Source organism: Micromonospora humi, assembly GCF_900090105.1.
GTDB lineage: Bacteria > Actinomycetota > Actinomycetes > Mycobacteriales > Micromonosporaceae > Micromonospora > Micromonospora humi.
In genome coordinates this window covers 55,892-166,551 of the sequence record NZ_FMDM01000005.1, presented here as the reverse complement: position 1 = coordinate 166,551, position 110,660 = coordinate 55,892, and the positions used below count along the sequence as shown (strand labels likewise).

113 protein-coding genes (2 of these 113 running past the window's edge) are annotated in these 110,660 nt (G+C 73.2%); 44 read left to right on the top strand and 69 right to left on the bottom strand.

All coding sequences use genetic code 11. From position 1 onward, the window contains the following. Together GA0070213_RS11520 and GA0070213_RS11515 are read right to left on the bottom strand one after the other, a co-directional pair. Nucleotides 1-815, bottom strand: the start of a protein-coding gene (locus GA0070213_RS11520; RefSeq protein WP_245716358.1) for a hypothetical protein. 1,486 nt of this gene lie to the left of the window's left edge; only the first 815 of its 2,301 coding nucleotides appear in the window; the start codon lies at nt 813-815; its stop codon lies beyond the left edge, outside the window. Beyond that, nucleotides 812-1,594 (bottom strand): deoxyribonuclease IV, encoded by a 783-nt coding sequence (locus tag GA0070213_RS11515; protein ID WP_091061825.1) that lies wholly within the window; start codon nt 1,592-1,594, stop codon nt 812-814. Before GA0070213_RS11515 ends, GA0070213_RS11520 begins: the two co-directional genes overlap by 4 nt. Before the next feature lie 614 nt (nt 1,595-2,208). Between GA0070213_RS11515 and rpsF the strand changes: the two genes are divergently transcribed. From rpsF to rplI, 4 genes are all read left to right on the top strand, one after another. Then, nucleotides 2,209-2,499, top strand: a complete 291-nt coding sequence (gene rpsF, locus GA0070213_RS11510; protein WP_088643630.1) for a 30S ribosomal protein S6 — start codon at nt 2,209-2,211, stop codon at nt 2,497-2,499. Between the two features lie 80 nt (nt 2,500-2,579). Beyond that, nucleotides 2,580-3,116, top strand: a complete 537-nt coding sequence (locus tag GA0070213_RS11505) for a single-stranded DNA-binding protein (protein ID WP_175441301.1) — start codon at nt 2,580-2,582, stop codon at nt 3,114-3,116. A 41-nt stretch (nt 3,117-3,157) separates the two neighbouring features. Beyond that, nucleotides 3,158-3,397: a 30S ribosomal protein S18 gene (gene rpsR / locus GA0070213_RS11500; RefSeq protein ID WP_007073789.1), complete on the top strand. Its 240-nt coding sequence runs from the start codon at nt 3,158-3,160 to the stop codon at nt 3,395-3,397. A gap of 14 nt (nt 3,398-3,411) precedes the next feature. Further along, the gene (gene rplI / locus GA0070213_RS11495) at nt 3,412-3,858 is read left to right on the top strand and encodes a 50S ribosomal protein L9 (RefSeq protein WP_091061823.1); all 447 of its coding nucleotides are present in this window, start codon (nt 3,412-3,414) and stop codon (nt 3,856-3,858) included. Nucleotides 3,859-3,924: 66 nt separating this feature from the next. Here rplI and GA0070213_RS32525 read toward each other — a convergent pair whose 3' ends face one another. After that, a complete protein-coding gene (locus GA0070213_RS32525) occupies nt 3,925-5,433 on the bottom strand; it encodes a hypothetical protein (RefSeq protein ID WP_091061821.1) in 1,509 nt (502 codons plus the stop codon). Nucleotides 5,434-5,828: 395 nt separating this feature from the next. Here GA0070213_RS32525 and dnaB point away from each other — a divergent pair, with 395 nt between their 5' ends. Both dnaB and GA0070213_RS11480 read left to right on the top strand, forming a co-directional pair. Further along, complete coding sequence (gene dnaB, locus GA0070213_RS11485; protein ID WP_091061819.1) at nt 5,829-7,232, top strand: replicative DNA helicase; 1,404 nt, start codon at nt 5,829-5,831, stop codon at nt 7,230-7,232. 319 nt (nt 7,233-7,551) lie between these two features. Continuing rightward, the gene (locus tag GA0070213_RS11480; protein ID WP_091061817.1) at nt 7,552-7,839 is read left to right on the top strand and encodes a hypothetical protein; all 288 of its coding nucleotides are present in this window, start codon (nt 7,552-7,554) and stop codon (nt 7,837-7,839) included. A 10-nt stretch (nt 7,840-7,849) separates the two neighbouring features. Here the strand turns inward: GA0070213_RS11480 and GA0070213_RS11475 are convergent, their stop codons facing one another. From GA0070213_RS11475 to GA0070213_RS11455, 5 genes are all read right to left on the bottom strand, one after another. Further along, nucleotides 7,850-8,533, bottom strand: a complete 684-nt coding sequence (locus GA0070213_RS11475; RefSeq protein WP_091061814.1) for a maleylpyruvate isomerase N-terminal domain-containing protein — start codon at nt 8,531-8,533, stop codon at nt 7,850-7,852. A gap of 92 nt (nt 8,534-8,625) precedes the next feature. Beyond that, nucleotides 8,626-9,015 carry a TFIIB-type zinc ribbon-containing protein gene (locus GA0070213_RS11470; RefSeq protein WP_091061811.1) on the bottom strand — a complete coding sequence of 130 codons (390 nt, stop codon included), beginning with the start codon at nt 9,013-9,015 and terminating at the stop codon, nt 8,626-8,628. A 23-nt stretch (nt 9,016-9,038) separates the two neighbouring features. Continuing rightward, entirely contained in the window at nt 9,039-9,671 is a 633-nt protein-coding gene (locus GA0070213_RS11465; protein WP_091061808.1) for a phosphoribosyltransferase, read from the bottom strand. Continuing rightward, a complete protein-coding gene (locus tag GA0070213_RS11460) occupies nt 9,668-11,026 on the bottom strand; it encodes a glycosyltransferase 87 family protein (protein ID WP_091061806.1) in 1,359 nt (452 codons plus the stop codon). Before GA0070213_RS11460 ends, GA0070213_RS11465 begins: the two co-directional genes overlap by 4 nt. 53 nt (nt 11,027-11,079) lie before the next feature. Continuing rightward, nucleotides 11,080-13,614, bottom strand: a complete 2,535-nt coding sequence (locus tag GA0070213_RS11455) for a putative bifunctional diguanylate cyclase/phosphodiesterase (RefSeq protein WP_425412815.1) — start codon at nt 13,612-13,614, stop codon at nt 11,080-11,082. Nucleotides 13,615-14,231: 617 nt separating this feature from the next. Between GA0070213_RS11455 and moaC the strand changes: the two genes are divergently transcribed. The 4 genes from moaC to GA0070213_RS11435 are packed head-to-tail and all read left to right on the top strand — an operon-like array spanning nt 14,232 to nt 16,912. Further along, on the top strand, nt 14,232-14,723 hold the full coding sequence (gene moaC / locus GA0070213_RS11450; protein WP_091061800.1) for a cyclic pyranopterin monophosphate synthase MoaC: 492 nt from the start codon (nt 14,232-14,234) through the stop codon (nt 14,721-14,723). Then, entirely contained in the window at nt 14,720-15,190 is a 471-nt protein-coding gene (locus tag GA0070213_RS11445) for a MogA/MoaB family molybdenum cofactor biosynthesis protein (protein WP_091061797.1), read from the top strand. Before moaC ends, GA0070213_RS11445 begins: the two co-directional genes overlap by 4 nt. A 37-nt stretch (nt 15,191-15,227) precedes the next feature. Continuing rightward, entirely contained in the window at nt 15,228-16,484 is a 1,257-nt protein-coding gene (locus tag GA0070213_RS11440; protein ID WP_091061794.1) for a molybdopterin molybdotransferase MoeA, read from the top strand. Then, a complete protein-coding gene (locus GA0070213_RS11435; protein WP_091061791.1) occupies nt 16,481-16,912 on the top strand; it encodes a molybdenum cofactor biosynthesis protein MoaE in 432 nt (143 codons plus the stop codon). Before GA0070213_RS11440 ends, GA0070213_RS11435 begins: the two co-directional genes overlap by 4 nt. Before the next feature lie 13 nt (nt 16,913-16,925). On the opposite strand, the gene GA0070213_RS11430 is transcribed toward GA0070213_RS11435, so the two are convergent. Beyond that, on the bottom strand, nt 16,926-18,362 hold the full coding sequence (locus tag GA0070213_RS11430; RefSeq protein WP_091061789.1) for a glycosyltransferase 87 family protein: 1,437 nt from the start codon (nt 18,360-18,362) through the stop codon (nt 16,926-16,928). A gap of 206 nt (nt 18,363-18,568) precedes the next feature. Next, nucleotides 18,569-19,114, bottom strand: coding sequence for a DoxX family protein (locus tag GA0070213_RS11425; protein WP_091061787.1), 546 nt, complete (start codon nt 19,112-19,114; stop codon nt 18,569-18,571). Between the two features lie 126 nt (nt 19,115-19,240). Between GA0070213_RS11425 and GA0070213_RS11420 the strand changes: the two genes are divergently transcribed. Continuing rightward, nucleotides 19,241-19,786, top strand: coding sequence for a GNAT family N-acetyltransferase (locus GA0070213_RS11420; RefSeq protein WP_091062384.1), 546 nt, complete (start codon nt 19,241-19,243; stop codon nt 19,784-19,786). A 7-nt stretch (nt 19,787-19,793) separates the two neighbouring features. On the opposite strand, the gene GA0070213_RS11415 is transcribed toward GA0070213_RS11420, so the two are convergent. Together GA0070213_RS11415 and GA0070213_RS11410 are read right to left on the bottom strand one after the other, a co-directional pair. Next, on the bottom strand, nt 19,794-21,029 hold the full coding sequence (locus GA0070213_RS11415; RefSeq protein WP_091061784.1) for an ATP-binding protein: 1,236 nt from the start codon (nt 21,027-21,029) through the stop codon (nt 19,794-19,796). Between the two features lie 134 nt (nt 21,030-21,163). Beyond that, entirely contained in the window at nt 21,164-22,012 is an 849-nt protein-coding gene (locus GA0070213_RS11410; RefSeq protein ID WP_091061782.1) for an LppU/SCO3897 family protein, read from the bottom strand. Between the two features lie 86 nt (nt 22,013-22,098). Here GA0070213_RS11410 and GA0070213_RS11405 point away from each other — a divergent pair, with 86 nt between their 5' ends. Continuing rightward, nucleotides 22,099-23,106: an EamA family transporter gene (locus tag GA0070213_RS11405; RefSeq protein WP_091061780.1), complete on the top strand. Its 1,008-nt coding sequence runs from the start codon at nt 22,099-22,101 to the stop codon at nt 23,104-23,106. A gap of 11 nt (nt 23,107-23,117) precedes the next feature. After that, nucleotides 23,118-23,822 (top strand): prepilin peptidase, encoded by a 705-nt coding sequence (locus GA0070213_RS11400; RefSeq protein WP_091061778.1) that lies wholly within the window; start codon nt 23,118-23,120, stop codon nt 23,820-23,822. A gap of 47 nt (nt 23,823-23,869) precedes the next feature. Here the strand turns inward: GA0070213_RS11400 and GA0070213_RS11395 are convergent, their stop codons facing one another. The 5 genes from GA0070213_RS11395 to GA0070213_RS11375 form a co-directional block, all read right to left on the bottom strand. After that, the gene (locus GA0070213_RS11395; protein ID WP_091061776.1) at nt 23,870-27,055 is read right to left on the bottom strand and encodes a UvrD-helicase domain-containing protein; all 3,186 of its coding nucleotides are present in this window, start codon (nt 27,053-27,055) and stop codon (nt 23,870-23,872) included. 94 nt (nt 27,056-27,149) lie between these two features. Continuing rightward, a complete protein-coding gene (locus tag GA0070213_RS11390; RefSeq protein ID WP_091061773.1) occupies nt 27,150-28,487 on the bottom strand; it encodes a metallophosphoesterase in 1,338 nt (445 codons plus the stop codon). An 11-nt stretch (nt 28,488-28,498) separates the two neighbouring features. Continuing rightward, nucleotides 28,499-28,750 carry a MoaD/ThiS family protein gene (locus GA0070213_RS11385; protein WP_175441300.1) on the bottom strand — a complete coding sequence of 84 codons (252 nt, stop codon included), beginning with the start codon at nt 28,748-28,750 and terminating at the stop codon, nt 28,499-28,501. Beyond that, entirely contained in the window at nt 28,747-29,763 is a 1,017-nt protein-coding gene (moaA, locus tag GA0070213_RS11380) for a GTP 3',8-cyclase MoaA (protein WP_091061771.1), read from the bottom strand. Before moaA ends, GA0070213_RS11385 begins: the two co-directional genes overlap by 4 nt. Further along, complete coding sequence (locus GA0070213_RS11375; RefSeq protein WP_091061769.1) at nt 29,760-30,674, bottom strand: fructosamine kinase family protein; 915 nt, start codon at nt 30,672-30,674, stop codon at nt 29,760-29,762. The genes moaA and GA0070213_RS11375 overlap by 4 nt, the downstream gene beginning before the upstream one ends. A 161-nt stretch (nt 30,675-30,835) precedes the next feature. Here GA0070213_RS11375 and GA0070213_RS11370 point away from each other — a divergent pair, with 161 nt between their 5' ends. Beyond that, nucleotides 30,836-32,023, top strand: coding sequence for a DUF4192 domain-containing protein (locus tag GA0070213_RS11370; RefSeq protein ID WP_091061767.1), 1,188 nt, complete (start codon nt 30,836-30,838; stop codon nt 32,021-32,023). 87 nt (nt 32,024-32,110) lie between these two features. Here GA0070213_RS11370 and fdhD read toward each other — a convergent pair whose 3' ends face one another. Next, on the bottom strand, nt 32,111-32,965 hold the full coding sequence (gene fdhD / locus GA0070213_RS11365; protein WP_091061765.1) for a formate dehydrogenase accessory sulfurtransferase FdhD: 855 nt from the start codon (nt 32,963-32,965) through the stop codon (nt 32,111-32,113). A gap of 180 nt (nt 32,966-33,145) precedes the next feature. Between fdhD and mobA the strand changes: the two genes are divergently transcribed. From mobA to GA0070213_RS11350, 3 genes are read left to right on the top strand one after another with little or no spacing between them, the layout of a single operon-like run. Then, nucleotides 33,146-33,745, top strand: a complete 600-nt coding sequence (mobA, locus tag GA0070213_RS11360) for a molybdenum cofactor guanylyltransferase (protein WP_091061763.1) — start codon at nt 33,146-33,148, stop codon at nt 33,743-33,745. Then, complete coding sequence (locus GA0070213_RS11355; protein ID WP_091062379.1) at nt 33,742-33,999, top strand: DUF6457 domain-containing protein; 258 nt, start codon at nt 33,742-33,744, stop codon at nt 33,997-33,999. Before mobA ends, GA0070213_RS11355 begins: the two co-directional genes overlap by 4 nt. A gap of 55 nt (nt 34,000-34,054) precedes the next feature. Beyond that, a complete protein-coding gene (locus GA0070213_RS11350) occupies nt 34,055-35,155 on the top strand; it encodes a T3SS (YopN, CesT) and YbjN peptide-binding chaperone 1 (protein WP_091061760.1) in 1,101 nt (366 codons plus the stop codon). A gap of 1 nt (nt 35,156) precedes the next feature. Here the strand turns inward: GA0070213_RS11350 and GA0070213_RS11345 are convergent, their stop codons facing one another. Both GA0070213_RS11345 and GA0070213_RS11340 read right to left on the bottom strand, forming a co-directional pair. Then, nucleotides 35,157-36,113 carry a zinc-binding dehydrogenase gene (locus GA0070213_RS11345; protein ID WP_091061758.1) on the bottom strand — a complete coding sequence of 319 codons (957 nt, stop codon included), beginning with the start codon at nt 36,111-36,113 and terminating at the stop codon, nt 35,157-35,159. Nucleotides 36,114-36,170: 57 nt separating this feature from the next. Further along, nucleotides 36,171-36,632: an Lrp/AsnC family transcriptional regulator gene (locus GA0070213_RS11340; RefSeq protein WP_091061756.1), complete on the bottom strand. Its 462-nt coding sequence runs from the start codon at nt 36,630-36,632 to the stop codon at nt 36,171-36,173. A 59-nt stretch (nt 36,633-36,691) separates the two neighbouring features. Here GA0070213_RS11340 and ddaH point away from each other — a divergent pair, with 59 nt between their 5' ends. Further along, on the top strand, nt 36,692-37,525 hold the full coding sequence (ddaH, locus tag GA0070213_RS11335; RefSeq protein WP_217628609.1) for a dimethylargininase: 834 nt from the start codon (nt 36,692-36,694) through the stop codon (nt 37,523-37,525). A gap of 54 nt (nt 37,526-37,579) precedes the next feature. Here ddaH and GA0070213_RS11330 read toward each other — a convergent pair whose 3' ends face one another. Both GA0070213_RS11330 and GA0070213_RS11325 read right to left on the bottom strand, forming a co-directional pair. Further along, nucleotides 37,580-38,797: an ABC transporter substrate-binding protein gene (locus GA0070213_RS11330; RefSeq protein ID WP_091061752.1), complete on the bottom strand. Its 1,218-nt coding sequence runs from the start codon at nt 38,795-38,797 to the stop codon at nt 37,580-37,582. A gap of 49 nt (nt 38,798-38,846) precedes the next feature. Continuing rightward, nucleotides 38,847-39,674, bottom strand: a complete 828-nt coding sequence (locus GA0070213_RS11325; protein WP_091061750.1) for an alpha/beta hydrolase family protein — start codon at nt 39,672-39,674, stop codon at nt 38,847-38,849. 57 nt (nt 39,675-39,731) lie between these two features. On the opposite strand from GA0070213_RS11325, the gene GA0070213_RS11320 reads away from it, so the two are divergent. Next, nucleotides 39,732-40,322, top strand: coding sequence for a bacterial proteasome activator family protein (locus tag GA0070213_RS11320; RefSeq protein WP_091061748.1), 591 nt, complete (start codon nt 39,732-39,734; stop codon nt 40,320-40,322). Between the two features lie 42 nt (nt 40,323-40,364). Here the strand turns inward: GA0070213_RS11320 and GA0070213_RS11315 are convergent, their stop codons facing one another. From GA0070213_RS11315 to GA0070213_RS11305, 3 genes are all read right to left on the bottom strand, one after another. Continuing rightward, nucleotides 40,365-41,177 (bottom strand): HAD family hydrolase, encoded by an 813-nt coding sequence (locus GA0070213_RS11315; protein WP_091061746.1) that lies wholly within the window; start codon nt 41,175-41,177, stop codon nt 40,365-40,367. Further along, nucleotides 41,177-41,998, bottom strand: coding sequence for an HAD family hydrolase (locus tag GA0070213_RS11310; RefSeq protein ID WP_091061744.1), 822 nt, complete (start codon nt 41,996-41,998; stop codon nt 41,177-41,179). Before GA0070213_RS11310 ends, GA0070213_RS11315 begins: the two co-directional genes overlap by 1 nt. Nucleotides 41,999-42,174: 176 nt before the next feature. Then, complete coding sequence (locus GA0070213_RS11305; protein WP_091061742.1) at nt 42,175-42,921, bottom strand: hypothetical protein; 747 nt, start codon at nt 42,919-42,921, stop codon at nt 42,175-42,177. Nucleotides 42,922-43,041: 120 nt separating this feature from the next. Here GA0070213_RS11305 and GA0070213_RS11300 point away from each other — a divergent pair, with 120 nt between their 5' ends. The 3 genes from GA0070213_RS11300 (at nt 43,042) to GA0070213_RS11290 (ending at nt 44,720) form a co-directional block, all read left to right on the top strand. Continuing rightward, on the top strand, nt 43,042-43,470 hold the full coding sequence (locus GA0070213_RS11300; protein ID WP_091061740.1) for an OsmC family protein: 429 nt from the start codon (nt 43,042-43,044) through the stop codon (nt 43,468-43,470). A gap of 85 nt (nt 43,471-43,555) precedes the next feature. Then, entirely contained in the window at nt 43,556-43,900 is a 345-nt protein-coding gene (locus tag GA0070213_RS11295; RefSeq protein WP_175441320.1) for a metallopeptidase family protein, read from the top strand. Nucleotides 43,901-43,994: 94 nt separating this feature from the next. After that, the gene (locus GA0070213_RS11290; protein WP_091061736.1) at nt 43,995-44,720 is read left to right on the top strand and encodes an AIM24 family protein; all 726 of its coding nucleotides are present in this window, start codon (nt 43,995-43,997) and stop codon (nt 44,718-44,720) included. A gap of 43 nt (nt 44,721-44,763) precedes the next feature. On the opposite strand, the gene pheA is transcribed toward GA0070213_RS11290, so the two are convergent. The 4 genes from pheA to GA0070213_RS11270 all read right to left on the bottom strand — a co-directional run bounded on the left by pheA (nt 44,764) and on the right by GA0070213_RS11270 (nt 47,773). Then, nucleotides 44,764-45,720 (bottom strand): prephenate dehydratase, encoded by a 957-nt coding sequence (gene pheA / locus GA0070213_RS11285; protein WP_091061734.1) that lies wholly within the window; start codon nt 45,718-45,720, stop codon nt 44,764-44,766. Between the two features lie 10 nt (nt 45,721-45,730). Further along, nucleotides 45,731-46,273, bottom strand: coding sequence for a hypothetical protein (locus tag GA0070213_RS11280; protein ID WP_245716356.1), 543 nt, complete (start codon nt 46,271-46,273; stop codon nt 45,731-45,733). Between the two features lie 78 nt (nt 46,274-46,351). Then, nucleotides 46,352-46,807: a hypothetical protein gene (locus tag GA0070213_RS11275; protein WP_091061731.1), complete on the bottom strand. Its 456-nt coding sequence runs from the start codon at nt 46,805-46,807 to the stop codon at nt 46,352-46,354. A 231-nt stretch (nt 46,808-47,038) separates the two neighbouring features. Further along, nucleotides 47,039-47,773: a hypothetical protein gene (locus tag GA0070213_RS11270; protein ID WP_091062373.1), complete on the bottom strand. Its 735-nt coding sequence runs from the start codon at nt 47,771-47,773 to the stop codon at nt 47,039-47,041. A 162-nt stretch (nt 47,774-47,935) separates the two neighbouring features. Here GA0070213_RS11270 and GA0070213_RS11265 point away from each other — a divergent pair, with 162 nt between their 5' ends. Further along, nucleotides 47,936-49,150, top strand: coding sequence for an arginine deiminase (locus GA0070213_RS11265; RefSeq protein ID WP_091061728.1), 1,215 nt, complete (start codon nt 47,936-47,938; stop codon nt 49,148-49,150). Between the two features lie 76 nt (nt 49,151-49,226). Here the strand turns inward: GA0070213_RS11265 and GA0070213_RS11260 are convergent, their stop codons facing one another. The 13 genes from GA0070213_RS11260 to GA0070213_RS11200 form a co-directional block, all read right to left on the bottom strand. After that, entirely contained in the window at nt 49,227-50,108 is an 882-nt protein-coding gene (locus GA0070213_RS11260) for a DUF5926 family protein (RefSeq protein ID WP_091061726.1), read from the bottom strand. Between the two features lie 60 nt (nt 50,109-50,168). Next, the gene (locus GA0070213_RS11255) at nt 50,169-50,585 is read right to left on the bottom strand and encodes an ATP-binding protein (RefSeq protein WP_175441319.1); all 417 of its coding nucleotides are present in this window, start codon (nt 50,583-50,585) and stop codon (nt 50,169-50,171) included. Between the two features lie 62 nt (nt 50,586-50,647). Further along, on the bottom strand, nt 50,648-52,102 hold the full coding sequence (locus GA0070213_RS11250; RefSeq protein WP_091061721.1) for a sensor histidine kinase: 1,455 nt from the start codon (nt 52,100-52,102) through the stop codon (nt 50,648-50,650). Nucleotides 52,103-52,178: 76 nt separating this feature from the next. Then, entirely contained in the window at nt 52,179-52,958 is a 780-nt protein-coding gene (locus GA0070213_RS11245) for a glycerophosphodiester phosphodiesterase (protein ID WP_091061719.1), read from the bottom strand. A 14-nt stretch (nt 52,959-52,972) separates the two neighbouring features. Further along, the gene (locus GA0070213_RS11240; protein ID WP_091061717.1) at nt 52,973-53,308 is read right to left on the bottom strand and encodes a rhodanese-like domain-containing protein; all 336 of its coding nucleotides are present in this window, start codon (nt 53,306-53,308) and stop codon (nt 52,973-52,975) included. Nucleotides 53,309-53,334: 26 nt separating this feature from the next. Further along, nucleotides 53,335-54,210 carry an LCP family protein gene (locus GA0070213_RS11235; protein WP_091061716.1) on the bottom strand — a complete coding sequence of 292 codons (876 nt, stop codon included), beginning with the start codon at nt 54,208-54,210 and terminating at the stop codon, nt 53,335-53,337. A gap of 226 nt (nt 54,211-54,436) precedes the next feature. Then, the gene (locus tag GA0070213_RS11230; protein ID WP_091061714.1) at nt 54,437-55,654 is read right to left on the bottom strand and encodes an LCP family protein; all 1,218 of its coding nucleotides are present in this window, start codon (nt 55,652-55,654) and stop codon (nt 54,437-54,439) included. A 163-nt stretch (nt 55,655-55,817) separates the two neighbouring features. Beyond that, the gene (locus tag GA0070213_RS11225) at nt 55,818-57,059 is read right to left on the bottom strand and encodes an LCP family protein (protein ID WP_091061712.1); all 1,242 of its coding nucleotides are present in this window, start codon (nt 57,057-57,059) and stop codon (nt 55,818-55,820) included. Between the two features lie 74 nt (nt 57,060-57,133). After that, on the bottom strand, nt 57,134-58,114 hold the full coding sequence (locus GA0070213_RS11220; RefSeq protein ID WP_091061710.1) for an NAD-dependent epimerase/dehydratase family protein: 981 nt from the start codon (nt 58,112-58,114) through the stop codon (nt 57,134-57,136). 81 nt (nt 58,115-58,195) lie between these two features. Beyond that, on the bottom strand, nt 58,196-59,869 hold the full coding sequence (locus GA0070213_RS11215) for a solute symporter family protein (RefSeq protein ID WP_091061708.1): 1,674 nt from the start codon (nt 59,867-59,869) through the stop codon (nt 58,196-58,198). Beyond that, nucleotides 59,847-60,215: a DUF485 domain-containing protein gene (locus GA0070213_RS11210; RefSeq protein WP_091061706.1), complete on the bottom strand. Its 369-nt coding sequence runs from the start codon at nt 60,213-60,215 to the stop codon at nt 59,847-59,849. The genes GA0070213_RS11215 and GA0070213_RS11210 overlap by 23 nt, the downstream gene beginning before the upstream one ends. Before the next feature lie 203 nt (nt 60,216-60,418). Next, entirely contained in the window at nt 60,419-61,534 is a 1,116-nt protein-coding gene (locus GA0070213_RS11205; protein WP_091061704.1) for an FAD-dependent monooxygenase, read from the bottom strand. A gap of 63 nt (nt 61,535-61,597) precedes the next feature. Then, nucleotides 61,598-62,341 (bottom strand): flavin reductase family protein, encoded by a 744-nt coding sequence (locus GA0070213_RS11200; protein WP_091061702.1) that lies wholly within the window; start codon nt 62,339-62,341, stop codon nt 61,598-61,600. Nucleotides 62,342-62,620: 279 nt separating this feature from the next. Between GA0070213_RS11200 and GA0070213_RS11195 the strand changes: the two genes are divergently transcribed. Genes GA0070213_RS11195 through GA0070213_RS11185 form a run of 3 tightly spaced genes read left to right on the top strand, consistent with a single transcriptional unit; the run spans nt 62,621 to nt 63,868 of the window. Then, nucleotides 62,621-63,406, top strand: a complete 786-nt coding sequence (locus GA0070213_RS11195) for a helix-turn-helix domain-containing protein (RefSeq protein ID WP_091062370.1) — start codon at nt 62,621-62,623, stop codon at nt 63,404-63,406. Further along, complete coding sequence (locus tag GA0070213_RS11190; RefSeq protein WP_091061700.1) at nt 63,403-63,591, top strand: DUF397 domain-containing protein; 189 nt, start codon at nt 63,403-63,405, stop codon at nt 63,589-63,591. Before GA0070213_RS11195 ends, GA0070213_RS11190 begins: the two co-directional genes overlap by 4 nt. 19 nt (nt 63,592-63,610) lie before the next feature. Next, nucleotides 63,611-63,868, top strand: a complete 258-nt coding sequence (locus GA0070213_RS11185; RefSeq protein WP_091061698.1) for a hypothetical protein — start codon at nt 63,611-63,613, stop codon at nt 63,866-63,868. Nucleotides 63,869-63,886: 18 nt separating this feature from the next. Here GA0070213_RS11185 and GA0070213_RS11180 read toward each other — a convergent pair whose 3' ends face one another. The 3 genes from GA0070213_RS11180 to GA0070213_RS11170 are packed head-to-tail and all read right to left on the bottom strand — an operon-like array spanning nt 63,887 to nt 66,818. Continuing rightward, on the bottom strand, nt 63,887-64,375 hold the full coding sequence (locus GA0070213_RS11180; RefSeq protein ID WP_091061696.1) for an SRPBCC family protein: 489 nt from the start codon (nt 64,373-64,375) through the stop codon (nt 63,887-63,889). Next, nucleotides 64,375-66,069, bottom strand: coding sequence for an ABC transporter permease (locus GA0070213_RS11175; protein ID WP_091061694.1), 1,695 nt, complete (start codon nt 66,067-66,069; stop codon nt 64,375-64,377). The genes GA0070213_RS11180 and GA0070213_RS11175 overlap by 1 nt, the downstream gene beginning before the upstream one ends. Continuing rightward, nucleotides 66,054-66,818 (bottom strand): ABC transporter ATP-binding protein, encoded by a 765-nt coding sequence (locus GA0070213_RS11170; protein WP_091062367.1) that lies wholly within the window; start codon nt 66,816-66,818, stop codon nt 66,054-66,056. Before GA0070213_RS11170 ends, GA0070213_RS11175 begins: the two co-directional genes overlap by 16 nt. A 154-nt stretch (nt 66,819-66,972) precedes the next feature. On the opposite strand from GA0070213_RS11170, the gene GA0070213_RS11165 reads away from it, so the two are divergent. After that, a complete protein-coding gene (locus GA0070213_RS11165) occupies nt 66,973-67,473 on the top strand; it encodes a SigE family RNA polymerase sigma factor (protein WP_091061692.1) in 501 nt (166 codons plus the stop codon). Continuing rightward, nucleotides 67,466-68,320, top strand: a complete 855-nt coding sequence (locus tag GA0070213_RS32170) for a hypothetical protein (protein WP_245716374.1) — start codon at nt 67,466-67,468, stop codon at nt 68,318-68,320. Before GA0070213_RS11165 ends, GA0070213_RS32170 begins: the two co-directional genes overlap by 8 nt. A 51-nt stretch (nt 68,321-68,371) precedes the next feature. Here the strand turns inward: GA0070213_RS32170 and GA0070213_RS11155 are convergent, their stop codons facing one another. Both GA0070213_RS11155 and GA0070213_RS11150 read right to left on the bottom strand, forming a co-directional pair. Continuing rightward, nucleotides 68,372-70,012, bottom strand: coding sequence for a sodium/solute symporter (locus GA0070213_RS11155; RefSeq protein ID WP_091061690.1), 1,641 nt, complete (start codon nt 70,010-70,012; stop codon nt 68,372-68,374). Next, nucleotides 70,012-70,467 carry a hypothetical protein gene (locus GA0070213_RS11150; protein WP_091061688.1) on the bottom strand — a complete coding sequence of 152 codons (456 nt, stop codon included), beginning with the start codon at nt 70,465-70,467 and terminating at the stop codon, nt 70,012-70,014. The genes GA0070213_RS11155 and GA0070213_RS11150 overlap by 1 nt, the downstream gene beginning before the upstream one ends. Before the next feature lie 169 nt (nt 70,468-70,636). Between GA0070213_RS11150 and GA0070213_RS11145 the strand changes: the two genes are divergently transcribed. The 3 genes from GA0070213_RS11145 (at nt 70,637) to GA0070213_RS11135 (ending at nt 72,942) form a co-directional block, all read left to right on the top strand. Continuing rightward, nucleotides 70,637-71,188, top strand: coding sequence for a Uma2 family endonuclease (locus GA0070213_RS11145; RefSeq protein WP_175441299.1), 552 nt, complete (start codon nt 70,637-70,639; stop codon nt 71,186-71,188). Between the two features lie 61 nt (nt 71,189-71,249). Next, nucleotides 71,250-71,771, top strand: a complete 522-nt coding sequence (locus GA0070213_RS11140; protein WP_217628608.1) for an RNA polymerase sigma factor — start codon at nt 71,250-71,252, stop codon at nt 71,769-71,771. Continuing rightward, a complete protein-coding gene (locus GA0070213_RS11135) occupies nt 71,758-72,942 on the top strand; it encodes a WD40/YVTN/BNR-like repeat-containing protein (protein ID WP_091061684.1) in 1,185 nt (394 codons plus the stop codon). Before GA0070213_RS11140 ends, GA0070213_RS11135 begins: the two co-directional genes overlap by 14 nt. Before the next feature lie 75 nt (nt 72,943-73,017). On the opposite strand, the gene GA0070213_RS11130 is transcribed toward GA0070213_RS11135, so the two are convergent. From GA0070213_RS11130 to GA0070213_RS11110, 5 genes are all read right to left on the bottom strand, one after another. Then, a complete protein-coding gene (locus tag GA0070213_RS11130; protein WP_245716355.1) occupies nt 73,018-73,680 on the bottom strand; it encodes a DUF5701 family protein in 663 nt (220 codons plus the stop codon). 50 nt (nt 73,681-73,730) lie between these two features. Then, a complete protein-coding gene (locus tag GA0070213_RS11125) occupies nt 73,731-74,498 on the bottom strand; it encodes a LytR/AlgR family response regulator transcription factor (RefSeq protein ID WP_091061680.1) in 768 nt (255 codons plus the stop codon). Beyond that, a complete protein-coding gene (locus GA0070213_RS11120; protein WP_091061679.1) occupies nt 74,495-75,718 on the bottom strand; it encodes a sensor histidine kinase in 1,224 nt (407 codons plus the stop codon). The genes GA0070213_RS11125 and GA0070213_RS11120 overlap by 4 nt, the downstream gene beginning before the upstream one ends. A 10-nt stretch (nt 75,719-75,728) precedes the next feature. Next, entirely contained in the window at nt 75,729-77,234 is a 1,506-nt protein-coding gene (locus GA0070213_RS11115; protein ID WP_091061677.1) for a sugar transferase, read from the bottom strand. Between the two features lie 281 nt (nt 77,235-77,515). Continuing rightward, nucleotides 77,516-78,376, bottom strand: coding sequence for an Fpg/Nei family DNA glycosylase (locus GA0070213_RS11110; RefSeq protein ID WP_091061675.1), 861 nt, complete (start codon nt 78,374-78,376; stop codon nt 77,516-77,518). A gap of 24 nt (nt 78,377-78,400) precedes the next feature. Between GA0070213_RS11110 and GA0070213_RS11105 the strand changes: the two genes are divergently transcribed. Next, nucleotides 78,401-79,651, top strand: a complete 1,251-nt coding sequence (locus tag GA0070213_RS11105) for a glycosyltransferase family 4 protein (protein ID WP_091061673.1) — start codon at nt 78,401-78,403, stop codon at nt 79,649-79,651. A gap of 18 nt (nt 79,652-79,669) precedes the next feature. Here GA0070213_RS11105 and GA0070213_RS11100 read toward each other — a convergent pair whose 3' ends face one another. Beyond that, nucleotides 79,670-80,164 carry a GyrI-like domain-containing protein gene (locus tag GA0070213_RS11100; RefSeq protein WP_245716354.1) on the bottom strand — a complete coding sequence of 165 codons (495 nt, stop codon included), beginning with the start codon at nt 80,162-80,164 and terminating at the stop codon, nt 79,670-79,672. A 148-nt stretch (nt 80,165-80,312) separates the two neighbouring features. On the opposite strand from GA0070213_RS11100, the gene GA0070213_RS11095 reads away from it, so the two are divergent. Both GA0070213_RS11095 and GA0070213_RS11090 read left to right on the top strand, forming a co-directional pair. Then, nucleotides 80,313-81,122 carry a phytanoyl-CoA dioxygenase family protein gene (locus tag GA0070213_RS11095; protein ID WP_091061669.1) on the top strand — a complete coding sequence of 270 codons (810 nt, stop codon included), beginning with the start codon at nt 80,313-80,315 and terminating at the stop codon, nt 81,120-81,122. An 8-nt stretch (nt 81,123-81,130) separates the two neighbouring features. Continuing rightward, the gene (locus tag GA0070213_RS11090; RefSeq protein WP_245716353.1) at nt 81,131-81,949 is read left to right on the top strand and encodes a TrmH family RNA methyltransferase; all 819 of its coding nucleotides are present in this window, start codon (nt 81,131-81,133) and stop codon (nt 81,947-81,949) included. Between the two features lie 158 nt (nt 81,950-82,107). Here GA0070213_RS11090 and GA0070213_RS11085 read toward each other — a convergent pair whose 3' ends face one another. From GA0070213_RS11085 to GA0070213_RS11070, 4 genes are all read right to left on the bottom strand, one after another. Further along, entirely contained in the window at nt 82,108-82,827 is a 720-nt protein-coding gene (locus GA0070213_RS11085; protein WP_091061665.1) for a CDP-alcohol phosphatidyltransferase family protein, read from the bottom strand. Then, a complete protein-coding gene (locus tag GA0070213_RS11080) occupies nt 82,802-83,869 on the bottom strand; it encodes an iron-containing alcohol dehydrogenase family protein (RefSeq protein WP_091061663.1) in 1,068 nt (355 codons plus the stop codon). Before GA0070213_RS11080 ends, GA0070213_RS11085 begins: the two co-directional genes overlap by 26 nt. Then, nucleotides 83,857-84,588, bottom strand: coding sequence for a phosphocholine cytidylyltransferase family protein (locus tag GA0070213_RS11075; protein ID WP_091061661.1), 732 nt, complete (start codon nt 84,586-84,588; stop codon nt 83,857-83,859). Before GA0070213_RS11075 ends, GA0070213_RS11080 begins: the two co-directional genes overlap by 13 nt. Nucleotides 84,589-84,673: 85 nt before the next feature. Next, entirely contained in the window at nt 84,674-85,123 is a 450-nt protein-coding gene (locus tag GA0070213_RS11070; RefSeq protein WP_245716352.1) for an NUDIX domain-containing protein, read from the bottom strand. A gap of 112 nt (nt 85,124-85,235) precedes the next feature. Here GA0070213_RS11070 and GA0070213_RS11065 point away from each other — a divergent pair, with 112 nt between their 5' ends. After that, entirely contained in the window at nt 85,236-85,628 is a 393-nt protein-coding gene (locus GA0070213_RS11065) for a CBS domain-containing protein (protein WP_091061657.1), read from the top strand. A 70-nt stretch (nt 85,629-85,698) separates the two neighbouring features. Here the strand turns inward: GA0070213_RS11065 and GA0070213_RS11060 are convergent, their stop codons facing one another. The 8 genes from GA0070213_RS11060 to GA0070213_RS11025 form a co-directional block, all read right to left on the bottom strand. Then, on the bottom strand, nt 85,699-88,752 hold the full coding sequence (locus GA0070213_RS11060; protein ID WP_425412814.1) for a malectin domain-containing carbohydrate-binding protein: 3,054 nt from the start codon (nt 88,750-88,752) through the stop codon (nt 85,699-85,701). A gap of 217 nt (nt 88,753-88,969) precedes the next feature. After that, nucleotides 88,970-89,920 carry a glycoside hydrolase family 26 protein gene (locus GA0070213_RS11055; protein ID WP_245716351.1) on the bottom strand — a complete coding sequence of 317 codons (951 nt, stop codon included), beginning with the start codon at nt 89,918-89,920 and terminating at the stop codon, nt 88,970-88,972. Nucleotides 89,921-90,197: 277 nt separating this feature from the next. After that, the gene (locus tag GA0070213_RS11050; RefSeq protein ID WP_245716350.1) at nt 90,198-91,805 is read right to left on the bottom strand and encodes a lipopolysaccharide biosynthesis protein; all 1,608 of its coding nucleotides are present in this window, start codon (nt 91,803-91,805) and stop codon (nt 90,198-90,200) included. Beyond that, nucleotides 91,775-92,638, bottom strand: a complete 864-nt coding sequence (locus GA0070213_RS11045; RefSeq protein WP_091061650.1) for a sulfotransferase family protein — start codon at nt 92,636-92,638, stop codon at nt 91,775-91,777. Before GA0070213_RS11045 ends, GA0070213_RS11050 begins: the two co-directional genes overlap by 31 nt. Before the next feature lie 17 nt (nt 92,639-92,655). After that, the gene (locus GA0070213_RS11040) at nt 92,656-93,861 is read right to left on the bottom strand and encodes a hypothetical protein (RefSeq protein ID WP_091061648.1); all 1,206 of its coding nucleotides are present in this window, start codon (nt 93,859-93,861) and stop codon (nt 92,656-92,658) included. Next, on the bottom strand, nt 93,861-95,345 hold the full coding sequence (locus GA0070213_RS11035) for an O-antigen ligase family protein (protein WP_245716349.1): 1,485 nt from the start codon (nt 95,343-95,345) through the stop codon (nt 93,861-93,863). The genes GA0070213_RS11040 and GA0070213_RS11035 overlap by 1 nt, the downstream gene beginning before the upstream one ends. Then, complete coding sequence (locus GA0070213_RS11030) at nt 95,342-96,349, bottom strand: DUF3048 domain-containing protein (protein ID WP_091061646.1); 1,008 nt, start codon at nt 96,347-96,349, stop codon at nt 95,342-95,344. The genes GA0070213_RS11035 and GA0070213_RS11030 overlap by 4 nt, the downstream gene beginning before the upstream one ends. After that, nucleotides 96,346-98,196 carry a Wzz/FepE/Etk N-terminal domain-containing protein gene (locus tag GA0070213_RS11025; RefSeq protein WP_091061644.1) on the bottom strand — a complete coding sequence of 617 codons (1,851 nt, stop codon included), beginning with the start codon at nt 98,194-98,196 and terminating at the stop codon, nt 96,346-96,348. The genes GA0070213_RS11030 and GA0070213_RS11025 overlap by 4 nt, the downstream gene beginning before the upstream one ends. 501 nt (nt 98,197-98,697) lie before the next feature. On the opposite strand from GA0070213_RS11025, the gene GA0070213_RS11020 reads away from it, so the two are divergent. Genes GA0070213_RS11020 through GA0070213_RS11005 form a run of 4 tightly spaced genes read left to right on the top strand, consistent with a single transcriptional unit; the run spans nt 98,698 to nt 101,658 of the window. Then, on the top strand, nt 98,698-99,174 hold the full coding sequence (locus tag GA0070213_RS11020) for a glycosyltransferase family protein (protein ID WP_091061642.1): 477 nt from the start codon (nt 98,698-98,700) through the stop codon (nt 99,172-99,174). Beyond that, the gene (locus GA0070213_RS11015) at nt 99,174-99,752 is read left to right on the top strand and encodes a glycosyltransferase (RefSeq protein WP_091061640.1); all 579 of its coding nucleotides are present in this window, start codon (nt 99,174-99,176) and stop codon (nt 99,750-99,752) included. Before GA0070213_RS11020 ends, GA0070213_RS11015 begins: the two co-directional genes overlap by 1 nt. Then, the gene (locus GA0070213_RS11010) at nt 99,749-100,747 is read left to right on the top strand and encodes a sulfotransferase family protein (RefSeq protein WP_091061638.1); all 999 of its coding nucleotides are present in this window, start codon (nt 99,749-99,751) and stop codon (nt 100,745-100,747) included. Before GA0070213_RS11015 ends, GA0070213_RS11010 begins: the two co-directional genes overlap by 4 nt. Then, complete coding sequence (locus GA0070213_RS11005) at nt 100,744-101,658, top strand: glycosyltransferase family 2 protein (protein ID WP_091061636.1); 915 nt, start codon at nt 100,744-100,746, stop codon at nt 101,656-101,658. Before GA0070213_RS11010 ends, GA0070213_RS11005 begins: the two co-directional genes overlap by 4 nt. A gap of 56 nt (nt 101,659-101,714) precedes the next feature. Here GA0070213_RS11005 and GA0070213_RS11000 read toward each other — a convergent pair whose 3' ends face one another. After that, nucleotides 101,715-103,355 carry a glycoside hydrolase family 26 protein gene (locus GA0070213_RS11000; RefSeq protein WP_091061634.1) on the bottom strand — a complete coding sequence of 547 codons (1,641 nt, stop codon included), beginning with the start codon at nt 103,353-103,355 and terminating at the stop codon, nt 101,715-101,717. A gap of 103 nt (nt 103,356-103,458) precedes the next feature. Further along, nucleotides 103,459-104,328: a 3'(2'),5'-bisphosphate nucleotidase CysQ gene (locus GA0070213_RS10995; protein WP_091061632.1), complete on the bottom strand. Its 870-nt coding sequence runs from the start codon at nt 104,326-104,328 to the stop codon at nt 103,459-103,461. A gap of 203 nt (nt 104,329-104,531) precedes the next feature. Here GA0070213_RS10995 and GA0070213_RS10990 point away from each other — a divergent pair, with 203 nt between their 5' ends. Continuing rightward, entirely contained in the window at nt 104,532-105,626 is a 1,095-nt protein-coding gene (locus GA0070213_RS10990; protein WP_091061630.1) for an aminotransferase-like domain-containing protein, read from the top strand. A 292-nt stretch (nt 105,627-105,918) separates the two neighbouring features. Next, entirely contained in the window at nt 105,919-107,067 is a 1,149-nt protein-coding gene (gene corA, locus GA0070213_RS10985) for a magnesium/cobalt transporter CorA (protein ID WP_091061628.1), read from the top strand. A 102-nt stretch (nt 107,068-107,169) separates the two neighbouring features. On the opposite strand, the gene GA0070213_RS10980 is transcribed toward corA, so the two are convergent. Continuing rightward, a complete protein-coding gene (locus tag GA0070213_RS10980; RefSeq protein WP_091061626.1) occupies nt 107,170-107,991 on the bottom strand; it encodes a hypothetical protein in 822 nt (273 codons plus the stop codon). 84 nt (nt 107,992-108,075) lie between these two features. Here GA0070213_RS10980 and GA0070213_RS10975 point away from each other — a divergent pair, with 84 nt between their 5' ends. After that, nucleotides 108,076-108,606, top strand: a complete 531-nt coding sequence (locus tag GA0070213_RS10975; RefSeq protein WP_091061623.1) for a peptidylprolyl isomerase — start codon at nt 108,076-108,078, stop codon at nt 108,604-108,606. Nucleotides 108,607-108,631: 25 nt separating this feature from the next. Continuing rightward, nucleotides 108,632-109,573: a rhomboid family intramembrane serine protease gene (locus tag GA0070213_RS10970; RefSeq protein WP_175441298.1), complete on the top strand. Its 942-nt coding sequence runs from the start codon at nt 108,632-108,634 to the stop codon at nt 109,571-109,573. 3 nt (nt 109,574-109,576) lie between these two features. Here the strand turns inward: GA0070213_RS10970 and GA0070213_RS10965 are convergent, their stop codons facing one another. After that, nucleotides 109,577-110,011 (bottom strand): PH domain-containing protein, encoded by a 435-nt coding sequence (locus GA0070213_RS10965; protein WP_175441297.1) that lies wholly within the window; start codon nt 110,009-110,011, stop codon nt 109,577-109,579. A gap of 127 nt (nt 110,012-110,138) precedes the next feature. On the opposite strand from GA0070213_RS10965, the gene GA0070213_RS10960 reads away from it, so the two are divergent. Continuing rightward, nucleotides 110,139-110,660 carry the start of a thiolase family protein gene (locus GA0070213_RS10960; protein WP_091061617.1) on the top strand. Its footprint extends 651 nt past the window's final position, so 522 of the gene's 1,173 nt are visible here — the first part of the coding sequence; the start codon lies at nt 110,139-110,141; the stop codon falls past the right edge of the window.

Below are 110,660 nucleotides of genomic sequence, written 5' to 3'. Positions count from 1 at the left end.
AAGAACGTGTTGGAGTGCCACAGCATCGCCGGGTCGGTGCGCAGGATGTGCCCGGACCACGCCATCTGCCACGCCTGCAGGCTCGGGTCCCAGTAGTCCTGCGGCAGCGTGTAACGCGGGTAGCGCAGGGTGGGCCAGGTCATCGCCGCGGCCACCACGAGCGTGGCGACGGCGGCGAGCGTCCACTCGTGCACCAGGAAGCGGCCCACCGCGCGCCCGGCCCGCCGGGCCCGGCCGAGCACCGGCTCGGGCGCCGGCCCGAACGCGGTCCAGCGGTCCGCCGGCTCGTCGCCGTCCGTACCCCCGGCCTTGCCCTTGCCGTCGGCGTCGGTTCCGGCGTCGGGGTCCGTCCCGCCGGTCTTGTCCTTGGCGTCGGTTCCGGCGTCGCGGTCCGTGTCTGCGGTCTTGTGCTGGGCGTCGGTTCCGGGGTCGCGGTCCGCGCCGGCGGTCTTGTCCTGGGCGTCGGTTCCGGGGTCGCGGTCCGCGCCGGCGGTCTTGTCCTGGGCGTCGGTTGCGGCGTCGCGGTCCGTGCCTGCGGTTCTGCTCGCCGTCCGAGCGTCGCCGTCCGGGCCGCCGGTCCCGTTCTTGGCGTCGGCCCCGGCGCGGCCGTCCGTCCCGGCGGTCCGGCTTTCTTCGGCGGTCTCGTCGCCGCCGGCGGCGGTGGTCCCCGAGGGCTCGTCGTGGGTGGCGGCCGGCGCGGTCGAGGTGGCTCCGACCCGTGCGGCCGATGCCCTGCCCGGTGCCGGCTCCGCGTCCGTCGCGGCGGCCTCGGCCTGCGGGGCGGCCCCGGTCGCGCCGGACTGCTCCCCGGTCATGCCGTGGCGCCCAGCTGGCCGCGCAGGAACGCGATGTCGGACGCCTGGCCCTCGACGCCTCCCGGAGTCTCGACGATCACCGGCGCGCCGGCCGCCCGGATCACCGCCACCAGCAGCTCGGGATCGATCGTGCCGCCGGTGAGGTTGTCGTGGCGGTCCTGGCCCGAGTTGAAGGCGCCCTTGGAGTTGTTGGCGTGGATCAGGTCGATCCGACCGGTGATCGCCTTCACCCGGTCGACCAGGCCCAGCAGCTCCTCGCCGCCGGCGTGGGCGTGACAGGTGTCGAGGCAGAAGCCGACCTCGTGGTCGCCGAGCGCGTCCCAGAGGCGGGCCAGTGCGTCGAGGTGGCGGGCGCAGGCGTTGTCACCGCCGGCGGTGTTCTCGATCAGCACCGGCAGCGGGAAGCCGCCGGAGTCGGCCGCGTACGCGAAGGTCTTGCGCCAGTTGTCGAAGCCCTTGGCGAGGTCGTCCCCGGCGTTGACGTGACCGCCGTGCACGATCAGGCCCTTGGCGCCGACGGCCGCCGCGGCGGTGGCGTGACCGAGGAGCAGCTTGCGGCTCGGGATGCGGATCCGGTTGTTGAGCGTGGCCACGTTGATCACGTACGGCGCGTGGACGTAGAGGTCGACGTCGGCGGCGCGCAGGCGTTCGGCGTCCTCGCGCGGCTTCGGGGCCTTCCAACCCTGCGGGTCGGCGAGGAAGAACTGCACCGCGTCCGCCTCCCGGGCGGTCGCCTCGGCCAGCGGGTCGGCCGGATCGACGTGGGCTCCGATTCGCATGCAGGGCAGCCTACGTCGCCCCGGCGACACCCGGCGTACTCGCACGCGGGGGTCGCGGCCCCGAGTGCGCGTCACCACCTGGCCCCGCGGTCGTTGTCCGAGGTGAGATCGATGGTCGACGCTCCGCCCGGACGTGGTCCACAGCACGGCACGGGCAGGCAAGGCCCCCGGCAACGGGACGCCCCGCCGTGCGGCCCGGCACGACGGGGCACGATCCACCAGTTGGACGAATTCCTGCATTTACCCCAAGTGGTGACGAGAGCCGCTGTATGGTCACACCAGGTGACAACATGATAAAGCTCCGCGGGGCGTCCTCGATCCAACCTCATCGGTGTGGTCGTTCCTCCCCAGGTCCCACCCAAGGAATGCGGACGGGACGCCTCGCGGCCCCGTGGACAGGGGTCCACCTTCTCGGCGCGCGACGCCGGAGGTGGGCCCCTGTCGCCGCCTCCGGAGCCACTCGGACCACCGGCCCCGGCATGATCGTCCGGACCGGCTATCCTGGTCCGGTTGTCCGCGTCCGGCCGGGTTCCCCCGGCACCGGCGGGCAACGACGCACGACCTCCTGCCACGGAAGGACCGTGGCCGCCTAGCCCACAGGAGGTGAGCACGTCTTGCGTCACTATGAAGTCATGGTGATCCTCGATCCCAGCCTCGAGGAGCGCACCGTCGCCCCGTCTCTCGACACGTACCTGAACGTGATCCGGACCGCGGGTGGCTCGGTGGAGAAGACCGACGTGTGGGGCCGCCGGCGCCTCGCGTACGAGATCAACAAGAAGGCCGAGGGCATCTACGCCGTCGTCGACCTCCAGGCGACGCCGGAGGCCGTGGCCGAGCTGGACCGTCAGCTCCGACTCAACGAGTCGGTGCTGCGCACCAAGGTCATTCGCCCGGAGATGCGCTGAGCATCTAGACCCGGCACGTCCGGATCAAGCCTCATCCGCGCTGTCGGAGGGCTCTGAGAGCCTGTACGGCACAACGATGAGTGCGCGAGGAGATGGTCATGGCAGGAGACACCACCATCACGGTCATCGGCAACCTGACCGATGACCCCGAGTTGCGGTTCACCCCCTCCGGTGCCGCGGTCGCCAAGTTCCGGGTCGCTTCGACGCCCCGGTTCATGGACAAGGCGTCCGGCGAGTGGAAGGACGGCGAGCCGCTGTTCCTCTCGTGCACGGTCTGGCGCCAGGCCGCCGAGAACGTCGCCGAGTCGCTGCAGCGCGGCGCCCGGGTGATCGTGTCCGGCCGGCTGCGTCAGCGGTCGTACGAGACCCGCGAGGGTGAGAAGCGCACCGTCATCGAGCTGGAGGTCGACGAGATCGGCCCGTCCCTGCGCTACGCCACGGCGAAGGTGCAGAAGATGTCCCGCTCCGGTGGCGGAGGCGGCGGCTTCGGCGGTGGTGGCGGTGGTGGCCAGGGTGGCGGCGGAGGCAACTTCGACGACCCCTGGGCCTCGGCTGCCCCGGCCCCCTCCCGCGCTGGTTCGGGCGGCGGAAACTTCGACGAGGAGCCCCCGTTCTGATGGCGCCGAGCGCCCGCGATCGCAAACCAGGAGCAAGAGCAATGGCGAAGGCTGCGGCACTGCGCAAGCCGAAGAAGAAGGTGAACCCGCTCGACAAGGACGGGATCACCTATATCGATTACAAGGACACCGCGCTGCTGCGCAAGTTCATCTCCGACCGCGGCAAGATCCGCGCTCGACGGGTGACCGGCGTTACCTCGCAGCAGCAGCGGCAGATCGCCCGTGCGGTCAAGAACGCCCGCGAGATGGCGCTCCTGCCGTACACGGCCACGGCACGCTGAGGGGAGGCACGGACATGAAGATCATCCTTACTCAGGAGGTGTCCGGCCTCGGCTCTCCGGGCGACATCGTCGAGGTGAAGGACGGCTTCGGCCGTAACTACCTGCTGCCGCAGGGCTTCGCGATCGCCTGGACCAAGGGTGCCGAGAAGCAGGTCACGGTCATCAAGCGGGCCCGCTCGGCCCGCGAGGTCCGCGACCTCGGCCACGCCAACGAGATCAAGGGCCAGCTCGAGGGCCTGAAGGTCAACCTGAAGGCCCGCGCCGGCGACGGCGGCCGGCTCTTCGGCTCGGTCACCCCGGCCGAGATCGTCGACGCCGTCAAGGCGGCCGGTGGTCCGACCCTGGACCGCCGCCGGCTGGAGACGCCCGGCCACATCAAGTCGCTCGGCGCCTACCCGGTCAGCATTCGCCTGCACCCCGAGGTGACCGCGAAGTTCGACCTGAACGTGGTCAAGGGCTGACACCCACCGCACGACGGAAGGGCCCGCACCGGACAACCGGTGCGGGCCCTTCTCCGCTTCCGCACGTCAGCCGATCGCCTGGCCGGTCACCGCGCTGATCACCACCGTGGACAACCCGCCGCCCACCACGGCCGCCGCCAGCGCCACCGTCGCCGACCGCCACGTCGTCCCGACCTGACGCAGCAGGACGGCCACCACGAGGCTGCTCACCAACGCCAGCCCGAACCGCGGCGCCGCCGCCGACAACGACGCGAACGCGTGCGCCCGCGGTGAGTCGCAGCCGCCGCCGCTGATGTCGGTCACGCACCCCGGCGGCGCCTGCCCGTCCAGGAACACCAGACCGAGGAAGAGCAGCACCGCCGGCACCAGGTAGCAGGCCGCCGTGTAGACCAACGGTCGCAGCGGGCCACCCGGATCCGGGTCCAGCAGGTCGTCCTCGAGCCGCCGGCCCCACTGCCCGCCGCCGATCGTGTCCATCCCGCGCCGTAACGCGGACCCGCCCGCCCCGACCGGCTCCGCCGGCCGGCGACGAGGCGCGGCCCGGGGACGCGGAGCGGGGTACGCGACCATCGGCGACCGGGGCGCCGACGTCGGCGTCTCCATCCAGCGCGGATCGTCACCGGCCAGGCGGGTGCCCGACCAGAACTCCTCCATCTGCTCCGGCGACGCCCAGCCCTCCCGGACCGGCGGCGCCGTACGGTCCCACGGGTCCACCGCCGGGTACCGGTCGCCGGTGTCGCGCACCCGGTCGAGGTGACCGGTGTCGGTGAACCTGTCCCACTGGCCGGTGTGCTCCGTCCGGTCCCACCGATTCTCCGAGCGCTCCCACCTCGTCCCGGTGGCGCCCCGACCCCATTCCTGCACGCCCGACGCGTCCCACGGGTCGACCGCCGGCTGCTCCACCGGCGCCGGCTCGACCGCCCGCCCTCGCTCCCAGGGGTCGACCGCGGGTGGCGGCCAGGAGGAACTCGACGTCGACCGCCGGCTCCGCCGCGTCGGGCGTTCCGCCTCCCACCCGCCGCTGTCACCACCCGGGCTCGCTTCCTCGGGCAGCCCCGACCAGGTCACCTCCGGCTTGCGGGTCGCCGCCCGGCGGGGCCGGCTGCGCGGGACCGTGCCCGACACCGGCTCGTCCTCACCCTCGGCGCGCCGGCTCCCGACGTACCCCCGCTCCTGCGGTGCGTCCAGGGTCCACTCGGCGGTGTGATCCGACACCGGCGCGGCGCCGATGGCCCGCACCTCACGTCGGTCGTCGTCGCGGCGCCACCCGGCGTCGGCCCGCCAGCCGCCACCCGAGGACGGCGATTCGACCTCGACGTCCTCGTCGTCGTCGGGCGCGGCGTGCCGACCACCGCCGTCGGCCCGGCTGATCCCCGACTCGACCGCCCAGCGCGGCAGGTAGGCGTCCACCGGCTCGTCCTGGCCACGCTCGATCGCCCGTCGGCGGCTCGGAGTGCGTTGGCGCTCCGGCGCGTACGAGTCGACCGCACGCGGACCGGCGGAGGTGTCCCAGGAACCGCTCGGCCGGCGCACGCGCGGGGTGTCCTCCCCGCCTGCCCAGTCCCGGTGTCTCACGGCCGGAGCGTGACCCTTCTCCTCAACCCGAAAGTGCAATCCGCTGTCAAGGTGCAGCCGTTCGCAGCGATAGTACGGGACGAACGGCGACAAGGCTCGACCTGAAATCTTCCGTCCACAGGGTGGGGATGGGAAAAGCCCAGGTCAGGAGCAATAGGCCCGGAATTCCCCATCACTTTTCCACACCCTGTGCACACCCTGCGCACATGTCGGTCCCCCTGCGTCCACAGGTTGTCCCGAAGCTCGTCCACCGGTCCGGTTGGTGGCTGACCTCGGGTTCCGTATCGTGGCCAGCGACCGCCGGGCGATGACCCCCGATCGACCGGAGGGTCGGCGGAAGTTGTCATACCCCGGCGATAGAGCTGGACCCGATCCGACGCAGCAAGGGGGGACCCGTGTCGGTCACCGACGAGACGCGCGCGGAACGCACCGGAGGACAACCGTCCGAGCCGCAGCGCCGGGACGCGTCCTTCGAGAAGACCCCACCCCAGGACGTCGCCGCCGAGCAGTGCGTCCTCGGCGGCATGTTGCTCTCCAAGGACGCCATCGCGGACGTCGTGGAGATCCTCAAGACCAACGACTTCTACCGCCCGGTGCACGCCACCGTCTTCGACGCGATCCTCGACATCTACGGTCGCGGTGAACCGGCCGACCCGATCACCGTGGCGGCGGCGCTGGCCGACTCCGGCGACCTCGCCCGTATCGGCGGCGCGCCCTACCTGCACACGCTGATCGCCAGCGTGCCCACCGCCGCCAACGCCGCCTACTACGCCCGCATCGTCGGCGAGCGGGCCGTGCTCCGCCGGCTGGTCGAGGCCGGCACCCGGATCGTGCAGCTCGGCTACGGCACCGGCCCGAGCGGCAGCCGCGACGTGGACGACATCGTCGACCTCGCCCAGCAGGCCGTCTACGAGATCACCGAGAAGCGGGTCAGCGAGGACTTCGCGATCCTGGCCGACATGCTCCAGCCGACGCTGGACGAGATCGAGGCGGTCGGCGCCCAGGGTGGCGTGATGACCGGTGTGCCGACCGGCTTCACCGACCTCGACCGCCTGCTCAACGGCCTGCACGCCGGGCAATTGGTGATCGTGGCGGGCAGGCCTGGTTTGGGCAAGTCGACCGCCTCAATGGACTTTGCCCGAAATGCGGCTATTCGCGCCAACCAAGCTGCGGCCATCTTCTCGCTGGAGATGAGCAAGGTCGAGATCGTCATGCGACTGCTCTCGGCCGAGGCCCGTGTACCGCTCCACATTCTTCGTAGCGGGCAGCTCTCCGACGATGACTGGACCAAGCTGGCCCGCTGCATGGGCGAGATCAGTGAGGCGCCGCTCTTCGTCGACGACACCCCGAGCATGAACCTGATGGAGATCCGGGCGAAGGCGCGCCGGCTCAAGCAGAAGCACGACCTGAAGCTGATCGTCGTCGACTATCTCCAGCTCATGACGTCACCGAAGCGCACCGAGAGCAGGCAGCAGGAGGTCGCGGACCTGTCCCGTGGCCTCAAGCTGCTGGCCAAGGAGGTCGAGTGCCCGGTGATCGCGGTGAGTCAGCTGAACCGTGGCCCCGAGCAGCGCACCGACAAGCGTCCCCAGTTGTCTGATTTGCGGGAATCTGGCTCTATTGAGCAAGATGCCGACGTTGTCATCCTTTTGCACCGTGATGACTACTATGACAAGGAGTCGCCGCGAGCCGGGGAGGCGGACTTCATTGTTGCCAAGCACAGAAATGGTCCGACCGACACGGTGACGGTTGCGGCCCAGCTACACCTGTCGCGCTTCGTGGACATGGCCATCGTCTGAGCGCCGTCTCGCTCCAAGATCTCTGCCGATCGCGTCGATCTAGGAGTTGTGGTGCCTTGGATGTCAGGTTGCGGCCGATATCAGAGGTGCCACAACTCCATGATCGGCGGCTCAGTCGGACGACAGTTCCGGTCGGTGCTCCCGTACCCACTCTTCGACGTCCGACTTCCGCCAGATCTGGCCCATCTTGAGTACCTGATACGGGGCCGGGAAGTCGCGCCGGGAGGCGACCACCGAGGCGCGGGCGCCGCCGACTGCTCGCCGGTCGATAACAGCGATAGGGGTTGACGATCGATACCAACGCGAGCGCGATCGGGGGATGAGTGCGCCGTCTGCCTCCCCCGTACCCGATCGTGGTCGCCGGGCCGTCCGGCCGCACACCCCGATGCGACCGCGCTGGCTCTGCCGGGCCTGCGCGGGCCCCTGGCCCTGCCAGCCGGCCCGCCTGTTGCTGCTGATGGACTACCGGCGCGACCGCGTCGCCCTGTCGATCTACATGGCGACCTGCCTGTTCGACGCCACCGCCGACCTGCTCAAGCAGAACCCGGATCCCCAGGAGTTGTCCGACCGCTTCGTCGGCTGGACCGCCCGCCCTCCGCTCCAATGATCAAGGAAGGTCAGCCGAGGAGTGGGAACCAGCCCGCCGCCTCGCCCAGCTCGAACCGGTCCCGGTCGGTCAGCGGCACCCGCCCGGTGGCCTTGAGCAGATACTCGTGGTCGTCCCACCCGGCCGGGCGCACCGCCTCGTCGGGCAGCAGGCCGTCCATCGTGGTCACCGCCACCCGGGTCGGGTCCGCCGCCGGCTGCGGCGCGTCCGGCAGCTCCACCACCAGGTCGAGGTGGTGCACCACCGCCTCGGTGGTCAGGGTGGCGAGCAGATCGGGTACGCGCAGCACGTGCCCCTGGGTGGTCACGTGCCCGTCGGGGTCCGCGGCGGCGGCCGCGCGGGCGGCGGCCGGGGCGGTGTCGGACCAGATCCGGACCAGCCCGGTGGGCCGGTCGAAGGCGGCGGCCGAGCGGCGGGCCCACCACGCGTGCTTCGCGTCAGCCTCGTCGTCGCCGCCGGGGGTGAACGCCCGCCAGTAGCTGACGTCGTCCACGTCGGCCGGACCGGGCACCGGGCTGGCCAGGGCCACGAGCGCGCGCTGGGCGTCGCAGAGCACGTGGAAGAGCAGGTCGGCGACGAGCCAGCCCCGGCAGCGGGTGGCGCGTTGCAGGCCGTCGTCGTCGAGCGGGGTGACGACGGCGGTGATGCCGTCGTACGCCTGGGCCAGCGCCTCGTGCTGCCGGATCGGGCTCATGGGGACAGCCTGCCACTGCGCGCGCCGGTCGGCATGGTGAGGAGGGGGCCCCTCCTATCGCGCAGGCGTTAAGAAGGGGCCCCTCCTTACTTTCAGTCGAACAGTTCGCCGAGGAAGCCGTGCTTCTTCTTCTTGCGGTAGTGACCGTGGTAGCCGTAGTGCTGCTGCTGCCCGTGGCCGTACGCGGGCTGCGCATAGCCGTGGCCGGGCGGCGGCGGGGGCGGGGGCGGGGGGACGGCGCCGTAACCGGGCTGGTGCGGGGCGGCGGGCGGGGGCGGCGGGGGCGGGTAGCCGGCTCCGGCGGGCGCGGCCTGCGGGGCGCCACCGTGCTGGCGGTTCCAGTTCGCCTCGGCGTCGAACAGCTTCTCGAGCTCGCCTCGGTCGAGGAAGATCCCGCGGCATTCGCCGCACTGGTCGATGGTCACTCCACTGCGCTCGTACTGGCGCATCTCTCCACGGCATTTGGGACAGGTGAGCTGCATGACACCGACGGTACCGGGTGATTTCACGCGGTGGCGGTCAGCGCGTGCGTCACCTCGTCGTCGGAGACCTCGTGGAAGTCGTCGTAGTAGGCGCCCACCGCGGCGAAGTCGGGCGGGAGTTGGCCGCTCACCACCGTGTCGGCGGTGGCGGAGAGCATCTCGTACGCCTGCGGGGAGCCGACCGGGACGGCGACCAGCACGCGGGCGGCGCCGAGGTGACGGGCGACCTGGACGGCGGCGCGGGCGGTGGCGCCGGTGGCGAGCCCGTCGTCGACGACCACGGCGGTGCGGCCGGTCAGGTCCAGGGGCGGCCGGCCGTCGCGGTAGCGCTGCTCGCGGCGTTCCAGTTCGGCCTGTTCGCGACGGCGGACCTGGGCGCGGTCGTTCTCGCTGATCCGGTCGGCGACCGCGTCGTTGAGGACCTGTACGCCGCCGGGGCCGAGCGCCCCGTAGGCCACCTCGGGCGCCCACGGCACGCCGAGCTTGCGCACGACCAGCACGTCGAGGGGGGCGTTGAGGCGGTCGGCGACCACCCGGGCGACGGGTACGCCGCCCCGGACCAGACCGAGGACGATGACGTCGGGCCGGCCGGCGAGGTCGGTGAGGCGCTCGGCGAGGTCCCGTCCGGCCTCGGCCCGGTCGCGGTAGGTGGTCATGCCTCAGGTGTACGCCTTTCCGCCGGCTCACGCCGGGCGGTTGGCGGGAATGTCGGCCGGCCGGTGTCCCGGGCCGGGGATTCGGCGAGCGCCAGCGCCGGGGCGAGCAGGAGCAGGGCAGCCGGGTAGAGCAGGTAGCCGAAACGGGTGGAGGGCATCAGCAGGATCGCGGCGAGCAGACCGTACCCGCAGATGGTGGCGGTGGCGGCGGCGGTGCGGGGCGGCCGGCGCAGCAGCCGGACGGCGATCGCCAGGCCGACCGCGACGAGCAGCGCGGCGGCGACCACCCGGCCGGCGGGGAGCGTCTCGGCGATCAGGTGGCCGGGGAACGGGGACTGGGCGGGGCTGGTGACCAGGCCGTGGCCGAGGGGGAAGCGCAGCACGTTCTCGACGAGCGCGTCGGAGTCGACGAGCAGCACCGGGAGCAGGGCGAGGACGGGCAGGCCGAGCGCGCCCAGCGCGGTGCGGGTTCCGGCCCGTCGGGCGGCGGCCCAGCAGATCAGCACGATCGCGACCGGCAGAGCGAAGAGTTTCAGGGTGCCGGCGGCGCCGACGGCGAGGCCGGCGCGGCCGGGCCGGTCGGCGGCGGCGAGTGCGAGGGCGAGCAGGCAGAGCGCGAGTACGGGCAGGTCGTCGCCGCCGGTGGCGAGCGTGAGCGCGGAGACGGGCAGGACGGTGGCGGCTTGGACGGCGCGTAGCAGCGCGCCGCCCCGACGGGGTGAGTCCGGTTCGTCGGTGGTGGAGCGCAGCGTGGTGACCAGGGCGGCGAGGGCGAGCGCGGTGGCCACCGCGAACCAGACGCGGGCGTCGGTCCACCAGACGTCGGTCGCGGCGCGGGGCAGCCCGAACAGCGCCATGCCCGGCTGGTAGGGGGTGTAGCCGAGGAGCTGCTCCCCGGGGGGCAGGGCGGCGATGGCGTCGGGCCCGAGGTAGGGGGTGCCGTGTTCGGCGAGGCGGGTGCCGGCGTGTTCGACCACCACCACCTCCTCCTGTGCGCGGTCGGTGCGTCCGGCGGCCCGTTGGACGCTCTGCAAGACGACCGGCAGCAGCGCGGTGGTGGCCCAGGTGAGGCCGGTGACGGCCCAGCGGGCGGGCACCCCGGCCAGCGGGGTGCCGGGGGCGCGGCGGCGGGCGAGGAGCTGGGTGGCCGCGGCGAGCGTGGCGAGGGCGTACCCGATGGTGGCGACCGCTCCCCAGGCCCGGTGCGGTGGCAGCGTGGAGGTGGCGGCGGTGATCCCGGCGAAGACGGTGGCGGCGGCGTAGAGGGCCAGGTCGAGAGCGAGCCCGCCGGCGGCGGTGTCGAGCGCCGACCAGCGGCGGGTGGCGGGGCTGGCCGGGTCGGCGTGCGCGGTCACGCGGGCCAGTCTGGCAGACCGGGGAGGTGGGCCGGCCCGGTCGGGCCGGGTGGTCAGGGGTGCCGGGCGTCGGTGGCGGCGGGCGGGATGGGGCGGTTGCGGGCGCCGCCGACGCGGCGGCCGGGCAGGCGGATGACCGCGCCGGCGTCGTGCAGTGGCCGGACGAGGGCGCCGGGCCGGCCGCCGGCGCCGCGGTGCAGGGCGGCGAGCAGCGCGCCGGCGGGCAGCGGCCGGGCGAACAGGTGGCCCTGGCCGGCGGCGCAGCCCAGCTCCCAGAGCGCGCGGCGTTGCGGTTCGCTCTCCACCCCCTCGGCGACCACCGTGAGGTCGAGGCTGCGGCCCAGGTCGAGGGTGGAGCGGATGACGGCGGCGGCCTCGGGGGAGGTTTCCATGGCGGTGACGAAACTGCGGTCGATCTTGAGTTCGTGGACCGGGATGCGGGAGAGCAGCGAGAGCGACGAGTAGCCGGTGCCGAAGTCGTCGAGGGCCAGCCGGACCCCGGAGTCACGGAGTCGGCTGAGCACCCGGTCGACCACGTCGAGCTGGCTGAGGGTGAGCGTCTCGGTGAGTTCCAGCACGAGCCGGTCCGGTGGGAGGTCGTGGGCGCGCAGCCGGGCCAGCACGGCGCCGGGGAAGCGGGCGTCGAGGAGGCTGCGGGGTGACACGTTCACCGAGACGGGCAGGTCGAAGCCGGCGTCGTGCCAGGAGCCGGCGGCGATCAGCGCCTGGTCGAGGATGGCTTCGGCGAACGCGGGCAGCAGCCCGGAGCGTTCCACCGCTTCCAGGAAGCGCAGCGGGTCGATCAGCCCGTGGGTGGGGTGGTGCCAGCGGGCCAGCGCCTCGGCGCCGACGACCTGGCCGCTGCCCAGGTCGACGATGGGCTGGAAGTTGACGGTGAACTCGTGGTCGGCGACGGCCCGGGGCAGTTCCCCGCCGAGGGTGAGCCGGTTCAGGTCGGCGGTGTCGCGGGTCGCCGCGTAGGTGGCGGTCCGCTGGCCGGCGCGTTTGGCCTGGTACATCGCCACGTCGGCGCGGCGGAGCAGCTCGGCCATCCCGCCGGTGGCGGGGGCCGCGGCGATACCTCCGCTGGCTTCCACGCTGATCCGCATGCCGTCCAGGTCGAGCGGGTCGTGCAGGGCGGCGAGCAGGGTCTCGGCGCGGTGTGCGGCGACCGCCGGTGCGGGCAGGCCGCGCAGGAGCACGGCGAACTCGTCGCCGCCGAGCCGGGCGACCAGATCGTCAGGGCGGGCCGCGTCGCGCAGTCGCCCGGCGACCTGGATGAGCACCTGGTCGCCGGCGCCGTGCCCGAGCGTGTCGTTGACCTCCTTGAAGTGGTTGAGGTCGATCAGCACCAGGGCGGTGACGCCCTCGGCGTGCCGGGTGGTGAGCTGGGCGGTGCCCTCGTCCAGCAGGTGGCGGCGGTTGGACAGGCCGGTGAGGGCGTCGTGGGTGGCGGCGTAGGCGTGGTCGTCGGCGATGCGGGCGAGTTCGGCGTACGCCTGGGCGTTGCGGACCGCGGTGCACAGGGCGGAGGCGAAGGTACGCAGGGTGTACTGCTCGCGTTCGGAGAGCTCGACCGGCCCGGCGAAGCGGAGCCGCAGCTCGCCGGTGTTCCCGGTGCGGTCGTGTCCTTCCAGCGAGACGGGCACGACCCGGCCGTCCGTCTCGCTGGGCTGCGGCGCGGTCCCGTCGTAGGCGACCCCGGCGGCGCCGCCGCGTACGGTGCGTCCGCCCTCGCGCAGCTCGATCTCCACCTCGTCGGCGGAGAAGAGTTCGGCGGCCTCGGTGACGGCGGTGGTCAGTACCTGGTCGAGATCGACGACGTTGAGCGCGTCGGTGGTGCGGGCGAGTCGTTGCCAGGCCTGCTGCTCGGTACGGGTGCGGATCCGGGTGGAGTAGGCCAGGTGCAGGCTGAGCACCAGGGGCGGCACGGCCAGCAGCAGCCGGGGATCGATCGACAGGATCGCCAGGGTGCAGACGGCGACCACGAACCGCACGACGAAGCCCGCGACGCGCAGGTCGAGATTGGTGAGGAACTGCCGGCGCACCCGGGTGCCGGAGGCGAGCGCGATGACCGGGATGGCGAGCAGGTCGTCGATGACCGCGACGGCCAGGTAGGCGATGCCGAGCGGGGCGAGCATGTCCAGCGGGTGGAGCGGCGGCCACGTCCAGTGCAGGAGCGCGAGGGTGAGACCCGCGCCGAACGCCACCAGGACGTTCTTACCGATGCCGAAGGCGATCTTGATCGGTGACAGTTGGAGTGAGGCGAGCGCGATCCCGACGACGGTGCACAGCACCACCCAGGGCAGTGGGATGACCGCGGCGCCGATGACGATGGCGGTCTCGTTCCAGCTGATGGACTGGGTGGTGGAGCGGATCCGGATGCGCGCCTTCACCAGGGTGCCGACCGCGATCATGAAGGTCAGCATCACCAGGATGGCGACGTCGTAGGCGGAGGTGGGAAGCGCGTCGACGAATGCGCCGGGAAGCGAGGTCAGCACCACGACCGCGGCTGCCATGACGACGAGACCGACCAGCAGCCGTAGCCGCCTGTCGGTCTCGATCTCGCGTCGCTGGGAAGAGTTCACGCCGCTCCCAGGTGCTGCGCCGGCTGTGGCAAGAGCCTACCTCGGACGCCCTGTGATGCTGGTTCAGCTTTCAGTTCCAGTCGGTCCCACGCATGTTCCTGCCTCCTTCGATCATCGGCGCCCGATATTCTCCGGCGCGTCTTCTGACGAAAAAGAGATTAGGTCAGGAACGTGGTGTTTAGAAGGCAAATATGTAACTATATGCAATATGCGCGAATAGGTTGGCTTTTCGCAACTTTCCGTTTGCAGAAGTGTGCGGAGCGCGTCTACTCCTTTCCTTTCCGTGCCGGGTCCATTGCGGACCGCGACCTCCGCCACCTGCTCTGCCGGAGCGCCCCATCAGTCTCACCGCAACCCGGTCACATCTCATCCGCACTTCAGTCGGGTTCGGCTCCGATTCAGGGGACGGTACCGCGAGCCCGGTGGGTGGCGGGCCGACGCAGGGGTGTGGCCCGTCGCCGAGGAGATAGGTCGACCGACCGAGCCGACGCAATTACCTATCGGTGGCAAACGTGGAAACGGTCAGTCGAGTGGCGCTAATTAGACGTGTTCCGTCCGAATTCGGCCGGCGGGCGCGGTGTCGCGCGTCCGTCGTACCCGGCGGATAGGGTCGGACCGTGACCGAACCCGCGCAGCTCACCCACGTCGACCCGGCCGGCGCGGCCCGGATGGTCGACGTCTCCGCCAAGCCGGTCTCCGGCCGGCTGGCGATCGCGGCCGGCCGGCTCCGCACCACCGCCGAGGTGGTCGACCTGCTGCGCCGCGACGGCCTGCCCAAGGGCGACGCGCTCGCGGTCGGGCGGCTCGCCGGCATCATGGGGGCCAAGCGGACCCCGGACCTGATCCCGCTCTGCCACCCCATCGCCCTGCACGGCGTCACGGTCGACCTGCACCTCACCGCCGACGCCGTCGAGATCACCGCCACCGCGCGGACGGCCGACCGCACCGGCGTGGAGATGGAGGCGCTGACCGCGGTGGCCGTCGCCGGGCTCGCCCTGGTCGACATGGTGAAGGCCGTCGACCCGGCCGCGTCGGTGGACGCGGTCCGGGTGCTCCGCAAGTCCGGCGGAAAGACCGGTGAGTGGGTCCGGCCGGAGGACCGACCGTGATCCGCGCCCGGGTGGTCGTGGCCTCCAACCGCGCCGCCGCCGGGGTCTACGAGGACACCAGCGGCCCGCTGCTCGTCGCCGGCCTGCGGGAGTTGGGCTGCACTGTCGACGCGCCGGTGGTGGTGCCCGACGGCGACCCGGTCGGTGACGCCCTGCGCGCCGCCCGGGACGAAGGGGTCGATGTGGTGCTGACCAGCGGCGGCACCGGCGTCACCCCGACCGATCGCACCCCCGAGGTGACCGGCGCGCTGCTCGACTACGAGATCCCGGGCATCGCCGAGGCGATCCGGGCGCACAGCCGCGACGCGGTGCCCACCGCCGCGCTCTCCCGGGGGCGGGCCGGGGTCACCGGCCGGATGCTCGTGGTCAACCTGCCGGGTTCGCGCGGCGGGGCGCGGGACGGGCTGGCCGTGCTCGGGCCGATCCTGCGGCACGCGGTCGACCAGCTTCGCGGCGGCGACCACTGAGCCCGCGGACGCCGTGCGCCGACGTTAGGCTCGCCGGATGAGCACGGAAACCGAAGCCGCCGCGGCCGAGGTGGGCACGCCCCCGCCGGCCGGCTGGGAAGAGGCCCGCTCCCGGGTGTACGCGGTCGGGCTCTCCGCCGCGCTCCCCGCGGTCGCCCGGCCGCTGGCCGACACCGACGGGCACACCCTGGTCGAGCCGCTGACCACGCGCACCGACCTACCGGCGTTCCCCACCTCCAGCGTGGACGGCTGGGCGGTGCGCGGGGCCGGCCCGTGGCGGGTGGTCGGCCGGGTGCTCGCCGGGCACACCGCCTCACCGCTGGCGGCCGACGGCACCACCGTCGAGATCGCCACGGGTGCGATGGTCCCCGCCGGCACGACCGCGATCCTGCGGATCGAGGAGTCGACCCGGGCGGCGGACGGCCGGGTGGCCGGCACGCCACGGTCGCAGCCGGAGTGGCGCGAGCCCGGCGAGGAGGCGCACCTCGGTGAGGAGTTGCTGCCCGCCGGCACGCCGGTGGACCCGGCGGTGATCGGCCTGGCCGCCTCCTGCGGGCACGACACCCTGCGGGTCCGCCGCGCGCCCCGGGCCGCGCTGCTGGTCTTCGGCGACGAACTGCTCACCTCGGGCGAGCCCGGCGCCGGCCGGGTGCGTGACGCGCTCGGCCCCTCGGTGCCGGCCTGGCTGCGCCGCTACGGCTGCCAGGTGCGGGCCGGCGACGTGGTCGGGCCGGTCGCCGACACCCTGCCCGCGCACGTCGCGGCGCTGCGCGGCGCGCTCACCAACGCCGACCTGGTCTGCACCACCGGCGGCACCATGCACGGTCCGGTCGACCACCTGCACCCGACGCTGGAGGCGCTCGGCGCCGACTACGTGGTCAACACCGTGGCGGTGCGCCCCGGCTTCCCGATGCTGCTCGCCCGGCTGGTCGACGGCGACGGCCGGGTGCGCTTCGTGGCCGGCCTGCCGGGCAACCCGCAGTCCGCGGTGGTGGCCATGGTCTCCCTGGTCGCCCCGCTGCTGGCCGGTCTCACCGGCCGGCCGATGCCGGTGCTGCCGCAGGTCACCCTGGCCGAGCCGGTTCCGGGTCGCGGCGATCACACCCACCTCGCGCTGGCCCGCTGGGACCGGGTCGCCGGCACCGCGCACCCGGTTCGGCACGTCGGCTCGGCGATGCTCCGTGGCCTGGCCGGCGCGGACGGCTTCGCGGTGATCCGTCCCGGCACCAGCGGCGCGGCGGGCGACCGGGTGCCGCTCGTACCCCTGCCCCTTGTTCCGGGAGAGCGTCAATGACCATCGAAACGCGTGTGGCGCTCGGCGCGGTCACCGACCGGCCGCTCGACCTGGCCGCGCACGAGGCGGCGGTCGCCGACCGCCGGGCCGGCGCGGTGGTCTCCTTCCAGGGCGTGGTCCGCGACCACGACCACGGGCGGGCGGTCACCCGGCTGGAATACGAGGGCCACCCCAGCGCCGAGACGGTGCTGCGCGAGGTCGCGGCCGAGATCGCCGCCGACCCGGCGGTCCACGCGGTGGCGGTGTCGCACCGGATCGGCCCGCTGGAGATCGGCGACGTGGCGCTGGTCGCGGCGGTCAGCACCGCGCACCGGGCGGCGGGGTTCGCGGCCTGCGCGCGGCTGGTCGACGAGGTCAAGGCGCGGCTGCCGATCTGGAAGCGGCAGGTCTTCGACGACGGCACCGAGGAGTGGGTGAACTGCCCCTGAGTGGGGCCGCCGCTCAGCGGCGGCCGGCGAGCTGGGCGGTGCGGGCCAGCCGGTCGGAATAGAACGCCGGTTCGGCGCCGGGCCGCCAGGGCAGCGCGGCGACCAGCACGATCAGCGCGATGGCCAGGGAGTTCTCCATCAGCGCGCCGAACAGGCCGTCCTGGTAGTGGGACACCTCGGGGAGTTGGTGCTCGTACGGCCAGATCGGTGAGATCAGGAACAGCAGATAGAGCCCCAGCGCGCCGGCCGCGTGCCGGAACCCGGTCAGCGTGGGATACCAGATCGGCGGCCGCAACGTGGGCACGCCGTTCGTCGCGGGCGACACGGCGCCGCGCAGCGGCAGGCCCCGACTGGCGTCGCGGCGGCGCACCGCGGCGTCGGCCAGCACCACGATCGCCGGGATCACCCAGACCAGGTGGTGCGACCAGGAGATCGGGCTGATCACGTTGGCGGTGAGCCCGACCAGCGTGAACGCGGTCAGCTCGTCGCCGTCGGCGCGGGCGCTGATCGCCCGGGACAGGCCCAGCGCCAGCACCAGCACCGAGAAGGCGAGCCAGAGCAGCCCGGGCGTCTCGATCGAGTCGTAGAGCCGGGCCAGCAGGCCGGCGAGGGACTGGTTGGCGGTCATGTCGGCAGCACCGACCCGCTCGGTCTGCCACAGCACGTCGGTGAAGTAGGTGCGGGACTCCGCGCCGACCACGCCGAACGTCGCGAGCGTGACGCCGGCCGCGGTGGCGACCGCGATCCACGCGGCACGCCACTGCCGGGTGAGCATCAGGTAGCCCACGAACAGCGCCGGGGTGAGCTTCACGGCGGTGGCGAGCCCGATGCCGACCCCCGCCCAGGCGCCGCTGTAGAGGAAGCGGGCCAGCGGCGTCTCGGCGGTCTCGTGGTGGGTGCCGCGCTTGGCCCGCCAGCGCAGACCGACGAGGTCCATCATGATCAACGCGAAGAGCAGCAGGTTGACCTGGCCGTAACCGAGCGTCTCCCGGGACGGCTCGATCGCCACGGCGAGCGGGGTGGCGATGCCGACGGTGAACCAGAGCGACCAGCCGAGCCGGTCCACGATCGGGCGCAGCAACGCCGCCAGCACCACGGCGAGCGCGCCGATGCTGGCCAGTGCGTTGACGAAGCCGGCACCGTCCACCGGCAGCCAGGACATGGGCAGCATGACCAGGCCGGCGAAGGGTGGGTAGGTGAAGCCGAGGGTCGTCGAGGGGGCGACGAAGTCGTACAGCTCGTTGCCGCTCGCCCACCACACCACGGCGCCGTGGTAGATCTTCATGTCGAAGAAGTTGTACGGCCGGCCGAAGGCGCCGACGGCGAGCCAGGCCGCGTACGACACGGCGGCCACGATGCCGATGCGCACCGCGATCCGTTGGTCGACCCCGAGGACGACGCGGGGGGTCGGGGCGAGGCGGTTGGTCCGTCTACCGACTGTCGTCGGCATGGCGTGGCCACCCCCGTACCAAGGTCGTCGTGCCCGTCCAGGTCCAGAACGGAGCCTAGAACGGCGCCTCACGATGCTGCCTCCCGCGTTACGCGACCGTGTCCGATCCCACACGTGTTTGCGACATTTCCGCCGCGTTAACGGGTCTCGGACGGTTCAGGTGATTGGTGCCTTGCGGGGGGGTGGTGGGCCGTGCAGGTTGGTGGTCAGCCGGGCATTCGGCGCGCGGTCGCCGCGGAGCGTACGGCGATCTTCGCCTCCCGGCGGGCGGTGCGGACCGCGCGCTTGACCGACCGGCGGGAGTGGTCGATCCGGTGGCCCGCGCGCCAGCGCATCCCCGGCCTGCCCTCGGTGTCGGCGGCGGCGAGGAGGAGCCCGCCGAGCAGGCCGAGGTTCTTCAGGAAGTGGATCTGGTTGTTGTTGCGCGCGGCCGGGTCGTCGTTGTTCCAGAAGGGATGCCCGGCGGCGGTCGTCGGCACCAGGGTGGCGGCGAGCACGAGCGCGGCCGGACGGCTGAACCGGCCGGTGGCCAACATCAGGCCGCCGACCAACTGCGTCGCGGCGTTGGCCCGGATCAGCGTCTCGGTGTCGGTCGGGATGCGCGGGTGCAGGTTCTGGATCAGCGGGGTGACCCGGTCGGTGACCGGCTTCGCGGCGGGCACCAGCCGTTCCGGGTTGCGCAGGTTGCGGGCACCGCTGACCACGAAGATGCCGCTCAACATGGTTCGAGCGAGGGAGCGCACGGGCTTCATGCTTCCAGTCATACCCCGTCCCCGGGCCTGTCACCCCTGCAACACACGAAAGGTATCGACGTCCGTCCGGTATCGATTTCAGCGACCGTCGCGGATGGACCGGCCGTGTTCGGTAAGGTCGCGCGGGTGACGACGCTGCGACTTCGCCCGGAGGACCCGGCCGACGAGGCACCGGTGGCCCGGGTGCTCGCCGCCGCGTTCGCCCGACCCGACGTTGCCGCCCCACCGGAGGTGGGCCTGGTCGAGGAGTTGCGGCACAGCGCCGCGTGGATCCCCGAGCTGGCCATGGTCGCCGAGTACGGCGGCGAGGTGGTCGGCTTCGCCCTGCTCAGCCGGGTGCGGGTACGCACCGACGGCGGCGGCTGGCCGGCGCTGGTGCTCGGGCCGGTGGCGGTGGCCCCGCACCGGCAGCGCGTCGGGCACGGCGCCGCAGTGGTGCAGGCGGCGCTCGACGCCGCCACCGAGCTGGGCGAGCGGCTGGTGGTGGTGCTGGGCGACCCGGCGTACTACCGGCGGTTCGGCTTCGGGCCGGCGGACCGGTTGGGGCTGACCAGCCCCTGGTCCGGGCTGGGGGAGCCGTGGCAGGCGCTGGTGCTGCCGCCGTCCACCGGCGAGGAGCCGCCGCCCCCGGCCGGCGAGGTGGTCTTCCCGCCGCCCTGGTCGCGGGTCTGACCGACGCTCAGGCCGGCTGGGTACGCAGGTAGCGGCCGAAGTGCGGCACGGTGAACGCGACCGTCCCCCGCTCACCGGAGTAGATCAGGCCCTTCTTGATCAACGCGTCCCGGGCCGGGGAGAGGCTGGCCGGCTTGCGCCCGAGCGCCCGCGCGATCTCGGCGGTGGGCACCGCGGCGTCCATGTCGTCCCGCGCGCCCTCCTCGCCGTCCACCAGCGCCAACGTGGCCATGGCCCGCATGTATTCGCGTTCGGCGGGGGTGGCCCGCTCGAACCGGGAGCCGAAGAAGCCCACCGCCAGTTCCGCCTCCGCCTCCGGCGCGGCGACCCGGACGTCCGCCGCCGTGATCGGCGAGCGGGGCGCATGGTCCCAGGTGGCCTTCCCGTACGCCTGGACGAAGTAGGGGTAGCCGCCGGACTTCTCGTAGAGCAGGTCGAGCGCCTTCTGCTCGTACTCGACCTCCTCCCGCTCGGCCGGCGCGCAGAGCGCCTGGTCGGCGGCGATCCGGTCCAGCCGGTCGATCCGCTGGTAGCGGTAGAGCCGCTCGGAGTACGACTTGGCGGCGCTGAGCACGGCCGGCAGGTGCGGCAGTCCGGCGCCGACCACGATCAGCGGCGCGCCGAGCTGGGACAGCTCGTGGCACGCGGCGCAGAGCGCGGAGACGTCCTCGGCGCCGACGTCCTGCATCTCGTCGATGAAGACGGCGATGCCGGTGCCCACGTCGGTGGCGACCGTCGCCGCGTCGCTGAGCAGCTCGACCAGGTCGATCTCGATGTCGCCGGAGTCGGCCCGGCCGCTGGTGGCCGGCACGTCGATGCCGGGCTGCCACCGGTCCCGCAGCTTCGGTGCCGTGCCGCCCCGGCCGGTCGGCGCGGAGCGCTGCGCGAACGCCTTGAGCACGCCGAGGAAGGCGTCGATGCGGTCCGGCGCGCGGTGGCGCGGGGCCAGCTCCCGGACCGCCATGTGCAACGCGGCGGCGATCGGCCGGCGCAGCGACTGGTCCGGCCGGGCCTCGATCTTGCCGGTGCCCCAGAGGTGGTTGATCGCCTCCGAGCGCAGCGTGTTGAGCAGGACCGTCTTGCCCACCCCGCGCAGCCCGGTGAGCATCAGGCTGCGTTCGGGCCGGCCGCGCGCGATGCGCTCCAGCACCACGTCGAAGACGTCCAGCTCCCGCCCCCGCCCGGCGAGTTCGGGCGGGCGCTGGCCGGCGCCGGGGGCGTACGGGTTGCGGACGGGATCCACGAATCGCACAGTATCGGCTCGTCTAGCGGCCAGGCTAGACGTGCGTAGAGGTGGCTACCGCGTGTCGGCGTCGAGACGAAACTAGGGCTGTCTAGCGTGGATGCTAGACAGCCCTAGTTTCGGCTACCGACGTCTCACCGCCGTTTCAGGCAGAGCACGAAGTCGAGCGTGTCCAGCTCGCTGTCGAAGAAGTACCAGTCGGTGTAGCCGGCCACCTTGCCGCACTTCGCCTCGGCATCCTTCTTGCCGCTGGTCGCGCCGTCGACCCGGCGCAGCACCTCGTACGTCTTCGGCGCGCAGTCGGCGATCACCAACTTCGGCTGGCCGCTGCCGCCCTGGTTGGCCACACACTGCCCCGCCTTGACGAAACGCGGGTCGGTGGACGAGGCCGGGGCCGCCGCCGTGGGCGTCGCCTCCGCCGCCTCGCTCGGCGCCGTCGCCGTCGGGTCCGCGGCCGGCGCGGTGGCGGCCGTCGTCCCGGCCGTAGGGCTCTCCTCGTCCCGGCCGAGCAGCCAGTATGCCCCGGCGCCACCCAGCAGCAGCACGGCCAGCACGATCACCACCACCAGTAGCGGGCCCCGCCCCCGCTTCGGTGGCGTCGGCTCGTCGTAGGGCGCCGGCCCGGCGAGGTACGGCGGCGGACCGCCCGCATACGGCGGCTGACCCCCGGCGTACGGCGGGTACTGCTGCTGTCCGGCGTCGTACCCGGGCGGCCCCGCCTGGTAGGGCGGCTGCCCGGCGTCGTACGCCGGTTGTCCGGGCGCGTACCCGGGTCCGGCCGGGTAGCCCTGCTGCGGCGGGGCGTCGGTCCACTCCGGCGCCGGCCCGTACTGCTGGGGCGGCCCGTACTGCTGCGGCGGCCCGCCGTACTGCGGTCCGCCGGGCGCCGGGCCGTGGTGCGGGTCGGGGGCGTAGCCGTCGTCCGGGCGGCGCGCTCCCCACGGCTCGGGTGCGCCGCCGCCCGGTGGTCCGAAGTTCGACATGAACGCCTCCTGGGTACGCCAGTGCTGAGAGGCCGGCCACCGAAGGGGCGACGCCGACGCCGTGGTCACCGTAGCGTGGTCCACCGATGAGCTCACGCCCCACGAGTGCGACGGACGCCACCGGATCCCCTGCGCCGCCGGCCCGTACCGCCCTGATCTGGACCGCCCTGGCCCTGGTCTACCTGTTCTGGGGCTCGACCTACCTGGGCATCCGGGTCGCTGTCGAGTCCCTGCCGCCGCTCACCTCCGCCGCGATGCGGTTCGCCGCCGCCGCGGCGGTGCTCGCGCTGGTGCTGCGGCTGCGGCGCGGGCCCGGTTCGCTGCGCGTGCCGCCCCGACGCCTCGGCTCGGCGGCGCTCGTCGGCGTGCTGCTGCTGGCCGGCGGCAACGGGCTGGTGGTGGTCGCCGAGTCCGGCCCACCCGGCGACGCGGTGCCCTCCGGCGTCGCCGCGCTGCTGGTCGCCACCGTTCCGCTCCTGGTGGTGGTGCTCCGCACCGTGGGCGGGGACCGGCCCCGGCCATGGACCTTCGCCGGGGTGGCGCTCGGCTTCGTCGGTCTCGTCCTGCTCGTGCTGCCCCGCGACGGCGTGGGCGGGGTGCCGCTGGCCGGCGCGCTGACCGTCGTCGCGGGCGCGGTCAGCTGGTCGGTCGGGTCCTACCTGTCCGGCCGGATCCGGATGCCGGCCGATCCGTTCGTGGCGACCGTCTACGAGATGGTGGCCGGCGCGGTGGCGCTCACCGTGATCGCGGCCGTCCGGGGCGAGCTGCGCCACTTCGATCCCGCCGAGGTGACCGGACGGTCCTGGGTGGCACTGGCGTACCTGATGGTGGCCGGTTCACTCGTCGCCTTCACCGCGTACGTCTGGTTGCTCGCCCACGCGCCGATCTCCCTGGTCTCCACCTACGCGTACGTGAACCCGGCGGTCGCGGTGGCGCTCGGCGCCCTGCTCGTCGCCGAGCCGGTCACCGCGCAGGTGCTGCTCGGCGGCGCGGTGATCGTGGCCGGCGTGGCGGTGGTGGTGAGCACCGAACGCCCGCGCCGGACCGCGCCGTCAGCCGGGAACGGGGCGGTCCGGGGACCGGCCGGGCGGTAGCGTCCCGGCCCGTGTCGACGGTGTCGGTGGCGGGGGCGGCGCTCCTCGGCGCGCTGGCCGGCCTGGTCGCGGTGCCGCTCGGCCGGCGCCTCGTCGGCGGGCCTCGCCACCGCGCCTCGGTGCCGTCCGGCGATGCCCTCGGCCTGTCTCCCGGCGGCGCTGGTGCCGGGGTCGGCCCGGCGACGTTCCGGGGCGGCATGGCCGTGGCCGGAGCCGTGGTGTTCGGCGGGCTGGCCGGCACGCACGGCGCCGACCCCGCGCTGCCGGTCCTCCTGCTGATCGCGACGGCCGGCCTGGTGCTCGCGGTCACCGACCTGATCGCGCTGCGACTGCCCGATCCGCTGGTCGGCGCGGTGGCGCTCGGCGGGCTCGGCCTGGTCGGCGCGGCCCTGGTCACCGGCGAACCGGGCCGCGCGGCGACCGCCCTGTCCGGCGCCGGCCTGTCCCTGGTCGGATATCTGCTGCTCGCGCTGCTGCCGGGCGCCCGGCTCGGCTTCGGCGACGTGAAGCTCGCCGCCGCCCTCGGTTTCCCGCTGGGTTGGCTCGGCTGGCCGGCGCTCCGACTCGGGCTGCTCCTCCCGCACGTGCTCGCCGGGACGCTGGTGCTCGTGTTGCTCGCCGCCGGCCGGATCCGCCGGGACACCCCGCTGCCGTTCGGCCCGGCGATCCTCACCGGCGCCTGGCTCGCCGCCGTGCTCACCTGGCCGCGGTGGTGAGAAGGGGCCCCTTCTCTACCGGAGGCGTTAAGAAGGGGCCCCTCCTTCTACATCAAGCGGAGTTGGTGATCGCGCGGTCGGCGTGGCTCGGCGGTGCCGAGCCGGTCGAACAGGGCCGGGTCGATCACGTCGAGGAACGGCGTCGGGCGGGTCTCCCGTTCCGTCCCGTGCCGGGCCCGCCGAGCGGTGTGGCTGACGTAGAGCCGGTCCTGCGCCCGGGTCAGCCCGACGAAGAAGAGCCGCCGCTCCTCGGCCACCGCGTCCTCGTCCGGCTCGGTGCCGGGCCAGCGCAGCGGCAACAGCCCGTCCTCGGCCCCGACCAGGAACACCACCGGGAACTCCAGGCCCTTTGCCGCGTGCAGGGTGAGCAGCGTGACCGCCTCGGCGCGCGGGTCGAGCGCGTCCACCTCGGCGCCGGTGGCGAGCTGGTTGAGGAAGGACCCGAGGTCGTCGTCGCAGCGCCGGGCCAGCGGCGTGAGCAGATCCACGGCCGTACGGACGTCCTCGGGGCGTGCCGCGCCGGAGCCGTCGAGCGTCGGCACCGCGAAGCGCTCCGCCAGGACCTGACCGGCCTCGCGCACCCGGGCGGTCAGCGAGCCGCCGAGACCGGCGTGGCGCAGCTCGCGGGCGATGGCGGCCACGCCGGGGCGGTCGCGCAGCCGGTCGTGCGAGCGTTTCTGCACCGGGATGTTCGCCCGGGCCAACGCGTCCACGATCGGCGCGGCCTGGGAGTCGGTGCGGTAGAGCACAGCGATGTCGGAGAAGGACAGCGAGGTGGCCCGACCGTCGATCCGGCCCGAGTCGAACGACCGGTGGGACAGGCCGCCGACCAGCTCGTCGACGGTACGCGCCACGAAGTCGGCCTCGTCGGCGACCGTGGTCGCGGCGTACCGGCCGACCAGCGGCGCCTCCGGGTCGAGCCGGGCCGGGTCGAGGCGGCGGCCCCGGACCAGCGACGACGGCGCGATCGCCTGCACGGCGGCGGCCAGGATCGGCGCGGAGGAGCGGTAGTTGCGGTTCAGCCGGACCAGCCGCGCGTCGGTGAAGTCCTGCGAGAAGCGCAGGAAGTAGCCGACGTCCGCGCCCCGGAACGAGTAGATCGCCTGGTCCGGATCGCCGATCGCGCACAGGTTGCCGTCCGGCGTGCTGAGCAGTCGCAGCAGCTCGTACTGGACCGCGTCGACGTCCTGGTACTCGTCGACGAAGATCCACTTCCATCGTTCCCGGTAGTCCCGGACCAGTTTCCGGTCGCCCTTCAACAGCGTCACCGGCAGGGTGAGCAGCTCGTCCAGGTCGACCAGGTCCCGCTTGCGCAGCAGCGCGACGTACCGCTCGTCGTCGTCGCCGGCCTCGGCGCGGGCCGCCGCCCGGTCGGCGTCGTCGGCGATCCGGAAATCCGCCGGCAACCCGGCCGCCGCCGCGTTCTCCCGCAGCACGGTCAGGCCGAGCGCGTGGAACGTGCCCACCGTGACGTCCTCGGCGACCGGCCCGAGCAGCCCGTCCAGGCGGTGCCGCAACTCCTCGGCCGCCCGGCGGGTGAACGTGATCGCCAGGCACTGGTCCGGGAAGACGTTCAACTCGGCGCACAGGTAGGCGATCCGGTGCGTCAGCGTGCGGGTCTTGCCGGTGCCCGGGCCGGCCACGATCAGCAACGGGCCGCCCGGTGCCGACGCCGCCACCCGCTGCATCGCGTCCAGCCGGTCCAGCAGGCCGGTGCCGACCTCCTCCATGCCGGCGAGCATCGGCTCGAACGGCTCGTGCGGGGAGGGCGGCGGGGCGAGCGGAGGCGCGGGCGGCTTCCGCTTCGGCTCCGGCCGCGCCTCCGCCGGGCGCCTGGCCTTCGGCTTCGGCGCCGGCTCCGCGGGCCGCCGCTGCGCGGGCACGGGTACGGGTACGTCGAAGAGCGCGTCCTGCCCACCGCCGGCCGAGGCGCCCAGTTCCGCCGGATCGAACAGCGTGATCACCCCGTACTCACCGTCGTAACCCGGCACCCGACGCACCTCGCCGCGGCGCAGCCGGGCGATGCCCTCCGCGAGCAGTTCGCCGCCGACGCGGCCGATCTCCTCCACCGGCGTACGGGTCAGGATCTCCAACTCCGGGCCGAGCGCCGCGACCAGCTCGTTGAGCTTGCCCGCGACCTTCTTCGACCGCGCGCCCACCCGGTTCAGCTCACCCAGGATCTCGGCCAGCGGCACCAGGTGGGCCACCTCGCGGGCGTGCGCCGGCCGGTGCCCCGCCGGCCGATCGGCCAGCGCCTCCACCCGACTGAGCACACCGACGGTCAGCGGCTTGCCGCACTCCGGGCAGCGCCCGCCCGCCTCGCGGGTGCGTTCCGGCGACCAGTTCACCCCGCAGAGCCGGTGCCCGTCGGCGTGGTACTTGCCCTCCTCCGGGAAGAACTCGACGGTGCCGGCCAGCCCGTCCCCGGTGCGCAGCGCCTCGCGGATCGCGAAGTAGTCGCGCGGCGCGGTGAGGACGGTCGCCTCCCGGCCCAGCGCCGGCGGCGAGTGGGCGTCCGAGTTCGACACCAACTGGTAGCGGTCCAGGCTGCCGACCCGCCAGTTCATCTCCGGGTCGGACGAGAGCCCGGTCTCCACCGCGAAGATGTGCTCGGCCAGGTCGGCGTAGCAGTCGGCGATCGCGTCGAAGCCGGACTTCGAGCCGAGTGCGGAGAACCAGGGCGTCCAGATGTGCGCCGGCACCAGGTAGCCGTCCCCGCTGGCCTCCAGGGTGATCTCCAGCAGGTCGCGGGAGTCCAGCCCGAGGATCGGCCGGCCGTCCGAGCCCAGGTTGCCGATCCGGCCCAGCGCCGCGTTGAAGCGGCCCACCGCGTCCAGGTCCGGCAGGTAGATCAGGTGGTGCACCTTGCGGGTCCGGTCGTCCCGCTTGTAGATGGTGGAGATCTCCACGCTCAGCATGAACCGGACCGGGTCCGCCTCCGCCTCGCTGGCCAGCCGGGGCGGGAGCCGCCGGGCGATGTCCCGTTCCGCCTCCGGCGAGAGCCGGTGGAGGCCCGGCTCGGCCGGGTGCAGCGTCTCCCGCAGGTGGTCGTACCAGGCGGGGTGGGTGAAGTCGCCGGTGCCGAGCACCGCGATGCCCTTGCGCCGGGCCCACCAGCCGAGGTTCGGCAGGGTCAGGTCGCGGCTGCACGCGCGCGAGTATTTCGAGTGGATGTGCAGATCCGCGACGTAGGGCGGGAGGCCACCGGGGGGTGCGGCGCTGAACGGAGGCACGCCGCATCCTGTCACGTCCGCTTGCCTACCCGCCCGCCGCCACGCGTACGCGTGACCTGAGCAATGCGGTGCTGGACGCGGCCGCTCCCGCACGCTATGGGGCGCGCAGCTCCACCAACGTCACCTGCGGCGGAGCGCCGACCCGCACCGGCGGACCCCAGAAGCCGGCCCCGTTCGTCACGTAGACCTTGGTGCCGTCCACCTCGCCCAGACCGGAGACCACCGGCTGCTGGAGCTTCACCGCCAGGTTGAACGGCACCATCTGGCCGCCGTGGGTGTGCCCGGAGAGTTGGAGGTCGACGCCGAACTTCGCCGCCTCGTGCGCGGCCACCGGCTGGTGGGCCAGCAGCACCACCGGACGGCTCGGGTCGCGGTCGCCGAGCGCGGCGGCGTAGTCGGCCGGCGCGGCCAGCCCGGTGCCGTCGGCGGTCACGTCGTTGACACCGGCCAGGTCGAGCACCCCGCCCCGAGCCCGGATCTCCTGCCGCTCGTTCTGCAGCACCCGCAGGCCGAGCCGGTCCACCTCGCGGACCCACTCCTCGACCCCGGAGTAGTACTCGTGGTTGCCGGTCACGAAGAAGCTCCCGTACCGGGAGCGCAGGTCGCGCAGCGGCTCCGCCGCCGCGCCCAACTCGGCCACCGAGCCGTCCACCAGGTCGCCGACCACCGCCACCAGGTCGGCGTCCAGACGATTGATCATCGCGACGATGCGCTCGGTGTGCGCCCGGCCGCGCAGCGGCCCGAGGTGGATGTCGGAGACGGTCGCGATCCGCAGCCCGTCCATGCTCCGGGGCAGCTTGGCCAGCGGGATCCGGACCCGGTCCAGTCGGGGCGGACCCATCGCGGTGCGGACGCCGTACCCGGTCACGCCGGCGGCCGTGAGCCCGGCGAAGATCGCCGCGCCGCGCGCCAGCAGCAGCCGGCGGGACGGGTCGTGGCCGGGCACCCCCGCGGTCGGCGGCGGGCCGCCCGCGTCACCGGTCGGGGACGTGTCGTCGGGGTCGTCCGGCGGCGTGGGGCTGCCGGCGTCGCCGGTGCGACCGGCCGGGCGGGCGTCGCCGGGCCGGGCCGGGCCGGGCGCGCCGACCAGCGCCGGCTCGGGTTCCGGCCCGGTGGCCGTGGCCGACCGGGCCCGCCGGCGCAGGACCAGCCGGACCACCGCGGTCGGTACCTCGAGCACCAGCAGCAGCACCAGCAGGTAGAACATCAGGGCCAGCCAGAGGTAGCCCGGCCAGGCCAGCCAGTAGAAACCGTTCTGCGTGCCGGCCATGGTCGCCGGCACGAGCAGCGCGAGCAGGATCGCCACCACCGCCCCGACCCGGCGGGCCCGCCCCGGGCGGGTGGTGTCGCGGACCATCCGCTTCCACAGGTAGAAGTGGATCAGACCGATGACGAGCACGACGAAACCCACGAATGTCGCCATCGCCAGCACGTCGGCCTCCCTCAGCCGCCCGCGAAGGGTGGCAGCACGTCCACCGTGACCCCGGCCGGCAACGGTGCCCGACGATCATGACAGGCCACGCCGTCGACCAGGAAACTCGCCGCCTTGAGCACTATCGCCAGTCGCTCTCCGTGCCGCGCGGCCAGGTCGTCGAGGAGTTCGTCCAACGACCGGCCGGCGGATGCGGTCTCCTCGGCGCGGCCGGCGGCGGCGCGCGCCCCGGCGAAGTAGCGGACGGTCAACTCCACCGTCATCCTCCGATCGCGGACATCGGCCGGACGGGCTGCAGGAAGGTCGGGTCGTCGATGCCGTGCCCGGCGCGCTTGCCCCACATGGCGGCGCGCCAGCGACGGGCCAGATCCTCGTCGTCGGCGCCGGCCCGCAACGCGGCCCGCAGGTCGGACTCGTCGGTGGCGAAGAGGCAGTTTCGCACCTGGCCGTCGGCGGTGAGCCGGGTGCGGTCGCAGTCGCCGCAGAACGGCCGGGTCACGCTGGCGATCACCCCGACCCGGGCCGGCCCGTCATCCACCAGCCAGGTCTCGGCCGGCGCGGCGCCCCGCTCGGCCGGGTCGGGCCGCAACGCGAACTCGGCGCGCAGGGCGGCCAGGATCTCGTCGGCGGTGACCATGGTCGACCGGTCCCAGCCGTGCTGCGCGTCCAGCGGCATCTGCTCGATGAACCGCAGCTCGTAGCCGTGCGCCAGGGCGAACCGGAGCAGCTCCGGCGCCTCGTCGTCGTTGACCCCGCGCATCAGCACCGCGTTGATCTTCACGGGGGTCAGCCCGGCGTCCGCCGCGCCGGCCAACCCGGCGAGCACGTCATGGTGCCGGTCGCGGCGGGTCAATGCGGCGAACCGGTCCCGGTCGAGCGTGTCCAGCGAGACGTTCACCCGGTCCAGCCCGGCCGAGCGCAGCGCCGGCGCGAGGCGGGCCAGGCCGATGCCGTTCGTGGTCAGCGAGATGCGCGGCCGGGGCGACAGCGCGGCCACGGCCGCCACGATGCCGGGCAGCCCGGGCCGGATGAGCGGCTCGCCACCGGTGAAACGCACCTCGGTGACGCCGAGCCGCCGCACCGCGACGCCGACCAGGCGCACGATCTCGTCGTCGGTGAGCAGCTGCGGACCGGCCAGCCAGGGCAGGCCCTCGGCCGGCATGCAGTAGGTGCAGCGCAGGTTGCACTTGTCGGTCAGCGAGACCCGAAGGTCCCGGGCGACGCGACCGTACCGGTCGGCGAGAACCCCGTCGGCCGTCGTCCGGGAGGCGGTCATCCGTCGACCGTAGCGCGTCCGAGGGCCCGGAGCGCGGCCCGTGCGGCGGAGGACACCGCCTCCGCGTACGTCTCGCCGAAGAGCGCGGTGTGCACCAGCAGCAGGTGCAGCTGGTGCACCGGCACCCGTTCGCGCCAGCCGTCGGCCAACGGCCAGGCCTCCCGGTAGGCGGCCATGATCCGGTCCAGGTGCGGCGGGCCGCCGAAGAGCGCCAGCTGAGCCAGGTCGGTCTCGCGGTGGCCGCCGTGCGCCGCCGGGTCGACAAGCCAGACCCGGCCGTCGGCGCCCCAGAGCAGGTTGCCGGGCCAGAGATCGCCGTGCAGCCGGGACGGCGGCTCGTCGCCGCCGAACTCGCCCACCCGGTCGACCACCTGCTCGACCAGCGCCGCCGTGGCCCCGGTGAGCGCGCCCCGGTCGACCGACGCCCGCAGGTGCGGCAGCAGCCGGCACCTGGCGAACCAGCTCGACCACGGGCCCGGGTCGGGGGTGTTGTCCTGCGGCAGTGCGCCGATGAACCCGGGCCACTCCGCGCCGAACGCGGGCGCGCCGGCCCGGTGCAGCGCGGCCAGCCCGCGGCCGAACGCCTCCGCCGCCCTCGGCCCCGGTTCACCCGGCTCGACCCAGTCGAGCGCCAGCAGCTCCGGCAGCGCGACCAGCACGTCGGGCACCGGCACCGCGTCGGCCTCACGCAGCCACCGCAGGCCGGCCGCCTCGGTGGCGAAGAAGCCGTCGGGCACCGGTCGCGCCGCCCGCTCCGGCCAGCTCTTGGTGAAGACGGAGTGCCCGTCGTCCAGGGTGAGCCGGGACGCGGTGCAGATGTCGCCACCGGCGACCGGTGTCTCCCGGATCCGCTGGTGGGTCAGGAAGGTCGGCAGGTGCGCCGGGTGTGCCCGCAGGTACGCCAGGTCCATGACCGCAAGGTAGTCCCTGCCTGGGACATCCGAGGGCCGTGTCGTACCCCGATCGCCGGCGGTCGACGGTCAGCTGGACCGATACGCAGCGTGTCTGTGGACGGACCGCGTGTCGTCCACAGGGCCTCCCGTGACGACCGGCCGGCACGCACGCTCCCGACATGAACTCGACCGAGCGCCCCCGCCTCTCCGTCCGCTCGCCGGCCGACCTCGTCGTCGCGGTGCCCTACCTGCTCGGCTTCCATCCCGCCGACAGCGTCGTGGTGGTCGCGGTGCGGGGCCGCCGCGTGGTCTTCGCCGCCCGGGGTGACCTGCCCGAACCGGGCGCCGACCCGGGTCCGGCGGCCCGGCACCTGGCGCAGGTGGTGGTGCGGCAGGACGCCGACGCCGCGACGGTCATCGGCTACGGCCCGGCCGCCCGGGTCACCGGTGCTGTGGACGCGGTCGGTGCGGCGCTGGACGAGGCGGGTCTGGTCGTCCTCGACGCGCTCCGGGTGACCGACGGCCGCTGGTGGTCCTACCTCTGCGGCGAACCGGCCTGCTGCCCGGCCGACGGCACGCCGTACGACCCGGTCGCCAGCCAGGTCAGCGCGGCAGCCGTCTTCGCCGGTCAGGTCGCCCTGCCCGACCGCGCGGCGCTGGCCGCACAGGTGTCGCCGTTCGACGGTCCGGTCCGACTGGCCATGCGTCGGGCCACCGGGCGGGCGCGACACCGGCTGGCCGCCCTCACCGGCGGCCTCCCGCCCGGCGGTGCCGCTGTCGAGGGCCACCAGCCGGGCGCTGCCGCGCCGAGCCGTGAGCCGGCGAGCGGTGAGCCGGTGGGCGGTGCCGGGGACGGGGGCGGGTCCGGTGGCGCTTCCTCCGGCGGTGGGCCGGCCGGCGGGTCGACCGGCGGCCGGCGCGGGGAGGCTCGGGCCCTGCGCTCGACCGGCGCGGCGGCGGTGCGGGCCGCGTTCCGGCGGCAGCGGCGTGGCGAGCGGCTCGACGACGACGAGGTGGCCTGGCTGACCGTGCTCCTGACCCATGTCGCGGTGCGCGACCACGCCTGGTCCCGCACCGACGGCCGGGACGCCGACATCAGTCTCTGGACCGACGTCTTCCGCCGCGCCGAGCCGGATCTGAGCGCGGCGCCCGGCACGCTGCTCTCGTTCGCCGCCTGGCGGGCCGGGCACGGCGCGCTGGCCGCCGTCGCCCTGGAGCGGGTGCTCGCGGCCCACCCCGAATACCCGCTCGCGGTGCTCCTCGACGACGCGCTCCGCCGTGGCGTGCCCCCGTCCGAGCTGGACGGCTGGCCGGCGAACGCCGGCGGGGCCGTGCTGCGCCGCCGGCGTCGTCGCCCGCCCCGCTGAGCGCGCAGACGCTTGCCCGACCGTGCAGCGGTCGTGCGGGCGTCCCGATGGGTGGGTCCGGTCGCCGGCTCCACCGGCTGCTGCGGGTCAGGCGGTCACGCGCTGCGCCCCGGTGTAGACGTTCATGGTCGGGTCGCGCAGGAAGCCGACCAGCGTCATCCCGGCCTCCTCGGCCAGTTCGGCGGCGAGCGTGCTGGGCGCAGAGACCGCCGCCAGCAGCGGCACGCCGGCCATCCACGCCTTCTGGGTGAGTTCGAAACTGGCCCGGCCGGAGACGAGCAGCACGTGGCCGGCCAGCGGCAGCCGGTCCGCCCGGGCGGCCCAGCCGACGACCTTGTCCACGGCGTTGTGCCGGCCCACGTCCTCGCGCAGCACCAGCAGCTCACCGTCGGCGCCGAAGAGCCCGGCCGCGTGCAGGCCGCCGGTTCGGTCGAAGGCGCGTTGCGCGGCGCGCAGCCGGTCGGGCAGCCCGGCCAGCAGTTCGGCGGTGACCTCCAGCGGGTCCTCCCGCACGGCGAACCGGGAGCGGGTACGCACGGATTCGATGCTCGCCTTGCCGCACACCCCGCACGAGCTGGTGGTGTAGAAGTTGCGCGACGGGTCGGTCTCCGGCTCCGGCACGCCGGGGGAGAGCACCACGTCGACCACGTTGTAGGTGTTGGGGGTGTCCGCCCCGGCGCACAGCTGCGCGGTGTGCACGTCCTCCGCCGAGCGGATCAGCCCCTCGGTGAGCAGGAAGCCGATCGCCAGATCCAGGTCGTCGCCGGGGGTCCGCATGGTCACCGCGAGCGGGCGGCGGCGACCGGCGCCGGCCGGCCCGACCCGGATCTCCAGCGGCTCCTCCACGGCCAGGGTGTCCTGCCGGCGAACCCGGGCCCCACGGTCACCCGTCGCCCCGAGGTCGATCCGCAGCACGCCTCGCCGGTCTGTCGCCCGTCCCATCCCGCCATCCTCTCCCGGGCCGCGCCCCGCCCGCACCTTCACGCTCCCGGTGGAGCGCCCGCGGCCCCGGCCGGCGGTGATCCGCACCAGCGCGGCGAGGTGGCCGGGTCGAGCCCGCCACCTCGACGGAGTGCGGTCGAGCGGACGGTTGGCGACCGGGACCCTGGGTAGGGTGAGGCGGTGACCGGGTACGCGGCGGTGCTGCTCGCCGGCGGCGCGGCCCGGCGGATGGGTGGGATGGACAAGCCCGCCCGTCCGGTCGGTGGGCGGCCGATGCTGCACCGGGTGCTGGCGGCGGTGGCCGACGCGAGTGAACGGGTCGTGGTCGGTCCGCCCGGCCCGGTGCCGGCGGGCGTGCGGGTGACCCGGGAGGATCCGCCCGGCGGCGGCCCGGTGGCCGCGACCGCGGCGGGGCTGGCCCAGCTGCGCTCCGACCCGCCCACTGTCGCCCTGCTCGCCGCCGACCTGCCGCTGCTCACCACCGCCGCGGTGGCCGAGTTGCGGCGCGCGCTCGACGGGTCGGTCGACGGGCTGGCCTGCTACGTGGACGGCGACGGCCGCCGGCAGCAGCTCTGCGGGGTCTGGCGCCTGCCGGCGCTGCGCACCGCCCTCGACCGGCTGGCGGCGAGTCGGGGCGGGACGGTCGACGGGGCGTCGGTACGCGGGCTGCTGGCCGGCACCACGGTCCGGGAGGTCGCCTGGTCCGGTGCCGGAGCGCCGCCCTGGTTCGACTGCGACACTGACGAGGACGTACGCCGGGCCGAGGAGTGGACGACATGACGGTGATGGACGACTGGCTCACCGCGGCCTGCGCCGAGCTGGACCTGGATGCGTCGGAGGTGCCGGTGTCGGCGGTGCTCGACGTGGCCCGGGACGTGGCGCACCAGGTGCTCCGGCCGGGCGCGCCGGTCAGCGCGTACCTCCTGGGGCTGGCGGTGGGGCGTGGCGCGGATCCGGCGGCGGCGGCCGCCCGGATCAGCGCTCTCGCGGGCTCGTGGCCGGTCGAGCTGGACGGGACCACCGAGGCGACGTAGCGCGGCCGGCCGGACGTGTCCCTGGGTAGGGTGGCGGGAACGGACGGAGGCGATCATGACGGCAGACCACCCCTCGGCGCCGGTCGACCAGCCTTCCGGCGGTGCGCCGGAGCAGCACGAGTCGATCCTGCTGGACGAGCCGACCACGGCCGACCTGCGGGCCAAGGTGACCGAGGCCTGGCGGGAGTTCGCCCGGGCCCTGGCCGACCGGCTGCGCGAGCTGCCCGCCGGCGGGCACCTGGAGGTGACGCTCGACCCGACGGCCTCCGGGACCGGGGACGCCGTCTACTCGGTCAGCGCGGACGCCGGTGCGGAGGGTGGCCTGTCAGGCCGGGCGGTCGGCAACGCCACACTGCCGGCGGGTTACCGGCTGGACCGGGCGGCGGTGGCGGACATGGTGGCGCTGGGCTGGTCGCCGCCGGGCGTGGTGCCGGGCTCCGGTGACCAGTTCGGCCTGGACTGCGGCGTCGACGACGCGACCCGGTTGTCCGCCGTGCTGTCCCGGACGCTGCGTGACGTCTACGGCGCTCCGCATCCCGCGTTCCTGGTCTACCTGGTGCACGACGCCGACGGCGAGCCGCTGCCGGTGGAGCCGCTCGGCACCGCTCGCGGCGTCGTCGGCTCGGAGTTCGACGTGGAGGCCGACCTGGACGAGGCGTTGGCCGCCGCGGCGGCGGCGCAGGCGGGCGAGAACGACGTGCTGGCCCTGGCGGAGCGGGTCCGCACGGTCGTCTCGACGATGTTGAAGTCGGACTCCGACCAGGTGCAGGTCGACTCCGACGGTGACATCAACATCCGGGCCGGTTCGGCCATGGTCTTCGTGCGGGTGCGGGACAATCCGCCGCTGGTCGACGTCTTCTCGCCGGTGCTGACCGAGGTCGAGCCGACCGAGCGGCTCTACGTGAAGCTGTCCGAGTTGACCAACCGGATGCCGATCGGGCGGCTCTACTGCGCCGACGACACGGTCTGGGCGTCGATCCCGGTCTTCGGCCGGAACTTCCAGGCCACCCACCTGATGCTGGCCGTGCAGGTGATGACCGGTCTCGCCGACGAGCTGGACGACCGGTTGCACGGCGAGTTCGGCGGCAAGCGGTTCTTCGGTGAGGGCGACAAGCCGGCGCGGGCGCAGGAGCACCGCACCGGCATGTACCTCTGAGTCAGCGCACGTCGAGCAGGGTCTTGCCGACGGTGGAGCGGGCTTCCATGGCGGCGTGCGCGTCGGCGGCCCGCTCCAGCGGGAAACGTTGGGCGATCAGCGGCCGGAGCCGGCCGGCCGCGGCCATGGCGAGCGCCTCCTCGGTGAGTGCGCGCAGCTCGTCCGGCCGGGGGCGGGGCCGCAGCAGCGCCACCGCGCGGTCGGCGGCGGCGTCCGCCGGCACGTCCGCCCAGGCGCCGCTGGCCAACCCGTAGCTGATCATCCGGCCACCGCGGTCGAGCAGGTCGAACGCCTCGCGGGCGAGCGTGCCGCCGACCCCGTCGAAGACCACGTCGACGGCGTCGACGGCGGCCCGGACCGGGTCGGCCCAGCCCGGCTCCCGGTAGTCGACGACCACGTCGAGCATCGCGCCGCGGAGCAGGGCGGTCTTGTCGGGGCCGCCGGCGGCGGCCACCACGGTGGCGCCGGCGAGACCGACGAGCTGCACCAGCAGGGTGCCGACGCCGCCGGCCGCGGCCAGCACCAGGACCCGGTCGCCGGGCCGTAGGTTCGCCGACCGGGTGAGCATGAGGGCGGTCCGGCCGTCGGCGAGCACCGCCACCGCCTGATCGAGCGGCAACCCCGGGGGTACGGGGATCGGCGCGTCCCGGTCGACGACGACGCGCTCGGCGTACCCGCCGGTGCCGCCGGTGCCGGTGACCACGAGTTGGCCGACCAGCGTCGGGTCGACGCCGGGGCCGACCGCGGTGATCGTGCCGCCGACGCCGTTGCCGGGGATCAGCGGCAGGTCGGCGGCGAACGGGCCGAAGCCGGTCGCCCGGAACATCGTCTCGACGAACGTGATGTTCGCGTGCGCCACCTCGACGAGGACCTGACCCGGCCCGGGCGTCGGGTCGGGCGCCGGCCCCGGGACCAGCACCTCCGGTCCGCCGAACTCCCGCAGCCACACCGCACGCATCGCGCCTCCCGGAATCTTCCGCCTGCGCCCAGTCAACGACGTGAAGCGGGGTTCAGGTCAACCCGTGTGGGACGGCCCGACGCCTGGTGACTCGACCAGCCGCGACAGCACGATGGTGCTGCGGGAGGAGGTGACGAACGGTTCGGCCCGCAGGCGTTCCAGCGCCTCCTCCAGGTGGGAGATGTCGGCGGCGCGCAGGTGCACCAGCGCGTCGGCCTCGCCGGAGACGGTGTAGGCGCCGACCACCTCGGGGTGCCGGCGGGCGGCGACGCCGATCTGCGTCGGGGTGGTCCGGCCGGCGCAGAACAGCTCGACGAACGCCTCGGTGGTCCATCCGACCGCGGCCGGGTCGACGACGGCGGTGAAGCCGCGGATCACCCCGGCCGCGCGCAGCCGGTCCACCCGGCGCTTGACGGCGGGGGCGGAGAGTGACACCCGGGTGCCGATGTCCGCGTACGACGCGCGAGCGTCCGCCACGAGCAACGCAATGATTCGCTGGTCGACCGCGTCTATCTGCAACGTTCCGCCTCTGGGAAGCAACGGTTGTGGCTGTTACCAAAGTTCTACCGTACCTACTCTTGGTGACCGTGAACCAGCAGCGAGTCCCGCGAAAGCGGACATATCTCATGTGCTCCCCCGAGCACTTCGCGGTCGAGTACGCGATCAACCCGTGGATGGACGTGACCACGGCGGTCGACGCCGACCTGGCGGTCAAGCAGTGGGACCGGCTGCGCGAGACGCTGCTCGGGCTCGGCCACGACGTGCACACGCTCACCCCCGAGGCGGGCCTGCCGGACATGGTCTTCGCGGCCAACGGCGCCTTCGTGGTCGACGGCACGGTCTACGGCGCCCGGTTCAAGCACGAGCAGCGGGTCGGCGAGGCCGCCGCGCACCGGGCGTTCTACGAGGCGCAGGGCTGGCACTTCATCGCGCCGAGCGAGACGAACGAGGGGGAGGGCGACTTCGCGTACCTGCCGGAGGCGCACGGCGGGCTGATCCTCGCCGGCCACGGCTTCCGCACCGAGTTGGCCGCGCACGCCGAGGCGCAGGAGGCGCTCGGCCGACCGGTGGTCTCGCTGCGCCTGGTCGACCCGCGCTTCTACCACCTGGACGTGGCGCTCGCCTCGATCGACGACGGGAACGTCGTCTACTACCCGGGCGCCTTCTCGGCGGCCAGCCAGCGGGTGCTGCACCAGCTCTTCCCGGACGCGGTCGTCGCGGACGACGAGGATGCCCTGGCCTTCGGCCTGAACCTGGTCAGCGACGGGCTCAACGTGGTGCTGAACAGCGAGGCCACCCGGCTGGCCGGCACCCTGAAGGCGGCCGGCTACCAGCCGGTGCCGGTGGAGCTGGCCGAGCTGAAGAAGGGCGGCGGCAGCGTGAAGTGCTGCATCGCCGAGCTGCGGCACTGACGTCGGGCGTGCCCGAGGGGCGGTCTCCCGGTGGGGAGGCCGCCCCTCGTCGCGTCAGCCGAGGGTGGCCAGCTCGTTGGTCACCACGTTGGAGAGCATCCGGCCGTCCAACTGCACCTTGCGCAGGTACCACTTCTGCTGCGGGGTACGCGGCTGGTTGAACTGCCAGGGCCCGCGCGGGCTGTCGATCTGGCCGATCTTGCCGAGTGCCAGGTTGAGCTGCGTCGGGGACGGGTCGCCGCCGACCAGCCGGATCGCCTTGTCCAGCACCTGCGCGGCGTCGTACGAGGCCATCGCGTAGGTGGTCGGCGAGGTGTTGAACGTCTTGCGGTAGGCGGAGGCGAAGACCCGGTTCGGCGTGTTGTTCAGGTCGGCCGAGTAGTTCAGCGCGGTCTCGATGCCGTACTCCTCGATCAGCCTCCGCTCCCGGCCCTTCTCGCCGTCGTCGAGCTGCTCGAGGACGGTGCCCTCGGTGAGGAACCCGGGCGCGTAGATCGGACCCCGGTAACCCTCGTCGTAGAGCTGCTTGATGAACTGCACCGCCTGCGAGCCGCTGTAGTGGCAGAAGACCGCGTCCGGCTTACGGGCCAGCGCCTTGCGGATCGGCCCGGCGTAGGCGCTCTTGCCGGGGTTGGCGTAGTTGGGCGTGTAGATCGGGTCCTCGGTGAGCCGGCGGCCCTTCTCGTAGCCCTCCCGCAGCCCGGCGACGACGTCCTGGCTGCCCGTTCCCTGGGCGCCGAAGATGGCGATCCGGCTGGACGGGTCGAGGGTCTGGCGCAGGTGTTCGCCGAGCGCGAAGCCCGGCTCGTCCAGCACGTACGAGGTCCGCCAGATGTAGACGACGCCCTGGAGCTCCGTGGGCGAGGCGTTGGAGCCGATCAGAGGCACCCGGGCCTCCTCCACGACGTTCCGGATGCCGGTCATGACGGCCGGGCTGACCACGCCGGTGAGCGCGAGCGCGCCCTCCTTCAGCAGCCGGTCGACGGCGGCCTTGCCGGTCGCGGCGCTGTCGCCCTCCTCGGCCTGCACCACCGTGACCGGGTGTCCGCCGAGCTGCTGACCGTGGGTGCTCAGGAAGAGCTGGAAGCCGTTGGTGATCTCGTCGCCGATGGCCTTGTTCGGGCCGCTGCCGGGCACGATCAACCCGATCTTGATCGGGCTGCCGGACGCGGCCTCCTCGGTGTCGTCCCCGGAGCCGCAACCGGCCACGAGTCCGGTGGTGCCGAGCGCGGCCAGCAGTTGCAGGGCCCGCCTGCGGTTCATCTGTGCCACCGAACTTCCTTCCCGCCGGGGTGGCCATGGTGCACACCCCTTCGGCGTTCTACCTGGTCGGCGACGCTGCGTCAATGCCCTGAAGATCATCGTGAAGGGACCGCAACGCCTCGACAACCCGGGGCCAGGCGGCCGAATCCGGCGCGATCAGCCCGAAGTGCTCGCATTCCGGCAGCTCAACCAGCGTGGCACTGCCTCCGGCGGCCCGGTCGGCGGCCACCCAGGAGCGGCTCGTGGACACCGGAACCTGCTGGTCGAGGGTCCCGTGCACGACTACCGTGCGTACCCGGACCGGCACCAATGCCGATGGATCCGCGTCCGCGTACCGGTCCGGCACGTCGGCCGGGCCACCGCCGAGCAGCGCGGCCACCGCCCCACCGTCCAGGTCCAGCCGGTACGCCTCGGCGAGGTCCGCGACCGGCGCCAGCGCGAGCACCCCGGCGACGGAGTCCGGCGTGTGCGCGGCGGCGTACAGCGCGAGGTGCCCGCCGGCCGAGTGACCGACCAGGACCGGCGGGACCGGCGCCACCCGGCCGGGCAGCGCGGCGGCGGCCAGCCCCGGCAGGGCGGCGACCCCGGCGAGCACGTCGGTGAGCGGGTGCGGCCGACCGTCGCCCGGCGGACCGGTCCGGCGGTATTCGAGCTGGGCCACCGGATGACCGAGCGCGGCCAGCGCGGCCGCCATCGGGCCGGTGTGGGCGCGGTCGTACTCCGCCCGCCAGAATCCGCCGTGCACCACCACGACCAGCGGCCGGGCGGGCCCCTCGCCGGAAGGGCGGCGCAGGTCGGCGCACTGGTCCGGGTGGTCGCCGTAGGCGACGGTGGCGTCCGGCGGCGGCGCCGGTCGGGTCAGCACGTCGCGGGGGTCGCGGGGCATGCGGGGACGGTAGCCGGTCCGGTCCTGGGCGCGTGTGCGTGGTCGGGGTGGGTAAAGATGGGTGCCATGACCGAAGCACACTCCGGCGGACACGACGGCGAACAGGGCAACGATGGCATCCCGGGCACCGTGGTGGTGGTCGGGCCGGACGGCCGACCGGTCGGCACCGTGCAGACCGAGGAGGGCGCGGCCGAGGACCCGACCCGCCTGGTCGAGCAGCCGGCCAAGGTGATGCGGATCGGCAGCATGATCAAGCAGCTGCTGGAGGAGGTGAAGGCCGCCCCGCTGGACGACGCCAGCCGGCACCGGATGCGCGAGATCCACGAGCGCTCGATCGTCGAGCTGAAGGAGGGGCTCGCCCCCGAGCTGCGCGAGGAGCTGGAGCGCATCTCGCTGCCGTTCACCGAGCAGCAGGCGCCCAGCGAGGGCGAGCTGCGCATCGCCCACGCCCAGCTGGTCGGCTGGCTGGAGGGGCTGTTCCACGGCATCCAGGCGGCGTTGGTCGCCCAGCAGATGGCCGCCCGCGTCCAGCTGGAGCAGATGCGCTCCGGCCGCCAGGCGCTCCCCAGCGGCCCGGCCGGGATGGTCCCGGGCATGCCGGGGATTCCGGGCGGCACCGAGGGCCACGCCCCCGGTCAGTACCTGTGACCCGCGCGGGCCGGGGCGCGCGACGTGCCCCGGCCCGCACAGTCAGTCCAGCCCGAAGACCTTCTCCAGGTACGCGGCCACGCCGTCCTCGGTGTTCGCCGCGGTGACCTCGTCCGCGATCTCCCGCACCGCCGGGTGGGCGTTGGCCACCGCCACCGCCCGACCGGCCCAGGTCAGCATCGGCACGTCGTTCGGCATGTCGCCGAAGGCCAGCACGTCCCGTTCGTCGATGCCCAGCCGGGCCGCGAACCAGGCCAGGCCGGCCGCCTTGGTCACGCCCGCGGCGGAGATCTCGATCAGCCCGCTGTACGACGAGTGGGTCGCCTCGGCCAGCCCCTCCAGCGCGCCGGCCACCACCCGGACGAACACGTCCGGATCCTGCTCACCGGCCCGGACCAGCAACTTCACCGCCGGCGCGGCGAGCAGTTCCTCCGGCGACTCGACGGCCCGGATGGCGTCCGCGTCGGCGTCCCAGCGCAGCGGATAGTGCGCCTCGTGTCGCATCTGCCGGCTGTCCACGATCTCCACGGCGAAGCTCACCCCGGGCACCTCGGCGCGCAGCCGGCGGGCCACCTCGGCCAGCAGCTCCGGGGCGAGCGGGTCGGCGCGCAGCACCTCGTCGGCGATCGGGTCGTACACCACGGCGCCGTTGGCGCAGATCGCCGGCAGCGGCGCGTCGAGCTGGTCGTACACGAGCTGGAGCCAGCGGATCGGACGGCCGGTGACCAGCACGACCGGCGTGCCCCCGGCGGTGATCCGGGCCAGCACCCCCGCGGTACGCGGGCTGAGCCTCCGGTCGTCGGCCAGCAGCGTGCCGTCGATGTCGGTCGCGACGAGTCGAGGTGGCTCTCCCATCACCGGGAGAGTAGTCGGTCCAGGTAGACCGCGACGCCGTCGTCGTCGTTGCGCAGGGTGATCTCGTCGGCGGCGGCGCGCAGCTCCGGGTGGGCGTTCGCCACCGCCACCCGGGACCAGCCGGCCCAGCCGAACATCGGCAGGTCGTTGGGCTGGTCGCCGAAGACCAGCACGTCGGCCGGGTCCACGCCGAGCCGCTCGGCGACCACGCTCAGCCCGGTGGCCTTGTCGACCCCGGGCGGGCAGATCTCGACGAAGCCGAGCCCGGCCTGGGTGAGCGTGGCCACCTCCGGCGACACGATCCGGCGGGCCGCCGCGAGCAGCTCGTCGACGTGGTGGTCCTCGGTCCGGGCGAACGCCTTGACCACGTCGCAGGAGAGGCAGTCGGCCCGGCTGCGCGCCTCGAACCGGTCGGGGTAGGGCCAGCTCGGGTGGTAGTCGCCCCAGAGCGGGGCGTCGTGCTCGCCGGACGCCTCCACCATGACGGTGAGCGGGCCGACGGCGGCCTCGAGGTCGGCGAGGATGCCCGCGAGCACCTCACCGCGCAGGCGCTCGTCGCGCAGCACCAACGGACCGGCCGGGTCGCTCTGGTCGACCACCCACCCGCCACCGGCCATCACCAGGAAGTCGGCGGCGCGGATGTCGTTGCGGCTCAGCTCCGCCAGTCGTGGTCCGCGCCCGGTCGCGCCGACGACCGGGATCCCGGCCGCCCGCACCCGGTCCAGCACCCCGTGGGTGTACGCGGAGACGGTGTCGTCGCTGCGGACGAGCGTGCCGTCGAGGTCGGTGGCGATCAGCTTGGGCAGGCCCGGGCGGGTCATGGTTCCTCCTTCGCCCGCCACCGTCACGCCGGCCGACCAGGTCCTCGGTGCCGCGGCCACCGGACGGTGGGCAGGCAACCGTATCTCGCGCGAACGGGGCCGACCATGGCATTCCGGCGAATCGCCCACGAATCCGAGGCGGCGATCCGGTGGCCGGGAAACGGGAGTCGGCCCGCTCAGCGGGAGCGTTCCGGGCCGGCGAACGGCACCGTCGGCTCCACCGTGAGGTCGGCCGGGCCCGCCGGCACCTCGTCGTCCCGGCTCCGCCGGCGCCGGGCGCGCCGGTCGTCCGGCTCCCCGTCGTCCGGCGCCGCGTCGGCGTCCGCCCGGTCGTCGGTGGCGCGGTCCCCGACCCGCCCGGCCAGGTGCAGCGTGGCCCCCAGCAGCGCGACGGCGACGAACGCGGTGACCAGGCCGCGGCCGTGCTCGACCTGGAGGCGCTGCTCGGTCGGGAAGAACAGGACGCGCCGGGCGAGCTGTTGCAGGGAGGCGGCGGCCGCGACCAGCACGCCGAGCAGGGTCGCCGCGAGGCCCAGCCCGGCGATCCGGGCGTGCTGACGCACCGCCGGAGCGCCGCGCAACGCCAGCGCCACCGCTACCGACAGGCCGAGCAGACCCACGAGGTACGCGGCGCCGAAGCCGCCGATCTCGGCGACGCCGCTGGGCAACCGGAACGTGGTGTTCCCGTCCTCACCCTCGTTCGGCACGGTGATCACCAGCCACTCGCCGATCAGCGAGGCGAGCACGGCGACCGCGCCGAGCCCGGCGAGCACCGGCGGCAGGCGGTGGTCGCGGCCCAGTCCGGCCAGCGACCGGCCCACCCGACCGGACGAGGTCGCCTCGGCGTCGGTGTCGCCCCACTCCACCACCGTGGTGCCGTCGGAGCGGTTGTCCTGTCTGGGAATCGGGAGATCCTGCGACATCGGCCACCCTTCGGCGTCGGCGGGCCTGCGTCGAATCATGGCACAACCGGCGCCCGGTCACCGGGAGCGCGATCCGGCCGGGCGGTGCGGGGCGGCCCGCTTTCGGTTAGCGTCGGTGCCATGCCTATCCGTACCGCTTCCGCTCGTTGGCAGGGCGACCTCGCCGAGGGCTCGGGCACCGTCCGCACCGGCAAGGGCGGCCTGTCCGGCAACTACTCCTTCAAGTCGCGCTTCGAGGAGGGTGAGGGCACGAACCCCGAGGAGCTGATCGGCGCCGCGCACGCGAGCTGCTTCTCGATGGCCCTCTCCAAGCAGCTCGCCGACGCGGGCGTCACCGGCACGTCGGTGGAGACGACCGCCAAGGTGCACTTCGACAAGACCGACGCCGGCATGACGGTGACCCGCATCGACCTGGAGACCGTGGGCCAGGCGCCGGGTCTCGACGAGGCCGGGTTCACCAAGCTGGCCGAGGCGGCCAAGGAGGGCTGCCCGATCTCCCGGCTGCTCTCCCCGGGCGCGCAGATCTCGCTGACCGCCCGCCTGGCCTGACCACGCCCGGCACGGCGGGGGCGCCCTGCGGGCGCCCTCGCCGTGCCGCGTGCCGATCGTGAGGGAGTGACCGGGCGGCGTGGCCGTGGAGATGAGCCGGGACCGGTTCGAGGAGCTGGTCGGTGAGGCGCTCGACGAGGTGCCCGAGGAACTGCTCGGGCTGATGAGCAACGTGGTCATCCTGGTCGAGGACGATCCGCCGCCCGGCGAGAACCTGCTCGGGCTCTACGAGGGGCACGCGCTCACTACGCGCGGCTGGGACTACGCCGGTGTGCTGCCCGACCGCATCCTGATCTACCGGAACCCGATCCTGGCGATCTGCGACACCGACGACGACGTCGTCGACGAGGTAGCGGTGACCGTGGTGCACGAGATCGCCCACCACTTCGGCATCGACGACGAGCGGCTGCACGCTCTGGGCTGGGGCTGACCGGGTCCCGGCCGCCCCCGCTCGGCCGATCCCCGCGGTTGCGCCCGTCCCCTAACCTCCGGTGCAGGCACATCCCGATGCAGGAGGAAAACCCATGCGCAGCGAGCTGTTCTCCGCGGCGAACCTCGAGAAGGAGTCCCAGCAGCCGGGCATGCGGCTGCAGAACTCCAAGATGCTGAAGATCGAGCTGAACGGCGAGGCGATGGCCCGCGTCGGGTCGATGGTCGCCTACCAGGGCCAGGTGCAGTTCCAGGCCCTCGGCTCCGGCGGCATCGGCAAGTTCATCAAGCAGCGGCTCACCGGCGAGGGCGTGCCGCTGATGAAGCTCTCCGGCCGGGGCGACGTCTTCCTCGCCGAGGCCGCCAAGGACGTGCACGTCATCGACCTGGAGCCCGGCGACGCCCTGTCCATCAACGGCTCCAGCGTGCTCGCCTTCGACTCCACCCTCCAGTACGACATCAAGATGGTCAGCGGCATGGGCATGGCGTCCTCCGCCGGCCTGTTCAACTGCGTCTTCACCGGGCACGGCCGGATCGCGGTCACCACCAAGGGCACCCCGGTGGTGCTGAACGTGGACGCGCCGACGTACGTCGACCCGCAGGCCGCGGTCTGCTGGTCGGCCAACCTGCAGACCGGCTACCACCGGGCCGAGCAGCTCGGCCTCGGCACGCTGCTCGGCCGCAGCACCGGCGAGGCGTTCACGATGAGCTTCGCCGGTCAGGGCTTCGTCGTGGTGCAGCCCTCCGAGGAGCCGCCGGTGGCCGGCAGCGGTGCCCAGCAGCAACAGCAGGGTGGCCTGCTCGGCGGCCTGCTCCAGTGACCGCCCGGGCCGGGTGCGTCCCTGGGGGGCACACCCGGCCCGGTCAGCTCAGTTCGCCGGCGCGTAGCCGGGCCAGCCAGGCCGCCGCGTCGGCCCAGTCGGCGTCGGAGAGACCGGCCGGCGCGGGCGTCGGCCGGTCGCTCGCCGCCGGGCTCCAGCGGTGCCGGGGGTACGACCCGAGGAAGCGCACGTCGGCGCAGACCCGGCGCAGGCCGCGCAGCGCCTCGCCGAGGCGGACGTCGGCGACGTGCCCGGTGCAGTCCAGGAAGAACACGTACCGCCCGAGCGCCTCGCCGGTCGGGCGGGACTCGATCCGGGTCAGGTTCACCCCGCGTACGGCCAGTTCCATGAGCACGGACAGCAGCGCACCCACCCGGTCGTGCGCGATGTAGACCGCCAGCGAGGTGAGGTCGTCGCCGGTCGGCGGCGGGGGCGGCCCGGGGCGGGACACCAGCGCGAACCGGGTCACCGCGTCGGGGTGATCGGCGATCTTGTCGGCGAGGACGGTCAGCCGGTGCCGGGCGGCGCCGATCGGGGCGCAGACGGCGGCGTCGTACTCGCCGTTCGCCGCGCCGGCCGCGGCGGCGCCGTTGGAGAGCACGTCGACCACTGTGGCATCGGGCAGGTGGTCGCGGAGCCAGCCGCGGCACTGGGTGGACGCCTGCGGGTGGGCGGCGACGCTGCGCACCGAGGCCGGCGAGACACCGGCCCGGCCGGCGAGCACGAACTCCACCGGCAGGACCACCTCCCGGGTGATCACCAGCGGGTCGCCCTCGGCCAGTTCGTCGAGCGTCACCCCGACCGCGCCGCCGATGGAGTTCTCCAGCGGCACCAGCGCGGCGTCGGCATCCCCGGCCCGTACGGCGTCGAGCGCCTCGCCCACGCTGCGGGCCGGCGTGCGGTCGCCCCGTTCGGCGGCCGGCACGGTCCGGAGTGCCTGTTCGGCGAAGGTGCCCTCGGGGCCGAGGTAGACGAAGCGGGTGGGCGGTGTTCCCGGCATGGCGACCAGCCTACGCACCCGGGATGCCGTCGCAGGCCAGGGTGCGGATGCCCGCCGGCGCGGTGGCCCGCACCTCGACGCCGCAGACGTCCGTGCCGGCGGTGACCAGGGTGGGCGTGCGGCCCCGGGTGACCACCTGGAGTTCCTCGTGCCCGGCGACCGCCAGCACGGTGTAGTGCCAGCCCTCGGCGCAGAGCGGCCCGGTCCGGAGCGTCACCCGCACGTTCCGGGGGAGCACGTCGGCGGAGCCGCGCAGCAGGGTGACGATCCGGCTTCCCGACGGGGCGCCCCGGCAGGGTGTGGCGGCCGGGTCGGGTGCCGGGGCGGTCGGCGCGGACGGGACGGCCGGCGCGCTCGGGGTGGCCGGCATGGTCGGGGTGGCGGCGGACGGCGTGGCCGACGCGGTGGGACGCGGGCCTTCGGTGCCGGCGGGCGGCTCACGCAGCTCGGGCGGCCGGCCGCAGGCGGTGAGCGCGAGCAGCGCGAGCAGCGTCGCCGTCAGGGGCGGGGTGCGGGGCACGATGCAGTCCTCGACATCGACGGGCGTCGTCATGGCCCGGGGGCCGAGCCCATCGTAGGAGGCCCGTCCGATCGGGTGAAGCCGGGTGCTCGACCCGATGCCCGGGCCGCCTCAGAGCACGGAGAAGAAGGTCAGCGAGCCGGCGACCGCGGACCCGGTGAGCACCGGGGTGGAGATCGCGTCCACCGTGGTGCCGGCGTCGGAGCCGGGCCCCTGCACCCGGAGCAGCCCGCGGGCGAGCCGGCCGGAGAGGAGCGCGAGCAGCGGGGGGATCTTGTCGGTCTCCTGCTCGGTCAGCTCGCTCGGGCTGGCGGTGAAGTCGACCAGACGCAGGCCGCCCTCGAGCAGCGGCAGGCCGATCACGTCCTCCGGCGCGCCGAGGCAGAGCAGGTCGCAGCCGGACGAGGAGATGGCCACCACTGTGGTGTCGGCGTCGATCAGCAGGCACGGCTCGGCGGCCCGGGAGACCGTCCCGGACCACTGCGTGAAGTTGTCGGTCTCCTGCTCGGCGGGTGTCTCGGTCGGGGACGCGAACACTTCCGAGAGTGAGAGCTCGACGTGGGCCACCGCGCCTCCTATGTACACCGACGGTCCGTCCACGCTAGCCGGTCGGCACGGCGACCTTCCGGCCGCGCTGCGTTTCCCGGTCTCCGCCGCCGCCCGAGGGCCGGGCGGCTCGGTGGCCGGGGACGTGCGTCGGTGCGGCGGGAGCCCCGGGGGGTCGGGCGGCCAGCGACGACGCGGACCGACGAACCGGTCGGGGGCGGTGTCGTGGACCGCGTGGCGTCGTCGGAGACGTTACCGCCGGGCGGCCCGCTTGTCAGCGGCCGTTCGGCCCTCGTCATACCACCGGTAGTCGGCGGATGGACGGTACGTGCCGTTCAGCCACGTCGACGGTGCCTGGGCGACCCGGGACAGCTTCTCGGCGGTGGCCGGGGTGATCCGGTTGCCGGCGGCCACGAGCAGCCGGTCCAGCTCCCGGTGGGTGGCCATGAGGCAGTCCTTCGGCAGGCCGTAGACGCTGATGACGCCGGAGCCGACGAAGGTCAGCACCGGCGTCACCGGGATCGGCAGGCCGACCGCGTCGGAGAGCGCCTTGCTGGCCCGCTTGGCGTCGCGACGCGCCTCGGCCACGTAGGGCGGACGCTTGCCGTTGATCTGCACGACGTCACCGGCGACCAGCACCCGGGCCCGGCCGTGGTCGGCGATGGTGACCGCGAAGAGCCCGCTCGGCCCGATCGCGAGGAACCCGGCGCGGTCGTCCTCGGCGTGGTCGAACAGCGCGTCGGCCGGGTCCGTCCGGGGCCACTCGATGACGTGCCAGGCGGGACCGAGGTGGTCGAGCTGCCCGAGGGCGCGGGCCCCGGCGGCCTCCAACCGGCGGGCGCCCCGGTCGGCCCGCCGACGGCGGGCCCACTCCAGGGGGGACGGTCGGGCCGGTTCGAGCACCGACGTGGCCTCGACCCGGGGATGCGCCGCGCGGGGCGGCAGTGCCCGGCTCGGTACGGCCCGACGAGCGGGAAAGACAGTCATCGCGACCTCCGGCAAAAGGTCTCTCGAAGTTATGTCTCCACTACCCTACGTTGCGCACCCGGGGTCTCGGCAAGTTGGACCGCCGGAATGAGTGTGGATGAATGCCATATTCATTCACACTTCTTTTCCGGATGGTGCGGAAGCCTGCCCTAGGCTGCGGGGGTGACGCACTACGTGGACAGCGAAGTGGCCCGACTCGGCACGGTGCTGCTGCACCGCCCGGGACCGGAACTCGCCCGCCTCACCCCACGCAACAACGACTCCCTGCTCTTCGACGCTATCCCATGGGTGGGACGCGCGCAGGAGGAGCACGACGCGTTCGCGGCGGCCCTCCGCTCGCGCGGCGTCGAGGTGCTCTACCTGGCCGACCTGTTGGCCGAGACGCTCGCCGTGCCGGACGCCAGGACCGAACTGACCGAGCAGGTGCTGCGGTCCCGCCGCCTCGGCGACACCCTGCGCGCCCGGGTCGCCGACCACCTCGCGTACCTCGATCCGGCCGCCCTGGCGGACGTGTTCATCGCCGGTCTCGCGCACGAGGAGCTGCGGATCGGCGCCGAGCGGCCGGGCGGTCTGGTCTGGACGCTGATGGACCGGCACGACTTCGTCATCGACCCGCTGCCCAATCTGCTCTTCACCCGCGACTCGTCGGTGTGGATCGGCGACCGGGTCGGCGTCACCAGCCTGGCCATGCCGGCGCGGCGGCGGGAGACCACGCTGACCGACGCGATCTACCGCTACCACCCGCGCTTCGTCGGCACCGAGTTCGTCTACCACCCGGAGCTGGAGCACCTGGAGGGCGGCGACGTGCTGCTGCTCGCGCCGGGTGTGCTCGCCGTCGGCGTCGGCGAACGCACCACCCCGGCCGGCGCCGAGCGGCTGGCCCGGCAGGTCTTCGCCGCCGGGCTGGCGCACACCATCCTGGTGGTGCCGATCGCCCAGGAACGCGCCACCATGCACCTGGACACCGTCTGCACGATGGTCGACGTGGACGCCGTGCTGATGTATCCGAACATCGCCAGCGAGCTGTCCGCGTACACCGTCGTCGCCGGCCCCGACGGCGAGCCGCGGGTCGACGGCCCGGCCCCGTTCCTGCGGGCCGCCGCCGACGCGATGGACCTCGACCAGCTCCGGGTGATCGACACCGGCCTCGACCCGGTCACCGCCGAACGCGAGCAGTGGGACGACGGCAACAACACGCTCGCCCTCGCGCCGCGTCTCTGCGTCGGCTACGAGCGCAACGTGGAGACCAACGCGCAGCTGGAGCGGGCCGGCATCGAGGTGATCGCCATCGCCGGCTCGGAGCTGGGCTCCGGCCGCGGCGGCCCCCGCTGCATGTCCTGCCCCCTGGTCCGCGAGAAAGGCGGGGCCCCCGCTTAACGCTTTCGGTAGAGGCGGGGGCCCCGCTTAACACTCGTGCGTTAAGAAGGGCCCCCGCCTAACAACCAGCGGGCGGTCAGCGCAGGGTGAGCTGACGGCCGAGCAGGCCCTGGCGGGCACGCCGGCCGGCCGCGTCCAGCGGCTCCCGGTCACCCAGCGCCTCGGCGTAGCGCTTGGCGAACTCCGCGACCGGACCCTCCCACTCGGCGGCCGGGGTGTCCTCGGGCAGGTCCCACACCGGCGTCAGGCGGCCGTGCGCCCGGAACATGCCGGCGAACTTCGTGTCGTCGCCGAGGGTCAGCGTCCCGGCCGCCCCGAGCCGGGACAGGGCGTCCAGCGCGGCGTCCTCGTCGTCCGGCAGCACCCACCGCACGTGGGCCTTCTCCGGGACCCGGCACCAGTACGCCGCCCGGGCCGCGTCCAGCTTCACCGTCGGGTAGATCGCCGCGTTGGCCCGCTCCAGGGACGCCTGCACGGTCGGGTCGTCGGCGGCGCCCGGGTCGAGCCAGAAGTCGAACCCGTCGTGCATGCTGATCTCCAGCGGACCGTCGACCAGGATGTCCTGGAGGCGGGGGCCGGGGCCGGGCAGCGGCGGCACGCTCACCTGCCTGCCCGGCTCGGTGCGCAGCGCGCAGAGCAACGCGTCGGTCAGGTCCCGGGAGACGTCGCCGGACTGCTGGTGCCGTTGCAGGCCGACCAGCACCCGCCCGTCCGGATTCGCCACCGCCGGGGCGGCCATCGGCAGGACGGTGGCCAGGACGACCGGCCGGTCGCCGTACTCCTCGACCAGGTCCGGGGTCAGCCGCAGCGGCGCGGACGCGGCCGGCACCAGCTCACGCAGGGCGATCCACTCCGGCTCGTCGACGAGGCCCTCGAACGGTCGGGGCACGAAGACGTCGCGCACCTTCTCCCGCTTCGGGGTGGCTTCGGCCCGCTGGTTCTTTCGACGCTTGCTCACGGCGAGACAGCCTAGAGGCCGGGCGGCGTCCGCGGGGTCAGGACCCGCCTGTCCGCCCGGTCAGCCGGCGGCGACCAGGTCGGGCCGGTGCGACCGGGCCGGGTCGAACTCCGCCCAGACGCTCTGGCCGAGGCCGTCCCGCTCGACGCCCCACCGGCTGGAGAGCCCGGCCACGATGTGCAGGCCACGCCCGTCGACCGCGTCCGGGGAGGCGACCCGGAGCCGCGGGCCGGCACCGGCGCCGCCGTCGGTGACCCGGAGCTGGACGCTCGGCCCCCGGTCGGTGGCGCGCAGCCGCCAGGCCACCCGGACCACACCGCCGGGCAGCGCCTCGGCATGTCGGACGGCGTTGCCGACCAGCTCGGCGAGCACCGCCACCAGGTCGGCCAGCAGGGCCGGGGGTACGAGGCCGGTCAGCTCGTCGGCCAGCCGGTGCCGCGCCACGCGCGCGCCGGTCACGTGGTGGGGCACCACCACGCACCACGAACGTTCGGCCGGTCGCGTCGACACGTCGTCCCTTCCACCCGTGGACACCCGGTTCACCCCCGGGGCAGCCGCACCTCCGCGACCGTACCCCCGCCGGTCCTCGGTCGGAGGGATACCCACCCGTTCTGCTGTTCAACGATCTGCCGGACGAGATAGAGACCCAGCCCGGCGCCCGGGTAGCGCCGGCGGTCGCCGGACTCGCCCTGCCAGAACCGGTCGAAGGCCCGTTCCACGTGTTCCGGCCGGATGCCGATGCCCCGGTCGGCGACCCGGAACGAGACGGTGCGCTCGTTCGCGTCGGCGCCGATCTCGATCGGCGTGTCCGGAAGCGAGTACTTCCCGGCGTTGGTGCCCAGCTCGGTGAGCACGGTGGCCAGGCTGTGCCGGTCGCCGAGTGCCTTCGGCAGGTCGGTCGGCAGGTCGAGCACGATCCGGTGCCGCAGGTCCGCCGGCAGGTCCACCACCGCCGCCCGCAGCGCGTCGACCAGGTCGAACGGGGCGGCCGGTTCCCCGCCGGGGCGGCTCTCGGTGGCGGCGGTGAGCAGCCGGTCGACCAGCCGGGCCAGTTCGTTGGCGCGCTGGCCGATGATCCGGGCGGCCTGCCGCCGGTCGCCGTCGCTGAGCGACTCCCAGTGGTCGGTGAGCGTGTCCGCGTACCCCTTGATCACGGTGACCGGGGTGCGCAGCTCGTGGCTGGTCACCGCCACGAAGAGATCGCGGTCGTGATCGCGGCGCTGCTGGTCGGTGATGTCGCGGAAGGTCACCACCCGCAGCGCGTTCGGGCCGGGCAGCTCGCCGGAGGTGATCCGCAGCCAGCGGCCGTCCGGCAGCCGGTGGTCGAGCACCTGCCCGGACGGGGGCAGCGGGAACGGCAGCGGTCGGCTCAGCGCCTCCGCCGCCGCGCGGCCGGTCACCTGGGCGGCGGCCGGGTTCCAGAGCCGGACCCGGTGGTCGCGGTCCACCACCGCCAGGCCGTCGGCGAGCGCCGCCACGACCGGGCCGTCGCCGTGCACCGGCAGGCCGGTCTGGTCGCCGTACATGTGCGCGATGCAGGCGGCCACGTAGCCGACGACCGCGCGCTGCGAGGCGTCCAGCGGCTCGCCGCCCGGATAGAGGGCGTGCAGGCTGCCGACGGTGAGCCCGGCGATCTCGGCGCGCGCCACGATCATCCGGCGCAGGCCCCGGCCGGCGACCTCGTCGGCCAGCGCGCCGGGGATCGCGTCCACCCGGACCTCGCGCACCGGAGGGCCGGCCAGGAGGCAGACGGTGGCCGGGTCGGTGGCCGGCAGCGGCCGGCCGATGACGAACTCGGCGCTGCCGGTCGCCGCGATCACCCGCCCGCCGGCCGGGGTGAACTCGACGAAGACCAGGCCCGCCGCGCCGACCGTCGGCTCGACCTCGCGGAGCAGGCGGTTGAGCACGGAGAGACCGGACTCACCGGAGTTGATCATCTTGATCACGCTGGTGTGGCCGGCGATGAGGGCGGGGTAGTCGGTTCGCTCCGGCATGTCCCGAGTGTGCCGCGCCGTCCGCCCCGGTGACACCCCCGGCCGGTCGACCGCCCACCGGGCGGATCGACGGGACTCACCGGCCCAACCGGCTCAACATGCGGGCGGGCCGGTCGGTGATCACCCCGTCCACCCCGGCGGCCAGCACGAGCTCCACGTCCTCGGGTTCGTTCACGGTCCAGACGTAGACCGAGTGCCCGGCGGCCCGCAGCGCGGGCACCAGCCCCGGTCGGGCCCGGACCAGCTCCACCCCGGGGCCGGCGATCCGGCAGCCGAAGGGCAGCCGGCCCAGCCGCAGCAGGCGTGGCAGCACCTCCAGCAGCAGCACCGTGGGCAGCGCCGGCGCCAGCTCGTGGATCCGGCGTACGGCGAGCGGCGAGAAGGACATCACGGTCACCCGGACCGGGTCGTCCGGGCCGGGCTCGGCGAGGCCGTACCGGCGCAGCAGGCCGACCAGCCGGCGCTCGACGTCGCCCCGGTAGCGCGACGGGTGCTTCGTCTCGATCAGCAGCCGGACCGGCCGCCCGGCGGCCAGCACCGCGTCGAGCAGCCGTTCCAGCGTGAGCAGCCGGGTGTGCGACTCGTCGAGCCCACCGGCGCCGGCGGCCGGGTGCCAGGAGCCGAAGTCGAGCGCCTCCAGCTCGGCGAGCGTCCGCGCGCTGACCAGGCCGTGACCGTTGCTGGTCCGGTCCAGCCGGCGGTCGTGCACGCAGACCAGGTGCCCGTCGCGGGTCAGCCGGACGTCGCACTCCAGCCCGTCCGCGCCCTCGTCCAGCGCGCGCAGGTAGGCCGCCAGGGTGTGCTCCGGCAGGTCGTACGACGCGCCGCGGTGGGCGAAGACCAGGGGATCGGTCATGGCCGGGACGTGCCTCAGACGACCCGGCCCGGCTGCCCGTCGTCGGTGACCACGGGTCGGCCGGCGGCGGCCCAGTCGCCCATCCCGCCCTCGACGTTGCGGACCTGGTCCCACCCGTTGCGCAGCAGGTAGCCGACCACCTGCCCGGAGCGGCCACCGGAGCGGCAGATCACCGCCACCTCGCGGTCGTCGGGCACCTCGGCGATCCGGGCCGGCAGCTCGGTCATCGGCAGGTGGTGGGCGGCCGGCGCGTGGCCGGCGGCCCACTCGTCGTCCTCGCGGACGTCGAGCAGGTAGACGTCGTCGGGCACGGCCGACGCGGGCACGCTGGGAAGTTGGGCTCCGAACACGGGGAAAGCCTAGTCGCCCGCGCGACTCAGAGCCGGTTGACCCAGCGGGGGTTCGCGTCGGCCCACGCCGGCACCCGGGCGTTCCGCACCGCGGTGAAGAGGTCGCCGCCGCCGGTGTCCAGCACCACGTACGACACGCCGTCGATGGTCTGCGGGTAGGAGGGCAGCCGCACGCCGCGCAGGGCGTCCGCCGGCAGCGCGCGGAGCGCGAAGACAAGTTCGTCCAGGGGTACGCCGTTGGTGTCGACGGTCAGCGCCCCGCCGACCGCCCGCAGCACCCGGTCCAGCTTCACCGGGTCGCCGCGCAGGTGCGTCTCGCCGGCCCGGTCCAGCACCGCCCGCAGCATCTGCTGCTGGTGCCGCTGCCGGTCGTAGTCGCCGTTCGGCAGGTCGTAGCGCTGCCGGACGTAGTCGAGCGTCCGGGCCCCGTCCATCTGCTGGCAGCCCGGCTCGAACCGGGTCCTGGTGTGGATCGAGCGGACCGGCGTGTCCACGCACATGCGGATGCCGCCGAGCTGGTCGATGACCCGGGTGAAGCCGGAGAAGTCGACGAGCGCGGCGCCGTCGAAGCGGACGCCGGTGAGCCGGGTGAGAGTGGCGCTGAGCAGCCGCGCGCCGCCGGTGCCGCCGCCGCCGTGCTCGTACGCGGCGTTGACCTTGTCCTGGCCGCCGGGGAAACCGGGCGCCGCCGGGATGGCCACCAGCAGGTCGCGCGGCACGGAGATCAGGTACGCCTGTCGCATCCCGGCCGGCACGTGCACGATCAGGATGGTGTCCGAGCGCTGGTCGTCCGGGTTCGCACCGGGTCGGTGGTCGGAGCCGATCAGTAGGTAGTTGAGCGGCTCGTCCAGCTGCGTCCGTTTCTTTCGGGCGCTCGGGTCGAGCAGTTGTTCCTTGGCCACCGTGCGGTCGTACCGGTGGGTGAGCCAGTGCAGCCCGGCGACGCCGAGCGCGGCGAGCAGGACCAGGGCGAGCCCGGCGCCGAGCAGGAGCCGGGGCCAGCGGGCCGGTCGAGCCCGCCCGCGTCGGTTCCGTGCTGGCCTGGACGTGACGATCCCCCCGTGGCGTCGACCTGAGACCCGCTCACGTCAGGCTACGGGGGGATCGGCCGGCCGCGGCCGGCTTCCGTCATTTCCGGGTGGAGAGGACGCTCGGGTTGTTGACCACGAACTCGGCGAGCTTGTCGTCCTTGACCGCCTGGAACATGTCCATGCTGAGCTGGTTGAGAGCCTCGCGGTTGTTCCCGTTGCCGTTGAAGGTGCCGCCGTTGGTGCGGAGCGTGACGAGGTCGTTGCCGGTCACGCCCTTCATGGTGAAGATGAAGTCGTCGATCGAGGTGCCGCCGGTGTCCAGGACGAAGGCCTTTCCGGCGGCCTTGATCAGCGCGTTCAGCTTGAGCGGGTTGCTCAGCGTTCCGTTCTGGGACGCCTTCTTCGCCATCGCCTTGATCAGCTGCTGCTGGTTCTGCTGACGGTCGTAGTCGCCGTTGCGGAGGGTCTTGCGCTGCCGGGAGTAGTCCAGCGCCTGCCAGCCCTCCATCTCCTGGCAGCCCTTCTTGTAGGTCACGGGCCGCATCGTCTTGCCGGTCTTCTTGGCGTCCGCGTTCCACATCGGCTTGCCGTCGACCATCGACATGTGCAGCGAGGAGACCTCTTCGGTCACGCAGATCCGCACCGTGCCGATCGCGTCGATGACGTTCTTGAAGCCGCCGAAGTTGATGATCGCGGCGCCGTCGAAGCTGATCCCGGTCATCCCCTTGATGGTTCGGGCCATCATCTGGGCGCCGCCCTCCCAGCCGCCGCCGTTACGGGCACCGACCTGGAAGGCTGCGTTGATCTTGTCGGTGCCGCCCTTCCAGCCGGCCTTCTCGGACGCCGGGATGTGCGCCTCGGTGTCCCGGGGGATCGAGATCAGGTAGGCCTGGTCGTGGCTGGCCGGGATGTGCAGGATGATGATCGAGTCCGAGCGGACGTCGTCGGCGGCCCAGCGGGCCCGGGCGTCCACGCCGAGCAGCAGCATGTCGATCGGGCCCTCCAGACTCGCGCCGCCCTCGGCGTCCGTCTTGCCCGCGTCGCCGAGCAGGTTCCGCTGGGCGATGTTGCTGGTCGCCTGGCCGATCACGGCCTTGCTGCCGACGATCGCCACGCCGCTGGTCACCATCAGGATGGCGCCGAGCGCGAGCGTGAGCTTCGCCCAGAGCGGGTCCTTGCGCTTGGTGCGCTTCTTCTTCCCGCCACCGCCCGGGCCGCGGCCACCCGGGCCGGGCTGCGTGGGGATGACCGGAGGAACCCGCCCGGATGAACCGGGTGCCGGTGAGTGCGGGCGACGACTGGTCTGGACCGACATTCGTGCTCCAGCTCGGTGATCGGGGGCGGGACCACTTTACGTACCTGTTCCCGTTCTCGCGACCTCCTGAGACGGGTAATCCCGTCAATCCCGGCCGATGTCCCCGAGATGTGTCCGAACGGGCGAGGGCGAGAACCCGGTCGGTGGTCGCCCTCCGGTGCCGTCAGCCGCCGGCGCCGTCGGCCGAACCCTTCTGGTTGGCCTTCACCCAGTCGGCCATCTTGTCCCCGACGATCGCCTGGTACATCGCCAGCGCCTTCTCCCGGTCGGAGACCACCACCGACTGGCCGTCGACGGTCTGCCCGCCCAGGTTCGGGCTGGTGACGAACGTCAGGTTCTCGCCGCGCAGGCTGCGGAACTGAACCGCCATGTCGGTCAACGAGAATCCCTGGTCGACCGTGACGGCGGCGGTGACGGCCTTGAGGAAGTCGTTCAGCTTCTTCGGGTTGGTCAGCGTGCCGGTGCTCGCCGCCTTGTCCATCAACGCCTTCAGGAACTCCTGCTGGTGGCGCATCCGGGCGAAGTCGCCGTCCGGGAACTGCTTGCGCTGCCGGACCCAGTCCAGCGCCTCGGCGCCGTTCATGTGGTTCACGCCCTTGGTGAACGTCCGGTACGGCTTGTGGATCGAGGTGACGGTCCGTTCCACCTTGAGGTCGACCCCGCCCAGCGCGTCGGTGACGTCCTTGAAACCGGCGAAGTCGATCGCCATGACGTGGTCGATCCGTACGTCGGTGAAGCACTCGACGGTCTTCACCGCGAGCGGCAGCCCACCGAACGCGAACGCCGCGTTGATCTTGTTGCGCGAGCCGGAGTCGCAGGAGGCGCTCGCCTTCTCCGGGATCGGCACGTACAGGTCACGCGGCACGGAGACCAGGTAGGCGCTCTTGTGGTCGGCCGGGATGTGCATGACGATCAGCGTGTCCGCGCGCCACTTGCCGGCGCCGTCGACCGGTGCGTCCGGGTCCCGCGAGTCACTGCCCACGAGCAGGATGTTGAACGCGCCGTCGACCTGCTTGGCCGGCCGGCCCCCGGTGATCTCCGAGAACGGGTCGGTGCGGGCCAGGTCGCTGTTGAGGTTGCGGGCGTAGAACCAGGCGCCGACGCCGCCGAGCAACGCGAGCACCAGCACCGCCACGCCGGCCACCAGGCCGATGCGCCCCCAGCGCGGACGGGGCCGGCGGCCGGGCCCGCCGGGGCCGCCACCCGGCCCACCGGGGCCGCCCGGCCCGCCCGGTCCGCCGGGCCCGCCCGAGCGGGGTGCCTCGTCGTACGACGGGTACCAGCGGGTTTCGGTGTCACGGGGGCGCGCGGTGGCACCCCGGCCGGAGCCGGGAACCTGGGCGCGGCCCGCGCCCCGGTGCAGGGGGCGAGGGAGGGGAGCGCCGGCAGACGAGGTCGCTGACATGTAACCGAGGGTAGGTCGGTCGGTCCACCGCCGCCCTCAGGCGCGCACGGCTCACCGCCGGCGGACAGCCGGGCTCAGTACCCTAGCCGCTCGCGGAAGTACGCGATCGTGCGTCCGAGGCCGTCTTCGGGCGTCACTGTCGGCTCGTATCCCAGCAGCTCGCGGGCGAGCGTGAGGTCGGGGCGGCGCTTCTCCGGGTCGTCCGAGGCCCGAGTGATGTAGCTCACCTCGGAACTGCTGCCGGTGAGTGACACGATCGTCTCAGCCAGTTGCCGCATGGACATCTCGTGCTCGGTGCCGCAGTTGATCGGGCCGGTCTGCGTCGAGTCGAGCAGCAGCAGGATGCCCCGCACCAGATCGTCGACGTAACAGATGGACCGGGTCTGGTCGCCGGTGCCGTGCACGGTGATCGGCTCGCCGCGCAGCGCCTGGGAGATGAAGGTCGGGATGGCCCGGCCGTCGTCCGGGCGCATCCGCGGGCCGTACGTGTTGAAGATCCGCACGATCGCGGTGTCCGTGCCCCGGCTGCGGTGGTAGGCCATGGCGGCCGCCTCGGAGAAGCGCTTCGCCTCGTCGTAGACGCTCCGGATGCCGATCGGGTTGACGTTGCCCCAGTAGGTCTCCCGCTGCGGGTGCTCCTTCGGGTCCCCGTACGCCTCGGAGGTGGAGGCCATCAGGAACCGCGCGCCGTCGGCGGTGGCCCGCTCCAGCAGGGCCAGCGTCGCCACCGAACCGACCCGGAGGATCTCCACCGGAAGCTTCTCGAAGTCGGTCGGGCTGGCCGGGGACGCCATGTGCAGGATCGCGTCGAACCGCTCGGCCACGGCCGGGTGGTCGGTGGGCAGGCCGTCGGAGATGTCCGCCTCGACCAGCGTGAAGGTCGGCTTCTCCAGCAGGTGGGCCACGTTGTCCCGGGACCCGGTGACGAAGTTGTCCAGCACCACCACGGTGCAGCCGCGCTCGACGAGCCGGTCGACCAGGTGGGACGGGACGAATCCGGCGCCGCCGGTGACGAGGATGCGGTGTCCGGGACCGAACCGGGGAGCGACCTTCATGCCCGCCACCCTATACAGGTAAGGCGGGGCCCCCGCTTAACGCCTCCGGTAGAGGCGGGGGCCCCGCTTAACAACTACCGGTCAGTGCGCGCCCGCGCCGGTGAGCGAGCGCACCTCCAGTTCCGCGTACTTCTCCTCGTCGCTCTCCTTGGACAGGATCGTGCCGAGCCAGCCGCACAGGAAACCGAACGGGATCGAGATGATGCCCGGGTTCGACAGCGGGAACCAGTGCCAGTCGTGGTCGGGGAACATCGCCGTCGGCGCGCCGGAGACGACCGGCGAGAAGAACACCAGCAGCACCGCGGCGAGCAGGCCGCCGTAGATCGACCAGACCGCGCCCGAGGTGTTGAACCGCTTCCAGAACAGGCTGTAGAGGATCGCCGGCAGGTTGCCCGAGGCGGCGACCGCGAAGGCCAACGCGACCAGGAACGCCACGTTGAGGTTCTGCGCGAAGATCGACAGTACGATCGAGACCGCGCCGATCCCCAGCGCCGAGATCCGGGCGACGTTCACCTCCTGCCGCTCCGACGTCTCCCCTCTCTTGACGACGTTGGCGTAGAAGTCGTGCGCCAGGCTCGACGACGACGCCAGCGTCAGCCCGGCCACCACGGCGAGGATCGTGGCGAACGCGACCGCCGCGATGATCGCCAACAGTGTCGCGCCGCCCAGGTTCCCGCCGAAGAAGTCCACGCCCAACGCCTCGGCCAGTTGCGGCGCGGCGGTGTTGCCGGCCTTGTCCTGCGCGGTGATCGCCTGCCCGCCGACGATGGCCGCCGCGCCGAAGCCCAGGGCCAGGGTGAGCAGGTAGAACGCGCCGATGATGCCGATCGCCCAGAGCACGCTCTTACGGGCCGCCCGCGCGGTCGGCACGGTGTAGAAGCGGATCAGGATGTGCGGCAGGCCGGCGGTGCCGAGCACCAGCGCGATGCCGAGCGAGAGCAGGTCCATCTTGCTGTAGAACGTCTTCAGCGCGTCGCCGGGTGTCTCCACGCCGTAGCGCAGCCCGGGTTCGAGGAATGCCGCCCCCTTGCCCGAGGCGTCGGCCGCGTCGCCGAGCAGCGAGGACAGGTTGAACTTGTACTTCGCCAGCACCAGCAGCGTCATCACCAGGGCGCCGCTCATCAGCAGGAACGCCTTGACGATCTGGACGTACGTGGTGCCCTTCATGCCGCCGACCGTGACGTAGATGATCATCAGGGCGCCGACCAGGATGATGGTGGCGACCTTGGCGGTGTCGGCGTCCATGCCGAGGAACGTGGTGCCCGGCTTGATCCCGAGCAGCAGCGCCACCAGCGCGCCGGCGCCGACCATCTGGGCCAGCAGGTAGAAGATCGACACGGTGATGGTGGAGACCGCCGCCGCGGTCCGCACCGGCCGCTGCCGCATCCGGAACGCCAGCACGTCGGCCATCGTGTACCGGCCGGAGTTGCGCAGCAGTTCGGCGACGAGCAGCAGCGCCACCAGCCAGGCGACCAGGAAGCCGATCGAGTAGAGGAAGCCGTCGTAGCCGTAGAGCGCGATGATCCCGGCGATGCCCAGGAAGGACGCGGCGGACATGTAGTCGCCGCCGATCGCCATGCCGTTCTGGAAGCCGGAGAACGAGCGCCCACCGGCGTAGAAGTCGGTGGCGGTCTTGGTCTGCCGGCTGGCCCACACGGTGATCGCCAGCGTGATCGCCACGAAGATCAGGAACAGCGTGATGGTGAGGTTGCGGGCGGTGGTGCTGCCCGCCTCAGCCGCGAGGACCGTGTTCATGGTTCACCTCCCCCATCTCGGCGCGGATCCGGTCGGCGACCGGGTCGATCCGCCGGTTGGCGAACCGCGAGTAGAGCCAGGCGATGACGAACGTCGAGACGAACTGGAGCAGGCCGAAGACCAGGGCGACGTTGATGTTGCCGACCAGCTTCGTGCCCATGAAGCCCCGCGCGTACGCGGAGAGGATGACGTAGAGCGCGTACCACAGGAAGAACGCGACGGTCATCGGGAAGACGAAGCCGCGCAGCGCGCGCCGCAACCCGGCGAACTCGTCCGACCGCTGGACGGCTAGGTACCGTTCCGCCGTCGACTCGGAGGGTGCGGACGCGGGTGTGTCCGTGGACATCTGTGGATCACCACCTTCGCAGGCGTGGGGGATTTCCGCGCACGCTAGAGAGCGCGCTTCCCACCGCGAAAGGCTCAGCCGGGCACCGGCTGCCCCCTGCGCCCAACGGCGTCCTCACTGCGCCGAGTGACCCACGTCACTCCGCTAACCGGTCGCGCTCTCGGTGGTGCCCATCGGACGGCGGGCACTGACTGCCCGGTTCGTCATGGACGGGCGAACAGCGACGTCAGTCGCAGACCCGTGTTCCGCACCCGGAGACCGAGGTCCGTGGCGGGAACCAGGAAGTGGGAGATGAGTCCGGCTCGACGGTGGAAGGACCGCAGCCGACGGCGATGGGTCGCTTCGTAGGCGGCGAATGCGGCGCCGTGCTGCCCGGGATGCTCGGCGAGCGCATCGGCAAGGGTCTTCGCGGCGACGATGGCGTTGCTGGAGCCCTCCCCCAGCAGGGAGATGCAGTCGGCCGCGTCCCCGAGCAGGACGACCCGGCCCCGCGCCCAGGACGGCATGACGATCCGGGTGACCGCGTCGAAGTAGACGTCGTCGGCCACGAGCCAGTCGGCGACCGCCTGGTCGGTCACCCATCCTTTGCCCGCGTAGGCGGCCCGCACCAGGCGCTTTGCCGCCTCCCGGTCGTGGTGGTCGTACGGCTCCCCGCTTCGGAAGATGAACGCGGCGAGTGGACTGCCGCCGGCCGGATGGATCGACAGCGAGATCCCGGGCCGGTTGAACAGCAGAACTTCGTGCGGGTCGCCGCCACTGATGCTGGTGCGCATCGTCCCGACGTACATCCCGAACGGCTCGGCGAAGCGAGGTTCCGGCCCGAAGGCCAGGCGGCGGACGGCCGAGTGCAGACCGTCCGCACCGAGGACCAGGTCGAACCGTCGAGGGCTCCCGATCTCGAAGCGGACGTCGACGCCCGCGGCGTCCTGAGTGAGTGCGGCTATCGAGTCGCCGACGATGATCTCGGCCTGATCACGCGCGGCGTCGAGGAGGGTCCCGGCGAGAACGGACCGGGCGACCTCGACCTCCGACCCGGCGTCAGCTGTCTGCCTGGTGCCGACCACGGCCCGTCGGCGACCGGCGGCATCCAGGACCGCCAACCGGCTCACCCCGGTCGCGGCCTCCTGGAGTCGGGGCCAGAGCTGCATCTGCCGGACCACCGATGCCGCCTCGCCGCGTACGTCGACCGGGTTGCCACTCGATCGGACCCCGGCGGCCTTCTCGACCACGGTGACCTGCCAGCCGGTGCGGGCGAGCCAGTACGCCGCGGTCGCACCGGCGATCCCGGCGCCGGAGAGCAGGACCCTCTTCTGCGTCATGGAGAGATGGTTGCACCGCGCTGCACGGGGCGTACCTGTCGAATCGGCCACCCCGTGCCGGGTCTAGTCGGCCAGCTCGCGATAGCGGCCTCGGTGGTGCAGCAGGGGCGGGGCGTCCTCGCGCAGGTCGACCGTTTCGACGGTGGCCTCGACCAGCAGCCCCCAGCCGTACTCCCGGGCCGCGTCGAGCCGGCACCCCGCCCAACCGCCAGCGTCCGTCGGGACCGGCCCGTAGGGCGTCTCGGTCCACGCGTCCTGCGCGAACAGGCCGCCGGGTGACGGGAACAGGCCGGCGAAACGGTCGGCGAGCTGCCGGTGGCGCGGGCCCAGCGGAGCGACCGCGAACCGCCCGGCGTCCTCGACCGCCGCCCACAGCTCCGACTCGGGATCGACCAGGCCGAGCAGCCGGTCCGGCTCCCCTTCCGCCACCAGCGTGGACGAGACCGTCAGCCCGGCCGGGCCGGGCGCCGTCCAGAGCGTCACCGGGGCGGCCAGCCGGCCACGCAGCCGGCGTACCGGCGAGCGCTGCCCGGTCGGCACCGCGAACGGATCGGTGTGATGGATCTCGGCACCCGGCTGCTCATGATTCACGTGAAACATTGTGCCGCCCGGGGCCCGGACCCACCCGAGGAAGCGCTCGTGCAGATTCGCGGCACCGCTGAGCTGCGTGTATGCCTCGGCCAGCAGCGAGCCGAGATGGAACAGCAATGCGGTTCGGTCGCCCCGGAACTCGCGCAGCAGCCCGAGTCGGGCCGGCTGACACGGCCACGGCGCCCCGCACACCCGGCACCGCCACGCCGGCCGCATCGGCAGGTGCGCCCGCCCCGTGCCGATCTTGGAAGATCCAGGCCCCTCCAGGGGCACTTTCCTTCCAAGATCTCCCCGTTCTCTTCGCATTCGCGCCTCCCTGGAAGAGGGTTCGCCCCGGCGGGGAACGGCCGGGGCGAACCGTCGCAGGACCGGCCGCCGGGTCGTCGCCTCCACCGGCCGGGCCGCATGCCTCCACCCTGGACTCGGTCCGATCGGCGGGGGAGGATGCCAGGGGTTACTACGGAGCGCGGTCGCGTACTTACCGGCGAGGTGAGGATGGACATCGAGGTGTGGATCCGGGCGTTGAAGGCTGCTCGCGCCGGGGCGGACGTCTCGCAGGAGGCACTGGCGGCCACCATCCGGTGGAGCCCGTCGACGGTCGCCGCCATCGAGACCGGCCGTCGCCGGCCCACGATGGAGTTCGCGGCCGCCGCCGACCAGGCCCTCGGCACCGGCGGCCTCCTCGCCAGCCTGCTGAAGGAGCACGACAGCGACCGCTCGCCGTCGTGGTTCCTGCCGTGGCAGGGATACGAAGACCAGGCGGTACTGCTGCGCAACGTCGAGCCGTGCGCCGTCCCCGGCCTGCTGCAGACCGAGGAGTACGCCCGAGCCATCTTCGAGGCAGGCCGCCTCTACTCGAAGGACCGAGTAGAGGAGTTGCTGGCGCTCCGCATGGCGCGGCAGAAGGTGCTGGAGAAGGGCGATCCACCGGAGTGCGTCTTCATCGTGGACGAGAGTGCATTGCAGCGGTCCATCGGCGGGCCGAGGGTCATGAACGGTCAGCTCGCCCGGCTGCTCGACGCGGCGGAGCATCCCCGGGTGCGCCTGCACGTCCTGCCCCTCGACATCGGCGCGCACCTTTCGCTGGGTGGCGGATTCGCCATTGCCGAGTTGTCGGACGGCGAGCACATGCTCTGCCTCGACAATCCGGCTCGCGGGCAGATCGCCGACCACCCCGAGTGGATCCGGGTGATGTTGCGCAAGTGGGAGATCCTGCTCGGGGAGGCGCTGCCGGAGCGCGCCTCGCTCGATCTCATCCACAAGTTGAAGGTGACGCCGTGAGGCAGCCGCAGTGGTACAAGTCGTCGCGTTCCGACAATGCCGGCAACTGTGTCGAGGTGGCCGGGAACCTGCCCGGGGTGGTGCTGGTCCGGGACAGCAAGGACCCGTCCGGCCCGGCCCTCACCTTCACCCCCGAGGCCTGGCGCTCGCTGGTCACGCACCTCCACCGGGCGCCTGTCGACTGACCCGCCTACCCTGCGGGGCATGGCTCTCGTATCTCCGCAGAAGCTCGCCCAGGAGCGCGTCATCACCGCCGACGCGGTCCTCGGCGGTCAGGTCGACCTGCGCGCCTACCCGCACCGGCACCTGATGGTCATCGCGCGGCACAAGTGGGGCAGCAGCGGCTTCCCGCCGCTGATGGAGGCCGTCGAGCACCTGTCCAACTACGGCTGGGAGCTGGTGAACGTGCTGAGCGTTGGCGAGGGTCACCACGTCTACGCCGCGATGCGCCGCACCGCGTAACGGGCCGAGCGGGCCCGATCAACCGGGCAGCGAGCGACGGGCGGCGGCCAGCACCTCCGGGTCGGCGCAGCCGGCCGCGTACCCGGCGATCCGGCGGCGGATGTCCCGCCCGAGCAGCCACCCGCCGATCCGTTCGGCCACCGGCCGCAGGAACGCCGGACGGCACCGGAAGTTGTAGCGCCAGGTCGCCACCGTGGTGCCCGGCTCCGGGCCGGGCGCGAAGCGCCACCCGCCGCCGAACCGCTCGAAGAACCACGGCCCGCGGACCATCTTCATGCCCACGTTCGTCGGCGGCGACCAGGAGACGTACTCGCTGACCATCACCAGGCCGTGCCGCGAGCGGGTGAAGGTGCGCACACCCCGACCCGGGTGGGCCGCGCCGTCGAGAAAGTGCTGCTCGCGGACGAACGGGTCCCACCGGTAGCGCACCGGGGCGACGGTCTGCGAGACGGCGAAGGCCACCTCCGGCGGAACGCCGACGGTGACGACCGCCTCGACGACCGGCATCAGCGTCTCGGGGTGACCGCGGCCAGCAGCTCCGGCTGCCGGCGGTCCAGCGTGTCCCCGGCCAGGTACGCGCCGAGCAGCGCCGCGCCCGCCCCGTAGGCCAGGCCGACCGGCAGCGCCAGCCAGAGCCAGACGTCGCCGAGCAGGGCCGCGGCCACCACGAACGGCACGGCCGCCACCGCCGAGGTGATCATGGAGAGCAGGGTGAGCAGGCTCTTCGCGACGCCCGCGCCGGTGTTCATGGCGAACGGGTTGCTCGTCTCCGGCAGCGAGTAGGCGCCGAGCACCGAGATGAACACGTTGATGGCCAGCCCGCAGCCGTACGCGGCGAACAGCCCGCCGGCCATCACCCCGAGCCATCCGGGTCGCCCGAGCACCACCGCCACCACGACCGAGATCACCAGGAGGATCGGCACCACGTAGAGCGAGAACGCCGCCATCCGGGCGCGTAGCTCCACCCGCCCGGGCACGCCGGCGACCACGTTGGCCGCGTACGCGCTGCCGTCGAAGCCGAACTGGTTGGCCAGCGTCAACGAGGCGAGCACCCCGACGAAGACCATCGAGATGCTGACCAGCACCGGGGACGGGTCGGCGGCGGAGTCGCCGAACGACGTACCGGCCTCGGTGCTGAACGAGACGCCACCCAGGTTGACCATCACCGGCACGAACACGCCGATGACCGCGACCGTGATCAGGTTGGCCCGCCGCCGGGCGTCCCGCCACCAGTAGCGGCACTCGCGCGCCACCAGCGCACCGAACCGGTCCCGCCGGGCCCAGCCGACCGCGCGGGGGAAGAGCTGCGCGATCGCGCCGCCGAGCGCGCCGCGCGGGGCCTTCGCCGGCCCGGCGCTCACCGCGCCGACCATCGCCGACTCCAGCGACCGGGACCACCAGAACAGGAGTACGCCGAGCGTGGCGACGCTGATCAGCAGCTTCACCACCGCCGCGCCGGCCCGGCCCTGCGCCATGTCGACGCCGGCCGTCCAGGGCGCGCCGAACGGCGTCCAGCCGACCACCCGGGCCACCCCGGTCAGCCGGTCCCAGTCGGCGTTCCGCACCGCGCCGAGCACCAGTAACTGCAACGGCCCGAGCAGGGCCGCCAGCACGGCGAGCAGCACGGCGGCCAGGTCGCGTACCCGGCGGGACCGCAGCATGGTGGCGAACGCGCTGGTCACCGCGCGGGCCCCGGCCACGCAGACCAGCACCCCGACGACCACCCCGACGGCGCCGACCAGCGCGGCCGACCACCCGCCCAGCGCGGCGGCGGTGACCACCAGCCCGGTCACCGCCAGCATCACGGCCACCGCCGGGACGCTCACCAGGGCGGCGGCGAACAGGCCGGTGACCAGGGTGCGGCGGGAGAGCGGCAGCAGCGCGAACCGGGCCGGGTCCAGCGTCTCGTCCACGCCGAAGAAGACCAGCGGCAGCAGCAGCCAACCGAGGGTCAGCACGCCACCGCCGAACGCGGCGGTCATCAGCGCGTACCGGGGCTCGTCGGTCATGCCCGGAGCGGCCAGCAGCAGGAAGCCACCCGCGGCGAACCAGAGCGCGAACAGCACGCCCACCACGAACAGCGCGATCCGCCACGCCTGGCCGCGGAAGTTGTTGCCGAGCACCCGCAGCTTCAGCCGGACGAAGTGGCGGGCCGAGACGGCCCGTGCCGGCCGCTCGTCGGCGCTCACCGGGACAGCCACGACAGCTCCTCGCCGGTCGCGGTCCGGCCGCCGACGACCTCGACGAACACGTCCTCCAGCGACCGGTCGCCGCGCACCTCGGTCAACGTGCCCACCCGCTTGATCGTGCCGTCGGCCAGGATCGCCACGTGCGAGCAGAGCCGCTCGACCACCTCCATCACGTGGCTGGAGAAGACGACAGTGCCGCCGCCGGTCACGTAGCGGTGCAGGATGTCGCGGATCAGCGCCGCCGAGACCGGGTCGACCGCCTCGAACGGCTCGTCGAGCACCAGCAGGCGCGGGCCGTGCAGCAGAGCGCAGGCCAGACCGATCTTCTTCTTCATGCCGGCCGAGTAGTCGACCACCAGGGTCCGGCCCGCGTCGGTGAGCGCCAGCACGTCGAGCAGTTCCGCCGCCCGCTGGTCGACCACCGCCGGGTCCATGCCGCGCAGCAGACCGTGGTACGCCAGCAGTTCCGCCCCGCTCAGCCGGTCGAAGAGGCGTACCCCGTCCGGCATCACGCCGAGCAGGCTCTTCGCGCGTACCGGATCGGCCCAGACGTCGTACCCGAGCACCCGGGCCTCGCCCGCGTCGGGCCGCAGCAGGCCGACGGCCATGGAGAGGGTCGTGGTCTTGCCGGCCCCGTTCGGGCCGAGCAGGCCGTAGAACGAGCCGGTCGGCACGGCCAGGTCGACGCCCGCCACCGCGACCTTGGTGTCGAAACGCTTGGCCAGGCCACGAAGGTGCAGGGCCGGGTGCTGATCGGTCATGGTCCGACGGTAGCCCGCGCCGGCCAACGCTCACTCCGGCCCGAGGACGATCTTCCGTCATACCTGAGGGGTACGGCGTCGGATCACCGACCGTCGTGCAACCGGGGACTCCGCCGGGGGGTGTCAGGCGCAGGGACGGCAAACGGGGAGAGAGATGGATCCGGACAGTGGGTTCGAGGAGTTCTACCGGAGCAGCAGGCAGCGGGTGGTCACCGTGCTCTACGCGCTGGGCGGTGACCTGACCGAGGCCCAGGACGCGGCCCAGGAGGCGTACGTGCGGGCCTGGCAACGCTGGTCGAAGGTCGGCGCGTACGACGACCCGGAGGCCTGGGTGCGCACCGTGGGGCATCGCCTCCTGGTCAACCGCTGGCGGAAGGTACGCAACAGTGTGGTCGCGTACCGGCGGCACGGGCCACCACCGGCCGTCGGTCCACCGTCGGAGAACACCGTCGCGCTGATCGCCGCATTGCGCCGGCTTCCCGCCGAGCAACGGCAGGCCATCGTCCTGCACCACCTGGCCGACCTGTCGGTCGCCGAGATCGCCGCGCAGCTCGGCACGCCCAGCGGCACCGTCAAGGCCCGCCTCGCCCGGGGCCGTCGGGCCCTCGCCACCCTGCTCGACGTGACCCTTCCGGAGGAGGTCCGCCATGCCTGACCCGATCTTCTCGGATCTCTACCGGGACACCGAGCACCTCATCTGGGCGCCCACCGAGCAGGTACGCAGTCGCGGCCGGCAACGCACTCGGCGTACCCGGGTCGCCGCCGCCCTGACCGCCGCGGTCGCGGTCGGCGTCGTCGCGTCGGGCATGGTGGCGCTGGGCCGCCACCCGGACGCCGCGCCACCGCCGGTGCCCCCGGCGACCGTCGACGCCACCACGCCGGGGCCCACGCCCTCCCCTTCCGGATCGGCCGCGCCGACACCGAGCACGGACCCAGGCCCGAGTCGGACCGCGCCCGCCGGCCCGCCTGCCACCAGCGAGAGCCCGTCCGCCCGTCCGCAGAGCCGGGCCGTGCCCGCCGCCGCGATGCTGCAACTCGCCGACCTGCCCCGCGGGTTCGAGATGACGACGCAGGTGGAGGGCGACTGGTCGCTCGAATACGTGACCCAGCACTGCGCGAACGAGTCCCCGTCACTCGCCGTCCGGCAGGTGGCCAGCCGTTCCGTGCAGTTCGACTCGCCCAGCGACTATCTGGTCGAGCGGGTCACCAGACATTCCGGGACCTCCGCCACCACCGTCATGCAGCGGGTCCGCCAGTTGGTCACCGGATGTGAGCCCGTCCAGCCCGGCGACTCGTTGTCGATCATGGCGGAGTCGCTGGGCGGCGCCGACGCGGTGCTGGTGGGCAGCGAGATCGGCGGAGTGCCGAGCCGGTGGATCTTCGTGCGGCAGGGCGATCTGGTGGCCCAGATGCGACTCGACCACCAGACCACACCGGCGGAGGCCCGCGGGACCGCGAAGTCGGTGGCGAGCCGGCTCTGCGCCGGCACCGACGCCTGCTGACGTTAAGAGGGGGCCCCGCCTATACCGAATGCGTTAAGCGGGGGCCCCTCCTTACAGGCGCAGCGACTCCGGGGTGTGCAGGCGGAGCATCGTGGTGCCGACGTCGCGGGGCAGGCGTCGCCGGCTGGCCATCGAGACCACCACCATCACGGTGAACGCCAGCGGCACCGTCCACGCGGCCGGCTGGGTGGTGAGCGTCGCCGGCCAGCCGGTCAGCGGCGGACCGAGCACCGTGAGCAGCACCGCGCCGATCGCCGCGCCGCCGCCGACCAGCACCCCGGCGGCGGCACCCAGGTCGGTCAGGCCGCGCCACCAGATGCCGAGCACCAGCAGCGGGCAGAAACTCGACGCGGCGACCGCGAACGCCAGCCCCACCACCTGCGAGACGTCCAGCCCGCTGACGTTCAACGCGAGCACCGCCGGCACCGCGCCGGCGATCACCGTGGCGAGCCGGAAACCGCGTACCGAGCCGCGGCCCAGCACATCCGTGGAGATCACCCCGGCCACGCTGGTGAGCAGCCCGGACGAGGTGGAGAGGAAGGCGGCGAACGCCCCCGCGGCGACCAGCGCGGCGAGCAGTTGGCCGGTGACGCCGCCGCCGAGCGCCGCGCCGGGCAGCAGCACCACCACCGCGTCGGTCTGGCCGGTGACCAGCAGCTGCGGTGTGTAGATCCGACCCAGCACGCCGTAGATCGTGGGCAGCAGGTAGAAGACGCCGACCAGGGCCAGCACCACAAGCGTGGTGCGCCGGGCGGCGGCCCCGTCCGGGTTGGTGTAGAAGCGCACCAGCACGTGCGGCAACCCCATGGTGCCCAGGAACGTGGCCAGGATCAGCGAGTATGTCGCGAACAGGCTGCGGTCGTCGTCGCCCGCGGTGTCCGGCAGCAGCCACTCGGTGGCGCCGATCGCCGCGCCGGACACCTCCGGCACCGGGTCGCCGGCGGCGAAGTCGAGACGGTCGCCGGGGCGTACCTCCCGGATGTCACCGTCGGGCAGGGTGAGCGTCGCGCGGTGCTCGACCACCACGGTGGTGGCGGTCCGGAACGCCGGCCCGTCGGGCGGCGTCACCGCCGGGCGGGCGTCGGCCTGCCACTGCAGCGCCAGGAAGATCGCGGGTACGGCGAGCGCGGTGAGCTTGAGCCAGTATTGGAAGGCCTGCACGAACGTGATCGCCCGCATGCCGCCCAGCGCCACGTTCGCGGTCACCACCACGGCCACCAGCAGCGCCCCGACCGGGTAGGGCGAGCCGGTCAGCGTGGCCAGCGTCAGCCCGGCGCCCTGCAACTGCGGCACCAGGTAGAGCCAGCCGATGAAGATCACGAAGACGGTGGCGAGCGTGCGCAGCCGGCGCGAGCCGAGCCGCACCTCGCAGAAGTCGGGCAGGGTGAACGCGCCGGAGCGGCGCAGCGGCGCGGCCACGAACAGCAGCAGCGCCAGGTAGCCGGCGGCGAAGCCGACCGGGTACCAGAGCACGTCGACGCCGTACTTGAGGATCAGCCCGGCCACGCCGAGGAAGCTCGCCGCCGACAGGTATTCCCCGCCGATAGCGGCCGCGTTCCAGGTCGGGCTGACCGAGCGGGACGCGACCAGGAAGTCGGAGGTGGTGCGGGCCAGCCGCAGCCCGTAGAAGCCGATGCCGACGGTGACCAGGGTGACCGCGACGATCGCCGGGACCACGTAGCCGTTGCCCATCAGCGCTCCGGCCGCTGGACCAGGTCGACGAAGTCCTGCTCGTTGCGTTCCGCCAGCCGCACGTACGCCCAGCCGACCACGATCAGGAAGGGGAAGGCGGCCACGCCGAGCAACAGCCACGGCAGGTTGACCCCGAGCACGGTGACCCGGCCGACCGAGGGCGCGATGGCGAACAGCCAGGGCAGCCCGCCCAACCCGATCAGCACCAGCAGGCTCAGCCGCAGGGCGAGCGAGAGCTGGGCGCGCATCAGGCCCTGCACCAGCGTCTCGCCGACCCGGGTCTGCTGGGCCAGCTCGGACCGGGTGCGGTCGGCCCGGTTGCCGGTGCGGGAGACCTCGGCCAGCACGATCCGGGTCCGCTGCGGCGCGCGGACCGGCTGTGGCGCGCGGGGGCCGGGGACGGAGGCCGCCTCGGCGGGCCGTCCCGCCGGGGGCTTTTCCTCCGCCGCGGTCATCCCCGGCAGTCTCGCCTGCTCGGCGTGAATGTCAAGCGCAGCGCGGAACGGCTGTGCACAACCTGTGGATAACATCCCACGCCTGTGGACAACTCGGTGGATGAGCGTGGAGTCGTTGTGGACGACCGGACCGGATGTCAGGGTGAGCCGGTAGAGAGGAGGTGTGACAGTGACCAGCCCGGCACGGCCCGGCAGCGGTGACGCCTGGACGGTCGACGACCTCCAGGACCTCCCCGAGGACGGCCAGGACTACGAGATCTTCGACGGGAGCCTGCTCGTGTCCCCACACGCGGACGTCCGGCACGGGGCGATCGCCAACCGCCTCCGCCGGCTCCTCGACCGGCAGGCCCCGCCCGGCCTGTTCGTGGGGCAGGACGTCGGGGTCAGCGCGAAGCGCTCGTCCTACTTCGTGCCCGACCTCTTCGTCGCTCACGAGGACGCCCTGGAACGGGGCGGCCCGGCACTCGCCCCGGCCGACGTGCTGCTCGTGGTCGAGGTCGTCTCGCCCGGCAACGCCGGCCGGGACCTGGTGCTCAAGCGCCACGAATACGGCGTGGCCGGCATCCCGCGTTACTGGCTCGTGGAGCCGCGCAAGCAGACCGTGACCGTGCTGGAGCACGCCGGCGCCGGCTACCGAGAGTCGGCGGTCCTCTCCGCCGCCGACACCTACCGCACCGACACCCCGTTCACGCTCGTCCTGCCGGTCGCCGACATCTTCTGAAGCGCGCCCCGGAACCTTTCTCCCGACCTCTGAGTGGGACAGGTGGAGAAAGGGGGTGAGGGTGTCCGACGGGGATCTGATCGCTGACCTCTACGCCGGCTCGTTCCGCCGGCTCGTGGTGCAGCTCTATGCGGTGACCGGCGACCTGAGCGAGGCCCAGGAAGCGGTCCAGGAGGCGTTCACCAAGGCGTTGGTCGCGCCCGGCCGGTTCGCCCGGCTGGACAACCCGGAGGCGTGGCTCCGGCGGGTGGCGGTGAACGTCGCCCGTAGCCGGCACCGGCGTCGTCGTGTGCTCGACCGACTGCTGCTCCGGATCGGTCCACCGCCCGTGGTCGCCGACCGGTCACCGGAACACCTGGCCCTGCTGGCCGCCATGCGGGAACTGCCCCAGGCGCAGCGAACGGCGCTGGGCCTGCACTACCTGGTCGATCTTCCGGTGGACGAGATAGCGGCGACCCTCGGCGTCTCCGCCGGCACCGTGAAGTCCCGCCTCTCCCGTGGGCGGCAGGCTCTCGCCGCGCTGCTCACCGAGCCCGACGTCACCGCCAGCACCAGCCAAGGGAGGATCGATGCCCGATCGTGAGTTCTCCGGCTTCGAGGTCGACAATGTCGCCGACGCCGTTCGACAACCACCGCTGCACGAGCTGCGTGTGGCGGCGCGGTCCCGCCGGCGTCGGTCGGCTGCGCTGGGAGCGACCGCACTGGCCGTGCTGGTGGCGGCGGCCGTCGTGCCGGCGGCGGCCCAGCCCGAGTGGCTCGGGTCGCCGAGTCGACCCGGGCCGTCCGCCGGTCGATTGCTGCCGGGCGTGGCGGGCGACTTCACGCTGACCGGCCCCCGGTCGGGTGTCGACGTACGCGTCGAGCCGTGTGTGCTCCGCTTCGCCCGGACCACCGACGGGGGGCGGACCTGGTCCGACTGGGACGACGCCCGGTACGAGGCGGACGACTGCCAGCCCGGGTCCAGCCTGGAGTACACGGTGCTCGCCGACGGCACCTATCTGGTCCGGGACGGGCTGCGCCGCCTCTCCACCGACTACGGCCGTACCTGGCAGGACGCGGACGAGGCGATCATCCCGGTACGCACGTTTCCGGCGAACACCCGGCCGGTGCACTGCCAGTTCGTCTGCCCGGCCGTCGACGAACCGCTGGCCGTGGACCCGGCGACGGGAATCGCCTACCGCCTCAGCGGCACGCCACCGACGCCGCTCCGACTCGCCAGCCTCTATCCCGCCTCCGACGGCAGCATCTGGACCACCTACGGCCCCGGCCGAGGCACGGTGGGGGCCCGCAGCGCCGACCGGGGCGCGACCTGGACGACCTGGAAACCGGCGACGGGCCGGAGGCTGATGGCGCTGGTGGGGATCAACAATCGCGAGGGCTACCAGCTCGTGGAGGACCCGGACGGCGAGGCGTCGCTGGAACGGACCTCGGACGGAGGTGCGACGTGGTCGGTCACCATGGCCGGGCTGCCCGGGGGAATTCAGGGCGACCTGACGGTGGGTGCGGACGGGTCCCTGTTGATCGTCACGCAGACCGGGCCGGAGTCCGACCGCACTACCGAGGTGCTGGCCAGCCACGACGACGGGCGGAGCTTCACGGTGGTGCGCGAAGGCGGCATGCCGGTCGCGTCGGTGAGCGTCACGCCGGGTTACGCCTGGGTCTTCGATCCGGGCGGCCCGGGCGGGGAGGCCGAGCATCTGTTCCTGACGCGGGACGGGCGCACCTGGTCACGGTTCTTCCTGGCCTCCGCCTGACCGGGGAGACACGATGAGGGCCGCTCGGCGGGACGGCCCTCATCGTGACGTCGTGGGTGACGTGGACGCGCTGATTCAGTCGAGGCCGACCCGGACCGGGTGCGCGGTGGCCGAGCCGAGCCAGGTGTGCGGGTTGCCGAACCAGCACCAGCCGAGCTTCGGCGCGCCCTGGCTGATCCAGAGCGCGGGCACCCGCCGGTCGCCGCAGCGGGAGCCGACCAGCGAGAAGCACCTGTTGCTGGCCAGCGCCGGCGGGTGCAGCGTGACGAAGGCCAGGCCCTCGTCGATGGTGATCGGCAGCCGGTCCCGCGCGGTCATGTCCTCCAGCGCGGCCGACGGCGGCTGGTTGCGGTACTCCTCGCCGCGGTCCACGTCGAACAGCAGGTATGCCGGCCCGGCGGGCACCTCCAGCTCCTTGATCGGGTGGAAGGTGGGCAGGTCGGCGGCGGGGAAGTTGCGGTCGAGGACGCCGGGCTTGCGCTTGCCGGCCAGCGTGGTGAGCGCGATCCGCTCTCCGACCGGCACCAGCTCCCGCGTGGTCGCCAGCAGGAACGGCACCCGCCGGTCGGTGGGCGCGGCCAGGCCGGCGGCCCCGGTGACGGCCGCGCCGCGCAGCGGGGCGAGGCGGGCGCGGAACGCCGCCTCGGGCAACCCGGCGAGCGCGGGGTAGCCGAGCGTGACCAGGCGGTCGAGCTGGCGGTCGAATTCGGCGGCGGCGTCGAACTGGTCGTCGGACATGCGGTCCTCCACCCTGTCGTACGGACTCCCGTACATTGTACGCCAGAGAGTCAGCGGCTCCAGTCCTGCTTGGCGGCCCGCACCAGCTTGTCCTTCAACTCCCGGGTGTGCCGGCGACTCACCGGCAGCTCGGTCCCGTCGATCACCACCACGTAACCGGAGTTGACCAGCCGCAGCTCCGCGATGAGCCGCAACTGCACCAGGTAGGAGCGGTGGACCCGGACGAACCCGGCGTCCGCCCACCGCTCGGCGAGCGTGGCCAGCGAGACCCGGACCAGGTGCGACCCCTCCGCGGTGTGCAGCCGGGCGTAGTCACCCTGCGCCTCCACCCACCGCACCGCCGAGCGCGGCAGCATCCGGGTGGTGCCGGCCAGCTCGATCGGGATGGTCGGATCCTCCTCCGCCCGGGCCAGCGCCGCCGGATGCGAGGGCACCACCCGCGAACCCGTCACCCGGCGCAGCGACTCGGCCAGCCGCTCGGCGCGTACCGGCTTGCGCACGTAGTCCGTGGCGCCCAGGTCGAACGCGTCCACCGCGCCGTCGTCGTACGCGGTGACGAACACGATCGCCGGCGGCCGGGCGAACCGGCGCAGCACCCGGGCCAGCTCCATGCCGTCCAGCCCGGGCATCCGGATGTCGAGGAAGACCACGTCCACGTCGTCGTCGCGGAGCACCCGCAGCGCCTCGGTCGCGTCGCCGGCCGTGTGCAGCCGGGCCACCCGGGGATCGGCCCGCAGGTGGTAGGCCAACTCGTCGAGGGCCGGCGGCTCGTCGTCCACCGCCAGCACCCGGAGGAAACCGGTGCCGGTCACCGTCATGAGGAGACCCGGACGCCGGGATGGAACTTGGGCACCCGCATGCTGACCTTCGTACCCGAGCCCAGGCCGGTCTCGACGACCAGGCCGAACCGGTCCCCGAACGCCGACCGCAGCCGCTCGTCGACGTTGGAGAGGCCGACGTGCTGCCCCGGGTCGTCGGTCGGGTCGCTGCCGACGCCGGACACCTCCGCGATGCCCGCGGTCAGCGTGGTCGGATCCATCCCCACTCCGTCGTCCTCCACCATGATGTGACACTCGGCGCCCGCGTCCCGGGCCTCGATGCTCACCATGCCGGTGCCCGGCTTGCGGGACAAGCCGTGCCGGACCGCGTTCTCGACCAACGGCTGGAGGCAGAGGAACGGCAGCGTCACCGGCAGCACCTCCGGGGCGATCTGGAGGCGCACCTGGAGTCGCTCGCCGAACCGGGCCCGCTCGATGGTCAGGTAGCGGTCGATCGACCGCAGCTCCTCGGCCAGCGTGGTGAACTCGCCGTGCGCCCGGAACGAGTAGCGGGTGAACTCGGCGAACTCCAGGATCAGCTCGCGGGCGCGCTCCGGGTCGGTGCGCACGAACGAACCGATCGCGGTGAGCGCGTTGTAGATGAAGTGCGGGCTGATCTGCGCGCGCAGCGCGCGCACCTCGGCCCGGGCCAACCGCTCCCGCGACGAGTCCAGCTCGGCCAGGGCGAGCTGGTCGCCCGCCCAGTGCGCGGTCTCCAGCGTCGCCTGCACCAGCCCCGGCGCCGGCCGCTCGTCGGCCACCGCCACCAGCGCGCCGACCACCCGGCCGTCCGCGCTCAGCGGCGCCACCACCGCGCCGCGCACCGGGCAGTCGACCAGGTCGCAGTGCAGTTCCGACTCGTGCAGCACGGTGGAGCGCCCGCTGTCGACCACCCGCCGGGCCGCCGCGACCAGCTGGTCGCCGTGGTGCGCGCCGCCGCCGTCGATGGCGAGCAGCACGTCCCGGTCCGTCAGCGCCAGCCCGGCCGCGCCCACCAACGCCCGCAGATGGCGTACGGCCTTCGCCGCGTCCGCCGCGCTCAGGCCGGCCCGCAGCGGCTCGGCGGCCAGGCCGGCGGTGTGCAGTACCTCGTACGTGGCCCGCTGCGTCGCGGTGGCGATGCCCCGGCGGGCCCGCAGCCGAAGCACCGCCCAGAGCGCCGCGGCCAACGCCGTGACCAGCGAGACGACGGCGAAGACCGCCGAGAGGTTGGCACCCACCCGCAGAACGCTAGTACGCGCCCTTGCGCGCCAACACCACCCCGACAGTCCGCCACAGGATGCTCAGGTCGTACGCCAGCGACCAGTTGTCGACGTAGTAGAGGTCGAGCCGGACCGCCTCGTCCCAGGACAGGTCGGAGCGACCGGACACCTGCCACAGCCCGGTCATGCCCGGACGCACCAGCAGCCGGCGCCGGACGTCGCCCAGGAAGTCGCCGTCGTCGGCGGGCAGCGGGCGCGGGCCGACCAGCGACATCTCGCCCCAGAGCACGTTGATCAGCTGGGGCAGCTCGTCCAGCGACGACGCCCGCAGGAAGCGACCCACCGGGAAGACCCGGGGATCCTGCTTCATCTTGAACAGCATGCCGTCGGTCTCGTTCTGGTCGACCAGGCCGGCGAGCCGCTCCTCGGCGTCCACGTACATGGTGCGGAACTTCCAGACCCGGAAGGTGCGCCCCTCGTGCCCGACCCGGGGCTGGCGGAAGAACACCGGGCCGGGGTCGGAGATCCGGATGGCGAGCGCGACGGCCAGGAACAGCGGCGAGAGCAGCAGCAGACCCAACCCGGACGCGACCCGGTCCAGCAGGCTCTTGAGCAGCAGCGCCGGGCCGGAGAGCGTCGGCTCCTCGACGTGCAGCAGCGGCAGGCCCTCGATCGGGCGGATGTGCACCCGGGGGCCGGCGATGTCGGTGAGCTGCGGCGCGACCACCAGGTCGACGCCGGAGCCCTCCAACTGCCAGGCCAGCCGCCGCAGCTCGCCCGGCTCGGCGCTGGCCGAACCGCACACCGCGATGGTGTCCCCGCCGACCTCGCGGACCAGGGCCAGCACGTCGCGGCCCGCGTACACCGGCACCGGGGTCTCCAGACCGCGGGCGGCGGCGTACCCGTCGGTGAGGTGGATGGCGACCGGCACCAGCCCGACGCCCGGGTTGCGGGTGACAGTGGTGTAGACCTCCAGGCACTCCGGGAGCGTGCCGACGAGCACCATCCGGTGCCCGGCCTGCCCCACCCGGCGGCGCAGCGCGTGCAGGCTGCCGCGCGCGATCATCCGGCCGAGCAGGATCAGCAGCAGGGCGCCGAGCAACGCGAAGCCGACCGTCCACCGGGACAGCGACGTCACCGTGGCGAAGGCCAGGAACGAGACGGTGGCGGCGACCGCCACGCCGGAGCGGATCACCCGCTTGTACTCGTCCGGCCCGAGACCCAGGTAACGCCGGTCGTACGCCCGGTTGCCCCACAGGATGAGCACCCAGCCGAGCGGCAGCAGCAGGAACGCGACCGTGTAGAACCACACCTGCGGGGAGTTCTTGAAGCCGGAGTCCGCCTGCTCGAAGATCTGCACGGCGAGGAAGCTGGCCAGGGCCGCCGAGCCGAAGTCGAGCAGCAGCAGGATCGCGATGTAGGGACGGTGCCAGCGGGAGACCCGGCGCCGGGCACGGGCCCACCCCGACCGGGGCACGCCGTTGTGGGACGGCGGTGTCGGCGGCTGGATCTCAAAGCTGTCGACGTGCCGCACGCTCTTGCTCCGGCCTGTGTCGGTTACCGGGCGCTGGAGGCTTGTCGTCACCTCAACCCATGTCCTCCCGCATGACCCGTGCCCTCACTCGCCGTGAGGACCCGGGTCGCTCACCGTTCCAGTCTCCCACGTGCTCGGGTGAGATCTGGCCGGCTCCTAGTCAGTTGTGAAGCCGGGGACCGAGCCACTATACCGATGGATGACGCCTCGGGTAGAGCCACGGAGTGGGACCTTCCGCGATCCCCGGATGATTCCGCTCAGTAATCGGCCGGTGCGGTTACTCACCGTACGAGTCGGGACAACCTTCGGTCAGCCAGCGGCTTGCCCCCGGTCTGACAGGTGGGGCAGTACTGGAGACTCGAGTCGGCGAACGACACCTCCCGCACCGTGTCGCCACAGACCGGGCACGGCAGGCCCTTCCGGGCGTGCACCTTGAGCCCCGAGCGCTTCTCACCCTTCAGCTCCGCCGCCCGCTGCCCCATCGACCGTCGGACCGCGTCGCCGAGCACCGTCCGGGTCGCCGCGTGCAACCCGGCGAGTTGCTCGTCGGTCAGCCGGTCGGTGATCGCGAACGGGGAGAGCCGCGCGGCATGCAGGATCTCGTCCGAGTACGCGTTGCCCACGCCGGCGAGCACCGCCTGGTCGGTCAGCACGCCCTTGACCTGGCCCCGGCGGCTGCGCAGCCGCTCGGCGAACGTGGGCAGGTCGGCCGCCAACGCGTCCGGGCCCAGCTTCGCCACGCCGGGCACCTGGGCCGGATCGGTGACCAGGTAGGCGGCCAGCTTCTTCTGCGTACCGGCCTCGGTCAGGTCGAAGCCGGAACCGTCGTCGAGGCGGATCCGCACCGCGATCGGGCCCTTGCCCGGCCGCAGCGGGGTCACGGACGGGAACGCCTCCCGGTAGTGCAGCCAGCCCGCGCGGGCCAGATGCACCACCAGGTGCAGATCGTCGCCGAACCGGACGTCCAGGAACTTTCCGTACCGGTCCGCGCCGGTGACCGGGCGGCCGGCCACCGCGCTGGGCGGCGGATCGTACGTCTTCAGCGCGTTGATCGAGGCCACCTCGAACCGCTCGACCCGCCGGCCGACCGCCCGCTCACGCAGGTAACCGGCGAGCGCTTCCACCTCCGGTAGTTCAGGCACGGGACAACGGTAGCCTTCTTTCCCGTGAGAATCGTGGTGGCGCACAACCGGTATCGGGAAGCTCAGCCCTCCGGCGAGAACACCATCGTCGACGCGGAGATCGAGCAGCTCACCGCGGCGGGCGTGGAGGTGCTGCCGTTCTTGCGCAGCTCCGACGAGATCCCCTCGATGTCGAAGCCGGCCAAGGCGCTGCTGCCGATCTCGCCGATCTGGGCCCCGAAGGCCCAGCACGACCTCGACCGACTGCTCGTCGAGCACCGGCCGGACGCGTTGCACCTGCACAACCCGTACCCGTTGCTCTCGCCCTGGGTGGTGCGGACCGCGCACCGGCGTGGCGTGCCGGTGGTGCAGACGGTGCACAACTACCGGCAGGTCTGCTCCTCCGGCCTCTACTTCCGCGACGGCGTGATCTGCCAGGACTGCCGCGGTCGGAAGCTGGGCGTACCGGCGATCGTGCATCGGTGCTACCGCGACTCCCGGGCGCAGAGCGCGTTGATGGCCACCACGCTCGCCGTGCACCGCCCGACCTGGAAGTCGGTGGACCGCTACATCGCGCTGACCACGGCGGTCGCCGACCATCTGCGCGACTACGGCATCCCGGCCGACCGGATCGTGGTCAAGCCGAACGCGGTGCCGGACCCGGGCACCCCCGTGCCGCCGGGCAACGGCTTCCTCTTCATGGGCCGGCTCAGCCCGGAGAAGGGGCTGGACCTGCTGCTCTCGGCGTGGCGGCGGCACCCGGTGGGCGCGCTCGGCCCGCTGCGGATCGCCGGTGACGGCGAGCTGCGACCGCTGGCCGAGGCGGCCGCCGCCGAGCGGCCGGACGTGCTCTACCTGGGCCAGCTCGACCGCCCGGGGGTACGCGCGGCGCTGGCCGACAGCGCCGTGGTGCTGGCCACGTCGACCTGGCACGACGTGCTGCCCACCGTGATCATCGAGGCGCTGGCTGCCGGCCGGCCGGTGCTCGGCACCGCGCTGGGCGGGATCCCGTACCTGGTCGGCGCCGACTCCCCCCGCGAACCCGCCGGCACCGGTCCGGCCGAGGTGGCGACCGCCGCACCCGGCGACGGTCGCGTTCCGCTGCCGACCGGCGTGCAGCGCGGCGAGGCCGGCTGGGTGGTGGCGCCCGAGGTCGACGCGCTGGCCGCAGCGCTGCCGCTGGCCTCCGCGGAGGCGCACGCGCTCGCCGCTCCGGCCCGCACCCGCTACGAGCGCACCTTCCACCCCGACGTGATCACCAAGCGCCTGATCGACGTGTACGCCTCCCTCACCTGACCGGATGCCACCCGGTCGCTACGCCGGCTCGACGGGCAGCCAGACCTCGCAGGTCGCGGTGCCGAGGCCGTCCTTCGGCTCCGGCAGGGCGACGATCTCCGGGCCCGGCCGCAGGCACCACGGGTTGAAGGGGAACCATTCGGCCGCGGCCGTGGCCCAGGTCCTCTGCAGGGTCTGCGGATACGGCCCCACGGCCCGGATGACCAGCCAGCGGCCCGCCGGGACCTCGATGACGTGGAGGTCGCCCGGGACGGGCGTGCCCGGGGACACGGCGACCCCGTGCAGGTAGGTCAGCTCGCTGCCCTCGTCGTAGTCCGGGTCGAGGTCGTCGCAGACCGCGAGCAGGCCGCCCGGCTCGGTGTCGCCGAGTGCCTTCAAGCGCAGGTGCTCCTCTGCCGGCAACGCGGCGACGTGCTGCTGAATGTGCGGGTTGACGCCTCGGTGGATCAGGGGAACCCGGGCAGCGTGCCCCACGAGCCGGAACGCGGGACGGTCGACGATACGGGTCTCCATGTGTCTGCTCCCTTCGACGGTTGGGCGGAAGCTGAGCTGCGGTGCGACCGGGCCTCCGTATCGTGGCCGTCGCTGGTGCGGCACACCCGACATGAGCGGGGCGGGAAGTGTCGGGTGATCGGGATCGGTGCCGCCACACGATGGGGGCATGGACGACACGACACTGGTATCCCGGTTCCTTCGCGACGGCTTCGTGAAGTTGGCGGGCGCCGTCGCACCGCGCGTGGCAGCGGACTGCGCGCGGCTGCTGTGGCGGGAGACCGGCTGCGACCCGGACGACCCAGCCACCTGGACGCAGCCCGTGCACTGGGTGCCCGGCATGGCGCAGGGGCCGTTCGCCGCCGCACCCAACTCTCCGTTCCTCCATCACGCGTACGACCTGCTCGTCGGCGAGGGTCGCTGGGAGCCGCGTTACTCGCTGGGCACGTTCCCGTTGCGTTTCCCGCACGGGGACGAGCCGGACGACGCGGGCTGGCACATCGAGGGCAGCTACCTCCCGGACGGTGCGAGCTGGTACTTCACCAATGTCCGCTCCCGTGGCCGGGCGCTGCTGATGCTGTTCCTGTTCAGCGAGGTCGGTGCGGAGGAATCCCCGACCCGGATCCGGGTCGGCTCACACCTCGACGTGCCGAAGGTGCTTGCGAGGTACGGGGAGGACGGGGCGAGTGGGCTGGACCTCGCGCCCGAGCTGGTGGCGGCCTCCGACCACCGGTCACTCGCCCTGGCCACCGGGTCGCCGGGCGATGTCTTCCTGTGCCATCCGTTCCTGGTGCACGCGGCGCAACCGCACCACGGGACGAGACCACGTTTCATGGCCCAGCCTCCGCTGATGCCAGCCACGCCGTACGAACTGGAACGGACCGACGGTGCGTACTCGCCGGTGGAGATCGCCATTCGCCGAGGACTGGGGCGGGACACCCCCGTTCCTGAGGTACGAGGGGCGCGGGGACGACGGTGAGGGCGCGGGTGAGTGGCCGCAATGCGCGATTCCAGCAGTGGGAGGCCCTGCTCCGCAATCGGACCAAGCGGCAGCGTCGCGGCGAGTTCCTCGTCCAGGGCGTACGCCCGATCGTCATGGCCGTCGAACACGGCTGGCAGGTCCGGGAGCTGCTCCACGACGCCGACGTCCCGCTCTCCGGCTGGGCACGCGAGACCCTGGACACCGTCCGGGCCGAGAGGTTCGCGGTCTCCCATGATCTGATGCACGAGCTGGGCGGCAAGGCGGACACGGTTCCGGAGTTGCTGGCCGTGGTGGCGATGCGGGAGGACGACCTGTCCCGCATCCCGGTCGGGCCGACCATGAACACCGTCGTGTTCGACCGGCCCACGAGCCCCGGCAACATCGGGACGCTCATCCGGTCCGCGGACGCCCTCGGCGCGTCCGGCGTCATCGTCACCGGCCATGCCGCCGATGTGTACGACCCGAAGGCGGTGCGGGCCAGCACCGGCTCACTGTTCGCGCTGCCCGTGGTCCGGGCACCCGCACCTCAGGCCGTGCTGTCCTGGGTCGCCGACGTGCGCGCCGGCGGCGTCGGCGTCGGCGTCGTGGGCGCCGATGAGCACGGCGCGCTGGATGTCGCCGAGTACGACTTCACGCAACCCACGCTGACCCTGATCGGCAACGAGACCACCGGTCTCAGCGTCGGCTGGCGTCAGGCCTGCGACCAGCTCGTCCGGGTCCCGATGACCGGGACCGCCAGCTCCCTGAACGCGGCGGCCGCCGCCACCGTCGTGCTCTACGAATCGGCGCGCCAGCGCAACGCTCGGTCGCCGGCAGCGCACTGAACACCGGTGGGCCGTCATGCTCGGCCCACCCGATGGCGGCGGCGAGGTACCGCCGCCATGGTGCCATTCTCAGCAGCCCCGCGCCGCGCCGCTCGGGCCGCCCGCGTTGTTAAGAAGGGGACCCGCCTATGCAGAATGCGTTAAGCGGGGGCCCCGCCTTACAGCGCAGCGCGCGCGGAGAAGGCGATGCTCGCGAGCAGGAACCCGCCGTTCACGACCGTGAACGCCACCACCACCCAGAACGCCAGCGCCGGCGCGAACACCAGCACCAGCCCGGCCACGAAGATCACCGCGCCGTAGTCGCGGACCAGCTTCACCAGCCGGACCGGGAACGACGTCGAGGTGACCATGCTCGCCGCGTTCGGGCCGGCCTGCATCACGGACGTCACCAGGTTGACCATCCAGGTGCCGGCGAACACCGCCACCAGCCAGACCGGCGTCGACGGGCGCTGCGCCACGGCCGTGGCGGACAGAGCGGCCACCAGCGCGATCTGGGCGGCCACGTCGCAGAGCACATCGATCCGGGCGCCCGCCGCGCTGCCCTGCCCGGTCACCCGGGCGAGCTGCCCGTCGGCGCAGTCCAACGCGTACGCCAACTGCCAGCCGACCAGCGCGACCAGCCCGACCACCCAGGCTCCGACGGTGCCGGCGGCCACCTCGTCGGCGAGCGCGACCACGGTGACCGAGGCGGCCAGCCCCAGCACCAGGTTGGCCAGCGTCAACGCGGTCGGGCGCAGCCCCAGGCGCTCGGCGACGAGCGCGAACGCCGCCCCGATCCACTGACTGATCGACTCGCTGAACAGGCCGCCGCCCCGGTTGACCCGGTGGAAGTCGGCGACGGTGGGACGGGGCTCAGCCAAGGTGGTCGCGGAGGGCACCGGCGTAGTCTGCCAGCCGCTCCCGGGTCTCGGTAGCCGACATCGCCAGGTGTTCGAGGATGGTGTAGCGGTCCGGCCGGGTGGCCGGCGCGAACTGCACCGCCTCGACGAACCGGTCGTCGGTCAGCCCCACCTCGGCGGGCAGCCGGGGCAGCCCGTGCCGGGCCAGGCAGGCCGACATCTCGACGAACCGACGCTCGTCGCCGCGCAGGAACGTGCAGAACAACGCGCCGAGCCCGGCCAGCTCGCCGTGCGAGGCCGTGCCGGGGAAGAGCGCGTCGACCGCGTGCATGATCTCGTGGCAGCCGCCGCTGGACGGACGGCTCGTGCCGCAGACCGCCATCGCCAGGCCGCTGGAGATCAGCGCGTCGGCCAGCACCGTGACGAACGCGTCGTCGGTCATGTCGCCGGGATGGTTGAGCACCGCCTCGGCGCCGGCCCGGGCCAACGACGCGGCCAGCCCGTCGACCGGCTCACCGCGCACCTGCCGGGCCAGCTCCCAGTCGGCCAGTGCGCTGATGTTGCTGACCACGTCGCCGATGCCGGCGCGGTTGTGCCGCTCCGGCCCGGCCTCCACGAAGTCCAGGTCGACGATCACCGCGATCGGGATGTGAACGCCGTAGGAGCCCTTCAGACCCTCGGTGATCAGGCTCGCCACCGGTGACGCGATGCCGTCGTTGGCCAGCGCGGTCGCCACCGAGACCATCGGCAGCCCGCGCCGGGTGGCCGCGTACTTCGCCACGTCGATGGTCTTGCCGCCGCCGATGCCGACCACCGCGTCGTACGACCGGGCGCGCAGCTTGCCACCCAGTTCGTCGGCCGCGTCCAGGGTGCCGCCGGAAACCGTGAACACGTCCGCCGACCGCAGCGACGGCCGGAGCAGTTCGGCGATCTTCTCGCCCTGCCCCGGCCCGACCACCACCGCGACGTCGCCGCCGGCCGAGATCCGGCCGTCGGAGAGGATCGCCGCCAGGTCGGCCACCGCGCCCCGCCGCACGTCGATGTGCAGCGGGGTGAGGACGCTACGGGCTAGTAGCGGCACGCGATCTCCCGCGCCCGGGCCAGGTCCTCGTGGTTGTCGACCTCGACCCAGGAGACGTCACCGATCGGCGCCGCCCGCACCTCGCCACCGCGGTCGGCGAACTCCTGGTAGCCGTCCTCGTAGTAGAGGTTCGGGTCGCGTCGCCAGGTCGCCTCCAGCGCGTCGGCGAGCGCGTCGGCCACCTGCGGCTCGATCAGCGTCGCGCCGATGTACTCGCCGTACGCCTCGCCCGGGTCCATCAGCTTGGTGATCCGGGTGAGCTGGCCGGCGGCGTCGAAGGTGGTCTTCATCTCCTCCTCGGCCAGCGGCTTGAGCGTGTCGACCGCCAGCAGGATGCCCGGCCCGCGCTCGGCCAGCAGGGTCTTCTCCACGCTCACCGGGTGCACCGTGTCGCCGTTGACCAGGAGTACGCCCTTGGCGAAGTGCTCCCGGGCCAGCCAGAGCGAGTAGGCGTTGTTCCACTCCTCGGCCTTGTCGTTGTCGACCAGGGTGATCGTGACGCCGTACTTCTGCGCCAGCTCGGCCTGGCGCTGCCGGACCGCGTCGGCCGCGTAGCCGACCACGATCACCACCTCGGTCAGCCCCACCTCGGCGAGGTTGCGCAGCGCGATGTCGAGGATGGTGATCTCCCCGTCGACCGGCACCAGGGCCTTGGGCAGGGTGTCCGTGTACGGCCGCAGCCGGCGCCCCGCACCCGCGGCGAGCACCATCCCGATCATGCCGACACGCTCCTCTTCTCGACCGATTCCACGAGGCGAGGATATCGTCGGCGACTCGGCGGCCGCGGCTCAGCCCGTGATCGCCCTACAGCCCGATCGACCGCAGCGCCGCGAAGCCGTCCGCCACGATCCGCCGGATCAGCCCGTCGTTCACGTCCCGGTGCTCGTCGAGCAGGGCCACGTCCCGCTCGGCCAGCCAGCGGAACTCGGTGTGCTCGGCCGGTGCCAGCCGGGGGCGGCTCAGGTCGCCGTCCACCCGGACCAGGAAGTCGGTCTCCACCCGCTCCAGCCCGTCGTCGCCGGTGTAGCGGTATTCGCCGACCAGGCCGAGCACGTGCGAGACGCTCCAGCCGGTCTCCTCGGCGACCTCCCGGCGCAGCGCGTCGTCGATCTCCTCACCCGGCTCGAGGTGGCCGCCGGCGATGTCCCAGCAGTGGGGGAAGAGCCGCCGCTCGGGGGAGCGACGCTGGACGAAGATGCGGCCGTCGTCGTCGACGATCAGCGCGCCGGCACAGCGGAGGGGCTCGGTGGACACCCTCCGACAGTAGCCATCCGCGCCGCGCGCGGCGATGCCCGTTCTTGTCCCGGTACGCATCGATGGCCCACCATGTCCGTAACCAGTCGCCGTCCCACAGGAGTGATGTGTGATGCAGGTTCGGGAAGCGATGTCCAGTGAGGTACTCGTGGTCGGCCCGGAGCACACGCTCCGCCAGGCGGCCCGGATGATGTCGGCCCGCGGTGTCGGGTCGGCGGTCGTGATCGACCCGGACTCCGAGGGGGTCGGGATCATGACCGAGCGCGACGTGTTGAAGGCGATCGGCGCCGGGCTCGACCCGGACGCCGAACGCACCGGCGCCCACCTGACCTGGGACGTCGTCTACGCCGGCCCGGACTGGACGGTGGAGGAGGCGGCCGCGGCGATGGCCCGCGGCGGGTTCCGTCACCTGGTGGTGCTCGACGGCCGGGAGGTGGCCGGGGTCATCTCGGTACGGGACCTGATGCGGGTCTGGGCGCGGGAGCACGCCCCGACCCGGGCCTGAGACGGGCGATGGCCCGGCCGATACCGGCCGGGCCATCGTCGTGCGGTGTTTCTCGGTCGTGTCCGCCCGGTCAGGGGCCGACGAAGACCGCGGTGCCGCGCCAGTCCACGTCGTCCACGCCGGGGCCGCTGCGCAGCGTGGCGGAGCCGGTGGGCGCGCCGTCCGACCAGTCCATCGAGGACAGGTTGCCGGTGCTCCGGGAGACGACGTAGAGCTTGTCGCCGTCGAGGAACAGGCCGGCCGCGTCGGCGAAGCCGGTGGTGCCGGCGACGGTGGCACGCTCGGCGCCGACGGTGCCGGTGTCCGGCGCGAACCCGCGCCAGAACAGCGCGCTCTGGCCGGCCAGCGTGTAGTAGACCTTGCCGCTCTTGTAGAACATCGCGGTCACGTTGGGCAGCTCGGCGGAGAAGTTCACCGTCATGCCCGCGTAGGTCGAACCCTCCGGCGCGGACCCGGTGACGACCTTGTCCCACTTCGCGTCGTGGTACGGGTCCACCTTCTTGGCGGTGCCGAACTCGGTGCCGTCGAACGAGCGCTTGTAGAGGTCGCCGCCGACGCCGTAGAACAGGTCACCCCCGACCCAGAACGCGCCCTTGACCTCCGACCAGCGGGTGTCGTCCGGGTTGGGCACCGACATCGCGGTGCCGACGCCGGTCGCGCCGTCGTACGACCGCTTGGTGATGCTGTCGACCGTGGTGGCCGGCGGCACCGGCGGCAGCTTGACGATCTCGATGCCCTGCACCAGCGGGTTCTCCAGGACCCGACCGAAGTCGACGTCGACGTTGCCGTCGCTGGTCACCGCGAAGGCCCGCATGGTGCCCTTGTTGGTGGCGCCGATCGCGGCCACCGGGTCGAAGTTGCTCAGCTTCTGCACGCCGTCGATGCTGACGTTGAACTTGCGCTTGCCCGCGGTGGCGGTGCCGGAGTACCGGTTGGCCAGGTAGAGCCGCACCTGCACCGGCGTGCCGGCCGGAACCGGGAAGTCCCACTGCATGTCCGGCGCGGGCGACTGGTCCCACCGCTCGCTCCTGAACAGCGTGGCCGGGGTGCCGGCCGGGATGGTGGCGTCGAGCGTCGCCTCCGTCGGATACGTGTTGACCGTGCTGCCGGCGTTGTGCAGGGCGCTCGGCGCGGTCGGGGTGTCGGCGGCCCAGGCCGGGCCGCTCGGCGCGGCCAGCTCCTCGCCGCCCGCGTTGACCCGGTAGAGCACGTCCGAGGCGTCCGGCGTCGGCGCGGTCTTGACGATCTCGATGCCGTGGACCAGCGGGTTCTCCAGGACCCGGCCGAAGTCGATGTCGACCACGCCGTCGCTGACCACGGAGAAGGACTGCATGGTGCCGCGGTCGGTGCCGCCGGCGGCGGCCACCGGGTCGAAGTCGTTCATCTTGAGCACGCCGTCGATGCTGACGTCGAGCTTCCGCTTGCCCGGGGCGGCGGTGCCGGCGTACCGGTTGGCCAGGTAGATCCGGACGTTCACCCGGGTGCCGGCGGCGACCGGGATGTCCCACTGCATGTCGGGCGCGGTCGCCTGGTCCCACCGCTCGGTGTTGAACAGGGTGGCCGGGGTGCTGGTCGGCACGGTCGCGTCGAACGTCGCGTTGGTCGGGTACGACTTCGCGCTGTTGCCGCCGTTGTGGTACGGGCTGGGCGTGGCGTCGGTGTCGGCCGCCCAGTCCGGGCCGCCGTCGGTCGCCGGGATGGCCGGGCCACCCGCGTTGACCCGGTAGAGCACCTCGGTCTGCGCCGCCCGACCGGCCTGGTAGACGTCGCCGGGCAGGCCCTTCGTGCTCGTCGAGTGCGGGGCGTCGCCGCCGGTCAGCGGGAAGAAGGCGAGCCGCTTGCGCTGGTACTCGTAGTTGCCGATCCACTCCTGGTCGCTGCCGAGCCAGAGGCCCTGCGGGGTCACCAGCATCTCGGTGACGCCGTAGCCGCGCGGGTGGCGACCCGGGTTCCAGGCCAGCGGCAGGCCGCTCAGCGGGTCGAGGGCCGCGATGCTGGCCCGCGGCACCGCGCCGGGGCCGGCCTTGTCGCGGGCCAGCGGGTTGTTGGACCAGCGGAAGTGGCCGCCGACGTAGATGGCCTTCTCGCTGATGCCGACGGAGAGGAAGGTGTCGCCGCCGCTGAAGTTGGTCCAGGTCGGCTTCTGGCCGGCGCCGGTGGCGTCGGTCTCCCAACGGGCCGCCGAGTCGCAGAGCGTGCCCGGGTAGGACGCGCCGGTGCTCACCACGACGAAGTACTTGCTGTCCGGCGAGAACTGCACGTCGCGCACCCACGAGTCGAACGCGCTGTACTTGCAGGCGCCGGCGTAGCCGTCGGTGTTCCAGTCGGCGACCGTGGCGGAGCTCGCGCCCAGGTCGATCCGCACGATCTGGTCGTGGACGGCGCCGTCCGCCTTCTTGAAGTTGCCGATCACCACGAGGTGCTTGCCGTCCGGGGAGACGGCCATCTTCTCGGTGCCCACGGCGGCCGACGCGCCGCCGTTGGTCGGCGTCCAGTTGTGGTGCTCGGTGAGCGCCACGGTCAGGTAGTCGTCCACCGCGCCCGTGGTCGGGTTCAGCGACACCAGGCCGTTACGGGTGGTCCCGGCGGCCGAGGTGAAGTTGCCACCCACCAGCAGGTGGTCGCCGACCAGGAGGACGTCGCTGACCGCGCCGTCGAACGCGGGGTTCTTGAACCCGTCGACAAGCGTGCCGTCCGCGACGTTGAGCAGCGCGAGCTTGCGCATGCTCTTGTCGCCGACCTTGTTGAACCGGCCGGCGACGTAGACGGTGCCCGGGGTGGGCCCGGCGATCAGCGCGTTGACGTCGCCGTCGAGCAGCGGCACGAACGCGTTGTCGATCTTGCCGGTGGCCTTGTCGAAGGCGAGGATCGCCCGCCGGTCGACAGGGGTGGGCGACGAGCCGCGGTTCTGCGCGTTGGTGAACGAGCCGCCGACGATCACCTTGCTGCCGGCGTCGTAGATGGCCAGCACGTTGCCGTCGTTGATGTTCGGCGTCTTGTCCGTGGTCAGCTCGCTGACCAGGGTGCTGTGGTCGGGCGCGACCGTGGCCGCGGGTGCGGCGAGGGCCGGGACCGGGGTGAACAGGGCGGCGATGCCGAGCACGGCGGCGCCGAAGGCGGACACCGAGCGGTGTCTCAGGAACGTGGAAGGCACAGGCTGCTCCGGGGGGAACGTCGGAGGCGCTGCGATCGTGGCCGGTGGCGACGCGAGGTGAGGCCGCACGCGGCCGACCGCAGACGTGAGGAAAACACCTTCTCGCATTCGGCCACCGCGCGTCCACCCGGGACCGGCCTTTTTGGCCGAGGAAAGGGCCCGGATCGAACGAAAAGACGAGGAAAGATCACTCAGTGGATGTGGATGGTGGCGCGGAGGTGGGGCTGAGGTTCGGCAGCGGTGGGGAGAAGTAGGGATCGGTGGCCAACTCGCGGAACACCGCCGCGCTCTCCGGGTCGTCGTCGAAGGTGGTGTCGTACACCGGTTTCGTGTCCCGGCCGGAGAAGTACATGGCGGCCTTGATCTGCGGGTGCTCCTTCAGGTAGCCACGGACCCCGCGCAGCCAGTCGGCCCGCTGGCCCGGCCGGCCCTTCTCGGTCGGCCCGAACTCGCCGATCACCACCGGCCGGGGGTGCTTGCTGGCGAACGCCATGAAGTGGTCCATGCGCTCCGCGAAGCTCACCCATTCGGTGCCCGGATAGACGTCCGCGCAGAGCCAGTCGACCTGGTCGTCGCCGGGGTAGTAGGCCGCGGCGTCGCGCTCCGGGTTGGCGAAGCCGTCGGCGTGCGGGCACCAGACCCAGGCCGCGTTGGTGGCGCCGACCTCGGTGAAGATGGCCCGGATGTGTTTCCAGGCGGCGATGTAGTCCTCCGGCGAGTGGACGCTGGCGCGCAGGTTGGGCCGGTCCATCTCCCAGCGGTAGCGCAGCAGCACCGGGATGCCGAACGCCTTCACGTTCTCGGCCCGCTGTCGGATCAGCGGGTCGTAGACGCCGCTCACCGTCGACCGGGTGTCGGTGCCGCTCCACGAGATCATCTGGAGCTTGCCCATCGCGTTGAACGCGGTCTGGGTGTCGCCCGGGAAGGGCTTGTTCCACTCGTGGAACATGTGGGCCACGGTGAGCTTGCCGCCGGCCGCCTGGTCGAACGCCTCGAACGCGGTCGCCCGCCCGGCCGGGTTGTGGAACTCCGGCTGGACCCAGGCGCCGAGCCAGGCGCCCTTCTCCGGTGGCTCCGGCCCGCGGCCGGTGGTGCGCACCGGGTCGGTGCGGGGCGCCACCGACGGAGGCGGAGGCACGAAGGACGCCTGGCCGGACGGTCGGCCCGACCCGGAGTCGCAGGCCACCACCGCCGGAACCAGGCAGGCCAGAATGGACAGAGACGCCAACGCACGCCGCACCCGTAGCACCACCGCAACCTCTCCCCAGGATGTCGCCGGCCGACGAATGCAGCCCTGGCGGACCTCCCCGAGGCGACGGCCAGCCGGGCGGGCAGGCGACCCTTGGCACTCTACCCGTGTTGAGTCCTGTCCGCCGGACCCCGAATCATCGACGGACCGCGCGGACGCCGGCGGGTCAGGCCCGGGCGGCCGTTCCCGCGCCGCCCCCGCGCCGCAGGCTGCGGAGCGCGTCGAGGTGCAGCGTGCCGCGCCAGCGCCAGGCCGCCGCCAGGTAGGCGGCACCACCGGCCAGCGTCACCACGACGAGCACCAGCGGTGCGGCGCCGAACAGGACGGCCACCCCCAGCGGCAGGCCGAAGCAGGCGAGGCCCAGCGTCATGGCGACCCGGCTGCCGTGCCCGAACGGGTGCAGCCGCAGGGACCACCAGAGCTGTGCCAGCGGCACCAGGTTGTTCACCAGGATGGCGCCGGTCCAGGCCAGCGCCGCGCCGACGATGCCGTGGCGTGGGATGAGCACGAGGTTGAGCACCACGTTGAGGACCGTGGCGGCCATCGCGTTGTAGAAGGTCCACGCGGTGCGGCCGGCCATGTTGAGCACCACGTCCACCATGCCGCACCCGGTGGCCACCAGCATGACCAGCGAGAGCAGCACCACCACGGACTTGCCGGCGCCGTAGCCGGAGCCGAACAGGGCCAGCATCGGCGCGGCGAAGGCGGCGAAACCCAGATAGATCGGCCAGGACAACAGCACCAGCCAACCGGTGGCCACCTGGTAGAGCTGACGCGCCTCGTCGTGATCGGCGCGCGCGAAGGCCGCCGCCATGCGGTGCTGCACCGAACTGCCCAGGGCCGTCCCGGCGAGCTGGCCGAGGGCCAGGAACCGGGTGGCGGCGGTGTAGAGGGCCGCGTCGGCCGGCCCGCGCAACGCGCTGAGCAGCACGATGTCGAGCCGCTGCACGACGATCGCGGCCAGCGTGCTGAGCGCGCGGGGCCCGGTGAACCGCCAGAACGGGCCGATCTGCTCGGTCGCCGGCACCGGCCTCGGCACGTCGCGTTCGGCCCGGCGGACGAGCCGGCGGAGCCAGAGCAGGCCGGCGGCGGCCGCGAACAGATAGGGCAGCGCCCACGCCAGCGGCAACGCGCTGGTGGCGGAGAGGCCGAGCCAGGCCGCCACGGCGACCGCGACGAACTGCACCAGGGTCCGGCCGAGCCGTTCCACGGTCAGCAGCGGGCGCATCTGGCCGAAGCCCTGGCAGGCGGCGAGGGCGTAGTCGTTGAGCGCGGCGAGCGGAACGAACGCCAGCAGCACCCGCAGCGCGGTCACCGCGCCGGGGCCGGCCTCCGGCATGGTGAGCCGGGCCAACGCGGGGGCGGCCAGCCAGCCGGCCACCGCGAGCATCGCCCCGACGACCAGCACCGGCACGAGACCCACCGCGATCGTGCCGCGGATCCGGTCGCGTCGGTCGAGCGTCCGGTGCCGGCTGACGAAGTAGATGGTCCCCACGTCGGTGCCGAGCCGGGCCGCCGACGCGGCGATCATGAACGCGCTGGTGGCGGCGAAGAACATGCCCGCCTCGCGGACCGACCAGCCGCGGGTGATGACGATGTTCAGGCCGAAGCCGGCCACCGCGGCCAGCCCGACCCCGACCAGGTTGGCGAAGCCCTGACGCGCGGCGCCGCCGAGACCCGCGCCGGACCCGGTGCCGCCGGCCGGCGCCTCCGCCGCCTCGACCCCTCCGGCGTCCGCCCGGGTCACCGCCGCCACGACGGCACGCGTCCCCACCAGGTGGCCAGCCGCTCGTCGTACGGGGCGAAGTGGTCCTCCAGCCGGGCCCGCAGCTCGGCCGACATCGGCGAGCGGGACCGCGAGTTGTGCTTGCCGAAGGCGATGTCCGCCCAGCGGGGCAGCTCGAGGAAGTCACAGACCGCGTCGAAGGACGGGCGCGGGTCGGCGAAGAAGTCGTCGCTGTCGATGACGTGCAGCCGGTCCCGGCCGACAAGCGCCTCCAGCCGCTCCACCTGCTCGATGTAGCGGCCCCGGGCCAGGTAGGCGTTGTGCTGGAAGTGCTCGCTGGCGTACGACGGGTCGGCGGTCATCCGCTCCCGCTGGCCGGCCGTCCGCTGCTCCTCCAGCGCCAGCGCCCGCTCGAAGTCCGCCTCGGTCTCGAAGCCCCGGGCCAGCTCGTGCGAGTGCGCCGAGTAGGCCCGCTCCACCGGGTCGCGCAGCAGCACCAGCAGCTTCACCGACGGCAGGTCCTTGGCGATCCGCTGCCCGGCCAGCGGGTGGAACATGTAGTAGGGGCTCGACTCGCCGGTGATCCCGCGTACGCCGAGCTGCTCCTTCACCGCGTCGGCCTTGCTGGTGGTGGGGAAGTGGCCGAGATACCAGCTCATCCCCCGGTGGTAGGACATGTCGAAGTAGTGCACGCCCTTGTGATAGGCGGGCGGCAGCACCCCGGGGTGCTGCGAGAGCGTCTTGAACAGCGAGGTGGTGCCGCAGCGCTGCGCCCCCACGATCAGGAATCCCGGCACCATCCGTGAGCCCGCGGTCAACCGACCGACCGTCCGACTCACCGACTTCACCGCGCGGAGCGCCTGCTCCCTGGCCACCGTCACGTCCCCACTCCTCACTCTCACCGGGCCCGGCGGGCCAGGTGCTCCTCGACGGCAGGCAGCAGCCAGGTGTCGACGTGCCCCAGTCGCGCACCCGCCTCGGCCTGCCGGTCCCGCAGATAACGCGTCGCCAGCTCCACCAGGTAGAGCACGGCGACCAGGTCGGCGCCCCCGCCGCCCTGGTCGAACGGCGCGAGCGTCCGGTCCGCGCCGGCGATCAGCGCCCGGGCGGCCGCCGGCGGCTCCACCCCGTCGTGGCTCATCGCACCCTGCACCGCCAGGTGCAGCGCGTCGTAACCGGCCGGCACGTCGGCCTCGAACCGCTCCCAGTCCCAGACCAGCACCCGGCCGTCGGCCAGCACCGCGCTGTTTCCGCCGTTCCAGTCCCCGTGCCAGGCGCCGAACGCCACCACCGGGTCGGCGTCCGCGACCGAGGTGAGGACCGCGCGCAAGCGCCCGGCCTCCGGCCGGTCACCCAGCTCGTCCACCGCGCCGGCCAGCCGGGCCGCGTGCCCGCTGCCCGCCCACGAACCCCGGTGTACGCCGAGGCAGCCGGCGACCGCCACCATGGCGGCCCGTTCCGCCTCCGCCGCCACGGCCGGCGTGGCCCGGGGCAGCCGCACCGGCAGCGCCTCCTGCACCAGCAACGCGTGTCCGTGCCAGTCGCCGTGGTGGCGTACCCCGGCCAGCACGACCGGGCCGAGCGGCACGCCGGCGAGCCGGCGCAACGCGGCGGCCTCGGCGTCGACCAGGGCCCGGGTCAGCGGGTCGACGCCGAGCTTCGCGTAGCCCAGGGCCCGGCCGTCCGGCGCGAGCAGTTGCAGCACCGGCTTGCGGTTGGCCCGGGCCGGCCCGATGTGCAGGCTGACCAGCGCCGGTTCGCCGAGCACCTCGGTCAGGTAGGCGTCCAGCCCGCCGCCGTCGACCACCAGCCGGTCGCGGAACACCACCGGCCCCAGCCCGAGTCGGAACGCGGTGGCCAGCCCCTGCCGGACCAGCCTGGCCTTGCGGCCGACCGCCTCGGTGGAGTGCCGTACGGCGCCGGCGGCGGCCCGGCCGGAGCCGGTGGGCACCAGCAGCCGGGGACGGGCGGCCGAGGGCACCACCACCCAGCCGGGGCCGCCCCGACGCAGGGCGGGCTCGGCCGGCTCGGGCCAGATCAGGCCGGCCAGCTCACCGAGGTAGGCGGAGCGGCCGTCGCCGTCCGGGGGTACGCGGAACACCATCAGCGGTCACCGGCTGCTTCCAGTCGGGCCCGTAGCCCGGCGATCGTGCCCTTGGGCGGCGTCGGCGCGAGGGCCCGGCGCCGCCGGTCGTTGCGGGCCAGCAGGGCCACCGAGATCAGGGCGTAGGCGAGGGTGGCTTCCAGCGCCCCGTAGGTGAACTGGAAGAAGAGCATGAGGATGATGACGAGCGTGCCGGCGATACCGATGGCGCTGTGGTCGCGCCGGTAGCGCCAGAGGCAGTAGAGGAAGAAGCCGTTGTAGGCCAGCGCGCCGACCCACCCCTGGCCGATGAGCAGCGCCCAGAGTTGGCCGTTGCTGCCGAGCTCCCGGTTGCCGCACTGCTTGCAGTCGTCCGACTTGCCGATGGCGATGGACCGGTTGCTGCCGATCAGCGCCCGGTTGCCGCCGTAGCCGAGGACCGGCGAGTGGTTGGCCGCGGTGACCGCGCCCGCGGAGAGGGTGGCCCGGATGTCGTCGCTGTGCCCGTTCTGCAGCCGTTCGTCGAACGTGCGGCCGAGCGGGGTGGCGACGACCAGCACGCCGATCAACCCGACCGCCAGGGCGAGCCCGCCGAGCACCACCATCCGGCCGCGCAGCGCGAGCCGGATGGCGACGTAGACCGCGGCGATGCCGAGGCCGACCCAGAGCCCGCGGTTGAGCGAGTAGACGATCGGGAAGATCGCGGCCAGCGCGATCGCGATGCCGAGCAGGCGCCGCACCGGGCCGCCCAGCACGACCCAGCCGACGATCAGCCAGATCAGCAGGATCGCGATGTTCTCGCCCCACGAGTTGGTGTACTCGAACGGGGCCGAGGGGCGGGGCGACTCGCTCTCGCCGGCCAGCACCTGCTGCACCTGGGCGAACCGCACGTCCATCAGCGAGGCGACGTAGGGCTGGTTGGCGATGGAGGGCGGCAGCAGGTAGTTGAGCGGCGCGACGAAGCCGACCGACGGCAGCAGCGAGCCGAGGTAACCGCCGATCACCGTGACCACGCCCATGAAGCCGAAGAGCCGGATCACCCGGCGCTGCGACAGCTCCCGCTCGCGCAGGTTCAGCACGTAGAGCATGACCACGGTGAGGGCCACGTAGTTGGCCAGCCAGATGCCCCAGCCGAGGTAGCGGCCGCCGCCGGAGGGCGGCAGCGTGTTGGGTGCCCGGAGGTCGAGCATCACCACGGAGAGGAAGATCCAGAGCAGCAGGACCAGCCAGATGCCGAAGCCCGGCGGCACCTGGACGGAACCCCGGCGGCGCAGTTGCACGGCCATCGGCACGGCCAGCACGACGAAGATGAAGGTGGACACCCCGAGCATCCAGGCGACCGGGTAGAGCACGAACGCCGCGCTCAGCGGCCAGGACGGCGACAGTCGGAACGACGGAGCCGTGGGCCGGACCGGCGTCCGGGCCGGGACGGCGCCCGGCACCGGGGAGCCGGTCGGCGGCGGCGCGAATCCGTGGGTCGGTTCGTTCGGGGCGAGGGTGCTCATCCGAGCGTGACCTTGGCGGTGCTCGACACGTAGACCACCCAGGCGTTGCCGGGCTGCGGATGCATCAGGCCGCCGTCGGCGTCCACCACGTTGCAGACCAGGTCCTGGCCCGGCTTCCGCCAGGTCCCCTTGGCGCCGGACGGGCCGGAGACGGCGACCGCGGCGCCCTGGCCGAAGACCTTGGCGGACGGCAGCGAGCGGAATGACGGCTTGCGGACGTCGATCGTCCGGTATTCCGTGGTCAGCACCACCACCGACGTCGCCGCGACGGTCGCCTTGCCCACCCGGGTCGTCCACACCCTCTTCGCCGCGTCGTAACGCCACACCATGGGCGGACCACCGGGAACGCTCACGGTGAGTTGCCGGGCCGGGGCGAGGTCGCGCCCGGCCAGCGCGTCGCCCGGCGTCGTCGCGTAGTCCAGCACCGGGGTCGGCGGCGGTGCGGCCTTCGGTGCCGCCCGCCAGAGCGCCGCCGTCGAGGTGTGGTCCCCGGAGAACGCCTTGTCGTCGTCGTCGGGCGTGACCCCGCCGAGCTTCGAGTCCTTGAACTGGGCCAGGAAGCCGGTGGGGCCACCGGCGTAGCCGACGAACGGACGCAGCACGGCGACCGACCGGATGTCGACCGGGCGGATCTCGGTGACCGGGCCGACCTTGGCGGCCTCCCGTGAGTGGAACACCGCGGTCAGGTGCAGGGAGTCGGACTCGGCGAACTCGGCGTAGACCACGTCGGCCGCGTCCAGCCCGGTTGGGGTGGTCGACGGGGTCACCCGCAACGGCACCGCGAGCGCCGGCCGGGTGGTCACCGCCGGGGTGCCGGCCGGCACCCCGGTCAACGGGGCCGGGGGCTGGCTCGGGGCGGCGCTCGCCGCGGTCGTCGCGGGCGCGGTGCCCGGTTCGACGACCTGGACGCCACCCCGCTTGGGTTCGGGCTGGCACGCCGTCACGAGACAGGCCACCATGAGCGGCCCGACGACGGTGGCGCGGAGGATCTGCCGGCGACTCACCCCAGGTCCTCGCCGGATTCCAGGGCGTAGCTGCGGCCGTCGCCGTCGCCCCGGGACCGGTAGGTCCCGCCACCGCCGTTGACCGGCATCGGGTTGCTCGGGGTCGACGGCTTGCGCGGCGCGGGCGGCTTGACCGGGGTGGAGGACGCCGTGCCGGACGCCGGCCCGGGGGTCGCCGGCTTGGCCGGGGCGCCGCTGCCGGAGGGCCGCATCCGCGGCAGCACCATGGTGGACTCGGCGGAGGGCCCGGGGCTCGGCCGAGGCTTGGGCCGGTTCGTCGGGTTTGCCGGACCTGCCGGGGTGGCGGGGTTCGACGGCGTCGTCGGCCGGGCAGCGGCCGGTGCCGCGGGCATCCTCGGCGCCAGCACGGCACCGAGCACCGGCGCGTTGACCTGCTCGAACTGCTGGAGCGCGGCGGTGATCTCGACGCTGCGGGTGCGTCCCGTCTCGGCGACCACGATCACCGCGTCCGCGTACCGGCCGAGCGCCTGCGCCTCCACCGCGTGGGTGGGCTGGGCCGTCTCGATGAGCACGTGGTCGAAGCGCGCGGTCAGCTCGTGCAGGATCTCCAACAGACCGGCGACCGGCAGCTCGACCTCCGCGTCCAGGTCGCCCGGCACGAGCACCCGGAGCTGGCCGAGCCCCGGCACCGGAGCCAGCGCCTTGAGCGCCGGCACGTCGCGGCGGAGCACCGAGGCGAGGCTGTGCCGCCCCTCGGCCACCCCGGTGATGCTGCTCAACGCCGAGTCCGGCTTGGTGGTGATCAGGGCGACCTGCGCGCCGGTGCGGGCGTACGCGGCGGCCAGGTTGGCGGCCACGAACCCGGCTGCCGTGCCGGCCGAGCCGTCGCAGAGCAGGAGTTGGCGGCCGCGACCGGCCTGCGCCGGCTCGGGCACCGCGGAGAGCAGGACGTTGCGCAGCCGACCCAGCTCTCGGGAGATCTTGTGGGAGGCGGGCAGCACGGACAGCGACGGGGTGCGGGCCGGCAGCTCCAGCAGCAGCGGCAGGCCGACCCGGTCGGAGATGTCGCGGCCGCGCCGGACCCGGTTGTCCAGCCGGTCCAGCACCAACGCCAGGACGATGCCGAGCAGCAGGCCGGCGCCCATGCCGCTGGCCAGGTTCAGGGTGCGGTTGGGGGAACTGGGGTGGTCGGGCAGCCGCGCATCCGAGATGATCTCGCCCGGGTCGATGTCGGCCGAGATGAGCGGGCTGAGCCGGTTGTTCAGGCCGCTCAGCTGGTTGGTCAGCACGTTCTGGTCGGCCTCGGCGCGCTGGCGCTCGGGCGAGTTGGAGGGCGCCGCGGCGATCCTCCCGGCGACCTCGTTGAGCTGCTTCTTGACCTGGTCGATCTGCTGGGTCAGCGCCTTGGTCTCGTTCTCCAGCGCCTTCTGCGCGGTGGCCTTGCGCAGGTCGAGATAGGCCTGCGCGAACGCGTGCGAGCCCGACTGCGCCTCCTCCGGGCTGGTCGCCTCGTAGGCCACCTGGAGGATCTGGCTGTTCGGCGGGACGGTCACCGTCACCGACTTGACCAGCTCGTCGCCGCCGGTGCCGATCTTCATCAGGTCCTTCGCCCGCTCCGCCACCACGAGCGAGCGGACCACCTGCGCCTCGGTGTCGAGGTTGACCTTGGTGTTGGGGTTGTTCTCCGACCCGGAGCTGAGCGGACGCACCAGCAGGGAGGTGGTCGACGTGTAGCGCGCCTCCTGGAGTTGGCTCACCGCCAGGCCGCCGGCCAGACCGAGGACCGCGGCGAGCAGGAGGATCCACCAGCGGCGGCGCAACCAGCCCAGGTAGGCCATCAGGGCAAGACCGTCGGCGTCGTTCTCGGCCAAATGGGGTGAGGGCATGAGTGTCTGTCGCTCCCTTTCGACCGAGCCGGGCAGTCCCACGGCACAGCTGGACCTGACCGTGACTTCGAGTGTCCCCGATCCGAACGTTGAGGGAAAGTCTGCTCACGTTCCGGTAAGCCTGCCCAGGTGTGGGCAGCCCGCATAGAGATGGCCGACCGGTGCTGGCCATTCGGCGGGTTCCCGGCAGCGGGCCCGACCTGCCCCCGGGAGCCGACGTCGTCGCCGGCTCGCGTGCGGAGCGGTGACGGAATCCTGACACATGCCGCCGCGACGTGGTCGGCCCGGCCCGCCACCCCGGTGGCACCGCGACTGACCTGGCGGGTCCCGCCCCCGGAGGGATCCCGGCGGCGGGAATCCCGAGGTGACCCGACCGGTGGGCCGGGATCCGTCCAACGGCCCCTTCAGTTGTCCAGGGGCGCGCCAGTAGGTTGTCAGGGCGCGTCCGAGGGTCATTCACGTAAATCCGGACGCGATCACACGTGTACGGGAGGAAACGTTGTGGTGAGCGGGTCAACCGACGGCGCGGGGCAGGTCCTGCTGGTCGGCTCCAGCGGCGGCCACCTGGCCCAGTTGCTGGCACTGGAACCCTGGTACCGGGATCGGCGCCGGGCCTGGGTCACCTTCGACACACCGGACGCCCGCTCGCTGCTCGACGGCGAGGACGTGGTCTGGGCCCACCACCCCACCACCCGCAACGTCAAGAACCTGGTCCGCAACGCGTTCCTCGCGCTGAAGGTGATCCGCCGGCGTCCGGTGGCCGCGGTGGTCACCACCGGGGCCGGGGTCGCCCTGCCGTTCGTGGTGGCGGCCCGGCTGCGCCGGATCCCCACGGTCTACATCGAGGTGTACGACCGGATCGACAGCGCGACGCTGACCGCCCGGCTCTGCCGGCCCTTCCTCTCCGCGATGCTCGTGCAGTGGGAGGAGCAGCGCCGGATGTACCCGGAGGCGACCGTCGTGGGGAACCTCCTCTGATGGCGCACATTCCGCAGCAGCGGGACCGCCGCTCGGCGCCGTTCGTGCTGGTCGTGGTCGGCACCGACGTGCACCGCTTCGACCGCCTGGTCGGCTGGCTGGAGCGCTGGCACGCCGCCCGGCCCGGGGTGCGGCTCGTCCTGCAGTACGGCCACAGCCGCCCGCCGGCGCTGCCCGAGGCCACCCCGTTCCTCGGCCACGAGGAGCTGCAACGCGCGATGGCCGAGGCCACGCTGGTGGTCAGCCACGGCGGCCCGGCCACCATCACCGAGGCCCGGCGCACCGGCCACCTGCCGATCGTGGTGCCCCGCGACCCGACCCACGACGAGCACGTCGACAACCACCAGCAGCTGTTCTCCCGGCGACTCGGGGCGGCCGGCATGGTCCGGCTGTGCGAGTCCGAGGCCGAGCTGCTCGCCGCGCTCGACGAGGGGCTGGCCGAGCCGGCCCGCTTCGCCCTGACCGCCGACCCGGGCCGGCCCGACCCGCGCGCCGAGGCGGTCGCCCGGGTCGGCGCCGTGATCGACGACCTGGTGGCCCGCCGGGTCCGCCAGCGGGCCGGCGGGCGGCGCGGATGAGCGCGCCGGAGTCGCCGCAGCCCCGGGTCCTCTTCGTCGGCGGCCTCGGCCGCAGCGGCTCCACGCTGCTGGAACTGCTGCTGGCGCAGAGTCGGGACGTGTGCGCGGTCGGTGAGGTGGTGCACCTCTGGGAGCGGGCGCTCGGCGCCGACGAGCGGTGCGGCTGCGGCGAGCGGTTCACCGCCTGCCCGTTCTGGCGGCAGGTCGGTGACGAGGCGTTCGGCGGCTGGTCCGCGGTCGATCGCGACGACGTGCTGGCGCTCAAGGACCGGGTCGACCGGACCCGGCACATCCCCCGGCTGGCGAAGAACACGCTCCCCGCGGAGCAGCTCGCCGACGTGCGCCGCTACGCCGACCTCTACACCCGGATCTACCGGGCCGCGCTCGCGGTGACCGGCGCGCGGGTGGTGGTCGACTCCAGCAAGCACGCCTCGCTCGCCTTCGCGCTGAGCTGGGCCGACGACCTCGACCTGCGGGTGCTGCACCTGGTCCGGGACAGTCGGGCGGTGGCGTATTCGTGGGGCAAGCAGGTGCGCCGGCCCGAGGTGGTGGACGGCGAGGACTTCATGCCGACGTTCTCGCCGTTCGAGGTGAGCAAGCTGTGGACCGCGCAGAACGCCGCGTTCCACCTGCTCGCCGGCCGGGCGAAGGTGCTCCGGCTGCGCTACGAGGACTTCACCGCCGACCCGGCCGGCACCGTACGCCGGTTGCGGGACTTCACCGGCCTGCCGGACGATCCGGCGGCGTTGCGCATCCTGGCCGGCGGCGCGCCGGAGGCCTCGGCGGAGCCGGCCGCGCCGTTCCGCGCGCACAGCGTCGCGGGCAACCCGCTGCGGTTCAGCGGCGGCCCGCTGACGGTACGGCGGGACGAGGCGTGGCGGGACCGCCTGCCGCGCCGCAGCCGGGCCGTGGTCAGCCTGGCCACGCTGCCCCTCCGAGTCCGCTACGGCTACCTGGGCCAGCGGGGATCCGACGAGTCCGGGGAGAGAGCATGAGTGGGCCGAGCATCTCGGTCGTCGTACCGACGCGGGACCGTCCGGAGCTGCTGCGCGCGGCGCTCGACGCGATCCTCAGCCAGGCGCATCCCGGCCTGGTCGAGGCGATCGTGGTCTACGACCAGTCCGAGCCGGACCGGTCGCTGGAGTCGGACCGTGGCGACCGGCGGGTCCGGGTCATCACCAACACCCGCACCGCCGGGCTGGCCGGTGCCCGCAACACCGGCATCGAGGCGGCCACCGGCGACTGGGTGGCGTTCTGCGACGACGACGACGAGTGGCTGCCCGGCAAGCTGGCCGCCCAGTTCGGGGCGCTCGACGCGCACCCGGACGGCGCGCTGGTGAGCTGCGGCATCCGGGTCAGCTACGACGACCGCACGGTGGACCGCTCGCTGGACCGGGCCCGGATCTCGCTGGAGGCGCTGCTGCGCGACCGGCTCACCGAGCTGCACCCGTCGACGTTCCTGATCCGGCGGGCCGCGCTGCTCGACGCGATCGGCCTGGTCGACGAGCAGATCCCGGGCAGTTACGCGGAGGACTACGAGTTCCTGCTCCGGGCCGCCCGGTACGCCCCGCTGGTCAACGTGGAGAGCCCGTACGTGCTGGTCCGCTGGCACAAGCGGTCCTATTTCGCGCAGCGCTGGGAGACGATCTCGACCGCGTTGCAGTGGCTGCTGCGCCGCTATCCGGAGTTCGCCACCGTGCCGCACGGTGAGGCGCGGGTGGCCGGTCAGATCGCCTTCGCGCAGGCGGCGATGGGCAACCGGCGGGACGCGGTGCGCTGGGCGCGGCGCACGCTGGCCCGTAACCCGAAGGAGCCGCGCGCCTACCTCGCGTTGGCCGTGGCGAGCCGGGCCGTACAGGCCGACCGGGTGCTGCGCACGCTGCACAAGCGCGGCCGGGGCATCTGAGACGGTGAACGGGCGGGCGACCCCAGGGCGCCCGCCCGTTCACCGCGCCGGGCCGGTCAGGCCACGCAGAACGACTTCCACGCCTGGATGCTCGGTTGGTCGAGCAGCCGGAAGTCGCCGTAGCTGACGGCGTTGTTCCAGTAGGCCACGAACTCGGGCCGCTTGCCGTTGATGTAGCTGGTCATGGAGCGGATCCACGCCGCCCGCCCGGTGCCGGCGTCACCGGGCAGCAGGTCGCTGCCGGTCTCCGCCAGCCCCCACGGCTTGCCCAGCGCCCGGGACTTGTCGACCATGCGGTCGAAGACCTCCGTCGGGGGCGCGTAGCGCTTCCACTTGACCGCCCAGTTGTAGCAGTCCCAACCGATCGTCTCGACCAGGTCGCTGCCGGGATAGAAGGCGTCGAAGCTGCGGCCGGACTTCGGGTCGACCGTCCAGCACATCAGGATGACCGTGTTGATCAGCTTCGGGTTGTTCGCCCGGTTGGCCATCCCGGCGATCCGGCGCCAGGCCTGCTTGTACTGGGCGGCGGTGAACGAGCCGCGCTCGACGTCGTCCTCCGGCTCGTGGAAGTAGGCCCAGTAGACGTCGTGGTCGCGGGGGATCGAGGCGAACCAGGAGGTGAGCCGGGCGTCGTACTTGCCCGCGTTGATCTCCTGCGGCGGCGCCTTGAAGGACACGACCACGGTCCGGTCGACCATGTCGCTGCGGCTGCCGTCCCAGGCCGGCGGCAGGCCGGGGTAGAACACCCGGGCCATCCGCAGCCGGCCGATGGTGCGGTCGGAGCGGGACAGCGCCTGGCTGAACGTCTCCCCGTTCTGCGGGTCGACCGAGGCGCCGGGCAGCGTCAGCCGGGTCCCGGAGAAGCCGTTGGCGTTCGCGCTCGCGGACGCCGACGGCTTCACGGCGGGCTTGCCACCGAGGCCCTGGGCGGCGCTCGGGGAGGCGGCGCCGGGCGCGGCGGGGGCGCCCAGGCCGGCCGACGGCGCCGGCCCGGCGGTGGTCGGCACCTGGCCGGCCTGCGGGTTGGTCGCGTCGGGCCGCAGGGCGGCCACCGCGACGCCGCCGCCGACCATGGCCAGCGCCACGGCCGCCGCGAGCACCATCCGCCCACGCCCTCGGGCCCCGCCGGGCGGCGGGCCGGGTGCGACGGGCGGGGGCGGCGGCTGTCCCGGGCCGCCGACGCCCGGTCGGGTACGCGGGTCGGTCAGCGTGGCGGTCGTGGTCGCCGCCTCGCCCCGGCCGGCGCCGTCGACCGGTCCGCCCCAGCCGGCACCCTCGTGCGGGCCCCAGCCGGCACCCTCGTGCGGAGTCGGTCCGGCGGGCGGACCCCAGTCCGGCCCGGGACCGGTCCCCTCCGGCGAGCCGGTCCAGCCGGTGCCGTCGTCGAACGCCGGCCCGGCCGACGGGCCCCGGCCCGACGCGGGGCCGGCGGCACGCGACGCGCGGTCGACGCCGACCGGGTCGTAGCCCGGCCAGCCCTGGTCGGCGTCCGTCCACGGCTGGGCCGGGTGGCCCTGGCCGGGCAGCTCGCGCTCCGGCCAGGGCAGGTCGTCGTGGACCTGCGCCGGCGCCGGCGGCGCGGCCCGGGCGTCGGGCCAGGGCAGCGTGAGGCTGTCCGGCTGGTGCGAAATGTCCTGCCCCGGCCACAGGCCGGGCGGCTGCCCGAAGGCGGTGTGCGGGTCTCGGTCGGCCGGCATGGCCCTCCCTGGCTGTCGGCGGCCCGTGTCGTGGGCTCAGGTCGGACGCGCATTCCCGCCCGACAATATCCCTCGTTCACCCTGGCCGTACGTACCGTCACTCTCAGCCGAACGCCTCACCCTGCTCACCGGTGACGGCCGAAGCGGGCATCTCGACCCCGGTACGCGAGATCGCGTCGAGCAACCGGTCCGCCAGTTCGGGGCGACACACCAGCAGATCGGGCAGGCGCGGGTCGGCCCGGTTGTAGCGCAGCGGCGACCCGTCGATCCGGGACGCGTGCATGCCGGCGCCCAGTGCGACGGCCACCGGCGCGGCGCTGTCCCACTCGTACTGGCCGCCCGCGTGGACGTACGCGTCGACCTCGCCGGTCACCACCGCGCAGACCTTGACCCCGGCCGATCCCATCGGCACGGCCCGGGCGCCCAGCGGCTCGACCAGTTCGCCGACGAACGCCGGTGGACGACTGCGGCTCACCGCGATGCGGATCGGCCCGTCGGTCGCCTTCGGCATCGGGCAGGTGGTGCCGAGGACGACCGGTTCACCGTCCACGGTGGTGCGCGCCGGCATGCCGACCGCGCCGGCGACCAGCGCGCCGTCCGGCGCGGCGGAGCGCTGCCAGAGCGCCACGTGCACCGCCCAGTCGTCCCGTCCGGCCTCGGAGAACTCGCGGGTGCCGTCCAACGGGTCGATGATCCAGACCCGGTCCGCCTCGTGCCGGGGCGCACGCTCGCCGTCCGCCCAGGCCCGGCGCGCGTCGGCCTCCTCTTCGGAGAGCACCGCGTCGGCCGGGCGCCACCGGGCCAGCGCCGCGGTCATCAGCTCGTGCGACGCCCGGTCGCCGGCGTCCTTGAGCGCCTTCGGGTCGGCGTGGCCCTGCCGCTCCCGCAGTGCGGTGAGCGCGATCCCGGCCTCGGTGGCCAGCCACTGCGCGAACCGCTGGTCGTCGAGTCGTCCCGTCTCGTCCTCGGTCACGAGGCCCCATCCCTGTCTCGCGGGTCTGCCGACCCGTCATCCTTCGGCGGCCGGTCCGGTCGGTGCCACCGTCCGGTCGGATCGTAGACAGTCGCGAGCCGGTCTCGGCTCCGTCGACCCTGGTGGGCACCCACGACCGCCCGCATGTTGAACTTCGCGTGTATGCCGGTCGGACCCGTCGGGCCAGGCCCTAGGCTCTGCGCATGACCGCCGAGCAGCTGATCTCCTTCGCCCGTGGGGCTCCCTCGCTGGACATCGTCGATGTCGAGGGGCTCAAGGCCGCCGCCGTCCGCGCCTTCGACGCCGACCCCGCCGGGGTCACGGCGTACGGCACCTCCGTCGGCTACCCGCCCCTGCGGAAGTGGATCGCCGAGAAGCACGGCGTCGAGGCCGACCAGGTGCTGGTCACGAACGGCTCGTTGCAGGCCGACGCGTTCCTCTTCGACCACCTGGTCCGCCGGGGTGACGCGGTGGTCGTCGAGCGCCCGACGTACGACCGCACGCTGCTCAACCTCCAGCAGATGGGCGGCGAGGTGCACGGCGTGACGATCCAGCCGGACGGCCTGGACACCGCCGAGCTGCGCAAGCTGCTGGAGTCCGGGGTCCGGCCGCGGCTGGCCCACGTGATCCCGAACTACCAGAACCCGGCCGGCGTGACGCTCTCCCTGGAGAAGCGTCGTGAGCTGCTGGACCTGGCCGCCGAGTACGAGTTCACGATCTTCGAGGACGACCCGTACGCGGACATCCGCTTCCGGGGCGAGCCGCTGCCCTCGATGCTGTCGATGGACGGCCGGGGCGTGGTGGTGCACGCCTCCAGCTTCACCAAGACGGTGTGCCCGGGTGTCCGGGTCGGTTACCTGGTGGGCCCGGCGGAGCTGATCGCGGCGATCGCCAAGAAGGCCACCAACCTCTACATCTCGCCGGGCATGGTGGCGCAGTCGATCGTGCACCAGTTCTGCGTCTCCGGATCGATCGAGCGGTCGATCCACACGGTCCGCACCGCGCTGGGCGAGCGGGCCGGCGCGCTGGCCGAGTCGCTGCGCCGGCACATCCCGGAGGCCCGGTTCGTGGAGCCGGACGGCGGCTACTTCCTCTGGGTGGAGCTGCCGGAGGACGTGGAGGTCGACCGGCTGGCGCCGGCCGCGGCCGAGCGCGGTGTCGCGGTGGTGAAGGGCAGCGACTTCATGGTCGACGGCGGCCGGCACGCGCTGCGGTTGGCGTACTCCGCGGTGACGGCGGACCGGATCGACGAGGGTGTCCGGCGGCTCGCCGAGGCGATGGCGGCCGTTCGCGGCTGAGAATCTGTCGGGTTTCCGACAGAAGGACCTCGCCGGCCGGTCCGGCTCTCCCGCCGGGCCGGCCTTCGGCCCACAATGCTGCGAGCGTCGCTCACGTTTCCGGTCGGCGACCCGTCCCGGCGGGACGGCGGCGCGTCCAGCATCACTCCCGCCCCCAAGGGTGCCGGGTGGGCCGTGTCGCCCCTCACCCCCCTGACGCGGCCGGCCCGCCCGGCGCCACCCACGTGACCGGCACCCGCGCTCCCCGGCGGCGTAGCCTGCAAGCCGCAGCCGCGTGGAGAGGGGGCGAGAGATGACGGACCGGGTGGCACGCGAGCGAAACGCCGGCCAGAACGGCGACCGGACGGCCAGGCCGCGCGCCTGGGCGGCACCGGTACGCGCCATGTCCCGCATCCTCAACGCCGACGGCTCGCCGCGGACGCCGCAACCGGCCCGCTCCGGGCGCAGCGGGATCGTCGACTGCGGGCTCTACGTCGACGGCGAGCGTCGGCCCGGCCGCCCGCAGTACGCCGAGGCGCTGGCCGACGCCCGCCGGGAGCGCGACGGGTTCGTCTGGCTCGGCCTGCACGAGCCCGACCTGACCGAGATGACCGAGATCGCCGCCACGTTCGGCCTGCACGAGCTGGCCGTGGAGGACGCGGTCAAGGCCGAGCAGCGGCCGAAGCTGGAGCACTTCGGGGAGATCGTCTTCCTGGTGCTGCGTACCGCCCGCTACTGCGAGCACGCCGAGCTGACGGAGAACTCCGAGGTGGTGGAGACCGGCCAGGTGATGCTCTTCATCGGGCCGAACTTCGTGATCAGCGTGCGGCACGGGGACGCCTGCCGGCTGTCGCCGGTGCGCGCCGACCTGGAGGCGAAGCGGGACCTGCTGCGGCACGGGCCGTGGGCGGTCGCGTACGCGATCACGGACCGGGTGGTCGACCTCTACCTGGAGGTCGCCGACCGGCTGGAGGACGACCTCGACGTGCTGGAGGCGGACGTCTTCGACCGCCAGAGCAGCGGCCGGATCCAGCGGATCTATCAGATGAAGCGGGAGCTGGTCGAGTTCAAGCGGGCGGTGGTGCCGTTGCAGCGGCCCCTGATGACCCTCACCTCCCAGGCCAACCGCGCGGTGCCGCAGGAGGTGCGGCGCTACTTCCGGGACGTGCAGGACCACCTCAGCCGCACGGTCGAGCAGGTCAACTCCTACGACGACCTGCTCAACTCGATCCTCCAGGCCCGGTTGGCCCAGGTCACCGTCGACCAGAACAACGACATGCGCAAGATCGCCGCCTGGGCCGCGATCGGTGCGGTGTGGACCGCGATCGCCGGCATCTACGGCATGAACTTCGACAACATGCCCGAGCTGAAGTGGACGTACGGCTATCCGGGCATCTGGGCGGTGAACCTCACGCTGTCGTTCGTGCTCTACCGCTGGTTCCGCCGCAACGGCTGGCTCTGACCGGCGGCACCGGCCGGGGACGCGGCCGGTGCGGGCACGGAAACGCCGGCCACGCGGGACGTGTGCCCGCGCGCCGGCGATGATCCGACGGCCGGAGCCGGCTCAGCGGCGACCGCTGGCCTTGGCGGCGCTCCTGCCGTTCTGCGCGGCCTTGGTGATGTCGTCGGCCGGGCGGCCGGAGACGTCCCGGGCCCCCTCGGCGACCGAGGGGACCTGGCTGTTCGGGTGGATGACCGGGTCGGCGCCGGGCGCGGTGGTCGACGCGCTGCTGCCGTCGGCCACGGCCGAGCTGCCGGCTCCGGCCGGGCCGGCCTGGGTGACCTTCGCGGTCGCGTCCGGGGTCTCCACCACGATCGTGTCGACGTCCTCCCGCATCGGCTCCAACCGGTCCTGACCGGTCGGGGCGATCGCGCCGGTCGGGTCGTACTCGGCCCACTCCTGCTGCTCGCGCCGGCGGCGCATGGCCATCGCCCCGGCCAGGCCGGCGACCGTGCCGGCGATCAGCAGGCCGGTGGTCATGCCCCGCGACCTGCGCTGCTTCTTCTTTCCGGCCTTCATGTTCTTCGCCTTCTTCGTCATCGCGGACTGCTTCGCCGCCACGGCCTTGCGGCCGGTCAGCGCCTTGCCCGCGGCCTCGGCCCGGGCGTTGCGCACGGCCAGGAGCACCGGCGCCAGCGCGGCGGCGCTCGACGCGACGCCGCTGGACGCCCGGTCCCGAACCAGGACGGCGGTGGGTGCGACCGCGACCCGGGCTGCCTGGACCCGCGGGCCGACCGTGGCGCCGGCACCCTTCGCCGCGTGTGAGGCGGCCTGCCTCAGGTGACCGATGCCCTGGTTCAGCTCGACCTTCGCGAGCTGGCCCTGGGTCTTTCGCCGCCCGATTCCAAACACGGTCCCACCTCCTGGGAGTTGTTCCTTCGTCATCCTCCACCTTCGGATGCCTCCGCATGGCCAGATCGGGCACATGGGAGGATCCGCAAGGAACTGACCAACGAGTGAGGAGTACCCGTGGCCGAGGCTGTCTACGCCACCTTGCACACCAACGCCGGCCCGATCCGGCTGGAGCTCTTCCCGAACCACGCGCCGAAGACCGTCCGCAACTTCGTCGAGCTGGCGGAGGGCACCCGGGAGTACACCGACCCGCGCACCGGCCAGCCGGGCAGCGGGCCGTACTACGACGGCACCATCTCGCACCGTGTGATCAGCGGTTTCATGGTCCAGATGGGCGACCCGACCGGCACCGGTCGCGGTGGCCCGGGCTACAAGTTCGCCGACGAGTTCCACCCCGAGCTGCGCTTCGACCGGCCGTACCTGCTGGCGATGGCGAACGCCGGGCCGGGCACGAACGGCTCGCAGTTCTTCATCACCGTGGGACCGACGCCACACCTGAACAACCGGCACACCATCTTCGGCCAGGTGGCCGACGAGCAGTCGGTGAAGGTGGTCGACTCGATCGCGAACACCCCCACCGGGCCGAGCGACCGGCCGCTGCAGGACGTGGTGATCGAGCGGGTCGAGATCGAGCGGCAGCAGTCCTGAGCGTCGCGCGGGTACCTTTGCTCGCATGACTGAGCGCTCCGGGCCGGCAGGCGACGCGACCGAGGGGCCGGTGCCGACCACTCCGGTCTGCTACCGGCACCCCGATCGGGAGACCTACCTCCGGTGCACGCGTTGCGACCGGCCGATCTGTCCGGAGTGCATGCGGGACGCCTCCGTCGGCCACCAGTGCCCGGAGTGCGTCGCGGAGGGACGCCGCAGCGTGCGGCCGGCGCGCACCGCCTTCGGTGGCGGTGCCGCCGGCCGCGAGGGCTACGTCACCAAGGCCCTGATCGGGCTGAACGTGCTGATGATGGTGTTCTCCGTCATCTCGGCGCGCAGCGGGTCCGCGGTGGCCGGCGGCGGCCTCGGCGGCCTGATGGGTCAGTCGACCCCGCTGACCGACTGGGGCGGCGTGATCGGCCTGGCGATCCTCCCGGACCAGACGCTCGGCGGGGTGGCCGACGGCCAGTGGTACCGGTTGGTCACCGCGATGTTCCTGCACTTCGGCGTGCTGCACCTGCTGTTGAACATGTGGGCGCTCTGGGTGCTGGGCCGGACGCTGGAGGCGGTGCTCGGGCCGCTGCGGTTCCTCGCGCTCTATCTGATCGCCGGGCTCGGCGGCAACGTCGCCGCCTACGTCTTCACCGCGCCGAACCGGTCCACCGCCGGCGCGTCGACAGCCATCTTCGGCCTGTTCGCCGCGATCTTCGTGATCATGCGCCGGATGGGTCGGGACACCTCGGCGATCGTGCCGATCCTGGTGATCAACCTGATCTTCACGTTCACCGTGCCCAGCATCTCGGTGGCCGGGCACCTCGGCGGGCTGGTGGTCGGCGCCGTGATGGCGCTGGTCCTGGCGTACGCGCCGCGAGCACGGCGAACCGCGTTCCAGGCGGCCGGCGGCGCGCTCGTGCTGGTGGCCCTGATCGGCCTGACCCTGGTCCGCACCGCCGCGCTGACCGGCTGACCGTCAGCGGGCGGCGGCGCGGGCGGCGGTCAGCGCGGCGGCCACCTCGTCCAGCGGCGCGTCCAGGTCGCGGCGGCCGAACAGGTGCAGTGACTCGCCCGCGTCGATCTCCAACGTCTCGGCGGTCACGCCGCGGCGGCTGCGCCGGTCCAGCCGGATCGCCTCCACCGTGGCCCAGGGCAGCCGGCGCCGGCCGGCGTACCCGCGGATCACGGTGAGCCCCTCCGGGTCGACGGCGAGCCGGACCGGCGCGACGAGGTCGCGCAGTGCCCAGGCGAGCAGCGCGGCGGCGACCGCGCCGGCCAGCGCCGGGCGGATGGGGTCACCGGCGGCCAGGAGCAGGCCCAGGGCGGCCACGGCGAGCGCGCCGAGCGCCTTGACCAGCGGCAGTGACCGCGGCACGCGCCACTGCCGGGCCGGCGACGGCTGTGGATCCATGCGCCAAGCATGCCAGCCACCACCGCCGGGAGGGCGACCGCACGACCCAGCCGCGGGAACGGCGGGGGAGGACGACCGATCGGTCAGCACGTAGGATCGGGGGAAGCGAGGTTACCGGGGAGTAGACATGAGTGACGCGGTCATCGTCGGTGCGGTACGGACCCCGGTCGGGCGGCGCAAGGGCAGCCTCGCCGGCGTGCACCCGGTCGATCTGTCGGCGCACGTGCTGCGTGCCCTGGCGGAGCGCACCGGCATCGACCCCGGCCAGGTCGACGACGTGGTGTGGGGTTGCGTGTCGCAGGTCGGCGAGCAGTCCTGGAACGTGGCGCGCAACGCGGTGCTGGCCGCCGGTTGGCCCGAGTCGGTCCCCGGCACCACGCTCGACCGGCAGTGCGGTTCGAGTCAGCAGGCGCTGCACTTCGCCGCCGCCACCGTCCTCTCCGGGCAGGCCGACCTGGTCGTCGCCGGCGGTGTCGAGTCGATGACCCGGGTGCCGATGGGCTCCAGCGTGGCCGGCGGGATGCCGTTCAGCGCGGCGATCCTGGAGCGCTACCGCGGGGTCGAGGGCGTCGCGGCGGACTCGCCGCTGCCGTTCAACCAGGGCGTCGGGGCGGAGCTGATCGCCGAGCGGTGGCGCTTCTCGCGCACT

Bases quoted from the DNA above. Each gene is read 5' to 3' on its own strand.
- GA0070213_RS11325 (WP_091061750.1), bottom strand. From the start codon at position 39,674: ATGCCCCGCGACCCCCGCGACGTGCTGACCCGACCGGCGCCGCCGCCG.
- GA0070213_RS11425 (WP_091061787.1), bottom strand. From the start codon at position 19,114: ATGAAGCCCGTGCGCTCCCTCGCTCGAACCATGTTGAGCGGCATCTTC.
- GA0070213_RS11095 (WP_091061669.1), top strand. From the start codon at position 80,313: ATGGACGACACGACACTGGTATCCCGGTTCCTTCGCGACGGCTTCGTG.
- GA0070213_RS11180 (WP_091061696.1), bottom strand. From the start codon at position 64,375: ATGCCGGTCGTCGAGGCGGTCGTCACCGTCGGCGTTCCGCCGGAGGTG.
- GA0070213_RS11410 (WP_091061782.1), bottom strand. From the start codon at position 22,012: ATGTCGAACTTCGGACCACCGGGCGGCGGCGCACCCGAGCCGTGGGGA.
- GA0070213_RS11025 (WP_091061644.1), bottom strand. From the start codon at position 98,196: ATGCCCTCACCCCATTTGGCCGAGAACGACGCCGACGGTCTTGCCCTG.
- GA0070213_RS11035 (WP_245716349.1), bottom strand. From the start codon at position 95,345: ATGAGCACCCTCGCCCCGAACGAACCGACCCACGGATTCGCGCCGCCG.
- GA0070213_RS11195 (WP_091062370.1), top strand. From the start codon at position 62,621: ATGGACATCGAGGTGTGGATCCGGGCGTTGAAGGCTGCTCGCGCCGGG.
- GA0070213_RS11245 (WP_091061719.1), bottom strand. From the start codon at position 52,958: ATGACCGATCCCCTGGTCTTCGCCCACCGCGGCGCGTCGTACGACCTG.
- pheA (WP_091061734.1), bottom strand. From the start codon at position 45,720: ATGCCGGGAACACCGCCCACCCGCTTCGTCTACCTCGGCCCCGAGGGC.
- GA0070213_RS11315 (WP_091061746.1), bottom strand. From the start codon at position 41,177: ATGGGAGAGCCACCTCGACTCGTCGCGACCGACATCGACGGCACGCTG.
- GA0070213_RS11005 (WP_091061636.1), top strand. From the start codon at position 100,744: ATGAGTGGGCCGAGCATCTCGGTCGTCGTACCGACGCGGGACCGTCCG.
- GA0070213_RS11290 (WP_091061736.1), top strand. From the start codon at position 43,995: ATGCGCAGCGAGCTGTTCTCCGCGGCGAACCTCGAGAAGGAGTCCCAG.
- GA0070213_RS11385 (WP_175441300.1), bottom strand. From the start codon at position 28,750: ATGACGGTGGAGTTGACCGTCCGCTACTTCGCCGGGGCGCGCGCCGCC.
- GA0070213_RS11345 (WP_091061758.1), bottom strand. From the start codon at position 36,113: ATGCGTGCGGTGTGGCTGCGGGAGTTCGGCGGACCGGAGGTGCTGGTC.
- rplI (WP_091061823.1), top strand. From the start codon at position 3,412: ATGAAGATCATCCTTACTCAGGAGGTGTCCGGCCTCGGCTCTCCGGGC.
- GA0070213_RS11375 (WP_091061769.1), bottom strand. From the start codon at position 30,674: ATGGACCTGGCGTACCTGCGGGCACACCCGGCGCACCTGCCGACCTTC.
- GA0070213_RS11470 (WP_091061811.1), bottom strand. From the start codon at position 9,015: ATGCAGCTCACCTGTCCCAAATGCCGTGGAGAGATGCGCCAGTACGAG.
- GA0070213_RS11010 (WP_091061638.1), top strand. From the start codon at position 99,749: ATGAGCGCGCCGGAGTCGCCGCAGCCCCGGGTCCTCTTCGTCGGCGGC.
- GA0070213_RS11465 (WP_091061808.1), bottom strand. From the start codon at position 9,671: ATGACCACCTACCGCGACCGGGCCGAGGCCGGACGGGACCTCGCCGAG.
- GA0070213_RS11370 (WP_091061767.1), top strand. From the start codon at position 30,836: ATGAACTCGACCGAGCGCCCCCGCCTCTCCGTCCGCTCGCCGGCCGAC.
- GA0070213_RS11200 (WP_091061702.1), bottom strand. From the start codon at position 62,341: ATGCGGCCGGCGTGGCGGTGCCGGGTGTGCGGGGCGCCGTGGCCGTGT.
- GA0070213_RS11515 (WP_091061825.1), bottom strand. From the start codon at position 1,594: ATGCGAATCGGAGCCCACGTCGATCCGGCCGACCCGCTGGCCGAGGCG.
- GA0070213_RS11165 (WP_091061692.1), top strand. From the start codon at position 66,973: ATGGATCCGGACAGTGGGTTCGAGGAGTTCTACCGGAGCAGCAGGCAG.
- GA0070213_RS11230 (WP_091061714.1), bottom strand. From the start codon at position 55,654: ATGTCGGTCCAGACCAGTCGTCGCCCGCACTCACCGGCACCCGGTTCA.
- GA0070213_RS11015 (WP_091061640.1), top strand. From the start codon at position 99,174: ATGGCGCACATTCCGCAGCAGCGGGACCGCCGCTCGGCGCCGTTCGTG.
- GA0070213_RS11150 (WP_091061688.1), bottom strand. From the start codon at position 70,467: ATGACCGCGGCGGAGGAAAAGCCCCCGGCGGGACGGCCCGCCGAGGCG.
- GA0070213_RS11430 (WP_091061789.1), bottom strand. From the start codon at position 18,362: ATGCCGACGACAGTCGGTAGACGGACCAACCGCCTCGCCCCGACCCCC.
- GA0070213_RS11435 (WP_091061791.1), top strand. From the start codon at position 16,481: ATGACCATCGAAACGCGTGTGGCGCTCGGCGCGGTCACCGACCGGCCG.
- GA0070213_RS11270 (WP_091062373.1), bottom strand. From the start codon at position 47,773: ATGACTGTCTTTCCCGCTCGTCGGGCCGTACCGAGCCGGGCACTGCCG.
- GA0070213_RS11405 (WP_091061780.1), top strand. From the start codon at position 22,099: ATGAGCTCACGCCCCACGAGTGCGACGGACGCCACCGGATCCCCTGCG.
- GA0070213_RS11130 (WP_245716355.1), bottom strand. From the start codon at position 73,680: ATGTCCGACGACCAGTTCGACGCCGCCGCCGAATTCGACCGCCAGCTC.
- corA (WP_091061628.1), top strand. From the start codon at position 105,919: ATGACGGACCGGGTGGCACGCGAGCGAAACGCCGGCCAGAACGGCGAC.
- GA0070213_RS11185 (WP_091061698.1), top strand. From the start codon at position 63,611: ATGGCTCTCGTATCTCCGCAGAAGCTCGCCCAGGAGCGCGTCATCACC.
- GA0070213_RS11350 (WP_091061760.1), top strand. From the start codon at position 34,055: ATGACGGCAGACCACCCCTCGGCGCCGGTCGACCAGCCTTCCGGCGGT.
- GA0070213_RS11100 (WP_245716354.1), bottom strand. From the start codon at position 80,164: ATGGAGACCCGTATCGTCGACCGTCCCGCGTTCCGGCTCGTGGGGCAC.
- GA0070213_RS11000 (WP_091061634.1), bottom strand. From the start codon at position 103,355: ATGCCGGCCGACCGAGACCCGCACACCGCCTTCGGGCAGCCGCCCGGC.
- GA0070213_RS10965 (WP_175441297.1), bottom strand. From the start codon at position 110,011: ATGGATCCACAGCCGTCGCCGGCCCGGCAGTGGCGCGTGCCGCGGTCA.
- GA0070213_RS11215 (WP_091061708.1), bottom strand. From the start codon at position 59,869: ATGAACACGGTCCTCGCGGCTGAGGCGGGCAGCACCACCGCCCGCAAC.
- GA0070213_RS11250 (WP_091061721.1), bottom strand. From the start codon at position 52,102: ATGCCGGAGCGAACCGACTACCCCGCCCTCATCGCCGGCCACACCAGC.
- GA0070213_RS11475 (WP_091061814.1), bottom strand. From the start codon at position 8,533: ATGAGCCCGATCCGGCAGCACGAGGCGCTGGCCCAGGCGTACGACGGC.
- moaA (WP_091061771.1), bottom strand. From the start codon at position 29,763: ATGACCGCCTCCCGGACGACGGCCGACGGGGTTCTCGCCGACCGGTAC.
- GA0070213_RS11170 (WP_091062367.1), bottom strand. From the start codon at position 66,818: ATGACCGATCAGCACCCGGCCCTGCACCTTCGTGGCCTGGCCAAGCGT.
- fdhD (WP_091061765.1), bottom strand. From the start codon at position 32,965: ATGGGACGGGCGACAGACCGGCGAGGCGTGCTGCGGATCGACCTCGGG.
- GA0070213_RS11065 (WP_091061657.1), top strand. From the start codon at position 85,236: ATGCAGGTTCGGGAAGCGATGTCCAGTGAGGTACTCGTGGTCGGCCCG.
- GA0070213_RS11300 (WP_091061740.1), top strand. From the start codon at position 43,042: ATGCCTATCCGTACCGCTTCCGCTCGTTGGCAGGGCGACCTCGCCGAG.
- GA0070213_RS11310 (WP_091061744.1), bottom strand. From the start codon at position 41,998: ATGACCCGCCCGGGCCTGCCCAAGCTGATCGCCACCGACCTCGACGGC.
- GA0070213_RS11305 (WP_091061742.1), bottom strand. From the start codon at position 42,921: ATGTCGCAGGATCTCCCGATTCCCAGACAGGACAACCGCTCCGACGGC.
- GA0070213_RS10990 (WP_091061630.1), top strand. From the start codon at position 104,532: ATGACCGCCGAGCAGCTGATCTCCTTCGCCCGTGGGGCTCCCTCGCTG.
- GA0070213_RS11135 (WP_091061684.1), top strand. From the start codon at position 71,758: ATGCCCGATCGTGAGTTCTCCGGCTTCGAGGTCGACAATGTCGCCGAC.
- GA0070213_RS10970 (WP_175441298.1), top strand. From the start codon at position 108,632: ATGACTGAGCGCTCCGGGCCGGCAGGCGACGCGACCGAGGGGCCGGTG.
- GA0070213_RS11075 (WP_091061661.1), bottom strand. From the start codon at position 84,588: ATGATCGGGATGGTGCTCGCCGCGGGTGCGGGGCGCCGGCTGCGGCCG.
- GA0070213_RS11280 (WP_245716356.1), bottom strand. From the start codon at position 46,273: ATGACGACGCCCGTCGATGTCGAGGACTGCATCGTGCCCCGCACCCCG.
- GA0070213_RS11220 (WP_091061710.1), bottom strand. From the start codon at position 58,114: ATGAAGGTCGCTCCCCGGTTCGGTCCCGGACACCGCATCCTCGTCACC.
- GA0070213_RS11125 (WP_091061680.1), bottom strand. From the start codon at position 74,498: ATGACGGTGACCGGCACCGGTTTCCTCCGGGTGCTGGCGGTGGACGAC.
- GA0070213_RS11210 (WP_091061706.1), bottom strand. From the start codon at position 60,215: ATGTCCACGGACACACCCGCGTCCGCACCCTCCGAGTCGACGGCGGAA.
- GA0070213_RS11440 (WP_091061794.1), top strand. From the start codon at position 15,228: ATGAGCACGGAAACCGAAGCCGCCGCGGCCGAGGTGGGCACGCCCCCG.
- GA0070213_RS11320 (WP_091061748.1), top strand. From the start codon at position 39,732: ATGGGTGCCATGACCGAAGCACACTCCGGCGGACACGACGGCGAACAG.
- GA0070213_RS11355 (WP_091062379.1), top strand. From the start codon at position 33,742: ATGACGGTGATGGACGACTGGCTCACCGCGGCCTGCGCCGAGCTGGAC.
- rpsR (WP_007073789.1), top strand. From the start codon at position 3,158: ATGGCGAAGGCTGCGGCACTGCGCAAGCCGAAGAAGAAGGTGAACCCG.
- GA0070213_RS32170 (WP_245716374.1), top strand. From the start codon at position 67,466: ATGCCTGACCCGATCTTCTCGGATCTCTACCGGGACACCGAGCACCTC.
- GA0070213_RS11225 (WP_091061712.1), bottom strand. From the start codon at position 57,059: ATGTCAGCGACCTCGTCTGCCGGCGCTCCCCTCCCTCGCCCCCTGCAC.
- GA0070213_RS11205 (WP_091061704.1), bottom strand. From the start codon at position 61,534: ATGACGCAGAAGAGGGTCCTGCTCTCCGGCGCCGGGATCGCCGGTGCG.
- GA0070213_RS11040 (WP_091061648.1), bottom strand. From the start codon at position 93,861: ATGGTGTTCCGCGTACCCCCGGACGGCGACGGCCGCTCCGCCTACCTC.
- GA0070213_RS10980 (WP_091061626.1), bottom strand. From the start codon at position 107,991: ATGACGAAGGAACAACTCCCAGGAGGTGGGACCGTGTTTGGAATCGGG.
- GA0070213_RS11155 (WP_091061690.1), bottom strand. From the start codon at position 70,012: ATGGGCAACGGCTACGTGGTCCCGGCGATCGTCGCGGTCACCCTGGTC.
- GA0070213_RS11480 (WP_091061817.1), top strand. From the start codon at position 7,552: ATGAGTGCGCCGTCTGCCTCCCCCGTACCCGATCGTGGTCGCCGGGCC.